General features: G+C 69.7%; 90 protein-coding genes and 5 pseudogenes (2 of these 95 cut by a window edge). 60 read left to right on the top strand and 35 right to left on the bottom strand.

The annotated features are described in order from the left end of the window. The 4 genes from ACWDZ6_RS16195 to ACWDZ6_RS16210 all read left to right on the top strand — a co-directional run. Nucleotides 1-1,216, top strand: the end of a protein-coding gene (locus ACWDZ6_RS16195) for a DUF6603 domain-containing protein (RefSeq protein ID WP_451503351.1). Its footprint begins 3,566 nt before the window's first position; 1,216 of the gene's 4,782 nt are visible here — the last part of the coding sequence; the start codon falls outside the window, past its left edge; its stop codon occupies nt 1,214-1,216. Between the two features lie 18 nt (nt 1,217-1,234). Then, nucleotides 1,235-3,496: a hypothetical protein gene (locus ACWDZ6_RS16200; protein ID WP_451503352.1), complete on the top strand. Its 2,262-nt coding sequence runs from the start codon at nt 1,235-1,237 to the stop codon at nt 3,494-3,496. A 69-nt stretch (nt 3,497-3,565) separates the two neighbouring features. Continuing rightward, nucleotides 3,566-7,306: a hypothetical protein gene (locus tag ACWDZ6_RS16205; RefSeq protein WP_451503353.1), complete on the top strand. Its 3,741-nt coding sequence runs from the start codon at nt 3,566-3,568 to the stop codon at nt 7,304-7,306. A 33-nt stretch (nt 7,307-7,339) separates the two neighbouring features. Then, entirely contained in the window at nt 7,340-9,025 is a 1,686-nt protein-coding gene (locus ACWDZ6_RS16210) for a hypothetical protein (RefSeq protein ID WP_451503354.1), read from the top strand. Between the two features lie 229 nt (nt 9,026-9,254). Here the strand turns inward: ACWDZ6_RS16210 and ACWDZ6_RS16215 are convergent, their stop codons facing one another. Then, nucleotides 9,255-9,461, bottom strand: coding sequence for a hypothetical protein (locus tag ACWDZ6_RS16215; RefSeq protein ID WP_451503355.1), 207 nt, complete (start codon nt 9,459-9,461; stop codon nt 9,255-9,257). Nucleotides 9,462-9,670: 209 nt separating this feature from the next. On the opposite strand from ACWDZ6_RS16215, the gene ACWDZ6_RS16220 reads away from it, so the two are divergent. From ACWDZ6_RS16220 to ACWDZ6_RS16230, 3 genes are all read left to right on the top strand, one after another. Beyond that, nucleotides 9,671-9,982, top strand: coding sequence for a hypothetical protein (locus ACWDZ6_RS16220; RefSeq protein WP_451503356.1), 312 nt, complete (start codon nt 9,671-9,673; stop codon nt 9,980-9,982). 122 nt (nt 9,983-10,104) lie between these two features. Further along, complete coding sequence (locus ACWDZ6_RS16225) at nt 10,105-10,437, top strand: putative quinol monooxygenase (protein ID WP_451503357.1); 333 nt, start codon at nt 10,105-10,107, stop codon at nt 10,435-10,437. Nucleotides 10,438-10,680: 243 nt separating this feature from the next. Then, nucleotides 10,681-11,211, top strand: coding sequence for a hypothetical protein (locus tag ACWDZ6_RS16230; RefSeq protein WP_451503358.1), 531 nt, complete (start codon nt 10,681-10,683; stop codon nt 11,209-11,211). Nucleotides 11,212-11,410: 199 nt separating this feature from the next. Here the strand turns inward: ACWDZ6_RS16230 and ACWDZ6_RS16235 are convergent, their stop codons facing one another. Genes ACWDZ6_RS16235 through ACWDZ6_RS16260 form a run of 6 tightly spaced genes read right to left on the bottom strand, consistent with a single transcriptional unit; the run spans nt 11,411 to nt 19,073 of the window. Then, a complete protein-coding gene (locus ACWDZ6_RS16235) occupies nt 11,411-12,814 on the bottom strand; it encodes a cytochrome P450 (RefSeq protein ID WP_451503359.1) in 1,404 nt (467 codons plus the stop codon). Then, entirely contained in the window at nt 12,811-13,779 is a 969-nt protein-coding gene (locus ACWDZ6_RS16240; protein WP_451503360.1) for an NAD-dependent epimerase/dehydratase family protein, read from the bottom strand. The genes ACWDZ6_RS16235 and ACWDZ6_RS16240 overlap by 4 nt, the downstream gene beginning before the upstream one ends. After that, nucleotides 13,779-14,675, bottom strand: a complete 897-nt coding sequence (locus ACWDZ6_RS16245; RefSeq protein WP_451503361.1) for a hypothetical protein — start codon at nt 14,673-14,675, stop codon at nt 13,779-13,781. Before ACWDZ6_RS16245 ends, ACWDZ6_RS16240 begins: the two co-directional genes overlap by 1 nt. After that, nucleotides 14,672-17,440 (bottom strand): PEP/pyruvate-binding domain-containing protein, encoded by a 2,769-nt coding sequence (locus tag ACWDZ6_RS16250; RefSeq protein WP_451503362.1) that lies wholly within the window; start codon nt 17,438-17,440, stop codon nt 14,672-14,674. The genes ACWDZ6_RS16245 and ACWDZ6_RS16250 overlap by 4 nt, the downstream gene beginning before the upstream one ends. A gap of 2 nt (nt 17,441-17,442) precedes the next feature. Next, nucleotides 17,443-18,159: a methyltransferase family protein gene (locus tag ACWDZ6_RS16255; RefSeq protein ID WP_451503363.1), complete on the bottom strand. Its 717-nt coding sequence runs from the start codon at nt 18,157-18,159 to the stop codon at nt 17,443-17,445. Further along, nucleotides 18,156-19,073 carry an AfsA-related hotdog domain-containing protein gene (locus tag ACWDZ6_RS16260; RefSeq protein ID WP_451503364.1) on the bottom strand — a complete coding sequence of 306 codons (918 nt, stop codon included), beginning with the start codon at nt 19,071-19,073 and terminating at the stop codon, nt 18,156-18,158. The genes ACWDZ6_RS16255 and ACWDZ6_RS16260 overlap by 4 nt, the downstream gene beginning before the upstream one ends. Before the next feature lie 545 nt (nt 19,074-19,618). On the opposite strand from ACWDZ6_RS16260, the gene ACWDZ6_RS16265 reads away from it, so the two are divergent. Then, nucleotides 19,619-19,831, top strand: a complete 213-nt coding sequence (locus tag ACWDZ6_RS16265; protein ID WP_451503365.1) for a hypothetical protein — start codon at nt 19,619-19,621, stop codon at nt 19,829-19,831. Further along, nucleotides 19,828-20,226, top strand: a complete 399-nt coding sequence (locus ACWDZ6_RS16270) for a PIN domain-containing protein (protein WP_326654863.1) — start codon at nt 19,828-19,830, stop codon at nt 20,224-20,226. Before ACWDZ6_RS16265 ends, ACWDZ6_RS16270 begins: the two co-directional genes overlap by 4 nt. A 191-nt stretch (nt 20,227-20,417) precedes the next feature. Here ACWDZ6_RS16270 and ACWDZ6_RS16275 read toward each other — a convergent pair whose 3' ends face one another. Next, a complete protein-coding gene (locus ACWDZ6_RS16275; protein ID WP_389185824.1) occupies nt 20,418-20,933 on the bottom strand; it encodes a GNAT family N-acetyltransferase in 516 nt (171 codons plus the stop codon). Nucleotides 20,934-21,625: 692 nt separating this feature from the next. Here ACWDZ6_RS16275 and ACWDZ6_RS16280 point away from each other — a divergent pair. Next, a complete protein-coding gene (locus tag ACWDZ6_RS16280) occupies nt 21,626-22,198 on the top strand; it encodes a YceI family protein (protein WP_366735200.1) in 573 nt (190 codons plus the stop codon). A gap of 234 nt (nt 22,199-22,432) precedes the next feature. Here ACWDZ6_RS16280 and ACWDZ6_RS16285 read toward each other — a convergent pair whose 3' ends face one another. Beyond that, the gene (locus tag ACWDZ6_RS16285) at nt 22,433-22,660 is read right to left on the bottom strand and encodes a DUF5133 domain-containing protein (RefSeq protein ID WP_389185822.1); all 228 of its coding nucleotides are present in this window, start codon (nt 22,658-22,660) and stop codon (nt 22,433-22,435) included. A gap of 412 nt (nt 22,661-23,072) precedes the next feature. On the opposite strand from ACWDZ6_RS16285, the pseudogene ACWDZ6_RS16290 reads away from it, so the two are divergent. Continuing rightward, nucleotides 23,073-23,312, top strand: a pseudogene (locus ACWDZ6_RS16290) (lanthionine synthetase); the annotation flags it as partial. Between the two features lie 82 nt (nt 23,313-23,394). Here the strand turns inward: ACWDZ6_RS16290 and ACWDZ6_RS16295 are convergent. Further along, entirely contained in the window at nt 23,395-23,946 is a 552-nt protein-coding gene (locus tag ACWDZ6_RS16295; RefSeq protein ID WP_451503366.1) for an NUDIX hydrolase, read from the bottom strand. After that, nucleotides 23,943-24,910, bottom strand: a pseudogene (locus ACWDZ6_RS16300) (adenosylhomocysteinase). Before ACWDZ6_RS16300 ends, ACWDZ6_RS16295 begins: the two are co-directional and overlap by 4 nt. A gap of 65 nt (nt 24,911-24,975) precedes the next feature. On the opposite strand from ACWDZ6_RS16300, the gene istA reads away from it, so the two are divergent. Together istA and istB are read left to right on the top strand one after the other, a co-directional pair. Then, nucleotides 24,976-26,391: an IS21 family transposase gene (gene istA / locus ACWDZ6_RS16305; RefSeq protein WP_351460145.1), complete on the top strand. Its 1,416-nt coding sequence runs from the start codon at nt 24,976-24,978 to the stop codon at nt 26,389-26,391. Next, a complete protein-coding gene (gene istB, locus ACWDZ6_RS16310) occupies nt 26,388-27,161 on the top strand; it encodes an IS21-like element helper ATPase IstB (protein WP_351460142.1) in 774 nt (257 codons plus the stop codon). The genes istA and istB overlap by 4 nt, the downstream gene beginning before the upstream one ends. Before the next feature lie 18 nt (nt 27,162-27,179). Here the strand turns inward: istB and ACWDZ6_RS16315 are convergent, their stop codons facing one another. From ACWDZ6_RS16315 to ACWDZ6_RS16330, 4 genes are all read right to left on the bottom strand, one after another. Beyond that, nucleotides 27,180-27,533 (bottom strand): hypothetical protein, encoded by a 354-nt coding sequence (locus ACWDZ6_RS16315; RefSeq protein ID WP_351460139.1) that lies wholly within the window; start codon nt 27,531-27,533, stop codon nt 27,180-27,182. Between the two features lie 72 nt (nt 27,534-27,605). Continuing rightward, nucleotides 27,606-27,881, bottom strand: a complete 276-nt coding sequence (locus tag ACWDZ6_RS16320) for a hypothetical protein (RefSeq protein WP_451503367.1) — start codon at nt 27,879-27,881, stop codon at nt 27,606-27,608. 51 nt (nt 27,882-27,932) lie between these two features. Next, complete coding sequence (locus ACWDZ6_RS16325) at nt 27,933-28,142, bottom strand: hypothetical protein (protein WP_451503368.1); 210 nt, start codon at nt 28,140-28,142, stop codon at nt 27,933-27,935. 165 nt (nt 28,143-28,307) lie between these two features. Next, the gene (locus tag ACWDZ6_RS16330) at nt 28,308-29,159 is read right to left on the bottom strand and encodes an ATP-binding protein (RefSeq protein ID WP_451503369.1); all 852 of its coding nucleotides are present in this window, start codon (nt 29,157-29,159) and stop codon (nt 28,308-28,310) included. 188 nt (nt 29,160-29,347) lie between these two features. Here ACWDZ6_RS16330 and ACWDZ6_RS16335 point away from each other — a divergent pair. The 3 genes and pseudogenes from ACWDZ6_RS16335 to ACWDZ6_RS16345 all read left to right on the top strand — a co-directional run bounded on the left by ACWDZ6_RS16335 (nt 29,348) and on the right by ACWDZ6_RS16345 (nt 31,963). Then, a pseudogene (locus tag ACWDZ6_RS16335) lies at nt 29,348-30,449 on the top strand (helix-turn-helix domain-containing protein). Nucleotides 30,450-30,465: 16 nt separating this feature from the next. Beyond that, a complete protein-coding gene (locus ACWDZ6_RS16340) occupies nt 30,466-31,134 on the top strand; it encodes a YdcF family protein (RefSeq protein WP_451503370.1) in 669 nt (222 codons plus the stop codon). Beyond that, nucleotides 31,076-31,963 carry a WbqC family protein gene (locus ACWDZ6_RS16345; protein WP_451503371.1) on the top strand — a complete coding sequence of 296 codons (888 nt, stop codon included), beginning with the start codon at nt 31,076-31,078 and terminating at the stop codon, nt 31,961-31,963. The genes ACWDZ6_RS16340 and ACWDZ6_RS16345 overlap by 59 nt, the downstream gene beginning before the upstream one ends. Nucleotides 31,964-31,986: 23 nt before the next feature. On the opposite strand, the gene ACWDZ6_RS16350 is transcribed toward ACWDZ6_RS16345, so the two are convergent. Next, entirely contained in the window at nt 31,987-32,388 is a 402-nt protein-coding gene (locus tag ACWDZ6_RS16350; protein WP_351460415.1) for a DUF3662 domain-containing protein, read from the bottom strand. A gap of 253 nt (nt 32,389-32,641) precedes the next feature. Here ACWDZ6_RS16350 and ACWDZ6_RS16355 point away from each other — a divergent pair, with 253 nt between their 5' ends. The 3 genes from ACWDZ6_RS16355 to ACWDZ6_RS16365 all read left to right on the top strand — a co-directional run bounded on the left by ACWDZ6_RS16355 (nt 32,642) and on the right by ACWDZ6_RS16365 (nt 37,011). Next, nucleotides 32,642-33,628, top strand: coding sequence for a magnesium and cobalt transport protein CorA (locus tag ACWDZ6_RS16355; protein ID WP_451503372.1), 987 nt, complete (start codon nt 32,642-32,644; stop codon nt 33,626-33,628). A 228-nt stretch (nt 33,629-33,856) separates the two neighbouring features. Then, the gene (locus ACWDZ6_RS16360) at nt 33,857-35,218 is read left to right on the top strand and encodes an NAD(P)/FAD-dependent oxidoreductase (protein WP_451503373.1); all 1,362 of its coding nucleotides are present in this window, start codon (nt 33,857-33,859) and stop codon (nt 35,216-35,218) included. A 287-nt stretch (nt 35,219-35,505) separates the two neighbouring features. Continuing rightward, nucleotides 35,506-37,011 (top strand): diacylglycerol kinase family protein, encoded by a 1,506-nt coding sequence (locus ACWDZ6_RS16365; protein WP_451503374.1) that lies wholly within the window; start codon nt 35,506-35,508, stop codon nt 37,009-37,011. Between the two features lie 186 nt (nt 37,012-37,197). Here ACWDZ6_RS16365 and ACWDZ6_RS16370 read toward each other — a convergent pair whose 3' ends face one another. Then, on the bottom strand, nt 37,198-38,121 hold the full coding sequence (locus ACWDZ6_RS16370; RefSeq protein WP_451503375.1) for a LysR family transcriptional regulator: 924 nt from the start codon (nt 38,119-38,121) through the stop codon (nt 37,198-37,200). A gap of 82 nt (nt 38,122-38,203) precedes the next feature. Here ACWDZ6_RS16370 and ACWDZ6_RS16375 point away from each other — a divergent pair, with 82 nt between their 5' ends. The 3 genes from ACWDZ6_RS16375 to ACWDZ6_RS16385 all read left to right on the top strand — a co-directional run bounded on the left by ACWDZ6_RS16375 (nt 38,204) and on the right by ACWDZ6_RS16385 (nt 39,856). Then, on the top strand, nt 38,204-39,109 hold the full coding sequence (locus ACWDZ6_RS16375; protein WP_451503376.1) for an EamA family transporter: 906 nt from the start codon (nt 38,204-38,206) through the stop codon (nt 39,107-39,109). A 215-nt stretch (nt 39,110-39,324) separates the two neighbouring features. Beyond that, nucleotides 39,325-39,591 carry a hypothetical protein gene (locus ACWDZ6_RS16380; protein WP_326654881.1) on the top strand — a complete coding sequence of 89 codons (267 nt, stop codon included), beginning with the start codon at nt 39,325-39,327 and terminating at the stop codon, nt 39,589-39,591. 115 nt (nt 39,592-39,706) lie between these two features. After that, nucleotides 39,707-39,856, top strand: coding sequence for a hypothetical protein (locus ACWDZ6_RS16385; protein WP_451503377.1), 150 nt, complete (start codon nt 39,707-39,709; stop codon nt 39,854-39,856). A gap of 407 nt (nt 39,857-40,263) precedes the next feature. Here ACWDZ6_RS16385 and ACWDZ6_RS16390 read toward each other — a convergent pair whose 3' ends face one another. Continuing rightward, a complete protein-coding gene (locus tag ACWDZ6_RS16390; RefSeq protein ID WP_451503378.1) occupies nt 40,264-42,309 on the bottom strand; it encodes a CocE/NonD family hydrolase in 2,046 nt (681 codons plus the stop codon). Between the two features lie 79 nt (nt 42,310-42,388). Continuing rightward, a complete protein-coding gene (locus ACWDZ6_RS16395) occupies nt 42,389-43,696 on the bottom strand; it encodes an ATP-grasp domain-containing protein (protein WP_451503379.1) in 1,308 nt (435 codons plus the stop codon). Nucleotides 43,697-43,944: 248 nt separating this feature from the next. On the opposite strand from ACWDZ6_RS16395, the gene pyrF reads away from it, so the two are divergent. Further along, complete coding sequence (pyrF, locus tag ACWDZ6_RS16400; protein ID WP_451503380.1) at nt 43,945-44,640, top strand: orotidine-5'-phosphate decarboxylase; 696 nt, start codon at nt 43,945-43,947, stop codon at nt 44,638-44,640. 223 nt (nt 44,641-44,863) lie between these two features. On the opposite strand, the gene ACWDZ6_RS16405 is transcribed toward pyrF, so the two are convergent. From ACWDZ6_RS16405 to ACWDZ6_RS16415, 3 genes are all read right to left on the bottom strand, one after another. Then, nucleotides 44,864-45,562, bottom strand: coding sequence for a ribonuclease H family protein (locus ACWDZ6_RS16405; protein WP_451503381.1), 699 nt, complete (start codon nt 45,560-45,562; stop codon nt 44,864-44,866). 190 nt (nt 45,563-45,752) lie between these two features. Continuing rightward, nucleotides 45,753-46,445 (bottom strand): response regulator, encoded by a 693-nt coding sequence (locus tag ACWDZ6_RS16410; RefSeq protein ID WP_451503382.1) that lies wholly within the window; start codon nt 46,443-46,445, stop codon nt 45,753-45,755. After that, entirely contained in the window at nt 46,442-48,073 is a 1,632-nt protein-coding gene (locus ACWDZ6_RS16415) for an ATP-binding protein (protein WP_451503470.1), read from the bottom strand. Before ACWDZ6_RS16415 ends, ACWDZ6_RS16410 begins: the two co-directional genes overlap by 4 nt. A 229-nt stretch (nt 48,074-48,302) precedes the next feature. Between ACWDZ6_RS16415 and ACWDZ6_RS16420 the strand changes: the two genes are divergently transcribed. The 7 genes from ACWDZ6_RS16420 (at nt 48,303) to ACWDZ6_RS16450 (ending at nt 54,136) form a co-directional block, all read left to right on the top strand. After that, on the top strand, nt 48,303-49,118 hold the full coding sequence (locus ACWDZ6_RS16420; RefSeq protein ID WP_451503383.1) for an ABC transporter ATP-binding protein: 816 nt from the start codon (nt 48,303-48,305) through the stop codon (nt 49,116-49,118). Then, nucleotides 49,108-49,977 (top strand): ABC transporter permease, encoded by an 870-nt coding sequence (locus tag ACWDZ6_RS16425; RefSeq protein WP_451503384.1) that lies wholly within the window; start codon nt 49,108-49,110, stop codon nt 49,975-49,977. Before ACWDZ6_RS16420 ends, ACWDZ6_RS16425 begins: the two co-directional genes overlap by 11 nt. 43 nt (nt 49,978-50,020) lie before the next feature. Continuing rightward, a complete protein-coding gene (locus ACWDZ6_RS16430; protein ID WP_451503385.1) occupies nt 50,021-51,055 on the top strand; it encodes an ABC transporter substrate-binding protein in 1,035 nt (344 codons plus the stop codon). A gap of 470 nt (nt 51,056-51,525) precedes the next feature. Continuing rightward, entirely contained in the window at nt 51,526-52,743 is a 1,218-nt protein-coding gene (gene rho, locus ACWDZ6_RS16435) for a transcription termination factor Rho (protein WP_451503386.1), read from the top strand. A gap of 213 nt (nt 52,744-52,956) precedes the next feature. Next, on the top strand, nt 52,957-53,265 hold the full coding sequence (locus ACWDZ6_RS16440) for a hypothetical protein (protein ID WP_451503387.1): 309 nt from the start codon (nt 52,957-52,959) through the stop codon (nt 53,263-53,265). Then, nucleotides 53,256-53,888 carry a ParA family protein gene (locus tag ACWDZ6_RS16445; protein WP_326654901.1) on the top strand — a complete coding sequence of 211 codons (633 nt, stop codon included), beginning with the start codon at nt 53,256-53,258 and terminating at the stop codon, nt 53,886-53,888. Before ACWDZ6_RS16440 ends, ACWDZ6_RS16445 begins: the two co-directional genes overlap by 10 nt. Continuing rightward, a complete protein-coding gene (locus tag ACWDZ6_RS16450; protein WP_366734798.1) occupies nt 53,885-54,136 on the top strand; it encodes a hypothetical protein in 252 nt (83 codons plus the stop codon). The genes ACWDZ6_RS16445 and ACWDZ6_RS16450 overlap by 4 nt, the downstream gene beginning before the upstream one ends. A gap of 95 nt (nt 54,137-54,231) precedes the next feature. On the opposite strand, the gene ACWDZ6_RS16455 is transcribed toward ACWDZ6_RS16450, so the two are convergent. Beyond that, nucleotides 54,232-55,611 carry an MFS transporter gene (locus ACWDZ6_RS16455; protein ID WP_451503388.1) on the bottom strand — a complete coding sequence of 460 codons (1,380 nt, stop codon included), beginning with the start codon at nt 55,609-55,611 and terminating at the stop codon, nt 54,232-54,234. A 363-nt stretch (nt 55,612-55,974) separates the two neighbouring features. Between ACWDZ6_RS16455 and ACWDZ6_RS16460 the strand changes: the two genes are divergently transcribed. Then, on the top strand, nt 55,975-56,901 hold the full coding sequence (locus tag ACWDZ6_RS16460) for a class I SAM-dependent methyltransferase (protein WP_451503389.1): 927 nt from the start codon (nt 55,975-55,977) through the stop codon (nt 56,899-56,901). A gap of 303 nt (nt 56,902-57,204) precedes the next feature. On the opposite strand, the gene ACWDZ6_RS16465 is transcribed toward ACWDZ6_RS16460, so the two are convergent. Next, nucleotides 57,205-57,843 carry a TetR/AcrR family transcriptional regulator gene (locus ACWDZ6_RS16465; protein WP_451503390.1) on the bottom strand — a complete coding sequence of 213 codons (639 nt, stop codon included), beginning with the start codon at nt 57,841-57,843 and terminating at the stop codon, nt 57,205-57,207. Between the two features lie 58 nt (nt 57,844-57,901). Here ACWDZ6_RS16465 and ACWDZ6_RS16470 point away from each other — a divergent pair, with 58 nt between their 5' ends. Continuing rightward, nucleotides 57,902-58,987, top strand: coding sequence for a DUF2855 family protein (locus ACWDZ6_RS16470; protein ID WP_451503391.1), 1,086 nt, complete (start codon nt 57,902-57,904; stop codon nt 58,985-58,987). 1,339 nt (nt 58,988-60,326) lie between these two features. Then, nucleotides 60,327-60,695, top strand: a complete 369-nt coding sequence (locus ACWDZ6_RS16475) for a peptidoglycan-binding domain-containing protein (RefSeq protein WP_451503392.1) — start codon at nt 60,327-60,329, stop codon at nt 60,693-60,695. A 738-nt stretch (nt 60,696-61,433) separates the two neighbouring features. Here the strand turns inward: ACWDZ6_RS16475 and ACWDZ6_RS16480 are convergent. Beyond that, nucleotides 61,434-61,625 carry a DUF6381 family protein gene (locus ACWDZ6_RS16480; RefSeq protein WP_451503393.1) on the bottom strand — a complete coding sequence of 64 codons (192 nt, stop codon included), beginning with the start codon at nt 61,623-61,625 and terminating at the stop codon, nt 61,434-61,436. Between the two features lie 121 nt (nt 61,626-61,746). Continuing rightward, nucleotides 61,747-62,205, bottom strand: coding sequence for an SRPBCC family protein (locus ACWDZ6_RS16485; RefSeq protein ID WP_451503394.1), 459 nt, complete (start codon nt 62,203-62,205; stop codon nt 61,747-61,749). A gap of 356 nt (nt 62,206-62,561) precedes the next feature. Here ACWDZ6_RS16485 and ACWDZ6_RS16490 point away from each other — a divergent pair, with 356 nt between their 5' ends. The 7 genes from ACWDZ6_RS16490 (at nt 62,562) to ACWDZ6_RS16520 (ending at nt 67,807) form a co-directional block, all read left to right on the top strand. Continuing rightward, complete coding sequence (locus ACWDZ6_RS16490; RefSeq protein WP_451503395.1) at nt 62,562-62,972, top strand: VOC family protein; 411 nt, start codon at nt 62,562-62,564, stop codon at nt 62,970-62,972. 358 nt (nt 62,973-63,330) lie between these two features. Continuing rightward, nucleotides 63,331-63,795: a helix-turn-helix transcriptional regulator gene (locus ACWDZ6_RS16495; RefSeq protein ID WP_366734823.1), complete on the top strand. Its 465-nt coding sequence runs from the start codon at nt 63,331-63,333 to the stop codon at nt 63,793-63,795. 5 nt (nt 63,796-63,800) lie between these two features. Then, a complete protein-coding gene (locus tag ACWDZ6_RS16500) occupies nt 63,801-64,427 on the top strand; it encodes a glyoxalase (protein ID WP_451503396.1) in 627 nt (208 codons plus the stop codon). Nucleotides 64,428-64,975: 548 nt separating this feature from the next. Beyond that, nucleotides 64,976-66,223 carry an SLC13 family permease gene (locus ACWDZ6_RS16505; RefSeq protein WP_451503471.1) on the top strand — a complete coding sequence of 416 codons (1,248 nt, stop codon included), beginning with the start codon at nt 64,976-64,978 and terminating at the stop codon, nt 66,221-66,223. 4 nt (nt 66,224-66,227) lie between these two features. Further along, on the top strand, nt 66,228-66,728 hold the full coding sequence (locus ACWDZ6_RS16510; protein WP_451503397.1) for a universal stress protein: 501 nt from the start codon (nt 66,228-66,230) through the stop codon (nt 66,726-66,728). Between the two features lie 226 nt (nt 66,729-66,954). Further along, nucleotides 66,955-67,605 carry a class I SAM-dependent methyltransferase gene (locus tag ACWDZ6_RS16515; RefSeq protein ID WP_451503398.1) on the top strand — a complete coding sequence of 217 codons (651 nt, stop codon included), beginning with the start codon at nt 66,955-66,957 and terminating at the stop codon, nt 67,603-67,605. 7 nt (nt 67,606-67,612) lie between these two features. After that, nucleotides 67,613-67,807 carry a hypothetical protein gene (locus ACWDZ6_RS16520; RefSeq protein ID WP_451503399.1) on the top strand — a complete coding sequence of 65 codons (195 nt, stop codon included), beginning with the start codon at nt 67,613-67,615 and terminating at the stop codon, nt 67,805-67,807. Between the two features lie 290 nt (nt 67,808-68,097). On the opposite strand, the pseudogene ACWDZ6_RS16525 reads toward ACWDZ6_RS16520, so the two are convergent. The 3 genes and pseudogenes from ACWDZ6_RS16525 to ACWDZ6_RS16535 all read right to left on the bottom strand — a co-directional run. Further along, nucleotides 68,098-68,364: pseudogene (locus ACWDZ6_RS16525) on the bottom strand (flavodoxin family protein); the annotation flags it as partial. A gap of 253 nt (nt 68,365-68,617) precedes the next feature. Further along, on the bottom strand, nt 68,618-69,133 hold the full coding sequence (locus tag ACWDZ6_RS16530) for a DUF6233 domain-containing protein (protein WP_451503400.1): 516 nt from the start codon (nt 69,131-69,133) through the stop codon (nt 68,618-68,620). Between the two features lie 347 nt (nt 69,134-69,480). After that, nucleotides 69,481-69,711, bottom strand: a pseudogene (locus ACWDZ6_RS16535) (hypothetical protein); the annotation flags it as partial. Between the two features lie 257 nt (nt 69,712-69,968). Here ACWDZ6_RS16535 and ACWDZ6_RS16540 point away from each other — a divergent pair. The 7 genes from ACWDZ6_RS16540 to ACWDZ6_RS16570 all read left to right on the top strand — a co-directional run bounded on the left by ACWDZ6_RS16540 (nt 69,969) and on the right by ACWDZ6_RS16570 (nt 80,864). Next, nucleotides 69,969-70,388: a hypothetical protein gene (locus ACWDZ6_RS16540; protein WP_451503401.1), complete on the top strand. Its 420-nt coding sequence runs from the start codon at nt 69,969-69,971 to the stop codon at nt 70,386-70,388. Next, nucleotides 70,385-72,625: an NACHT domain-containing protein gene (locus ACWDZ6_RS16545; RefSeq protein ID WP_451503402.1), complete on the top strand. Its 2,241-nt coding sequence runs from the start codon at nt 70,385-70,387 to the stop codon at nt 72,623-72,625. Before ACWDZ6_RS16540 ends, ACWDZ6_RS16545 begins: the two co-directional genes overlap by 4 nt. An 820-nt stretch (nt 72,626-73,445) precedes the next feature. After that, nucleotides 73,446-76,055 carry a class III lanthionine synthetase LanKC gene (gene lanKC, locus ACWDZ6_RS16550; protein ID WP_451503403.1) on the top strand — a complete coding sequence of 870 codons (2,610 nt, stop codon included), beginning with the start codon at nt 73,446-73,448 and terminating at the stop codon, nt 76,053-76,055. A 61-nt stretch (nt 76,056-76,116) separates the two neighbouring features. Continuing rightward, a complete protein-coding gene (locus ACWDZ6_RS16555) occupies nt 76,117-76,248 on the top strand; it encodes a SapB/AmfS family lanthipeptide (RefSeq protein WP_451503404.1) in 132 nt (43 codons plus the stop codon). Between the two features lie 118 nt (nt 76,249-76,366). Continuing rightward, nucleotides 76,367-78,127 carry an ABC transporter ATP-binding protein gene (locus ACWDZ6_RS16560; RefSeq protein ID WP_451503405.1) on the top strand — a complete coding sequence of 587 codons (1,761 nt, stop codon included), beginning with the start codon at nt 76,367-76,369 and terminating at the stop codon, nt 78,125-78,127. Continuing rightward, the gene (locus ACWDZ6_RS16565; RefSeq protein WP_451503406.1) at nt 78,124-79,866 is read left to right on the top strand and encodes an ATP-binding cassette domain-containing protein; all 1,743 of its coding nucleotides are present in this window, start codon (nt 78,124-78,126) and stop codon (nt 79,864-79,866) included. The genes ACWDZ6_RS16560 and ACWDZ6_RS16565 overlap by 4 nt, the downstream gene beginning before the upstream one ends. 656 nt (nt 79,867-80,522) lie before the next feature. Then, nucleotides 80,523-80,864, top strand: coding sequence for a hypothetical protein (locus ACWDZ6_RS16570; protein ID WP_451503407.1), 342 nt, complete (start codon nt 80,523-80,525; stop codon nt 80,862-80,864). A 706-nt stretch (nt 80,865-81,570) separates the two neighbouring features. Here ACWDZ6_RS16570 and ACWDZ6_RS16575 read toward each other — a convergent pair. Then, complete coding sequence (locus ACWDZ6_RS16575) at nt 81,571-82,968, bottom strand: sporulation protein (protein WP_451503408.1); 1,398 nt, start codon at nt 82,966-82,968, stop codon at nt 81,571-81,573. A gap of 335 nt (nt 82,969-83,303) precedes the next feature. Here ACWDZ6_RS16575 and ACWDZ6_RS16580 point away from each other — a divergent pair, with 335 nt between their 5' ends. Next, the gene (locus tag ACWDZ6_RS16580) at nt 83,304-85,229 is read left to right on the top strand and encodes a nucleotide sugar dehydrogenase (RefSeq protein ID WP_451503409.1); all 1,926 of its coding nucleotides are present in this window, start codon (nt 83,304-83,306) and stop codon (nt 85,227-85,229) included. A gap of 212 nt (nt 85,230-85,441) precedes the next feature. Here the strand turns inward: ACWDZ6_RS16580 and ACWDZ6_RS16585 are convergent, their stop codons facing one another. After that, nucleotides 85,442-85,696 (bottom strand): cytochrome P450, encoded by a 255-nt coding sequence (locus ACWDZ6_RS16585; RefSeq protein ID WP_451503410.1) that lies wholly within the window; start codon nt 85,694-85,696, stop codon nt 85,442-85,444. 1,369 nt (nt 85,697-87,065) lie between these two features. Here ACWDZ6_RS16585 and ACWDZ6_RS16590 point away from each other — a divergent pair. The 3 genes from ACWDZ6_RS16590 (at nt 87,066) to ACWDZ6_RS16600 (ending at nt 94,145) form a co-directional block, all read left to right on the top strand. Next, nucleotides 87,066-87,374 carry a hypothetical protein gene (locus ACWDZ6_RS16590; protein WP_451503411.1) on the top strand — a complete coding sequence of 103 codons (309 nt, stop codon included), beginning with the start codon at nt 87,066-87,068 and terminating at the stop codon, nt 87,372-87,374. A gap of 133 nt (nt 87,375-87,507) precedes the next feature. Further along, the gene (locus ACWDZ6_RS16595) at nt 87,508-92,991 is read left to right on the top strand and encodes an amino acid adenylation domain-containing protein (protein ID WP_451503412.1); all 5,484 of its coding nucleotides are present in this window, start codon (nt 87,508-87,510) and stop codon (nt 92,989-92,991) included. Continuing rightward, nucleotides 92,988-94,145, top strand: a complete 1,158-nt coding sequence (locus ACWDZ6_RS16600; RefSeq protein WP_451503413.1) for a saccharopine dehydrogenase NADP-binding domain-containing protein — start codon at nt 92,988-92,990, stop codon at nt 94,143-94,145. The genes ACWDZ6_RS16595 and ACWDZ6_RS16600 overlap by 4 nt, the downstream gene beginning before the upstream one ends. Nucleotides 94,146-94,210: 65 nt before the next feature. Here the strand turns inward: ACWDZ6_RS16600 and ACWDZ6_RS16605 are convergent, their stop codons facing one another. Continuing rightward, nucleotides 94,211-95,815 (bottom strand): B12-binding domain-containing radical SAM protein, encoded by a 1,605-nt coding sequence (locus tag ACWDZ6_RS16605; protein WP_451503414.1) that lies wholly within the window; start codon nt 95,813-95,815, stop codon nt 94,211-94,213. Between the two features lie 287 nt (nt 95,816-96,102). Here ACWDZ6_RS16605 and ACWDZ6_RS16610 point away from each other — a divergent pair, with 287 nt between their 5' ends. Genes ACWDZ6_RS16610 through ACWDZ6_RS16630 form a run of 5 tightly spaced genes read left to right on the top strand, consistent with a single transcriptional unit; the run spans nt 96,103 to nt 106,794 of the window. After that, nucleotides 96,103-97,944, top strand: a complete 1,842-nt coding sequence (locus tag ACWDZ6_RS16610) for an ABC transporter ATP-binding protein (protein ID WP_451503415.1) — start codon at nt 96,103-96,105, stop codon at nt 97,942-97,944. Then, nucleotides 97,941-99,650, top strand: a complete 1,710-nt coding sequence (locus tag ACWDZ6_RS16615) for an ABC transporter ATP-binding protein (protein ID WP_451503416.1) — start codon at nt 97,941-97,943, stop codon at nt 99,648-99,650. The genes ACWDZ6_RS16610 and ACWDZ6_RS16615 overlap by 4 nt, the downstream gene beginning before the upstream one ends. Before the next feature lie 55 nt (nt 99,651-99,705). Further along, nucleotides 99,706-104,331 carry an amino acid adenylation domain-containing protein gene (locus tag ACWDZ6_RS16620; RefSeq protein ID WP_451503417.1) on the top strand — a complete coding sequence of 1,542 codons (4,626 nt, stop codon included), beginning with the start codon at nt 99,706-99,708 and terminating at the stop codon, nt 104,329-104,331. After that, on the top strand, nt 104,328-105,134 hold the full coding sequence (locus ACWDZ6_RS16625) for a thioesterase II family protein (RefSeq protein WP_451503418.1): 807 nt from the start codon (nt 104,328-104,330) through the stop codon (nt 105,132-105,134). The genes ACWDZ6_RS16620 and ACWDZ6_RS16625 overlap by 4 nt, the downstream gene beginning before the upstream one ends. A gap of 58 nt (nt 105,135-105,192) precedes the next feature. Continuing rightward, a complete protein-coding gene (locus ACWDZ6_RS16630; protein ID WP_451503419.1) occupies nt 105,193-106,794 on the top strand; it encodes a (2,3-dihydroxybenzoyl)adenylate synthase in 1,602 nt (533 codons plus the stop codon). A 67-nt stretch (nt 106,795-106,861) separates the two neighbouring features. On the opposite strand, the gene ACWDZ6_RS16635 is transcribed toward ACWDZ6_RS16630, so the two are convergent. The 3 genes from ACWDZ6_RS16635 to ACWDZ6_RS16645 form a co-directional block, all read right to left on the bottom strand. Beyond that, nucleotides 106,862-107,548 carry a TetR/AcrR family transcriptional regulator gene (locus tag ACWDZ6_RS16635; RefSeq protein WP_451503420.1) on the bottom strand — a complete coding sequence of 229 codons (687 nt, stop codon included), beginning with the start codon at nt 107,546-107,548 and terminating at the stop codon, nt 106,862-106,864. 105 nt (nt 107,549-107,653) lie between these two features. Next, nucleotides 107,654-108,832 carry a saccharopine dehydrogenase NADP-binding domain-containing protein gene (locus tag ACWDZ6_RS16640; RefSeq protein ID WP_451503421.1) on the bottom strand — a complete coding sequence of 393 codons (1,179 nt, stop codon included), beginning with the start codon at nt 108,830-108,832 and terminating at the stop codon, nt 107,654-107,656. Next, the gene (locus ACWDZ6_RS16645; protein ID WP_451503422.1) at nt 108,829-109,518 is read right to left on the bottom strand and encodes a TetR/AcrR family transcriptional regulator; all 690 of its coding nucleotides are present in this window, start codon (nt 109,516-109,518) and stop codon (nt 108,829-108,831) included. The genes ACWDZ6_RS16640 and ACWDZ6_RS16645 overlap by 4 nt, the downstream gene beginning before the upstream one ends. A gap of 715 nt (nt 109,519-110,233) precedes the next feature. Here ACWDZ6_RS16645 and ACWDZ6_RS16650 point away from each other — a divergent pair. The 4 genes from ACWDZ6_RS16650 to ACWDZ6_RS16665 all read left to right on the top strand — a co-directional run. Further along, a complete protein-coding gene (locus tag ACWDZ6_RS16650) occupies nt 110,234-111,574 on the top strand; it encodes a salicylate synthase (protein WP_451503423.1) in 1,341 nt (446 codons plus the stop codon). Nucleotides 111,575-111,633: 59 nt separating this feature from the next. Next, the gene (locus ACWDZ6_RS16655) at nt 111,634-113,586 is read left to right on the top strand and encodes a BTAD domain-containing putative transcriptional regulator (protein WP_451503424.1); all 1,953 of its coding nucleotides are present in this window, start codon (nt 111,634-111,636) and stop codon (nt 113,584-113,586) included. 172 nt (nt 113,587-113,758) lie between these two features. Beyond that, nucleotides 113,759-115,036 (top strand): cation:proton antiporter domain-containing protein, encoded by a 1,278-nt coding sequence (locus ACWDZ6_RS16660; protein WP_451503425.1) that lies wholly within the window; start codon nt 113,759-113,761, stop codon nt 115,034-115,036. 66 nt (nt 115,037-115,102) lie between these two features. Then, nucleotides 115,103-115,343, top strand: the start of a protein-coding gene (locus ACWDZ6_RS16665) for an AMP-binding protein (RefSeq protein WP_451503426.1). 1,019 nt of this gene lie beyond the right edge of the window; only the first 241 of its 1,260 coding nucleotides appear in the window; the start codon lies at nt 115,103-115,105; its stop codon lies off the right edge, out of view.

The following is a 115,343-nucleotide window of genomic DNA, read 5'->3' on the forward strand; positions in this document are numbered from 1 at the left end:
CTACCACCCCGCCTTCCAGGTCCCCGGCTACTTCCCGCAGGTACCCAGGCTCGGCTTCAACTGGCCGGTCAGCGACACGGTGAGCATCAAGGGCGACGCCTACTTCGCGCTGACCGGCTCCTGCGCCATGGCGGGCGGCGGCCTGGAGGTGCTCTACCACGACGGCGACCTGCAGGCCTGGTTCACCGCGCAGGCGGACTTCCTGGTCAGCTGGCACCCGTTCTTCTACACCGCCCAGATCGCCGTCTCGATCGGCGTGTCCTACCGGCTGAACCTGCTGGTCTGTCATAAGACGATCAGCGTCACGCTCGGCGCCGACCTGAGCCTGTGGGGCCCGCCCACCCGCGGCATCGTCCGCGTGGACCTGGTCGTGGTCAGCTTCAGCGTCCGGTTCGGCTCGGACAGCACAGCCACCGCGGACGCGGCGCTGGGGTGGAGCGACTTCACCGCACTGCTGCCCGCCAAGACCGACGTGTGCGGCATCGCCATCACCGACGGGCTGTTCAAGACCCAGGACGATACGCAGAGCAGCAGCGGCAAACTGTGGATCGTCCGGGCCAAGCAGCTGGTCTTCCAGACCCGCTCGGCCGTGCCGGCCAGCGAACTGGCCTACGCCGGCACCACGGTGCAGCAATCAGGCACCGCGCCGGACGGCATCGCGATCAGGCCGATGAACCTGACCGGGGTGACCTCCAGCCATAACCTGTCCATCTACCAGGACGGCTCGGACACGCCCTCCAACATCTCCGGCTGGTCGCTGGAGCCGCTGCCGCAGACGGTGCCGGCCTCGCTGTGGTCGGCGCCGCCGGTGCCGTTCAGCCAGGTCCCGGCCCAACCGTCGGCGGACGTGCTGCCCGGTGAGCTGTGCGGCTTCTCGGTCACTGCCCCGACCCCGGTGCCGGGCGACAGCCGCGGCCCGGTCTCGGTGCAGCAGCTGATGGAGGAGTACCTGTCCCCGGCCGGGCAGACACCGCTGTCCGGAGCGGTGAGCCCGCCACCGGACTACCTGCCCACCCCCGATCCGCAGACGGCGGGCCTGCTCCAGCAGGTGGACACCGGCGCCGCGCAGAAGAGCCGGCAGGACCTGTTCACGGTGCTCACCGGCGCGGCCATGCAGGACGGCAGCGCGCTGTTCGCCGGAGCGGACGGCGACCTGGGCCTGCTGGCCGCCGGCGCCGGCCACCTGTTCAGCGATTCACCCATGCAGCAGAACTGAGAAGGAGCGCTCGTAATCATGTCGCTGACGGCCGACCTCCCGGTCGGCGACCTGCAGTTCTACGACAACTATGTGCCCGCGCTGGCCCCCGGCAACTGGCGGATCACCGTCGGGCACACCCTGGCCGGGGTCGTCACCGGCGACCTGGGCGCCATCCAGAACATGGTGGTCAGCGCACCGCAGTTCGCGATCGACACCAACGCCGTCCTCAACCAGTACCCGCCGGCCGGCAGCACCGGCCAGTACGCGCAGGTGCTGCCGCACATCGTGCTGAACGACGCGCTGCTGCCCTGGGAGCGCACCTTGACCGGCTCGTCCGACAACCCCTGGCTGGCGCTGCTGGTGCTGGGCGAGGACGAGATCGTCGGCGGCACCGGCTCACCCACCCGCGCCCAGGCCGGTACGGTGACCAGCTTCCTCAGCGCGGACCCGGCCGTGCTCAAACCCGACATCACCCAGGAGGGCGATGTCGCCGACACCGACCCGTGCGCCTTCATCCAGCTGTCGACCACGCTCTTCACGGCGCTCACCCCCCGCCTGACGGAGCTGCGGTTCCTGGTGCACTGCCGGCAGTCCAACATCGCCGACAAGGCCGAGCAGGGCCTGGAAGCCAACGGGCTGTTCTCGGTCGTGGTGGGCAACCGGTTCCCGGCCGCGCCGGCCCAGGGCGGTCCCGGCGCGCAGAAGAGCATCGCGCACCTGGTGTCGCTGGAGGGCCTCGAACCGTACCTGGTCGACCAGCCCGACTTCGGCGACTACACCTCGGTGGCGCTTGTCTCCCTGGCCAGCTGGACCTTCAACACGATGGCCGACCAACTGCAGGACTTTCGAGGCCTGATGGAGAACCTGGTCGGCCAGGAGTACGACGGCACCACCTACACCCCGGCAGACCTGTGGCTGCGCCTGCCGGCACCGAGCCCCGGAATCGATACCGGCACCCCGGCCGGCGCGGAGGCCGACCGCCGGCTGGCGGACGGCTTCGTGCCGCTCCAGTACCAGTTCCGCACCGGCGAGCAGACCTTCGCCTGGTACCGCGGGCCGTGCGTGCCGGTGCTGACCATGCCACTGAGCGACGGCACGCTCCTGCCCACCGCGGACGCCGCGCTGATCTACCAGAGTGCTTTCGGCGTCTTCGACGCCTCGCTGGCCACCGCCTGGCAGACCGGCCGCGCGCTGGCGCTGGCCGACCGGGCGTTCGGCCAGGCGCTGTACGACTTCCGGCAGCGCGGTCACCAGCTCACCGACAGCCTGCTCCAGCGGTTGCAGAGCGACGCGTTCTCGGCCGACCAGATCGCCGGGCTGAGCGGGAACACCCTGGTGCAGGACGAATTCCTGCAGTTCCTGACGTCCGATCTGCCCAGCGCTCCGGGCCTCGCCGGGGCCGCCCGGCCTGCCACCGGGCCGCTGCCCGCCGGGGCGGCGCCGGACCTGGACCCGGACCCGGTCACCGCGGTGAAAAACTTCCTGGCCGACGCACAGGCGCAGGCGCTGATCGCGGACGAGACGCAGGACGCCCTGCTGCCGGTGGCCACCTGGCTGGCCAACCTGCTTCTGCTCTACCCGGTGCCGTTCAACCTGCTGGTGCCGGACGGCCGGATGCTCGCCCCGGAAACGCTGCGCTTCTTCTACCTGGACGGCAACTGGCTGCGCGCGCTCACCGACGGCGCGCTGAGCATCGGCATGCAGTCCAGCCGGGACAGCTTCTTCACCGAGATCATGGGCGACGTGATCCGTCAGGCGGCCACCACCGCGGCCCAGGCGCTGCGCGCGCGACGGATCGGGGTGGACCCGCCGGCCGCCGAGGCCGCCGAGAACCTGGTCAGCGGATTCCTGCTGCGCTCGGCGGTGGTGTCCGGCTGGCCCAACCTGGCCGTCCACGGCAGCGTCGGCGGCGACGACCTGCGCATCCTGCGGATGGACCGACTCGCCGATGACCTGCTCTTCTGCCTGTTCTGGGGCGTGCCGGACTGTGTCGAGTTCGCCGAGCCGCAGGAGGGCTTCCGCTTCGGAGTGGACGACGACGGCAACGTCCCGGTGCGGCAGCCCCTCGCCGGCGGATCGGTGCCTTTGGGCACCCAGCTGGCCACCCCGCTGCCCCTGGTGCCCGGCTCCCTGCGCGCCGACGGCGACAACGTCCTGGACGTCGCCACCGCCGCGCAGCAGATCCAGGGCGCGCTGTCGGCGGCCCGCGTCGCGGTGGACGACTTCGGCCCGGCCGACTTCGCGCTGCAGATGGTGAAGTCCCCCGAAGCGATCAAGTTCACCAGCCCGACCGGCTGAATCATCCCTACTGACCCCGACGCGCCCTGCGAGACCCCGACGGACCCTCACGGACAAGGACACGCTCTCATGCCCGGCCTGCCGCTCGCCGTGCCCATGCAGCTGGACGCCCTGGTGGTGAACCAGGCCGTGCTCAGTCGCGACACCTTCCGCTGGTGGCCGTTCACCTACAAGTCGCTTGCGAGTTGGGGGAGCCCGGAGCCCATGGCGCTGGACGCCCCGGTGGGCGGCCAGCAGGAGGGCGTCTACCTGAGCTGGACGCTGCCGGACGCGCTGCGGCACTCACCCGCCGACTCGCCGGCCGGCGAGTATCCGCTGGTGCCCAACCGCTGGCTGATCGTCCGGCTGAACGGCACCGACCAGCGGCAGGCGACCGCCTGGGTGCTGGAGAGCGACTGCCCCTTCAGTGGTTCGGGCGCGACCAGCGAGTACCTGGTCGACCCGGGGCTGATCAACGCCTGGAAGTCCTCCAGCGACCCGCTCCGGCAGGCCTACACCCCAGCCGGGACGGACCCCGACGTGCAGTACGCCGAACTCGGTGTCTCTTTCCCGCTCGCCCAGTGGTCCGAGCGTGCCGCGCAGCCGATGTTCCTCAGCGCGGTCGCACCCGCCAACCCGCTGTTCAGCAGCTACCTGGCGCACAACCTGGGCGTTTTCTCCTTCTACGACGCGCTGGACGGCATCGACAGCGACATGCTCAGCTACTTCGTGGCCGGCTGGTACTCCGATCCGGCCCAGGACATCCTGGCGCCGGCCGGCGCCGACGACACCGCCTACGCAAAACTGCTGCAGCAGCTGGGCTGGGCACTGGCCGGCGGCTCCTCCTCGGCCACCGACCGGAGCGTCTACCACGGTGCGGCGTTCTCCGTCGACTGGGATCGCACCGGTCCCGCCCCCCTCAACGACCCGCTGCCAGGGATCCAAAGCAACAAGCTCGACGTGGGTGTCGGCAACACCACCATCGACGCGTTTACCGCGCTGATCGCCCCGCAGCTCAACGACCCGGCCAAGGACCAGTTGCTGCGCGCCTTCCAGTACGACCTCCTGCAGCAGCTGAACGAGATCAACGGTGACGCGCTGCTGGACGAGCGGATCCGGCAGGCCTGGTTCGGCTCCAAAGCCGGCGGCTACTCCTGGACCATCGTGGACAACTCCTCCGACGGCAGCACCACAACCACCCTCACCTCGGCCGAGCAACAGTGGCTGTCGCAGCTCAACCAGGCTCAGGCCCAGCTGGACTCGGCCCTCACCACCCTGTACAGCCTGCAATGGCAGCTGCACGCGCTCTGGCTGAAGAACGGCTGGCTGTCCCCTGGGGCAGACAACTGCTGGCCGCATCCGCCCCGCGGAGTGGGGCTCAAGGCGAGCCCGTTCCTGGACAAGTTGGCCGTTCAGCTCGACCCGGGCCAGTCCGGCAGCGTCGCCGCCCTGCTGGTGGCGCAGTTCGGTATCGTCCAGCAACTGCTGCCGCAGGTGCCGCAGCCGGACTGGACCGGCACTGACAACGCCCAGCAGGCCATGCAGAACGGCATCGCCGCCTTCTCCACGGCCAAACAGCTCGACCCGGACAAGACGCTCAAGGCGGTCGCCGCGCCCCGGTACTGGCAGGCCAACAACCCGGTGGTGGTGCTCTCCGGCGTGCCGGCACCGCCTTCGGCGGCCGACACCGGCGCGCTGCCGGTACGTCCCGGCGACGACCTCGTCACCGGCTTCACCCTCAGCTCCGACACCACCATCGGCACCGACGCGGTGGCCGAACTGCTGAGGCTGGTCGGCAGCCTGGGTGCGGTGCCGACCAGCGCCGCCCAGCCGCTGCTGCAGGAGTTCCTGCTGCTGGACCCGGGCAACGCGGCGGCCATCGCGACGGCCTCCGAGCAACCGCAGGCCGACGTGACCGCGGTGATGACCACGCACGACCCGGCGAACTACACCGGCAGCCTCCCTGCGCTGACCCTCACCGGCTGGCAACAGCCGTGGACGCCGATGTTCCTGGAGTGGTCCGGCACGTACAGCGCCGTCCCCTTCACGGTGGACAACGCCCCGTCCTGGACCTTCGACGGAACCGACTACCGGCTGACCGCCGAAGTCTCCTCACTGCCGAGCGAGCAGCGCACCATCGGCGGTATCTCGCTGCTCAGCCCGCACGCCGGAGTCGTCTTCGGATCCCGGCTCGACGCGTTCGTCCAGCAGTACGGCACGGGCACCGAACTGGCCCAGATCGACGAGACGATCGCGAGCTTCAACGACTGGCAGTTCCTCGCCCAGGAGCTCACCGGCTTCAACCAGTTGCTCAGCCTGCGCGACAGCCGGGCCTTCCGCCGGCCGACCGCCGCCGACCAAGTCGGGGGCTACCCGGTGGCGGCGCTCACCGGCTACGGCGACGGCACCATCCCGCCCGCGCTCGCGCTGCCCCCGGCCAGCCAGGGCCAGGTCAACACGGTGCCGTTCCTCCAGAACGCGCCGGACCTGCCCTTCCACAGCACCCGGCAGGGCGGCTTCTACTTCACCGACTTCTTCCTCTACGACAAGTTCGGCCGGACCCTGTACGTGATCGAGTCCGGCTCGTCCAGCGGCCTGTTCGACTACAAGAACTTCCCGCTGGAGATCGACTCGGCGCTGGTACCGGACGAGACCCTGGTCCCCGAGGTCGCCTCCGTGCTGCAACTGCCGCCCCGGCTGCTGCAGCACGCCCGGCTGGACGTCCGGCTGCTCGAGGCGACCGACGACACCAAGGTGTACGGGCAGGACCCGGACGTGATGCCGGTCTCCGGCTGGGTGCTGCCCAACCACCTGGACGGCAGCGTCCTGGTCTTCGCGCCGGACGGCACCGCGCTGGGCGAGTTCCGGCTGTACACGCAGGCCGACGGCAGCAAGCTCGGCCAGTGGACGTCGCCGCCGCACTCCGGCCTGACCCTGGACGACGTGAACGGCCTCGCCCCGCACCTGCACGGCATGCTGACCTCGCCCCAACTGGCCACCGAGGCCGGCTTCCAGGCGTTCCTGGCCGCCGTCGACGAGACACTGTGGACCACCGACCCGCTGGGCAACCGGGCAGATACCAACCTCTCCGTGCTCGTCGGCCGCCCGCTGGCGCTGCTGCGCACCAGGCTGCAGTTCCAGCTGGACGGCGATCCGATCACCGACACCGGCTGGGCGGCAACCTTCACCCAGCCCGCACCCGACTTCCTGAGCTGCGACTTCTCCGTCCGGCTCGGCGACCAGGCCACCCGGCAGGACGGCGTGATCGGCTACTTCGCCGCGTCGAACCACGAGGTGAACAGCAGCGCCACGGACTACGACGTGTTCAACAGCACGGTGGCACCGCCGGCCGCGCCCGCGCAGGACTACGTGAGCGTGATCGGACCGGTCGGCAGCAGCACCACGCCGGGCAACTACCTCCCGTTGTCCTTCACACCGCAGACCTACCAGTACGTGACCGTGCTGGCCGACCCGCGGGCGGCGATGCACGCGTACACCGGCATCCTGCCGGTCAAACAGTGCGACATCCCCCAGCAGTTCGTCGACGACGCGCTCACGGCGATGGAGGTCACCTTCCAGCTCGGCCCGCTGCTGACCGTGCTCGGGCCCTCGCCTGCCCAGGGCGACACCCCGCCTGCCCACGCCCAGTCGATCGCCTACCCCACCCCGGCCGAGCAGAACGGCAGCTGGTCGTGGTGGGAGCCCGACGCCACGTCCGGCACCTGGACCGGCTACGGGCTGGTCGACGCCTCGCCCACCGCCACCAGTGGCCCGGCGCAGAACACCCTGCGCGAGGGCTGCCTGCAGCTGATCACCGACCCTGACGCGTAGTCACCACAGCAGCCATCGGTAAGGAGCAGTCACATGCCCTCGGACGACAAACTCCTCCTCGACTACGCACTCTCCACCGACCCGACACCCGTCCCGGTCAGCACCGCCCAGGTCACCAGTCGGGTCCGGGTGAACATCAGCCCCAGCACCAGCGCCCAGGTGTACTGCGACGAGATCAAGATCGCGGTGCCGGTCGGTTCCGGCCCGCTCAGCCTGTTCAGCAGCGCGCCGGACGGGTCGGTGAACACCAATACGTGGGCCGAGACCACGGGGGCGGCTCAGAAGGGCAGCGACCTCTGGCCCGGCCTGGACCCCGACCAGGACTACGTCCCCCTCACCTTCAGCTGCGACGTCAGCGACTCCCTGATCGACTACAACCTGGTCTTCGGTGTGTTCGGCGCGGTGAACGAGGCCGTCGGCGACGTCAGGATCATGATCCGGGAGTCCTCCTGCACCGACTCCACAGACCCCTTCACACCGAAGCAGGGCTCGCTCTGGCTGAGGAAGGCGTACCCCGACTTCTACCTGAAGAACCTGGTCGCCACCACGCCCGACGCCCCCACCGTGCCGAGCACCGACTTCCCCAACGGCGCCCGGATCCGACTGGCCTGGGAGAGCAACGGCACATACTTCCAGCTATTCATGGCGGGCGAGACCACGCCGGTCTACTCCGGCACCGAGACCACCTGCACGCTCGAGGACGGGGTGTCCCGCGACTCCACGTTCGTCCTCGCCGCCTCGATGACCGGCTCGCCCGGACAGGACACCCCACAAGGCGGCTACCAGCCGATCTACCTCTACGACTCGCTCACCGTCAGCGTGTCCGACCCCGACCTCACCCCGACCAGTGTGACGGTCTCCGACACCCTGGACGTGACTGGCACCAGCACGCTGGGCACCACCAACACCGGCGCGCTCACCTCGGCCAGCGCCACCGTGAGCGGCGCGCTGCAGGCCGGCAGCCTGGCCACCGGCGGCACGCTGAACGTCAGCGGCTCCGCGACCGTCGGCCAGGCCACCGTGACCGGGGAGCTAAGCGTCCAGGGCGGCAGCACGCTGAACGGGGCCACCGTGAACGGCACGCTGAACGGCACCGGCTCGGCTTCGCTGAACAACCTCACCGTGAGTGGGCTGTCCGCCTCCTCCGGCCCCGTGGCGCTGCTCGGCACCGGAGTGATGCTCGCCCAGGACACCAGCATCCCGCAGGCCGGCGTCGAAGCCCACACCGACGGCTTCGCGCTGGCTCAGGTGCTCATCCCGAGCGACGTGAGCAAGAGTTCGTTTGCCTACGGCTTGATTAACACCGTGGGCACCTGGTTCCAGGTGCAGGGTGGCACCGTCGGCTCCTTCGGCTCCGCTTGGAGCGACGTGATGGCCTTCAATCCGAACGCGATCACCGTGCCGATCCAGGCGGGCACCCAATGGTGGTACACGGCCGGCAACTGCAATGGCAACCAGCAGGACTCGCCGATCCAGATCTGGTGGTTCCCGATGGGCAGTAACCCCAGCGGCGAGCAGACCTTCCGGATCCTGTCCAGCGAGGAACTCGCCGACGCACCGCCGCCACCGGTCACGCCCGGCTTCAACGCGTTCGTCAACCGGGAGGAGCAGGTCGCGGCGGCTGCAGCGGACTTTATCGACCGGCTGGCGGAGGCGCTGGAGGCCAGCCTGGCGGACGGAACGCGGGCCGACCTCGCCCGGCTGCTGCACCAGCTGTGAAGCCTCGGCGATCATCGACGCGGCATCGGTACGAGTTGAGGGGGGACCTTGAGCTGGCGTTTCCCCGGGTCCAGGATCACGGACAAACTTCAAGCGGTCACGTCATTGCGTGCTCGTCGACACCGCCCACGCGATCGCCACGTGGGTGGCGCAGGCCTCGGAGAATCCCGTCATGTGGCCGGCGACAGCGGCGAAGGGGCGAAGCGACTCCTTCGCGGAGGTCCACACCTCATTCATGACACTCCCGGCCGGTGTGCTCGCCGACTGCCCAGATGCGGCTGCTCCGCAGCTGCGTGTCGGGTCGCGGCCTCGAGCAGTCGACTGTTCTGTTCTCCACCATCAAGCGCTGGTTGACGTTGCGGAGGGCCATCAGGTCGAGCTCTGTGCGTTGGCAGGCGACCAGAGCGGCGTCCCGCTCCTTCCGCAGCTCCTCCATCTCGCCAGCCCGTGAGGCCGGCAGGCCCAGGCCGCACGGGCACGGGTGCCGAGTTCCTGGACGCGGAGTACACGGAGCTGAGCCCGCGCCTCCACAAGGTCTCGCCGGACGACAGTGTTCTGTTGGTGGAGCATGCGGTTCTCGACCTCCAGCGGGGCCTCTTTGCGGGCTGAGGCTGCGGCAGCCGCCCGGGGCCGATCACCGGCGAGATGGGCGCGTACGGCCTCGGCTTCGGCCTTGAGGTCGCGGTGCCGCTGCGGGCACTGCCGATTGACCTCGGCTCGGAAGTGATCTCCGCGTCGGAGAGCGGTGTTCGGCTCTTGCATCGTGGCCAGGACGTGCAGGACGTGCAGGACACGCTGTCGGCAGTGCTCGCTGTCGGCACGGCGACGTCGCGCGGCAGCCGCCCGGCCGGCGTTCAGAGCCGCTGCACGGGCGGGCTTGATGCCTGTGAGGGCCTCGTGCCCGGAGACGCTGGCGGTGCTCGTCAATTGGCATCTCCGGTTAGCAGAATCCGGTGATGGGCGACCTCACCCCGGGACGAGTTCGAACGGTTGATGATCACATCACGTAATCTGGCACGTGTCGCATTAAGCCCGGTGTCCACTCCCGAGGCTGTGGACAGTCCAGCGAGAGGAATCCGATGATTTTCATTACCGCTAAGTTCAAGGTCCGCCCTGAGTACGCCGACCGGTGGCCTGAGATCGTCGCCGACTTCACCGCCGGTTCGCGCGGTGAGCCCGGCTGCCTGTGGTTCGAATGGTCGCGGAGCATTGAGGACCCCACGGAGTACGTGCTGGTCGAGGCCTTCCGGGACGACGACGCCGGGGCTTCGCACGTGCAGTCCGAGCACTTCAGGAGCGCGCGGCGGACTCTGCCGAGCCACCTGGCCGAGACACCCCGGATCGTGAACGCAAAGATCCCGCAGGACGACTGGTCGCTGCTGGGTGAGATGGCTGTGACGGGCATGGAATAGCTCCGAACGGCCCCTGCTCTTCTTGAGGGTGCGGCGTTCAAAGGCCTGACGGCTGATCAGGTAAATGATCAATCGAGAGTCGGCGTGTGAACGTTTCGAGCACCGTCGAAAGGATGTGCTGCGGCCTCCGGGGTGGTTCAGCATGGGATGGACCGGACGGGAGCGGCCGAGCTCAGCTGCTCGCCCAGACCGTCCAAGCAGGCGTGGCCGCCGCCGTCGGCGGCTGTTGACCAGGGGGAATCAATGAAGATCACCCAGCGGAAACTCTCAGTCGCGTTAGCCGCCTTGGGAACGGCGTCCCTGCTCACACTTGGGATGGGCACCGCCACGGCCGCATCCGGCCAGACGTCCGACTCGCGCCCGAGCACCGCCCAGCCCGCCGGCTCCAGTCATCTGATGACCGACGCCTCCGCCCTCGCGGTCAGTGGCAATGGTGGTGCCGGCACGGCCGCGGCGGGGACCGCCACTGACGCGTACTACGGGTGCCCGGCCGGGGCGGCCTGCCTCTATGCCCAGGACGCGAGCAAGGGTTGGGACGGACTCGACCCCAGCAGGATTACGGACATCTACTGGAGCTACGGGGCCCACAACCTGAGCAACAAGTTCGGTCTCCACTGGTTGGTGAACAACCAGACTCCGAGTTCGTCGCTCAACGCGTGGGTTGAGACGTGCACCGGGTACAACGGCGTAGGGTGCACCAAGCAAATATTGCCGCGAATGGGCATTCAGCTCGATTTCACACCGATCAACTCGATCGTTCTCGACCGGCCGTGAGACCGCGTCGCCAGTGGCGTTTGCGAGGCCTCGGACCGTCCGGGATGCCGTCGGCGGATTCGGGACCCTGATCACTTCGCCCCGCCCGGTGTTGTCACGGGTGGGGCGAAGTGCTGCCGGGCGGGAGGCGTGGGTGCGCCGCGCCCGGACCGCACACGCGACGGCATCCGGCGGCGCAAAGAGGCGCCGGCTGATGTTGTCAGGCGGTGCTCGGGTTCCTGTCGCCTTCCCGGGCGTACGGATGCTCGCGTGGGAGGCAGCGCATGGGCAGGGCGGTGGGGTGGACGACCGCGCCGCGGGCGAGTTCGCGGACGCGGGGGCCGCCCTCGGCCGGGCGGAGGCGCCAGCGGGCGGCGATGGTGGCGACCTGGATCACGGCCTGGGTGAGGGCGAAGACATTGCCCGGGCACTGGCGGCTGCCCGCGCCGAAGGGGATGGACGCGCACTTGGGCAGCTTCGCGGCGCGTTCGGGGAGCCACCGGTCCGGGTCGAAGGCGAGCGGGTCGGGGTACAACTCCGGCTGGTGGTGCAGGACGTACGGACTGAACAGCACGGTGGCGCCGGCCGGTATGCACACGTCGCCGAGGAGGACCTCGCCCGGGGAGAGCCGCAGGATGATCCAGGGCGCGTACCGGCGCAGCGCCTCCTGGACCACTCGCAGAGTGTAGGGGAGGCGCGGGATGTCCTCGAAGACCGCCGGGCGTCCGGAGAGGACCTTGTCGGTCTCCTGGTGGAGGCGGTGTTCGACGGCGGGGTTGCGGGCCAGTTCGTGGAAGGTCCAGGCGAGGGTGGCGCCGGTGGTCTCGGTTCCCGCGACCAGCATGTTGACCAGCTGGTCGTGGACCTGGTCGTCGGTCAGCCGCGCACCGGTCGCCTCGTCCTCGGCGAGCAGCAGGACGGACAGCAGGTCGTCGTGATCGGTGCCGTCGGCGCGGGCGGCGTCCACCACGTGGCGGGTGGCCGAGCGCAGCCGTCGTACGGCCCGGTCGAAGCGGCGGTTGGCGGGGGTGGGCAGCCGCAGGAGGGCGTCGGGAAGCATGGCGCGGCGGGGGATCTCGTCCAGGATCAGCGGCAGTGAGCGCTGCACTTCGGTGATGGCGTCCGCGCCCAGGTCGGAGGAGAAAAGGGCCCTGGCGACGGTGGTGAGGGCGAGTTCGTTCATCTCCTCGTCGATACGCAGGGTCCGGCCGGGCTGCCAGGCGGCCGTGCGTTCGGCGGCGACGGCGGTCATGGTGGCCGCGTAGCGTGCGATCCGGGCTCTGTGGAAGGCGGGCTGCATCAGGCGGCGCAGCCTGCGGTGCTCGGCACCGTCGGCGGTGCCGACCCCGGAGCCGAGCAGGGGGCGCACCTTCTCGATCATCACCCCCTGGTCGAAGCGGCCGGCCTCGCCGACGAGCACGCCGCGGACCAGGTCCGCGTCGTTGATGACGTAGGCGGGCAGACCGCCGAGGCGGATGCGTACCACCGGGCCGGTGGCGGGCAGGGAGCAGAGGAAGTCCAGGGGGCGCCGCAGCAGCGCCGGACCGTGTCCGAGCAGGGGCAGCGCCCCGGGGGCCGCGGGGGCGCGGCGGGCGGTCTCGGTGGTGGTGGCGGTGGGGGTCACGGCGTCTCGGATTCCGACGGGCCGGCGGCCGCGGCCACCGGCGGGGCGAGATGGGCTCGGTACCAGGGCGCGGCGGCGGCGAAACGGGCGGCGAAGCCGCCGGGGGTATGGCCGGTGCGCCGCCAGACGCCGCCGCTGTCGTAGTGGTGGTCCTGGCCGAACAAGGAGAGGTGGCGCAGTTCGCGGGGCCGCCCTGCGAGGAGTTGACGGGCCTGGGCATAGCTGATGTCGGCCTGGGGGCCGGGGACGCCGAGGTGTTGGGTGAGGGCTGCGGCGAGGTCCCGTACCGCGACCGGCTCGGGGTGGTTGACGTGGAGGACCTCGCCGCCGGGCACGGGCGCCCAGTCGGCGCGGGCCAGCGCGGCGATCGCCGTCGCCAGGTCCTCGACCGCGACCAGGGAGAGCCGGGCGCGACCGCCGTCGACGGAGACCGGAAGCGCGGTCAGGGTGCGGGCCAGCTGCGGGATCAGCCAGCGGTCGCCAGGCCCGTACACGAACATCGGCCGAAGCACGACGCCTCGGGCCGCGCGGACCGCTCTTTCCCCGGCGAGCCGTGTCCGGCTCACGGCGGAGACCGGGGCCGGGACGAGGTCGTTCTCGGCGGCGCCGCGGTGCGGGCCTTCGCCGTAGACGGCGGCGGTGCTGAGGTGGACGATCCGCCGCACCCCGGCGCGGCGCGCCTCGGCGATCAGCGCGACGGTGCCCCGGTCGTTGACCAGTTCACAGGCTTCGGGGTCGTCCTCGTCCACGGTGCAGGCGAGGTGGACCAGGGTGTCCACACCTTCGCAGAGTCCGCGCAGTGTGTCCGGGCGGGTGAGGTCGCCGGGAACGAGGCGGGCGCCGCTGTCCTTTTCCGGTGGCCTGCGGTGGACCAGGAGCCGTAACTCCGCTGCGTCACCGCGCAGTTGACGGTGGACTGCGCTGCCGACGAAGCCGGCGGCGCCGGTGATCAGCACGGTCGTCATCAGATACCTCCGGGCTCGGCGGCCTGGATCAGCAGCGCCGAGGTGAGCAGGGCGAGCAGGAAGCCGACCACGAAGACCATCGCGGCGGGCACCGGCCAGGCAGGGGCACGGCGGCGCAGGAAGCGCAGCGCCGCGGTGCCGGGGAAGGCCAGCAGGACGCACGGCAGCAGCGCCCGGGGGTCGCGCAGCAGTGCCGCGGCCAGCACGGCGGCGAGGACGGCCCAGCCCAGCGCCACCAGGGCGCTGGGCACCGGGCCGATGACGCCGGAGTACATCCGGGAGCCGGGTTCGTTGTGCCAGCGGGTCTTGCGGGCGAACTCGAAGTGCAGGAAGACGCAGGCGAAGACGAGCAGGAGCGGCAACGCCGTCCAACGGGCGGGGACGGGGGTGGAGTCGGTGAGGGAGAGGTACACGTACGCGCTCAGCAGCAGCTGCACGGGGTGGGTGACGGCGAGGTTGAGCAGGAGGCCGTCCCTGGCCCTGGCCGACCGCCGTTCCAGCACCACCAGCAGCCAGGCGTAGCCGAGGTCGACGGCGAGCGGGATGAGGGAGAGCGGGGACAGGGGCGCGTTGAGCGCGAGGAGCAGTACGGCCACCCCGGCCATGGCGCCGCGCAGTTGGGCAACGGTGACCGTGCCCCGCACCAGGGGGCGGTCCGGGTTGTGTTCCCGGTCGTAGTCGAGGTCTTTCTGCTCGTCCACGACCCGCAGGTAGAACAGCACCAGTACGGCCGAGGCGCAGCGTACGGCCGTGCCGGCGCCGGGGTGCCAGGGCGTGTGGGTGGTGGCCGCGGCGGCGGCCTCCAAGGACAGCACCCACAAGATGGCGTAGGTGACGTACACATGGGGCGTGAACACCTGCGCGGTGAACCGGGCGAGAGAGGCTGCCGTCCTCATCGGCCCGCCTCCCCGCCGTGGTCCGGGGCCGGCGCAGGGGGAGGCGGCGCCAGGATCTTGATGCGGCCGGTGGAACCGTCCATCTCGATCAGGGCGCCGTCGGGAATGGCGGTCGTGGCGCCGGCGACGGCGACCACCGTGGGGATGTTGAACTTGCGGCCGGTGATGGCGGTGTGCGAGAGCAGGGTGCCGCGCTCCACGATCAGGCCGTTCGCCCCCAGCATCAGGAAGAGCCAGCCGGGGTCGGTCTCCCGGGCGACCAGGATCAGGTCCTCGCAGGGTTCGACGGGCCGGTGCGGGTCGAGCACCACCCGTGCGGTGCCGCGCACCACTCCGCCGCTGGAGCCCAGGCCGGAGAGTTCTCCGTCGCCGTGCCGTTCGTGCTGCGGCGCCGCGGCCGGGCCGTCGGGGAGCTGGTCGCGTACCGGGCCCAGGGTGCTGAAGCCGATCGGGAGGTCCGGCCCGGGCCGCTGGTACTCCGCCCGGCGCGCGTCCGCGAGGGCCTGGAGGCTACCGCTGACCCCGCTGCCGTCGTACCAGCCGAACAGCTCGTCCTGGGTGAGGTGGACGGCGTCGACAGGATCGCGCAGCACGCCGCGCGCGTGGAGGTCCTCACCCAGCGAGGCGAAGACGGCCTTGCTGTAGCCGAACAGTTCGCTGCGGAAGTAGCGGGAGTTCTCCCGGTGGCCGATACTGCGCCGCAGTGCGGCCAGCAGCGTGCGCAGCAGCCGCAGCCTTGGCGAGCGCGCGCCGAGCGCTGCCGTCAGACGCTCCTCGGCGGCGGCGCGCACCTGGAGTTCGGCCGCGCGCAGTGCGGGTCCGTCGAGGGTGGTGGCGGCGTACTCGCCGGCCATCCGCAGCAGCACCCACGGTGTCTGCCGCAGATTGGGCTGCTCCATCTTGAGTTCCTGCAGGCCGCGGTCGCCGTACCGGTCGAGGTGTTCCAGCGCCGCCGCCCGGAAGGCCTCCCCGTGGACGCCGTCCCGTACGGCTTCCCAGAGAGCCGGGCCCGGGTCCGGGTCCGCGCGGAGCGCGGCGGACAGCCGGGGCTCGCTGCGCACGGAATCGGCCAGGCGCAGCACCGACATCACCGCCTCGCTGCCGCGGTTGGACTCGTCCCCACAGAGCAAGTCGCTGAGCAGGCCGGGTCCTTCATGGGGCACCCATCGTTCCAGCAGCTTCCCGGTGATGCCCGCAGTGGTGCTGAGCACGGAGTCGTTGATCAGGGTGACGCCCCAGTGGTTGCCGACCTGCCGCCACACCTCGCGGTGGTCCTGTATGCGCGCCAGCGGGTCGAGCGCGGACCAGTCGGCGCCCCGGCGGTCGGCGATCAGTGCTTCCCACCAGATCTCGAAGGCGGCCATGGCCCTGCCATGACCGGCGATCAGCCGTACCACCCCGGCCATCGGCCGGGCCAGTCGCGCGGGGGAGGGGCGTGGTGCCGCCTCGGGCCCGCTGCCCTCGGCCAGGCCCATCATCGACTCCCAGGAGGCCCGGAAGTACGGGAAGACGGCGAGCTGCCCGTGCAGGCGGTACCAGGAGTCCAGGTCGTAGTGGATCCGGTTGCGGTGCAGCCCGATCATGCGCTCCAGGTACGGGTCGTTGTCGTGGAGGGTGCGGGCGGGCACGCCCAGCCTCCGGTAGAGGTCGTAGAAGATCGACCGGTAGAACTTCTGCGCGAAGGAGTAGGTCAGCGCGGTGGTGGCGCCGGGGAAGCTCTCGGTGATGTTGGCGTGGCTCCACAGCCGGCGCAGGGTCGGATCCATCGCCACCGGGCGGGACTGCACCAGGTGCACCTGGCCGTCTGCGGTGATCGCGCCCTCGATGTCCTGCGGCTGCCCGCCGAAGAGTCTCTGTACGGTGCGGCCCAGCCCGGCCAGTTCGCGCAGCTGTTGGTCCTCGAGTACGGGGGCGTCGCGCAGTTCCGGCGGTACGGGCTGCGGTACGGGTCCGGCGTCGGGGCGCTGCGGATCGGGAACGAGGCGTTCGGGTTTGGCGGCGATGACGCGTTCCACCCGCTGCTCCGGGCCGCGCAGGAAGTAGTGGTCGACGCCGACCTTCTCCTGCACCACGCCCTCGCCCAGGCCGAGGCCGGCCGCGATCACGGTGTCGGCGGCTCCGGTCCTGGGGTCGCAGGTGAACATCACGAAGGAGCGTTCCGCGGGCACCATCTGCTGGATGCCGACGGCGACATCGATGCCGTCGGCGCCGTCGGCGTCCAGTGGCAGGCCGCGGGCATGCCGGTAGAGCAGGGCCTCCGCGTTGTGTCCCGAGGCCCAGCAGGCCCGGACCCGGTCCGTCACGGAAGCGCGGCGCACCTGGAGGAAGCTGTCGCTGAGTCCGGCGAAGGGGTCCTGGGCGGAGTCCTCGCCGTGGGCGCCCGCGGTGCAGGCGCGTACGGCGGCCGGCGCGTCGGGGCCGATCACCTTGTCGAAGGCGGCGAGCATCCCCTGCTCCAGGTCCTCCGGCAGGGGTACGTCGGCGTACAGTTCGCGGATCCGCGCGGCGGCGGCTCGTACCGAATCGGGCTCGGTGAAGTCCGCCGACCGCAGCAGGGCGTCGATCTGCGGGCGCAGCGGTTCGGTGACGCGGCGGTGCCAGTCCACCGACAGGACGAAGAAGGCGGGAACGGTCAGTCCGGCCTCACGCATCCGCGCGAGCCGGGCGAATTTGTGCCCGGAGTTCTCCGGGGTCATCCGAGCCTCGGCCAGCAGCGGCACGAGGGCCCCGGCGGGATGACGGGTGCGGTTTCGGGTGGTGGTCACGGTCACCACACCGCCGGGATCAGCCGCTTGCGGTGCTCCGCGTAGTCGGCGTATCCCCGCAGGTCCATCAGGGTCTGTTCCTCGGCGCGGATGCGGAGCACCACGGCGGGGACGAGCAGAGCCAGCAGGGCGGCCACGCTCAGCGGATTGGCGAAGACACCGACGAAGCCGGCGTGCGCCAGCACCATGCCGCTGTACGCGGGGTGGCGCACCATCCGGTACGGGCCGCTGCGGACCACCTGGTGATCGCCGAGGGTGCGCACCTTGTGCGAGTAGAAACGGCCCAGTTGGCGGATCGCGGCCAGGCGCAGCGCGGCCCCGCAGACGAAGACGGCGGCCGACAGCCACTGGACCGGACCCCAACTGTGCCACCAGGGGCCCACGAACAATGCGGTGCCGACGACAACGCCCCGGGCGGCTCCGTACCACTGCATGGTGCCGCGGTCGTCGCCACCGCTGTCGTGCGGGGCGGCGCGAAAGGTGATCCGCAGTTCCAGGAGGGTCCACAGCAGATAGAGGCCGATCAGCACGGCGTGGGCGCGGTGCAAGGAGTCGGGCCATTGGCCGCATTCGCGAATCAGAGCCCAGCCCAGGGCGATCAGTCCGGCGGTGAACAGGGCGGGCGGGAAGAGACTCTCCAGGCCGGTGCGGCCGGTGTGGCCGGTGTGGCCGGTGTGGTCGGTGTGGTTGGTGCGGGCGGTGTGGTCGGGGTGGCTCATCGTGCGTCGCCCCCCGTCGTGCCGCGCAGCCTGCGGTACGCGGCTGGGGAGAGCGCGTATCCGCTGAAGCCGGCCTCCCCGACCTCCCGGCCGCTTGCGCTGAACCTGACGCGGACGTCGCCGCCGTGAACCGAGGGCAGCGTGTCGGCCCACAGCCGCACCGGCTCGGCGCGCCGTACGGCGCGGGCGGTGGAGGCCTTCATCGAGGCGACGACATAGCGGCGGTCGAACGCCACCCGGCGCGCTTCATGGCCCAGCAGGGTCACGAACTGCCGTGCCCCCTCGACCAGTTCGGTCAGCGAACGTAACTCCGCGCCGCGGCCCTGACGGCCGCGCAGATGGTGGCCGAGGGGCGGGGAGAGCAGGTCGGCGCTGTATCCGCCAAGGCCGTGGTCGCGGTAGCTCGCGAGCAGGACGTTCTCGGGGCGGTGCCGGTGGACCAGTTCTTGGGCGACCATGGCGGCCCGGCGGGGCGCGTCGTCCTCCGCGGCCCGCGGCGCGGGGAGCACCGGGGTGCGCGGGGGCTGCGCCTGGGCGGCGTAGACCCTGCCGTCGCACACCGTACGGCCTTGCTGGCGGCCGCTGACCCGCCAACCTCCGGGGGTTCCGGGGAGGGCGCGCGCTGTGAATTCCACCGGCAGGTCCTTCTCGGCGAAGCTGCCGAAATCCAGCTCCACGGTGCGGGTCCGCCAGGTGGGACGGGGGCCGACCGTCGTGGCGGCAGTGGTGGTGGCGATGTGTTCGACCAATTCGGTCACCCCCTCGATGAGTAACCCCGCCGGCAAGTGGTCGAGCGGATGGTCGAAGAAGAAGGGGTGCTCATCAAGGGTTCGCAGACGGGCGGTCCAGGTCTCCGTGGCGACTAAGCCACGATGGCTGACGCGCTTGCCCGGCGACGCTTGTATCACTGACATCGGACAACAACTCCGTTGTTCGGCCCGGCGATTCGAGACGCTCGGGCGATTTCCCTCCATCGGACCAGGTATGTATTGCGCGCTGGAAACAACGCTACTACCCGCCAGTAATATCTATCGGAAAGCGGTCCGGCGGGAACGGATTCCAGTCATGATCCAATTGGCGGTGCACACGGACCCGTCGATGGCCCGCTGCGTCGACGTGCGGCAGTGCGCGGGCCGAGCGCGGGAAGCCGGACGGGGCGTCCGGAAAGAGCCACGCGGCCCCGGCTGCCACGGCGCGGGTCGCTGGCGTCACCGCCCATGGGCGCCGCGGTGTATCGGTTCCGGACGGCGCCGTCTCGGGTCGCCGGCCCGGTGGCCGTGAGGTCGTCGTGAGGTCGTCGTGACCGAGTGCATCGGCGACAACCGGGGCGGGAACAAGCCGCCGTGGACACCGGACCCCCGTGCTGTAAATGTCCTATAGTGGTTCTATGGCTTCGACGACGATTCAGGTACCGCGGGAGACGCGTGATCATCTTGCCGAGTTGGCGAGGGAGCGAGGGGTGAGTATCGGGCAGCTGGTGGAGGCGTTGGCGGCGGAGCAGCCGACAGAGGCGCAACGCGCGGAGCGCCTCGCCGCGGACCGTGAGGCGGTGCGCCGACTGCTGGGTATCGCCATCAGTGACGCCGAGTTCGACCAGGCCCCCGATGTCTTGGGCAATCTCTACAAGATTGCCGCGGACAAGGCGCGCACGGCCCGGGATTCTGCTGCGTGATCATCCTCGACACCAGCGCCGTGGCCGCTCTCGCCGGCGGCCACAAGGCCCTCGGCCTCCTGGCCGGCAACATGGCCCGAACGCCGGGGGAGCAGTTGCGCATCCCGGCCTTGTGCCTGGCCCAGGCCGAAGCGGACGACGACGGCGCCGCGCGCCGGGTCCTCGCATTCTCCTCGGTGACGGTCGACCCGCTGGACATGGTGGCCGCGGTCAGCGTCGGCACCATGATCCGCGACGGCTACGGCGGCCCCGACACGTGCCACGCCCTGTACTGCGCCCTGCCGCGCCCGGAGTTCACCGGCATGTCGATTCTCCTGACCGGCCACGAGGACGCCTACCCGCCTGGTGTGGTCACCGTCGACATCGACTCACCCGGCATGCTCGGTTTCCACTGACACCGGTGCTCGCGCGCGGGGATGGTCCTGTGACGTCGTAGGACGAGCGGGCCGCGGGCCTGCTCCACTTCGTCAGGCCCAAGGCCGGCATCGCTACGGAGGCCGCCGCCCGGACGGCGGCGCAATTCTTGCCGAGTCGGCCACCGAGGCAGCCCGGGTGGAGGTCGACTCGAACCGGCGCCCGGGGGCCGCTACAGCGAGATGTGGATGTCCAGGACGGGCCCTGTCGCACGAGTGGGCGGCGCATCCAGACTCTCCAGGACGTGGAGCATGGGTGCGTTGACCGCGGCGACCGACGCGGTCAGGGTGTGGTGGCCGGCCCTGCGCGCCACATCGGCCGCGTGCGAGGCCAGCGCCGTGCCAAGTCCCTTGGACTGCCATGCGTCCTCGATCAGCACGGCGAGTTCGCCGACCCCTTGCTGAGCGGTGCGCATGACGTTGGTCATGGCGATGATGCGGTCCGTGTGCTGGGTGGTGGTGGTGACCAGGGTGGTGCCGCGCTCCGGATCGGACAGCAGCCGCCATCCGGCCCGGGACAGCTCGAGTTTCCCCGCGTGATAGCGCAGGGCGCGGCTGCCCAGCGAGCAACGGTGGTGCAGCGCCTGGATGGGGTCGAGGTCAGCGTCGGTCAGCTCCCGGGTCCGGGTGGCAGTGCCATCGGTAAGTGTTATCGGGTGTGCGCTACTTCGAGGCCCAGCGTCGGGCATGTGGCGGTCTCCTCAGATTTCGGGCCTGGCTGATGGACGCGAGCCCCGCCCGGGGCGCGTGTCATCCGTCTCTGCCGCAGGAGAAGTCTTTGGCTCTCCCCGGCCCGGCTCAAGGAGGCTTCAGGCCATATCTGTCACGTTGTGCGCATTCTTGGTCACGGAACGGAGTTGAGTGGCGTACCCGGACCGTCTGATACCGCTTCTCATCGGCGGAGTACTCGAAGGCAGGCCGGTCGTGGAGCCGGTTCACTGTGCGACGGGCTCGCGGGGCGCGTCGAGGCCGCGCAGCAACATCCGGCAGATCACCAGCCCGAGCGGACCCATAGCGTCCGGTATGTGACCCCGCTTCCGCCGCTCGGTCGCGACGAGGTCAACTCTCGCCGAAAAAGCACCTTGCACGGCAGTAGTGGCTCATTCCGCTTCCACGGGTCATCCGACATGCTCCATGGCAGTGCTCACGTGATCTGGCCGGCGTCGAACGCCCGGTTGGGACACCACGATCAGTGCGGATTTCCACGGGCGAGTGGCCGCGCCGAGACGAGATGCGTGACCTCGGCGGCCGCAGTACCTGTCCCGCCGGGTCCTCGAGGCAGTCAAGTGCCCTGGCCTCGTGTCACGCGTCGCTCACCGCAGGCGGGTGACCCTCGGTCGTCCTACCCTGGCTGAAGGGGCAATGTGCCAGGGGAGCCTCCATGGCCACGACCAAATGGTTCTTCGAGCCCGGTCACACCAGCGCGGAATTTCGAGCCAGACACATGATGGTCGCCTACGTGCGCGGGCACCTGAAGAACGTGCACGGCTTTCTTGAGGCCGACCCGGACAACCCGGAGCAGGCGCGGGTCGAAGCGACGATCGACGCCACCCAGGTCTACACCGGCCAGCCCCAGCGCGACGCTCATCTCCGCAGCCCTGATTTCTTCGACGTGGAGCACCATCCGACATGGACGTTCGTCGGGACGCGCGTCCATCAGCTGAGCTCAACGGAGTTCTTGCTCACCGGAGATCTCACCGTGCGTGGCGTGACACGGCCCGTGACGCTCGACGTGATCTACCTGGGGCAGTGGGACACACCCTGGTGGGAAGAGGGTCGCGACCTCGGCCCCAGGCGACGCGCCGGATTCACCGCCCGGACTCGGATCAACCGGCGTGACTTCGAGGTCAATTGGAACGATGTTGTTGAGCGACGCGGGGTGGTCGTCAGTGACATGGTCGATGTGACGGTCGACGTCGAGGCTGTCCGCGAGGCCGCCGAATCGGCCCCCTGAGCATGGCCAGACAGCGCCGCTGATGGGCCTGCCGCTCTCACGGGCGGCGGGCCGTCCCCGTGACGCAGGCATCGACCCGGCAACTTCGGCTGTGCCCGGATGCAGCGAGAACGTCAACCTGTTCGGGGAACGTCGGACGAACCGGCGGCCGCTCGATAAGGCACTGCGGCGCTGCGACGACCGGCTGGGCCTCGGACCGACGCGTCGCTCCGGTCACCGATGGTGCGATACGGATCAGTCAGCGAGTACCGAGTCATCTTCCGGACGGGCGCCTGGCAGCTGATAGCGGCCGGCGATGAGGGCCGCATCAACGTCCTGGGTGCCGGTGGACACGCACAAGGTATAGGCGACGTCATCCATCCGCTGCTGCACCTCAGGGCTACCGGCGTCGGCGTGCAGCACCTTCAGCGTCTGGTACTGCTCGATCAGATTCCTCAGGACCGCAGGGTGGGCCAACAGCATGACTGGTCTCCTTGTTTACGCTACAAACGCCCAACTGCCCCCGACGCTGCACCTGCTACCCGGGCTTTGCAACTCCATGCCCCGCCCGCGGATGGTCTTGCGACGACTCCCGGAACCCAAGAGGGCGGGACCTGGGCCTTGTGCTGCAGAGCGGGTTAGTGGGTGGGTGAACGGGGTTCCGGGAGTCTCCGGTAGCGCCAGCTCCTCGCCGAGGATGCCGCGCTGGGCGGCGTCGTGAACGCACATGGCCGGGATGAGCCAGTCTGCTGCGACTGCCCCGGAGGGCTCGTTCGCGGCCTGCCCGGCCTCGATCTGGTCGAGGAGCCTGCCGCACTCGTGCTGGGTCTGCTCCCGTTCGGCTTCCATCACGTTGGTCGTCCAGATCCCGTCGGTGATGCCGATGGCCATCGGCCGACTCTCCGAGTTCCACACGATCCGAGGACTGGCGGGGTACGGCGCCTACTTCCTGCGCCGCCACCCCACCGGCGTCGACGTACGCGCCATCCTCGACCACTGAGTACGCCTCACCGAACCTGCCGCCCACGACGGCGAGGCCCTGCCGGGCTGGTGGACGCCGACCGGACCCTCCGGTCGGCCGGACGACCGTTTTCCGGGCGGGCACGCCAACAGCGGCATGGCGCACGTCATCGGCGTTATCTAGGGCTGTCAAGGCTTCGCGCAGTTAAGCACCTTGAGGGGTATGTAGGGACGTGAGACACGTTTCGGATCGGGTGTCAGCGCAGGGCCTGGGCGATGCGCTGCCGGAGAGTTTGGTCGCCGATGGTGTCGGCGTCGCGCCAGGCGGCGCCGGTCACCTCTTCAGCCTGGAGCTGACCGATGTCGGCCGTGGTGCGGAAAAGGAAGCGGAAGTCGATGTGCTGGTGGTCCGGTTCACCCTTGGCGTGGTTGGCGGGGATGGGGTGAACGTCGATGTGAACGGGCCGTTGCGTCACTGTGGTGACGGCGTCAGAGGGAATGCCAGTCTCCTCGGTGAGCTCGCGCAGGGCCGCCTCCAGTAGCGCATCGTCCACGCTTTCCAGATGGCCGCCGGGCAGGAGCCACTTGTCCAGGGCGAGGTGGTGGACGTGCAGGATGCGCCCGTCCGGTCCGGCGAGGATCGCGCCGGCGGTCGCGTGGCCGCGGAACTCGCTGCGGACGGTGAGGTCGGCGCCGGAATCCAGGAGGTCCAGGATCTGTGCGAGGCCAGGCTTCTCCTCGGGGTGTTCGTCGAGGTAGGCGGTCAGGGTGGTGCGGATGTGGTCTGCCGTGATGGGCAAGTCGATCACCTGTTGAAGTAGGAGAGCCAGGTCGCCGCGACAGCGGCCCGGTCGGCCGCGCTGACCTCATGCATACTGGGGTCGAGATCACCGCGGGTGAGCATCCTGATCCCGGCGAGGATTTCCGCCTGGACGAGGAAGATGAATGGTCCAACGCTGGCGCCGTGCAGGAAGTTGACGGCGTTTCCGCCGTTCGCCAGATAGAAGTAGTGGCCCGTGGTCTGGTAGCGCGTGACGTGGTCGCCGACCATCGTGCGGGTGTAGACGTTCGGCAGCCCGGCGAGGTCGAGTTCGTCCTCGCTGCTGGTGACGGTGGCGACGTAGGCGCCGTTGCGAAGGTGCGGGAAGTCCTCGCCGCGCAGGGAGACCGCGCCGGTTGCGCAGAGCACCAGCCCGGCACCGGTCAGCGCGCTCTCACGGTCGCGGGCGACGGCGAAGCCCTGGGAGAGGGCCTGGGTGCGGCGGACGGGGTCGATGTCGAAGACGGTGACCTGGACGCCCTTGGCGTGCAGCAGCCGGGCGATGCTGGAGCCGAGCTTGCCGAAGCCGATGACAGGGCGGGCCGTCCGTGCAGGATGTCGCCGCGTCCGCGCATGACGGCCTCGGTGGAGAAGACCACGGACTGGCCGACGAGGAAGTCCTCAGGGTCCTTCAGCGGCGAGCGGGCGACCGAGATGACAGGGCAGGGCAGCTTGCCGAGGTCCTCGTAACGGCGGTGGCCGTTCTCGGTGTCCTCGATCACCCCCGCGATCTGGCCGGAGAAGCGTCCGTGGAGGTCGGTGAGGGTCGGGGCGAAGTAGCCGCCAACGTCCAGGAGTGCGACCGGCTCGCCGGCGGCCCGGGACTCGAAGTAGGCCAGCGCGGTGTCGGTCTCGGCGAACAGTTCGCGGGTCAGGGCGTCGACCGGGAAGGTCTGTCGGCGTACAAGTGAACGCGCACCACCACGTACGGATGAGAATGCACCGTTGCTGATGCGTGGAGGGGGTCGAGACCGGGAGTCTTCTGTCGTCCGTTCGGGTCGGCGGAAGGGGGCTGGAAGTGGTGTTGGACCCGCATCGGTGGCTGGAACTCAGGCGGTTTCGCGGTCTGTACGAGTCCGGTGCGATGAGCCTGCGGGAGATCGCGAAGGAGACCGGGCTGAACCGTCGCACGGTCACCAAGTACCTGTCGGGCGAGGTTCCGGTTGCGCCGCCGAAGAGGGCTGCTAACGGTCTCCCGCGCCAGCGGGTGGTGGACGAGGTCGCCCCGCTGATCGACGCGATGCTGCGGGCCGAGATTTTGCTCAAGGGGGCCGTGATCCACGAGCGGCTGGTGGCGGAGTACGGATTCACCGGCAACTACCAGCGCGTGAAGATGTATTTGCAGGAGGCTAGGCCGAGGGTCGCGGAGGAACTGGGCATCAGCCCGGGTGAGCTGGCCGGCCTGCACCGCAGGTTCGAAGTGGTGCCCGGTGCTCAGGCCCAGGTGGACTGGGGGGACGAGGGCAAGATCCTCGCTCATGTCGGGATCCCGAAGGTCTACTCGTTCCACATGACGCTGTCGTACTCGCGAGATCCGTTCTGCTGCTTCACCACCAGCCAGGAGCTGGCGACGTTCTTCGACTGCCACCGTCAGGCGTTTGCCCACTTCGGCGGTGTCCCGATGTCGATCGTCTACGACCGGACCAAGACCGTGGTCCGCCGGCATGTCGCCCCTGGTGAGGCCGTTCCGCTCCATCCGGAGGCTGTCGCGTTCGCCGGCCACTACGACTTCGACCCCGACGTGCTGGCCGCTTACCGGCCCACCGGAAAGGGCCGGGTTGAGCGCCAGGTCCTGATCGTCCGCGATCACGTCCTGGCAGGGAGGGCCTTCTCCTCGGTCGAGGAGCTGAACGCTGCCTTCACCGCCTGGGTTCCGCTGCGGCGAGCGAAGGTCCACGGCACCCATGGCGAGGTCATCGGCCTTCGCGCCGTCCGCGACCACATGGCACTTCGATCCCTTCCGCAGACCCCATATGTGGTCACTCAGCGGCATCTTCGCCATGTCGGCAAGGACTGTCTGGTCGCGTTCGACGCGAATCTCTACTCGGTGCCGGCCCGCAGGGTCCGTCCCCGCCAACTGGTCGAGGTCCGGGCCACAAAGTCCCAGGTCATGCTGCATGCCACCACACCCGACCACACTGGCGAAACCCTTCTGGCCACCCATCCCCGCGCTCTCGGCCGCGGGGCCCGAGTTGTCGACGAGAAGCACTGGGAAGGGCTGCCCAGCGGAGCGGGCCGCCGCGTCACCACGGGCGATGTCTCCGCACCGCGGCGGCCTGACGGTGTCGGCCCGGTGACCGGGCCGCTGTTGGCCTTGCTGAACCGGGCCGCGGCCACCCAGGTCGAGGTCGGCCGCCGTCCCCTGTCGGTCTATGACGAACTGACCGGCACCCGCCCCTTCACCACCAAGCCGAGCACGAAGGAATCCCGTTGAGCGAGCTGGTCTCCACCCGCATCCGCAGCACGGCCGCCAAGCTGGGCCTGCCCCACCTGGCCGAGGCCCTGACTCAATACGCTCAGCGGGCTGACGAGGCCAAGATGGGCTATCTCGACTTCATCGACCTGATTCTGTCCGAAGAGCTGGCCGTCCGTGACGACCGCCGCTTCCGCCAAGGGCTGCGGCTCTCCAAGCTGCCGCACCACAAGACACTCGATGACTACGACTTCTCGTTCCAGCCCGAGCTCGATCCCCGCAAGGTCAAGGATCTCGCCACCCTGTCGTTCGTCGAGGCCAAGGCCAACGCCGCTCTCCTGGGGCCGCCGGGGGTGGGCAAGACACACATCGCCGTCGCTCTCGCTGTCGCGGCCTGCCGGGCCGGCTACTCGATCTACTTCACCAGCCTTGACGACATGGTCCGCAACCTCACCGCCGCCGAAGCGGCCGGACGCCTGACCAGCAAACTCGGCAGCTACCTGCGGCCAGCGGTCCTCGTCCTCGACGAAGTCGGCTACCAGCCCCTCGCGCGAGCCGAGGCCAACCTGGTCTTCCAGGTGATCTCAAAGCGGTATGAAAAGGGCTCGATCATCCTGACTTCGAACAAGACCTTCAGCGAATGGGGACAGGTGTTCGGCGATGAAGTCCTCGCCACCGCCATTCTCGACCGCCTTCTCCACCACTGCGGCGTCGTCTCCATCAACGGCCCCAGCTACCGTCTCAAGAACCGACTCGCCGCCATCGAACGAGACCGGCACGACGCAGCCTGACTGAACATCCCTCGGTCTTCACAGGTCAGACCACAGGTGCCCTTCGGAGTAGTCATGCCAGCCCCGGAAGAACCAGCTGGCCAGATCACTGATTCGTTCAATGCAGTCCTCGTAGTAAGCAGCGGGGGCCGGCCTTGGGAAGTTCGGATGCGAGGTCCACATCGGAACCCACGACGCGACCTCATAGAACCCATCGACCAGCCACCGATCGAGCATCTCGTTGCCTTGGGAGTGCTCGCACGCAGCCCGCATCGCCCGCTCAAGACGGGTGAAGGCAGCCCGGTCCCATTCCAGATCCCCACGCAACCGCAGTAGGAAGCTCCCCTCCTCTGCGTCGAACTCCCGCCTCAGAACATCGATGACCTCGTCCATGAACGAGATCATGACAGTCCCTGATGGGATCCTCAGCAGTGCCCTCGACCGGCGATCAGTCCATCCCGCCGGCTACAGAGCGGTGCACGTATATCTGTACTTGGCGGAGCACTCAAAGGAGTACGCCAACAAGGTCTGCTCAACCTCGCGCTGGGCGGCCGGGCTGATGGACTTCGGCTTGGGCAGCACAGCCCGCAGCCTGGAGAGGGAGGCGACCGCGCGGACGAAACCGGGCCGCTCGGGCAGCAGATGGGTGACCAGGAACGAAGCGGCCTGCTCGTCGGCGGCGAACTGGGCGGCGATCTTGGCGAAGTAGGCGTCCAGCCGGGCGCGTTCGAAGGATTCCATGGCAGTTCCCTCTCATTGAGAGTGCGGGCCGTGCATGGGGAGGCTGGTGGTTCAGGTGGTGTGGGCGCGGCCGAACAGCAGCCGGTCGGTGGCGAGGGCGGCATCCAGGTAGGCGTCGACGCGGGGGGCGTCGGCGGACTGCGGCAGCAAGTCCAGGCCGAGCAAGAGGACCGCCCGGCCGCAGCCGGTGAGGAGATCGGTCCAGGTCGGGTGGGTCGGCAGCCGCAGGCCGTAGCGGGCGCCGTGGAACCGCAGCAGCACCCGGTCGCCGATGACCTGCAGACGCCCGTGAAGGTCCGGGATGCCTCGCGGGCTCCGGCCAGCCCGCGGCTCTGCCCGGCCGGATCAGTGCCCGGCCAGGTCCAGGCCCCAGCGAGACCAGCAGCCCGGGACCGGGACCGGTGGAGGCCGGCGCCGCAGGGCGGGTCAGCACGGCGTTCTCCCAACCTTGAAACGGGACCAGACGATCTTGCCGAACGGTCGGCGATCCTCGACGCCCCAGCCGTCGGAAAGCGCCTCGACGAGCAGAAGGCCCCGCCCGGAGGTCTCCATGTCGGCGGGGTGCCGGACCGCAGGGCGGTGGCCCCGGCTGTCATGTACTTCCAGGCGTACGAAGTCGTCGTCTGCTTCGATTTTGACCAGGAAGCCGCGCCCGGGGTCGGTGCCGTGGGCGAGTGCGTTGGAGGCCAGCTCCGAGACACAGAGCCGGATGTCCTCGGCGCGGGCGGACAGCCTCCAGGAGGACAGGGTCGTCAGGGCGAAGTGGCGAGCCGCTCCGACCGATGCGGGCGTCTCGGCGAAGAACTGCTGCGTGGGGTCGGGCATGGTGAGCCTCACGTCTCGGCGTCCAGGGCGGGAGCGGGCCCCGGGCTCCGGCGCCTGGACGGGCCGCCGGGCGGGCTGGAATGCCGGTGGCCGGCCGGTACAGGGCCTGGGGGTCCCGCGGACCAGCAGCAGCCGGGCCCCGGCCGCCTCCAACTGCCTCTCCCGTTCGGCCGCTATCGCTTTCGGTCCCAGGTGGGAGAGGGCTGGCAGCACGACGCCGTAGCCGTCGGGCAGCACGAGCACGTCCAGCAGCCCGGTAAACGCCGCCGAGGCCAGGCCGTCAGTGGGCGTGCGGTCGGTGAAGACGCCCGACAGCAGCAGCTCGTGCTGACGGCAGTACTCAGCCAGCGACGCGGACAGGGCGATCTCCCGGGCGGCAGGGACGTTGACCAGCCGCAGGAAGCCGTAAACGACCGGACCGTTGACGCCGCGATGCTCCGTGAGGGGTTCCATGCTCGTAACCGTCCAAGAAGAGTCGAAGCAGGCGGTGTGGGGGTCTCGGCCTGCGGCTTCGACCCCTGCCATCGAGCGTGAAGCAGACTCAACAGTCGAGAAATGACCGGGTGTTGTACTTCCGTTGCACTTGCGTCCCCCGCCTTGCACGCTCCGTGCTTCCATGACGTCCAGGAAGGGAGCAACGCGTGGCGACCGTGCACCAGTGGAGCGGCCTGGAGGCCCATGCTCTGCGTCTCGCGCTGCGGATGAGCGTTCGCGCGTTCGCCGAACACCTCGGCGTCGCCGTCCGCACCGTCTCCAAGTGGGACAAGCTCGCCGCCGCCACCGAACCCCGCCCGGACACCCAGGCCATCCTCGACACCTCACTCGCCCGCGCGGACGCCGCCGTCCACCTGCGGTTCGAGACCCTGCTGTCCGAGAGCGGCCGGACCACCGCCGCAGGCCCGGGGCGGCGGGTCACCACCAGTGGACCCCGGATGTGGGACTACGAGTCGTGGACCGACGACCTGGACCGGACCGTGGTCGCGCTCTCCCGCCAGAACTTCACCTTCGCCTCCAGCCTGCTGACCCGGTGGATCAACCGGTGGAGACCGCCGGAGCTGGATGACAAGGGCCTGTACTTGTTCGCCCGCTCCACCGCTCTGCTCGGCGACCTCCAGCGCGACCAAGGCGCCGTGCTCGGGCCGCTGTCGGCCCAGCACTCCTATGCCGGGGCCCGCTCGGTCTTCACCCAACTTGACATCCCCCGCCGCGTCGCCCAGCTCGACCTGTCGCTGGCGGTGGTCGCGGAGATGTCCGGGAAGCTGGAGATCGCCGCCCGCAACTACGAGACCCTGGCTGTCGATGACCGGCTCTCGCGCCGTGACCGGGCTCGTGCTCGGCTGTGGGTGGGGACCGCGCTGAGCAAGGACGGCAACCACGGCTATGCGGCCCGCGTCATGCGAGCGGCGACCCGCGAGTTCGAGGACCTGGCCGAGCCTGACGACTGGTCGGTGGCCCATCAGAAACTCGCTCTTGCCCACCGCGGTGCCGGCGATCTCACCGGCGCCCTGCACTTTATCGACATCGCCCGCAGCAGCCAGGCGACGGACTCACCGACAACGCGTGCGACTGGACACCGCCCACGGTCACATCCTGCTCTCCGACCGGGACACCCGCGATGATGGACTTCTCGTCCTCGACCAGTCCGCCAAGGTGGCCGCGCAGTACGGACTCGTGCACCAACTGCGCAGTATCGAGGGCATCAAGGCCATGAGCGAGGGGCCGACCGGGCCCCGGCAACGGTGACCAGGGAGAGACACGCGTGAGCGACAACCAGCAGGCCCTCACCGAGGACCAGTGGCAGCAGGCCAACCTGATCTGGGACTACCACCAGATGCACCACGAGACCCGGCCCGCCGACGCGGCGATCGGCCTGGGCAGCCACGACCTCGGAGTGGCTGCGTTCTCCGCCGAGCTGTATCGCGCCGGGCTCTTCCCGCACCTGGTCTTCACCGGCGGCAACAGCCCCACCACCGCCAAGGTCTTCCCGCGCGGGGAGGCCGTGCACTTCCGCGAGCACGCCATCGAACTCGGCGTCCCCGCCTCTGCGATCCTGCTGGAGCCCAACGCTGGGAACACCGGCCAGAACATCACCCTGTCGCGCGCCCTGCTGGCCACCGCCGGGATCACACCGACGACGGTGCTGCTGGTCTCCAAGCCCTATATGGAGCGGCGATCCTTCGCCACCGCCCGCAAGCTGTGGCCCGAGGTCGAGATCATCTGTGCCTCGGAGCCACTGGAGTTCGACGACTACCTCAAGAGCATCGGCGACGAGAAACTCGTCCTGGACATGCTCGTCGGCGACCTCCAGCGGGTGATCGAGTATCCGAAGCTCGGCTTCGCCATCGCCCAGGACGTCCCGGAGGACGTGCATGCCGCCTACGAATCTCTCCTCTCCGGCGGCTTCGACAGCCGTCTCCTCAAGCCTTGAGCTGCCGCCGCCGGGCGGGCTGTGTGCGATCCACCAGCCCAACCTCTTTCCGCGGCTGACCACGCTGGCCAAGCTGTTCGCGGCGGACTACTGGATCGTCCTGGACGACGTGCAGTTCACCCGCCGCGGCTACCAGCACCGGGCCCGGCTGGCGGCCCTCGGCGACCCGCACCAACGACAGTGGCTTTCCATCCCCACCCACCTTCCCTGTGGTCGCCAAACAACCATCAGGAATGCTCTGATCGTCGATCCGATGCGGTCCCGGCGGCGGACCGTTCGGATGCTCCGGCAGTACTTTGGGTCCAGCCTGTACTGGCCCGCCTTCGACCGGGCATTGGTCCCGGTGCTCGACCTGTTCGCCACGTCCGACAAGACCGCCGAGGTCACCGAGGCGTCCACGCACATCCTGCTGGATCTGCTCGGCTGGAAGGGCCGGGTCATCCGAAGCAGCCAACTGGCGTCCCGGCCGGGCCGCTCGCAGCGGCTCGCTGATCTGGCCACGGTCACCGGGGCAAGGTCATATCTGTGCGGGACCGGCGGTATGAAATACCTGGAGACAGGCCTCTTCGCCTCCTGTGGCATCACCGTCACGCCGTTCCGCACTCCGACGGCAGGCGGGTGGGACTCCGGCCGTGAGGTCAGCGCACTCCGGGCTCTGATGCTCCTCGGACCGCAGGCCCTGGCTGACGCGCTGCGGGCCGTCGCCGCCGACCAGGACGAGTACCGGGCCGCCGCGTCATCGCAACGGAATCCGTACTCGAAGCGGGGGCTGTCCAGGACGAGCTGTATCGCGACCTCTCAGCCGCTCTCGACTCCAGCGAAGTGGTGATCACCCGCTCGACCGAGCCGCGCTCACTCGGCTGCTGAAGGGAACGCATCAGCGCGGACGTGGGGCATGGCGCGGCTGGACACGCGGTACCGGCCGTTGGGCAGGTGGGCTGCAGTCGTGACGCGCACTGTCAGTGGGCCGGCCCACTCGTAGCCGTTTTTCTCGCCGTGGCGCGCGAGCGTGTCCATGAGCGCCTGTCCCAACTGCCGGGTGTGGCGAGCCAGCTCCTTGTGTACGCCGGAGGCGAGTTCGATCTCGTAGGCGTTCGGCACCACGACGCGAGTCTCGCTGCACACCACCGCGTGGTTGTCGCATTCACCCCGCAGCCTGTCGAGCAATTCGACCGGATCGCTGTGGAAGACCCTTGCGATCAGGGCGTCCTGCCAGCGTTCAAGAACTTGTTCCCACCGCTTGAGAGATCCCATGACACCTCGCGTGCCCGCGACATCCCTAGATCACGCCAGACGGAGCAGCTCGCACGAGAACCGGTGGGGTAATACTCCGTCGCTCGGAACGCGCCCTGATCACAGCCTTTCTCGGTGCCCACCGGAATCAGCTGAGCACGCAAGGCGTCCAGCAGCCTGGACGCGGGTGAGCGGCAAGGCCGCAGGTTCGTCGTGGGTTTGGTCACGGCACCGGAGTGGCATGAACCGGAGCCCTGCGCGCAGGTGTAGAGGAATGGAATGTGTGATCTATCGAAGTGACGGTGATGCATCGCAGGCATCGCGTCCTGAAGTGCTGGAGGGCAGCGAGGCATCCCTGAAGCGGCTGCGGGACGCGGGGGAGGGAGCCTTCGGGTGGATACGGCTGGTCGAGCCTTCAGACGATGAGGTCCAGGCGCTGGCTCGGGAGCTGCGGTTGCACCCGCTGGCGGTGGAAGACGCGGTGCGGGCGCACCAGCGCCCCAAGCGCGAGCGCTACGGCGATGTCCTGGCTGTGGCGCTGAAGACGCTCTGGTACGTGGAGGTGACTTCACAGGTCGAGGTGGGTCAAATCATGATTTTCCTCGGCCCGAATTACGTCCTCACCGTCTGCCACGGAGAGTCTGACCCCATCCCTGAAGCCGAACGCCGGTTGTGCAGCGATCCGGCGATGCTGGCATTCGGCCCGGTGGCGGTGCTGCATGCCGTCCTGGACGTGACCGTGGACGCCTACGGCTCCATCGCCGAGGAAGTGCGCGGTGATCTCAGCGACCTGGAGCGACGGGTGTTCTCCCCGGTGCGCGAAGACGTGATCGAGGAGGTGTACTCACTCAAACGGGAGGTCCTGGAGTTCCGTGACGCCGTGCAGCCCTTGGTGCCGGTGGTGCAGGACCTCGCCGGCCCGCGCACCGGCTGGCACGAGGACGCGATGCCGTACTTGCGGGACGTCGCCGACCACGTGCACCGCACCGACATCGAGGTCCGGTCCCTGGACGAATTGCTCAATTCCGTTCTCGATGCCCACCTGGCCCGCGTGGGGACCTGGCAGAACGACGACATGCGCACCATTTCCGCCTGGGCCGCCATCTTTGCCCTGCCCACCCTCATTGCCGGTGTTTACGGCATGAACTTCGCCCACATGCCCGAACTGGAATGGACTTATGGCTATCCGCTCGCGGTTGCAGCCATGGTGAGTACGTCCGCGCTACTGCGCCATCTCTTCCGCCGCAACGGCTGGTTGTAGGGCCGTTCTCCGTCGATCAACAACGTTCCTCACCAAGCGCGTTCGGTTCCGATGCCACTGTGGGGAGAGTCGAGGGAAGGCCGGAAGGCGTGCGGTCGGCCGGCGAGGCGGCGCGAAGCGGCCGGTACGAAGCGTGTCGGCGTGCGATTGGCGAGGAAACGGTTGTGCAAGGCAGGCGAGGCGGGGCAGTCGACACACGACCTGTCGGGCAGAGAAAGGACTGACACCATGGCACGATCGAGGATTCTTGTGGTGGGAGCCGGCTTCGCCGGAATCGAATGTGCGCGTCGGCTGGAACGCAAGTTGTCCCCGGCGGAGGCGGAAATCTCGCTGGTCACCCCATTTTCGTACCAGCTCTACCTGCCTCTGCTGCCTCAAGTGGCCGCCGGCGTGCTGACGCCGCAGTCCATCGCGGTCTCGCTGCGCCGCAGCAGCAAGCGCCGGACCCGCATCATCCCCGGTGGAGCCATCGGTGTCGACGCAAAGGACAAGATCTGCGTCGTCCGCAAGATCACAGGTGAAATGGTCGACCTGCCTTACGACTACATTGTGCTGGCTCCCGGCAGTATCACCAGGACGTTCGACATCCCGGGGCTCGTTGAGCACGCGCGGGGGATGAAGACGCTCGCCGAGGCCGCCTATATCCGCGACCACGTCATCGCCCAGCTCGATCTGGCAGATGCCAGCCAGGACGAGGCGGAGCGGACATCACGGCTCCAGTTCGTGGTTGTCGGCGGAGGGTACGCGGGCACCGAGACTGCCGCCTGCCTTCAGCGCCTCACCCAGCACGCCGTGAAGCGGTACCCGCGCCTGGATCCCGAGCACATCAAATGGCACTTGGTCGATATCGCGCCGAAGCTGATGCCCGAACTGGGCGACAAGCTGGGACTCGCGGCCCTGGACATCCTGCGCAGGCGCGGGATCGAGGTCTCGCTGGGGGTGTCCGTCGCCGAGGCGGGGCCCGAAAAGGTGACACTCACCGACGGCCGCGTGCTGCCGTGCCGCACACTCATCTGGACTGCCGGTGTCGCCGCGAGCCCGCTGGTCGGCACTCTGGACAAGGAGACGGACCGTGGGCGGCTCGTGGTACGGCCCGAGATGACGGTCCCCGGTGCGGACGGAGCCTTCGCCCTCGGGGACGCGGCAGCCGTCCCGGACCTGGCCAAGGGCGACGGAGCGGTCTGTCCGCCCACCGCGCAACACGCTCAGCGACAGGGGCGGAAAGCCGCCGACAACGTCATCGCCTCGATGCACGGCCGACCGCTCGTGCCGTACGTGCACAAGGACCTTGGTCTGGTGGTGGACCTCGGGGGCAAGGACGCCGTTTCCAAGCCCCTCGGCATTGAGCTGCACGGCCTGCCCGCACAGGTCGTGGCCCGCGGTTACCACTGGATGGCGCTGAGGACCGGTGTCGCCAAGACCCGTGTGCTGACCAACTGGGTGCTCAACGCGGTCGCAGGAGACGATTTTGTGCGGACCGGCTTCCAGGCGCAGAAGCCGGCCACCTTGCGCGACTTCGAGTACACCGACGCCTACTTGACACCCGAACAGGTCCGTTCACACACCGCTGCCCTCCGAGCCCAGGCCTGACTACCGACTGCGTCGAGGCCGTGGAGGCAGCCTGGGGCTGTGACACCGCCGGGCCCATAGCCGAAGGACGCGGCGGATACGCGTGGCAGCATCGCCGGCGCCGACCGGTCGAGCCTGCCCCAGGAGCGGGGGCAGTGACTTCATGCGCAATTCCTCGGCTTCCGAGGCCGATCGGTCGGCGTCCTGCCAGGAGAACGGGACGAGGTAGAGCTCGACCCGGCTCATCCGGGCGGGCGCACTCGTCACTCACCCGCCTGCGCAAGCAATCCGGGGGTAGGGAACTTCCCATGAGACAAAGGCTCCGCCTCTCCCAGCCACCCGTCCGCGAGTTGTTCCGACGGGCCACGGCCGCGCCCGCGGCATCCGCCCGCTGGGCCGCTGTCGGGCGCGTGGCCGACAGCGAACTCCTCTGGTACGGCGCGGCTGCCCTCCTCGGCCTGTCCGGAGGGCGGACCACCCGCAGGGCGGCACTGCGCGGTGCAGGTTCCTTCGCCATCGCGTCCGCGATCACCAAAGCGTTGAGTCAGCCCGCGCTGAGACGGACAGGAGCCGGCCCGGGTCGCCCCGCTCGCCTCTCCCGGCAGGGCTCGGTGGCCGCGCTCTCCCCGTCGGGCCCCGCGGCTGTCGCGGCGGCGTTCACCATCGGTGTCGCACTGGAAGCCCCGCGCCTCGGCGCCGTCGTCGCACCTCTGGCAACAGCCCTCGCCGGATCCCGTATCCACCGGGCCGGACTTCGTCACCGTGGAGCGGTACTCGCCGGAATCACGATCGGCGCAGGTGTCGCCACGCTGACGTCCCGCTGGTGGCCCGTCATACCCGACACTCCCGCCGAGGCGGTACGCCCGCGTCAAGCAGCCCCTGAACTGCCGCTCGGGAAAGGTCTGTTCCTCGTCGTCAATCCAGGGTCCGGAATCGCAACGCTCCCCGGCAGCGCGAGCACGGTCGAGCGGCTGCAAGCGCTACTGCCCGAAGCGCAACTCACCGAGCTCTCTCCCGAGGACGACCTGCCCGCGGTCCTCGACGCTGCGGCGCGGGAGGCGAAAAGGAACGGCGGGGCACTGGGCATGTGCGGCGGCGACGGGTCCATCAACGCCGCGGCCCAGGCCGCCATGGGACACCGCGTGCCCCTGGCCGTATTTCCGGGCGGCACATTCAACCACTTCGCCGCGGACCTCGGCATCGAGTCGATGCAGGACGTGCTCGACGCGATCACCGCAGGGGACGCGGTGACCGTCGACCTCGGACGCGCTGATCCGGCCGACGGCAGCGAGACGAAGGTCTTCCTCAACACCTTCAGTCTGGGCGTCTATCCCGAACTCGTGCATGCTCGCGAGGGTCTGCAGGCCAGGATCGGCAAGTGGCCGGCCCTGGCACTCGGCCTGGCCCGCGTCCTGACCAACAGCCGTCCCATCAACATCGCCGTAAACGGACGCCCGCGGCGACTGTGGCTGCTGTTCGCGGGCAACGGCATCTACCATCCCGCAGGCTTCGCCCCGACCTACCGCGCCCGCCTCGACGACGGTCTGCTCGACGTCCGTGCCGTCGACGGCGACGCGTCCTGGGCGCGCACCCGGCTTCTGCTGGCCGTGCTGACCGGCACCCTCCACAACTCGAGGGTGCTCACCACCACGCAACTGCGTACGCTCCGAATCGACGCGATAGACGAGGACCCCCATTTCGCGTACGACGGCGAGGTCACCACAACGCCCGCACCTGGCCTCGTCCTGGGCAAGACCCATCACGCTCTGACGGTCTACCGACCCGCAAGCGGCGAGGATCCCTGGCCGATGTGACGCGGTCACGCCCGCCGGTGGGAGACGTATCGACCCGTGACGTCCGGCGACCCCGACCCCCGTGACGTCCGGCGACCCCGGCCGAGGAGAGGACTGGCGGTCAAGGCGACAGCCGTACGCTGCCTCGCCAGGCCGGGCGACAGGATTCGTCTGCTCGCTCTCCACGGATCAGAAGCACCATGAGGTTCATCCGTCCTGCTCGGTGATGATGGTCGTCAGGGCGGCGATGGGCGGCCAGGAGGCCTGACCCGTCCGCGTGAGAAGGAAGGTACGGCGGTGGCCGGCCAGCGGGTCCAGGCGGCGGTAGGCGACATCCGGGCGATGGCGTTCGATGCCGGATTCGGCGAGCAGGGCGATGCCGAGGTTCGCCGCGACCAGGCCGTTGACAAGGTGGAGGCTGTCGACACGGTGCGCGATCCGGGGGGTGAATCCAGCGATGGCGCAGACGCGCTGGACGAGTTCGTCGTCGTCCGTGCCGCGGGAATTGGCGATCCACCCGGTGGTGGCGAACTGGGCCAGCTCGGGCACGGTGACGGGCCGGGCGGAGTCCGGGTGCCCGGCGGGGACAGCGAGGTAGAGGGGCTGTTCATCGATCTGCCGGGCGCTCAGTTCCGGCGACAGGGTCCGGGGGACCAGACTGTAGTCGTACACGATGCCAAGGTCGATGCTGCCGGAGCGCAACAGCTCCGCGGTGTGCTCCGGTTCGTGTTCGTGCACCTCCACCACGATCCGCGGGTACCGGCCGCGCAGCCGTCCCAGGGCGGGCAGGACCACCGGCTCGACGGCCGTGAAGAAGCTCGCCAGTCGCACCCGGCCGACGGGGTCGGCCGTGCCGCGCAGCTCCGACTGGGCCTGCTCGACGGCGGCGAGAATACCCACGGCGTGTTCGACGAGCCGTTCGCCGGCCGGGGTGAGCTGCACCCGCCGCCCGACCGGGGTCAGCAGCGGCACGCCCACCTCGCTCTCCAGTACTCCGAGATGCTTGGACACGGCCGATGTTCCGTAGCCGGTGTGCGCGGCGACTGCGGCCATGGTGCCCAGCCGTTGCAGGTCGACCAGCAGGCTGAGCCGCCGTAGATCCAGAAAATGGTCGGTGTCGGGTGCCGTCATTCTCTTATTGTCCACCCAAAGTGGTTGGTGTATCCACCATTGGCCCGTGGACAGAAACGGACGGTCCCGGTCCAATGGCACCGTGACCGCTACCGCCGCCCCCGCCACTGCCACCCCGACGGGTACGAACGCACCTTCCGGACCTCGCCGTATGCCAGGGGCGGTGCTGGTCCTGATCGCCATGGCCGTACTGCACACAGGCAGTGCCCTGGCGACCGAGCTGTTCCCCGCACTGGGACCGGCCGGCACGACCTGGCTGCGCCTCAGCTTCGCCGGCCTCTTCCTGCTCGCATTCACCGGCAGGTCCCTGTGCCGGACGCTGCGGGCGGCCCGCCGCGCCGACCTCGTGGCCACCACCCTGCTGGGCGTCGTCAGCGCGGCCATGATGCTGCTCTTCTCGGAGGCCAGCGCACGTCTTCCGCTGGGCACGGCCACCGCACTCGAGTTCCTCGGACCGCTGAGCGTCGCGGTCGTCGCCTCGCGACGGAGCAGGGAACTGGCGTGGCTCGCCGTCGCCGCAGCAGGCGTCCTGCTGCTCACCGCGCCCTGGACAGGCGCCACGAGCCGGACGGGCATCCTCTTCGGACTCGGGTCGGCGGCCTGCTGGGCGCTCTATGTCGTCGGCACGGCGCACGTCGGCAGCCGTTTCAGCGCGCCGCATGCACTGGCGGTCTCGCTCAGCGTCGCCGCACTGGCCGCCGCACCTTTCGGGGCGCATGCAGCCGTCGCGGCCCTGACCTGGCAGACGGCCGCTGCGGCGGCGGGCATCGCGGTGCTCATGCCTCTCGTGCCGTTCCTGCTGGAGATGAAGGCGCTGCAGCGCATCGGCAAGACGACCTACGGCACGCTGGCAGGCCTCGAACCGGCCGTCAGTCTGCTCGCCGGCATGATTCTCATCGCGCAGACACCCGATGCCCTGCAACTCGCAGGAACCGCACTGGTGGTGACCGCCGGCATCGGTGCCACCCGGGCGGAGTCGCGCCGCTGAAGCCCTGTGATGGCTGCAGCTCCCGCGCGTTCGCAGCTCTGGGTGGGAACCCTGACACCGCAAACCGCACCCCGGGTCCAGCAGCGCCGGCCTCTTGAGTCGGCCATCGGCACCCTCCGTGCCAGAAGACGGTGCGGACCGGCACGTTCGCGTTCCGGCGGGTCGGCCTGCCGTTCGGCGGCGCTGTTGTCAGTGGGGACTGGGATCGTTGGCGCATGGACGAGTTGATGCGGGGCCGGGTCTACGGCGCCGACCATGATGATCCCGATCCGGGACCGCAGCCGGGGCGTGTCTATCGCGAGCTGGTCGGCGGACCGCTGGACGGGCTGCTGCTGGATGTGACCGGCTGGACGCCGAGAGAGCTCGCTGAAGGGGCGGCGCTGCCTTCCGAGCTCGCCTCACTGGGCCCCGGGGGCCGGGCAACGTACGCACCCCGGGCGGACGATCCACCACGCTGGGACTGGAAGGGCGACATTCGCTAAAGGGGAGGGGGACGGTTGCCTCCGCCGGGGTGTCCGTAGACTCGGCTCCCGCTTCCGGCCGCCGGCCGGAAGCGGGACCGCAGTTCGAAGGAAGGACCTTTCCACCGTGAGCCCCGTGGACCGATCAGACGCCCCCATCTATGCCAGGCTCGTGGACGAGCGCGGGGATGTCCTGGCCGAAGCACGCCGGACGGCTGAGCAGACGCAGCAGGAGCTTGAGCGGACGATGAACTTCAATGGAGTGCGCGCGTACGGATACAGCTGATCCCCCCAGAGCGCGTTCGATGTGGCGCCGCGGCGGACTACCGGGGGCCCTCGTCAGCGCTTCGGTTCCGCCGTCGTACCTCGGCAGCTGCTCTGGCGCCACGATAAGCCTTGTCACCCGCGGTGCCCGGCAGCGCATCATCTTCACCGGCTGCTCCAGTACGCCGAGTTGTGCCCCCGCAATGGGGTCGCCGCGCCCGCATACCCTGGTGATCTCCCGATGGACGGTCGCGGATTCCCCATGGGGAAGGCGCCACTTGGCCGACCTTGACGAGCTCCGGGCTGACAGCCGTCCATGCGACCTGCTGGGGCGCGACGAAGGTCCAGAGCCTTTTACCTCATGCACGCAGCGCCGACCCGGGGGCCAACTACCTTCCAATACACGGCGGGACCCCGCGGCTGGACCTGCTACAGCAGGTCACGTGGCACCTTCTCGTTCCACGTGCGCGAAAACACACGCCGATCGCCCTCGTAGCCGTCGACCGTGGCGTCCACGAAGAAGTCCTGCTCGTCCGAGCTGAGCCGGGTCCGGGTCTCCACCCGAACGTCCCAGTCGTCCCGGCGGAACCGCATCGTCCAGGCCGACTCGCCACTGACCGAGGTGAAGTCGTCCGCCACGGCCGCATAGCGCTCGTAGGCGCGACGGCCGACCTCCATGCCGATGTCGTCGATGCGGACCATGCCGCGGTCCTTCACGATCTCCAGTGCCGCGTTGTAGCCGATGAGGTCACGCCTGACTTCCCAGCGCTCTTCGGGAGGAGTCAGCTGGGTGGAGGCGAGGGGCGGTGCTCCCTCGGGTTGGGCGAACGGGCTGGCCGGCATCTCGTCCGGTTCGCCCGTGGGGCGTACCGGCAGGGTCAAGGAGCTCGAGCCCTCGTACACGCTCAGCAGGACGGGCTTCGGCGGCGGCCAGGCAAGTGGCCAGTACGACGTGGACAGCGACAGCCGGACGCGGTGGCCGGGGGGAAAAGCCTGGGCGACCCCGTTGAGCTGGACCGTTGCCCGGTAGCGACGGCCGGGTTCCAGGGGCGCGGGGGTCTCCGTGCTGTCCAGGCGGGTCAGGTTGAGGATGCCGTAGGAGACGCGAGTGGCCCGGCCGTCGGGGCTGACGTCGGACAACCGCGCGGCCACCATCGCGACCGGCTCGCTGACCGCGAGGTCCAGTTCGACGGTGGGCGCCCCGAGGATCTCGAGCGTTTCGGCGAGGGGGTCGCTGTCGAACACCAGCGAGCCACCGTCTTCCTCGCGCTGGTCGTACGGCAGGTCCGGCGGTGCGTTGTACGAAGCCCACTTGCCCGCGAACTGGCCCACCGACAGCGGCGACTGCACAGTCATCGCCTCCCCGTCGGCGACGGTCTGCCCCTGCCGGTCATCCTCGTCGGGCGGTCGGATGCGGTGCCGGGTGAGACGGTGTGTGATCTGTTCGATGTGAGGTGACGGCCAGCTGGGCTCGCCGACCCATCGACCCGGCCGTTCCTCGTATGACGTGGATGGTGGCACGCTCTCCTGCATCCACGTCTGCAGCATGGGTCCGTCCATGACGCCGTTGTCGACGCCCTTGAGCCAGTGGTCCCACCAGCGCACCACCTCCTGGAGGTAGCCGATGGCGGGCCCCGGCTCGCCGAGATGCGGCAACTTGTGCGACCACGGCCCGATCAGTCCCTTGCGGGGTACGTCCAGGTTCCCGAGCAGGCGGGTCACCGCGTTCGAGTAACCGTCGGCCCAGCCGCTGGAGGCGAGGACCGGGCACTGGACCGCCGAGTAGTTCTCGCAGACCGAGGCGTGCCGCCAGTAGTCGTCGCGGCGCTGGTGGCGCAGCCACTCCAGCACCCAGGGGCGAGTGTGCTCGAGCCGTTCGTGCCACATCCGTCGCCAGCGGTCTCCGACCACCGCCGGGTCCGGCGGACAGGTGCCGTACGCGAACATAGTGCCCGCTTCGGCCAGATTGTCCGACAGCATGGCTCCGCCCATGTAGTGCATGTCGTCGGCGTAGCGGTCGTCCGTGAAGGAGGCGATGACGATGGCGCGCAGACTCGGCGGCTGCCGGGCGGCGACCTGGAGCGCGGCGAAGGCGCCCCAGGAAATCCCCATCATGCCGGTGGTGCCGTCACACCACGGCTGCTCCGCCAGCCAGGCGAGCACTTCTTCGGCGTCGGTCTGTTCCTGCTCGAGGTACTCGTCCAGCAGCACCCCTTCGGACTCGCCTGTGCCCCGGGTGTCGACGCGTACGCAGGCGTAGCCGTGGCCGGCGATGTAGGGGTGGTGAATCGAGTCCCGTACGGCGGTCAGGTCGCGCTTGCGGTAGGGGATGTACTCGAGCACCGCGGGCACCGGCTCGTTGTCCGACGATATGGGCCGCCAGATACGGGCCGACAGCTCGATACCGTCGGACATGGGAATGGCGACGTGCTCTTCTTCCTTCGTCGCGCAGGGCAGATGGGTCACAAAACGCATGTGGCCGTGGTGCTCCTTTCCTTGCGCCCCCCTTGTTCCGGTTGTTCCGGACTGCGGGGACTGTCGCCGGCTGTTGCGCCTAGACGTTCTTCTCGTCCCGGCCGCCCGGTGTGGTCTCGTCGAAGGTGAGGCCGAGCGCCGCCACACAGCGGTCGTACTTGTCCCGCAGTTCTTGTTCATCGCCCCCGCCGGTGAAGATATGAGCCAGCTCGTAGCTGTAGCTGTCCTGGCCGGGCATCTCCGACAGCCGTTCGGCTTCCTTGGGTACGACGTCCACCCGTATGCCCGGGATCTCGCGTTCGATGCGCCGCAGGTCGTCGGAGGTGGGCACATGGTGGACCGTTCCGTCGGCGAACCACCTGTGGTACCACTTCGCTGCCATCGCGTAGGTGCCTTGCCGGTGGGGCATCCGTGGGTCCTCGCCCAGCGCCAGACCGACCATGCAGTGATGGTTGGGAACGCCGTCGACGAACTGGAACAGCTCTGCGTGCGACTGGGAGTGCCGGGGGTTGATCTCCAGCAGACTGACGTCACCGGTCTTCGGGTCGTAGAAGTACTCCACGCTGAAGGTGGCCGAGTCGAAACCGATCCGGCGCATGACCCGCTCGGTGACGTCGTGCAGCTGCTTGATCGCCGTGTCGGGCAGCATCGAGGGGTACTGGTGGCGCAGGAAGCAGGAGGAGTCGGGATAGTTGATGGAGTCGAGTGCCCCGTAGACAGTGACCTCGCCGTTGTGCACGTAGCCTTCGACGGCGACCTGGATGCCCGACATCTCCTCCTCGGCCAGGCACACCTGAGCACCGACGCCGTCCATCTCCGGAGGCAGGTCGAGGCGGTCGAGAATGTGCTCGAAGGGCCGTCCGACGCGGGCTATGCCTTCCCGGATCTCGGCGACCGCCGCCCGGAACTCGTCCTCGTCCTTGACGCCGAAGGCGAGTTCCGACGAGTAGGCGAGCGCGGGCTTGAGCCACATAGGGAACCGGACGCCGTCGGGTGGGCGCGGGTCATCGGCGTTCAGGTCGACTCGCCCGAATCGTGGATGACTGTCGGTCACCTTCTGCTGCTCGAGCCGGCTCCAGTACTTGTGCTCGCACTTGACCACGGATTCCAAAGAAGTGCTGCGGGTGCCGTAGCGCTCACTCAGGATGGGCACCATGGTGCTCACGGGGAAGTCCCAGTAGCCGACGATCGCGTCGATCCTGCCGCCGAAGCCGTCGAGTATGCGCTGGGCCTTCTCGAGCAGCTCAGGGACGTGCACCTCACCGTCCTGGAGCTCCTCGATGGTCAGCAGGGGATGGAAGCGCAGCGACTGTGCGTCCGGTACGTCGTTGAGGGTCGGAAGGTTGGCCTCGTCCAGGCCGATCACAAAGATATTTTTCTCGGGCACGTGTTTTCGTCCCTCCCAGTCGTCGGAAGCTGATGGAGTACCCGATCGGGGCGGGCTCATTCGCCGGCGCGACTGATCGCGGCGATGTCGGGTCTCCCATCGGTGCAGGTGACGGTGACCGAGGGCGGTGGTCCCGGCCGGCAGAGGGCATGCCGCGGTGCGCCGCCGGCCGTCCATGGCGACCACGGTCGGTCTGGGCCGGGAGTCCGGGCGACGGGTGGTCGCCGCGATTGCGTCACAATGACGCCGTGGAACCAACCAACCAGGTCATCGTTGCTTTGGATTTCGACAATCGCCGGGCCGCCGAGGACATCGTCGACCGGCTGGGTGATGAGTGCCTCTTCTACAAGGTCGGGCTGGAGCTTCTTACGGCGGCCGGACCCGAATTGGTCCAGCAGCTCGTCGCCCAGGGCAAAGAGGTGTTCCTGGACCTCAAGCTCTTCGAGATCCCCAACTCCGTCGCCGGCGCGGTCCGCGCCGCGGGAACCCTGGGCGCGTCGATGGTGACCGTGCACGGCATGGGGGGCGTCGCCATCATGGCTGCCGCTGTCGCTGCGGCCCGCGACTTCGAAGGGCTGAGCGTCCTGGGCCTGACCGTTGTCACCAGCATGACCGACGCGGACCTGGCCGACGTCGGCGTCGGCGGCTCGACCGAGGACCAGGTGGCCCGACTGGCCCGGCTGGCCCGGCACGCTGGTTGCCACGGGGTGATCGCCTCGCCGCAGGAGGTCGCGGCATTGCGGGGGTTGCTGGGTGCTGATGCCCTGATTGTCACCCCCGGGGTTGCGCTGCCCGGCGAGTCTCCGGCCGAGCATGCCCGCCCTGGTACTCCGCGCGTGGCGGTCGCCGCTGGTGCCTCGCATGTCGTCGTGGGCCGGACGGTCACACGTGCCGCGGACCCGGCAGTCGCACTACGGCGCGTTCACACCAACCTCATTGCGTAGTCGGGACAACTGCCGGGCTTTGGTGGTCCGGCATCGGCGGCCTGGGTAGGCCGCTCCCCATCGGATGCCTATTTCGCTGCGTACCTGGACGCCTTCGCGTCGCTGGGCGGCCACACCTTCGGGGTGCCGGGCGTGTCGGTGTTGCGCCGGCGCAGGTGGCGGTGCAACTTGCGAGTCCGGACGGTGTGGTTGGGGTGATTGGAGTGTGCGGAGTACGGGCAGGTCAACCGGCTTCGGCTGCTCGGCATTCTGGGTGCCCCCAGCCGTTCGGATTCTTCGCGATCAAGTCCTTCGCAGCGTACGGCTTTCCGCAGTGGCACCGGCCCGAGAACTTTGCGCGGATGGTTCCTCCCGGGCGGGACGTGTGCGGCTTCCCGGTCTCCCCCTTTGTCGCGGTGCCGCTGCTGCGGGCTGCCTTCTGCTGCGGGCGCGTGGGGGCGGGCAGCTGCTTGGCGCCGTGTGAGGTGCCTGCGGCCTGCTGGGTCAGTGCGGTCTCGCTCGCGGCCTGGTCGGCGATCGCGTTGAGGTGGTCTCCGTCTTCCCGGTGGGCCGGGACGTAGCGGAAGTCCACGGTGCGGCCTGCCAGCAGTTCGTCGATACGTACGACGAGGTCGCGGTTGGCGACGGGTTTGCCGGCCGCGGTCTTCCAGCCGTTTCGTCGCCATCCGGCGATCCATTTGGTCACGGCGTTCATCGCGTACTGCGAGTCCATGCGCACTTCGAGTGGCACGGCCGGGTCGGTCGCCTTCAGCAACTCCAGCAACGCGGTCAGCTCGGCAACATTGTTGGTGGCCTTGCCGAGTGGTCCGGCCTCCCATGACACGGGCTGACCCTGTGTGTCGGCCACGACCCATGCCCAGGCCGCCGGGCCCGGGTTTCCCTTCGATGCCCCGTCACACGCGGCAGTGATGCGATTAGCCATCCCTCGATCATGCCAGCGTCCGCTGCCTTCCAGAAAGCGTATGCGGGCAGTGGCACCACGCGGACGCGGTGTGCAGCCCCACCTCTGCCCGAGAGGGCCGCCCCCAGGGGGGTGCGCCCCTGTCAGGGCGCGTGTCACCCGCGCAACCGCAACGCAGGGTGAGGGAAGCCGTCGGTGCCTCACGACCCCCTCAGTGAACCTTCGCCCACGTGTAGAGGTGCTCTGGGCGGCCGGTGTCGCCGTACTTCAGGCTGAGCGTGATGTGGCCCGCGCTCTCGAGGTACTTGAGGTACCGCTGGGCGGTGGAGCGGCTGATTCCGGCGCGTCCCGCGACTTCGTGTGCGGGCAGGGGGTGTCCGGCGTCGCCGAGGACGCGGCGGATGAGGTCCACGGTAGGTGCGGAGTGGCCTTTGGGCAGTTCGGGCGGGGCGACATCAGCGGCTCTGAGTGCGCCGAAGATGCGGTCCACCTGTTCTTGGCCCGCAGAGCCGCGTCCGCCGACGCCCTCCAGGGTGCGGCGCAGTGTCGCGTAACCCTCGAGCTTTGCGCGCAGCCCGGCGAAGGTGAACGGCTTGACCAGGTACTGCAGTGCGCCGTACCGCATCGCAGCCTGGACGGTGGCGATGTCGCTGGCCGCCGTCACCATGATCACGTCGGCCTGGTGGCCGAGCTGACGCATTCGCCGTACCAGGGTCAGGCCGGTCTCGTCGGGCAGGTAGTGGTCGAGAAGGACAAGGTCGACGTGGGTGCGTTCGAGGGTGGCCATGGCCTGGGCGGCGGTATGGGCCCGGGCCGCGACGCGGAACCCGGTCATCTTGCCCACGTACGCCGCGTTGATCTCGGCGACGCGGAAGTCGTCGTCCACGACCAGTACGTCAATCATCGTGACTCTCCTGCGACGGTGAGTTGACGGATGGGGGCGTCGTCCCCGGCGAGTGCCTCGGGCAGTACGACGGTGAAGACCGCGCCGCCACCCGCGCGTGCGGTGACCCGCGCCATGCCGCCGTACCGCTCGGCCAGCCGCCGCACCAGGGCGAGGCCGAGCCCGCGACCGCGGTGTGCGGGGGACTGCTTGGTCGACCAGCCTTCGGCGAAGACCTGGTCGCGCATCCCGGGCGGCACGCCGGGCCCGGTGTCGGAGACCCGCAGGACCACTGTGGTGTGCTCGGCTCGCAGTTCGACCTCGACGAACGGGTCTGCCGAGCGGTGTGCGGCAGCGTCGAGTGCGTTGTCGATGAGATTGCCGAGTACGGTCACCAGGTCGCGCGGATCGATCACCCGGTCGGGCAGCAGCGTCGACGCGGAGACGCGCAGGGCCACGCCGCGTTCGGCTGCGACGGCCGCCTTGCCGACGAGCAGCGCCGATACCAGGGGGTCGTGCACGCGTCCGGCGACATGCTCGGCGGAGGCCCGTCGGGTATCGGCGACTTCGGCGACGAACTCCACCGCCTCGTTGTGCAGGCCGAGTTCGAGCAGCCCGAGCAGGGTGTGCAGCCGGTTGGCATGCTCGTGGTCCTGGGCGCGAAGTGCGTCGAGCAGACCGTGGGTGCTGTCCAGTTCGCGGCCGAGGAGCTCCAGTTCGGTGCGGTCGCGCAGGGTGGTCACTGCCCCGCCGTCCTCGGTCGGCATCCGGTTGGCGACCAGCACCCGGCCCCCGCTGACGGTGAGCAGGTCCTCCCCGTCGACCCGTCCTGTCAGTACGTCCGTTGTACGCCCTTTTGGCAGCACCTCGTCCAGGGGGCGTCCGGTGTCGTCCTCGCCGAGGCCGAGAAGCCGCTGTGCCTCATCGTTGGCCAGGCGGATCCGGCCCTGCCCGTCGAGCGCGACCACGCCCTCGCGGATGCCGTGCAGCATCGCCTCGCGCTCCTCGAGCAGCGCGGAGATATCGGCGAACGCGAGTCCATGCGTTCGCCGTTGCAGTCTGCGTGAGACACCGATCGCGGCCAGCACGCCCACGGCGAGCACCGCGCCTGCGTACAGAAGCAGTCCGGGGACAGCGCCGAGCAGCCGCTCGCGCACGCTGTCGTAGGCGATTCCCACCGATACCGCGCCGACGATCTTCCCCGTGGCGTCGCGCAGCGGCACTTTCGCGCGGGCGGAGCGCCCCAGTGTGCCGTTGTCGATCTGCATGACGTCGTGGCCGGAGAGCGCGACGCTGGGATCGGTGGACACATGGTGGCCGATCCGTGCCGCCTCGGTGTGCGACCAGCGCACACCACGGGTGTCCATGGCCACGACGTACAGAGCCCCGGTGGCGTGACGGATCCGCTCGGCTCGCTGCTGCACAGGGCCGTGCCGGCTCGGTTCGGTGGTGAGCAGGTCGTGGGTGATCTCCGGGTCGGCGGCGGTGGTCTGGGCGATGGAGAGCGCTTGGCGCATCGCCTGTTCGTCGAGCTGGGAGCTGAGCGGGGCGAGGAAGAGCCCGGTGGCGAGCAGTACGACCCCGATGGTGATGGCCAGCTGCGCGGCCAGCACCTGGGCGAAGACGCGTCGGGGCCAGCGGATCCGCATACGGGTCACCTCTGCCTCCCGGTCCCCGGCACCCTCGCGGAACTGACTGTTCCGATTCATGTCACCGTGAACGCACGGTAATCGCGGCCGGGGCCGGTGCCCAGACCCCGTAACGCATCCGTTGTTGTAGCGCGAGCAGAACGAGCAGAACAGGGGTTTGTGAGCAGAAGGAGGAGTTGCGCCCACAAGGCTGCCGCTGTGGCACGGACCACATCTAGCGTCCCGCCCCATGAACAGCCAGACAAGCTCCGCCATCGAGCTACGAGGGGCGAGCAAAGCGTTCCGGACCCCGTCCGGTGCTCTCCACATCGCCATCAGGGATCTGGACCTGACCGTGGGCCGCGGTGAGTTCGTCGCGGTGGTCGGACCCACCGGATGCGGCAAGTCCACGACGCTGACCCTGATCAGCGGACTGGAAGAGCCCACCGAGGGCGAGGTGCTGGTGGGGGGCGAGCCGGTCCGCGGCATCGGCGACAAGGTCGGCTTCGTGTTCCAGCAGGATGCTGTCTTCCCCTGGCGCACCGTGCTGTCGAACGTGATGGCCGGTCCCCGCTTCCGCGGCACACCGAAGGGCGAAGCGAAGGAGCGGGCCCGCGAGTGGCTCGCCCGGGTCGGGCTCTCATCCTTTGAGGACCGGTACCCGCATCAGCTGTCGGGTGGCCAGCGCAAGCGTGTCGCCCTGGCGGCGACCTTCGTCAACGACCCCGAGATCCTGCTCATGGACGAGCCGTTCTCGGCGCTCGACGTACAGACTCGCGCGCTGATGTCCGACGAACTGCTGGAGCTGTGGTCCGGGACCGGCGCCTCGGTCGTCTTCGTCACCCACGACCTGGAGGAGTCGATCGCGCTCGCCGACAAGGTCGTGGTCATGACGGCCGGCCCGGCGACGGTCAAGGAGGTCTTCGAGATCGACCTCCCACGGCCCCGCAAGGTCGAGTCGGTGCGGCTGGAGCCGCGGTTCCTCGAGATCTACCGGGAGATCTGGTCCTCGCTCGGCGAAGAGGTGCGGATCACCCGCGAGAGGGGTGCCTTCGATGCCGCCTGAGACCATCGCCGCACCGGCGGCCGCCGTCAAGACCGGTACAGAACGTACGCAGGCCCGGGCGCGGGCCTCCCGCAACCACAGGCTCCTGGTCTACGGCACCCGGGTGCTGCTGCTCCTCGCGGTGATCGGGCTCTGGGAGTGGCTCGCCCGCTCCGCCGTCATCGATCCCTTCAACTTCTCGATGCCGTCGAAGATCTGGGACCAGATCACCACGTGGGCGCTGCACGGCACCCCGCAGGGCTCCCTGTGGGAGCAGATCTGGTACACCCTCTACGAGGCACTCTTCGGCTGGATCATCGGCGTGATCGGCGGTGTGGTGCTGGGTATCGCGCTCGGCCGGGTCCGCTTTCTCGCCGACGTGCTCGGCCCCTACATCAAGGTGCTCAACGCGCTGCCGCGCATCGTCCTCGCCCCGATCTTCCTCATCTGGTTCGGCCTCGGACCGGCCTCGAAGGTCGCTTCGGCCGTCGTGCTGGTCTTCTTCCCGGTCTTCTTCAACGCCTTCCAGGGCGCACGGGAGGTCGATCGCAACCTCGTCGACAACTCCCGCATTCTGGGCGCGAGCAACCGCCAGGTCACCCTTCAGGTGGTCATCCCTTCCGCTACCTCGTGGATCTTCACCAGCCTGCACGTCAGCTTCGGTTTCGCGCTGATCGGCGCCATCGTCGGCGAGTACATCGGCGCGACCAAGGGCATCGGCCTGCTCGTCTCCGCCTCTCAGGGCACCTTCAACGCGGCAGGCGTGTACGCGGCCATGGTGATTCTCGCCGTCGTCGCACTGCTCGCCGAAGGGCTGCTCACCTTCTTGGAGAAGCGGCTGTTCCGCTGGAAGCCCGTGGAAGCCGGCGCAGACCGCTGAGACCCCCGCTTTCCCCGTCATCGCTCGTCCTAAGGACATCACCATGCGCAGATTCGTCAAGATCGCGGCAGCCGCGGCGGCCGCGACGCTCGCCCTCACCAGCCTCACCGCCTGCGGCAACGATTCCTCCACCGCCGGCAAGGAGAGCGGCGGCAAGGTCAAGATCATGGTCGGCGGCCTCGACAAGGTCATCTACTTGCCCGCGATGCTCGCCCAGCAGCTCGGCTACTTCAAGGAGCAGGGCATCGACGTCCAGCTGCTCACCGAGCCGGCCGGCGTGCAGGCCACCACCTCGCTCGTCTCCGGTGACGTGCAGGGCGTCGTCGGCTTCTACGACCACACGCTCGACCTGCAGGTCAAGGGCAAGCAGGTGGAATCGGTGGTGCAGTTCTCGCACGCGCCCGGTGAGGTCGAGGTGGTCTCCAACAAGGCGGCGGGCGACATCACGTCCCCCAAGGACTTCAAGGGCCAGAAGCTCGGCGTCACCGGCCTTGGCTCGTCCACGGACTTCCTCACCAAGTACCTCGCCGTCAACGACGGCGTGAAGACAAGTGAGTTCACGCCGGTTGCCGTCGGCGCCGGCCAGACCTTCATCTCGGCCCTGCAGCAAGGTTCGATCCAGGGTGGCATGACCACCGACCCGACCGTCGCGCAGATCCTGGACAAGAAGCTCGGCAAGGTCCTGATCGACATGCGTACGCCCGAAGGCTCCGAGAAGGCTCTCGGCGGCCCCTATCCCTCCTCCAGCCTCTACATGAACACCGACTGGGTGAACAGCCACAAGGAGCAGGTGCAAAAGCTGGCCACAGCCTTCGTGAAGACCCTCAAGTGGATGTCCACCCATACGCCCGAAGAGATCGCCGCGAAGATGCCCGCCGACTACGCGAAGGGCGGCAAGGAGCTGTACGCGCAGTCGATCAAGAGCACGCTGCCCATGTTCACGGCGGACGGAGTCATGCCGGCGAACGGACCGGAGACCGTCGAGCGCGTCCTGAAGGCATTCAACCCGAACTTGAAGAACGCCACAGTGGACCTGAGCAAGACCTACACCACCGAATTCGTGAAGAACGCGGGCTGACCGACGCAGCAGCGGCGTCCGGCCACCACCAGCACCCGAGGCATCCATCGGGCGCGGTGGCCGGAGGCCGCATCGTCATGTTCGCGGCGGCTGGTCGCCGAATCGTCGCACTTTTTCGTCGTCAGGTGCGGGGAGAAGTCGGCCCAGATGACGGGCGATACGGGCGTGTGCCGGGGAGAGTCGGCGGCCGGGCGGCAGAACTCCTGGACCTGGAGCACCTGTTGTCGGTCGTGTCCCGTACAGGCCGTCCACCAGGCGCGTGGCCACTGAGGCGAACGGGCTCCGCATCACGGCCGCTGGCATCCCCTGGCGCTGAGTGGTATCTTTCGAACAGCACGTGTGTACGCCATCACCTCGGCGCCCGTGTTTGTTTCCTTCTTTTCGCTGTTACGCCCGTCTGTTCATGACCGGCAGTCCAGCTCTCAGCACCAGATCTTCCTCCTGGCCCTCGGCCTTTTGCCCGCCGCACGATGCGTAACTCTGCGGCATCCTCCGGGCCTTCCTTCGTCCTCCGGGCCTTCCTTCATCACGTCCGCGAAAGGACCTGCGTGACCAGCACTCTCGAAATCCCCTCTGTCCAGCAACAACTAGCGGTTGAGGCCGTCGGCGTCCTCGACATCACCAGCAACGGGCAGGGCTTCCTCCGCACCCGAGGCCTTCTGCCGAGCACGGGCGACGTGCAGGTGTCAGCCGCCCAGATCCGCCAACACAGCCTGCGGAAGGGCGATGCCATCGAAGGTCGCGTCGGCCGGCCGCGCTCCCTCGCCCAGGTGGAGCTGGTCAACGGCCGCCCACCGAAGGAGCTCCGCGGCCGTCCGCACTTCGGCGACCTCACCCCGCTCCACCCCCGGCAACGCCTGCAACTCGAACACGGAGCGGGGAGCCTGACAACACGGCTCGTCGACCTGGTCGCGCCCGTCGGCAAGGGTCAGCGCGGGCTCATTGTCGCCCCGCCCAAGACCGGCAAGACGGTGCTTCTGCAGCAACTGGCTGCCGCCGTGTCCGCCAACCATCCCGAATGCCATCTCATGGTGGTGTTGCTCGACGAACGCCCTGAAGAAGTCACCGACATGCGCCGTTCGGTACGAGGTGAAGTGCTCGCCTCGACCTTCGACCGCTCAGCCAAGGAACACATCGCCCTCGCCGAACTCGCGGTGGAGCGAGCGAAGCGGCTTGTGGAGCAGGGCCAGGACGTCGTCATTCTGCTGGATTCCCTCACCCGGCTGTGCCGGGCGCACAACAACGCGGCGGCCTCCGGCGGCCGAACCCTCACCGGCGGCGTGGACGCCGGGGCCGTACAGGGCCCCAAGCGCCTCTTCGGAGCCGCCCGCCTCGCCGAGGAAGGAGGCTCGCTGACCATCCTCGCCACCGCGCTGGTCGACACCGGATCCCGCGCTGACGACTACTTCTTCGAAGAGCTGAAGGGCACGGGCAATATGGAGCTCCGACTGGACCGCGCGCTGGCGGACAGACGGATCTTCCCGGCCGTCGCCATCACCCCCTCCGGCACTCGGCGCGAAGAACTCCTGCGTTCTCCCGCGGAATTGGCGGCGCTGCGTGGGCTGCGCCGCGCTCTTCACTCGCGGGACGGGCAGCCGGCCCTGGAGACCCTGCTCGACCGGATCCGGCATACGCCGAACAACGCCACGTTCCTGCGGCAGATCCACCACACGGTTCCCGCGGCCTGAGGGCCGGGGCACGACACAAGCGCCGGTGGCACAGCCACTGAGGCTGCGTGCGAGAGCAGCCGCGGCCACAGGATCCCCGGCCGCCGGGCCTACGGGTTGCCCAAGCCCGGCCGTCGCCCCGAAGGAGGAGCCGTACCCGTGTCAACCTTGCCGCCGTGAGCCTCATGAGCCGTCGGCGTCCTCTCCGGCAGTCCGGACTCCGGCATCACCAAGGTGCTGCCTGCCCTCGGCATCGGCCGCAACCGGCTGCGGCAGGTACCTGCACTCCCCGGTGATAGCGAAGCCGTCGACGTGGCTGCGCTCGATGCCGCGCCGGCAGAGCCGGATGACCGGCCCGGCGATTGTCATGGCGAACGCGGGCATCGTGAACACATGGCCGACTTCGACGACCTGTCGGCGATCGCGGCACTGATCGTGGCGTCGGCGCGGCGCCCGCCAGGGGGAGCGGGCAGCGGCGCGCCGAGGATTGGGTATTTCTCTTACGAATTGTGCCTGAGTGATACGGTTTGCGAGTGCTGTTGAGCTGTGCGTTCGTGAATCTCAAGCCGGGAGTCGGCAAAACGACGAGCGCGATCTGGCTGGCCCACGCGCTCCACGAATCGGGCATGTCTCCCCTCTTCGTCGACGGGGATCCGGCTGGTTCCGCCCTGCGCTGGAGCGATCTGGCCGACGGATTCCCCTTCCCGGTGGTCGCCCTGCCGGTCGGTGATGTGCACCGCCGGGTCGGCGACTTCGTCGGTGACCGGCGGGCGGTCGTCTTCGACGCTCCGCAGCTGGAAGACCACGCGCGTATTGCCCGCAGCATCATGCGCCACGCGAACGAGTGGATCATCCCCGTGACACCGGCGCCCATCGAGCTCGACCGGATGGCGCCCATCCGGACGGAGATGGACGACGTGGAGTCCCTGCGCGCCGAGCCGGCACGCACCGCGGTACTGCTCAACCGCACCAATCGCCATGAGCCCACTCGTACCGGTCCGGATGCCGACGCGCGCGAGGTGCTCACCGAGCGCGGCTACGACGTATTGGCGACGCAGATCCCCCGGCTCGACCTGTACTCCCAGTCATTCGGCATGCAAGTCAAGGTCAAAGGGTCGGCCTATATGGACCTCGCGGAGGAACTCATGAAGCGGCACACGGCGTGAGCCGACGCAAGGACAGCTACCGTGCAGCCCTGCACCGGAATCCGGAACCGCCGGGCATGACCAAGGTTGCCGTGCTCCGGAACCGATACGTACAGGTGACTGTCGAGCTGGCCCCGGAGGTGCACCGTGAACTCGTCCAGTGGGCCGGCCCTCCCATGGCTCTCCTCGGCGTGGCCGGAGCGACTGTCTCGCACGCATGGCGCATGCTGACCTCCTGCATGCCCGATTCGGGTAACTCCTCGGCCTGACAAGATCGTCCCGATGTCGCTGCGAGTGCCCGTGCCGGTGCCTGCCGACCCGGGTCGGCAGGCCGTCACGATCGTTTGTGCGGCATGCAGCGCTTTCAGCAGCGGCGGGTCTGGTAGGGCACGGGGGAGGGGACCGGACCGGTCGGTGTCGGGCACCGGGTCAAGGCGACGAGACAGGTCAGCGCGATCCCGCCTGCGATGACGAACAAGGTGGTGCGGATCCCGTCGGCGGTGGCGATTCGAAGCTGCTCGCCGGAGAGGTCGTCGAGGCCGGCGGTCGCGACCAGGACGAGGATGGCGAGTCCGACAGCTGCGCCCACGCCGGAGCCGGTGGAGGCGATACCGGAGGCGATGCCCTGTTCGCGGTCGGAGATTCCGGTGGCGGCGGCGATGAACATGGCGGTGAAGACCACGCCGTCACCGATGCTGAGCGCCACCAGGCCGGGGATCAGTTGGGCGTACGCGCCGTCCGGCGAGATCGCGAGGCCGAGCCCTGCGGCACCGAGCGCACCGATGGTAAGGGCCGCGACCAGCGTGCCTCGAAGACCGAACCGCGTCACCAACTGGCCCGCCGTTGTCGAGCCGGCGACCACCACCGCCGTGGGGATGAGAAAGCCGGCGCCGGTCTGCAACGCGTCGTAGCCCAGGACTTCCTGGAAGTAGATGGACAGGAAATAGAGCACCGAGCCGAAGGTCGCCATGAACATGAACGCAATGACGACGCCAGTGACGAGGTTGCGGTGGGAGAGCAGCCGGGGCGGCATGAGCGGGTCGTCACTGCGCCACTCGACGATGACAAAGACCCCGATCAGCAGTACGCCCGCAGCCGCGCTGACGAGAATGCCCGGCGAGAGCCAGCCCCATCCGGGGCCCTGCACCAGAGCGAACACCGTCAACGTGACGCCCAGAGTGACGCTGAGCGCACCGGGCAGATCGAACTTGCGGCCCCTCTCGCGCTCGCCGTCCGGGGGGATCAGCACGAAGGCGAGCAGCAGCGCAGGTCCCGCCAGGGCAACGTTGACCAGGAACACCGCTTCCCAGCCGAACGCCTGAGTCAGAAGACCACCGAGCAGCACACCGATCACGAGTCCCGCAGCGCCTGCACCGCCCCAGATCCCCAAAGCGCGATTACGCATCCGGCCTTCCGCGAATGTGGTGTTGATGAGCGCCAAGGTGGTGGGGAAGACGAGGGCTCCGCCGAAACCTTGCAAGGCACGGGCAACGAGCAGCATCCCGGTCCCGGTCGCGAGTCCGCCCGCCAGCGCTGCACCCGCATAGATACCGAGGCCAGTGGCCAGAATGCGGCGACGTCCGAGCAGGTCGGCCGCACGCCCGCCGAACAGCAGGAAACCGGCCGAGGCCACCGCGTAGGCGCTGATGACCGACTGGAGCGTCTGCGCCGAATAGCCGAGATCGCGCGCGATGTCGGGCAGTGCCACCACCACGATGTACTGGTCGAGCGAAACGATCAGCATGGCGAAGGACAGGAGTGCCAGTGTCGCGGTGTCATGGTTCCAACCCAGACTGCCTGGCGCAGATGACGAATCGACAGGGCGCAACGGCAGCACTCCTGGTGATCGGGCAGGTCTGCGCATACGGCCTGCGGGATGTTCAGCCGGTTCGGGAGCGGTCCTCGCCGGGAGCAGACACTCGCCAAGACCCTACACAGCTCACCGTCGCCGACCCGGGCGCCGACTCGCCGACGCCCGCGGGGCCGTGCCTCCGGCAGATCCACAGCGCGGCGCCGCCCTCCCTTCGCCGCGGCGCAATCAACACTTCACCCGCACCACACTGGCGCGTGGTGTGCACGGCGGACGTCCACCCGTACGTTCCCGGGCATGCACTCTCTCCTGCGCAACCGCTTGACCAAGAAAGTCCTGCACCCGGCCCTCACCGCGATCGAGCAACTCGTGGAGCGCGGTGTGGCCCGTACGGCGAAGCCTCTGCGAACCGACCTCGACGCCCTCCGCCGAGAGGTGGACGAGATGAAGAGGCAGCAGTACGCGGTCGGACTGCTGCTCGACGGCACGGCCCGAAGCGGGCATCGGATCCCGCGAGCCAGGCAGATCGACACTCTCGTACGCGAGATGGAGAACGTGACCGGGGGCAGCGAACACGCCCGCCGATGTGTGGTCGTCGCCTACCGCACCCTGATCGCCATGGAAGCCCTCGCCGTCGGCAGGGTGGCCGGTTCCACGTCCAACATCTGCGGAAAGCTGGCCACCGTTCCGCTGCTCTCCCCGCCCAATGGCAGCATTCTCGAAATCGGCACCCTGTACGGGCTGTTCGCCTCGGCGCTGGTGCGGATGGTGCACCGCGCCGGGATCCAGGCAGATCTCACCATCGTCGACCCCTTGGCCGGCTCCCAGCTCCAGCCCGGCACCGCCCAGCACGACGATCCGACGGGAACTCCGGTGCGTGAGGACGTCGTACGGGCCAATCTTGCGCTCGGCGGCAGCCCATCGGCACTCGAAGCCAGGATCGAGCAGGGCTTCTCCTCCGACCCCGATGTGCGGAGCGCCGTCTCCGACCGGGAGTACGGCGTGATCATCGTGGACGGTGACCACTCCGAGGCGGGCGTGCGAGCTGACCTGGAATGGGTCGAGCACATCGTTGCGCCCGGCGGAATCGTGGTGCTCGACGACTATGGCGACGTGGCCTGGCCAGGTGTACAGGACGCTCTGGACAAGCACTTGGCGCTCGGGACGTCACGCTTGCGGATGCTCGGACGGGTCGCGACGTCGGCGTATCTGCGCGCCGCCTGAAGCCGCCTGCGAGCTCCTCACCGTGCCGACCGGTGTCTCGGGGCCGGGAGAGGCCGGACGCCACAAGCGGTGGCGCCCCGGCCCCCGGGAGCGTGAGGTCCGCTCAGCCACCGTCTCCCGCAAGGGCGGGGGCATGGCTTGTGTCGTTCCTCGTGGACGACGGCGTGGGCGCGCCCCGGCACGCGGCGTGGATCACCATCTGATCGTCGGACGACCAGGAGGCGAGGAGAACCCGAACCGAACCAAGCTGTGGCGTGGCGTGGCATGGCGTGAAAGACGAAGCCACGGGCCTCCGAGGGGTTCCTAGTCCTGGGGCATGCGCAGGGCGTTCGTCCAGAGCCGGGTGAGGGTTTCCACCAGCGTCTCGAAAGGCACGGGCTGGTCGGCGGCGAAGGTCACGTACGCCATGCGGCTCACCATGGCGCTGAGCGCACGAGCGGTGACTGTCGGGTCGAGGGCCGGATCGGCGAGGCCGGCTTTCTGGAGACGGGTGATGGCTGCGGCGCTGCGGTCGATGAACGCCTGCGAGCGCTGCAGCCGTAGTTGCAGGAAACGTCGGTCTACGGCGGCGGCTTGCTCCATGGCGGCCATCAGCGCGGCGTTGCGGCGGTAGGCCTCCAGGTAGGCGCGGTTTGCGTCCTCCACTCCGCGGCCCAGGTCTTTGCGGGTGCCGTCGCTGACTCCCGCGTGCAGCATCTCGTCCTGCAGCTCCGCCAGGACGGTGGTGAAGACGTCGTCCTTGGAGGCGAAGTGCGTGTAGAAGCTCCCGGTGGCGACGCCGGCCTCGGCCGCGATGTCAACGATCCGGGCGTCCAGGTAGCCGTCCCGTTCGAAGATCCGCCGGGCTGCGGCGACCAGGGCGTCCCTGGTTCGGATCCCGCGCCGGGTGCGCCGGGTGCGCCGGGGTGCTGGGGGCTCGGAGGGGGCGTGGTCGGAGGACATGGGCCGCATCCTAGCCAGGTATTGAATCTGAATCCGGATTCAAGTACGTTCCCGACCCATGGACACCACTGCCACACCCAGCGGCTGGAACCTGTTCGTCTCCCGCGACGACCTGTCGACCACCAAGCTGGTCGACGCGCCGATCCCGGAAGTCCGGGACGGCGAAGTACTGCTGCGGGTCGACCGGGTCGGCCTCACCGCCAACAACGTCACCTACGCCGCACTCGGCGACTCCTTCCGGTACTGGGAGTTCTTCCCGGCCCCGGCAGGCTGGGGCATCGTCCCGCTCTGGGGCTTCGCCGAGGTCGTCGCATCCCGGGTCGACGGCATTGAGCCCGGCAGCCGCCACTACGGCTATCTGCCGTGCGCCAGCCACCTGTTGGCGCGGCCCGGGCGGGTGGACGAACGCGGCTTCCGGGACGCCAGCCCCCACCGGAAGACGCTGCCCACGCCCTACAGCGCCTACGCGCTCACCACGGGCGACCTCGCGTACGAGGCCGACCGCGAGAACCTGCAGATCCTCTACCGCCCGCTGTTCTGGACCTCCTTCATGCTGGCCGACTGGATCGTCGACAACGCCTGGCTGGGCGCACGCACCGCTCTCCTGTCGTCCGCGTCGAGCAAAACCGCCTACGGTGCCGCCTTCCTGCTCCAAGGGCAGGGGCACGAGGTAGTGGGCCTGACATCCCGGCGCAACCTCGCCTTCACCGAGAGTCTGGGGTGCTACGACGGGGTGCTGACGTACGAGGACGTCTCTCAGCTCTCCCCGGCCGCGCCCATCCTGTACGCCGACTTCGCCGGCGACGAGTCACTGAGCGCCGCGCTGCGCACTCACCTCGGCGACGCCCTGGTGCACCACGTGGTCGTCGGCGTGACCACCCAGCAGCCCGGGCCCGCCGGCAAACTTGCCGATACGGGACCGGGCATGTTCTTCGCACCCGACCAGATGCGCAAGCGCATCGACGACTGGGGGCGCGTGGGGCTGGACCGCCGCTTCGCCGACGCCTGGCAGCGATTCGCCCCCGTGGTCGAGGGGTGGGTGGACGTCGTCCACAGCAACGGCCCTCAGGCCCTGGAGCAGGTCTGGCACGAGGTCCAGTCGGGGCGGACCGCCCCGCGCACCGGCCATGTGATTGCTCTCTGACGCATCGACAACGAACTGGTGGTGGACGGCGTTCGCAGCATCATCTCGGTGGAGCGGGGACCGAATGAGGCGGGGCCCAGGCGGCGGCGGTGGCGGCTACTGGAACCCACCGCTTGCGGTCGGCGACACCAGTGGGCTCCCCCCTTCCATCTCGACCAGTCGGAGGGCTTCGTTTCCCGCCACTGACTCACCCAGCACTCAAGGGCTCACCGACCACTTGGTCCGTGAGCCCTTCTGCTTCCGGCTTCCCGCATTCCCCAGTTGGTTCACTTCGCGAACCAACTGGGGCCGTGTACGCCTCTGACCGGAGCAACCACACGACGCCCGGCGGGCCTCTCGGCGCCCAGTACCGTCACGGCGCCCGGTGGACCGCTGGCGGTCAACTCCTCGAAGGAATCGATGAGATATGGGCTACATCGCGGAACGGGGATGAGACAAGGCCGCACGGGATGCGTATCGAGTCGCAACGAAACAGCGAAGCCCCACCCATGCGGGCCGGCTCCCGCAAGGGCGCCGTCCACGCGATCACAACCCAAGATTCTGGTACGCAACCGCACACGAAAGACGTGCTGGTCTGTCGCCGACAGGTCATCCAGCCGTTGGTGGAGGAGGACTGCCGGTGGGACTCAACGACACCGAGCCTCAGCGAGCGCCCGGTTCAATGCCTGATATCGGGCAGGAGATACGGGACTCCTTTCAAGCCGTGCTGGACGCCCTGGACGCCGCACGCGCCGACCTCTACGCGTCCGACGAGCATGAGGGGTGGGCCGACAGCCCGCCACCGTCCTGGTCGCAACGCAGCGAACCGGCCGGGAGCGCCGGCCTCACTCATCCCGCCTCACCCCTTGCCGCGCCCCCCGTTCCGCCCTCACCCCGATGGACACAGTCGGTCGTGCGGGGTGAGGGGCTCGAGGGCGTGGATCTGGATCCTCCGCACATTGTCCCGCCCTCTGCCGTGGAGCCGCTGCGGACCCGTGGCGTACACCAGCCCAAAACCCCGCGGGATGTCGCAGTGGAGCCGCTGTGGTTGCGCGGCGCGCGTCTGGAGCCTGTTCCTCCCCCGTCGGTTGGAAAGCCGCCGACGGCGGGTGGCGCAGGCTCAGCACACGCCGCGCCGCCGTTTACCTTCCTGCGCCCGGCTGCCCCGCAGGAGGGCGCGTACCGCAGGACCGGCCCGGGCTCGGACTTCACTCGGTCGGCGACCCCACAACGCCCGGTCCCGCCCCCGGAGTCGCCGGCACCACTCGCCCGCGCGCATGCGAGAAAGAGAAGTCGCGGATGGCGGCGTCTCACCGATCGGCGGGCCGGTCGCGTCGCCGGAGCCTTCGGGGCGGGCGCCGTGAGCGGATTGATCCTCGCTTCTTCGCTGCTGGTCAACGACAACAACGACAGCCCGGCACCGGCGGCCCCCTCCCCGCCTTCCGGGCAACTGGACCAGCCGCTGCCAGACAACCCCGCTCCCTCGCTGCCCGAGATCCCGGGCACGGGCGTGCTGCGGCAGGGCGACAGCGGCCATGGCGTGTACGAGTTGCAGGTACGTCTGCTCCAAGTCCCGAACATCTACGACGGCGGCGCGATCGATGGCAGCTACGGCGTGGAGGTCCGGGCGGCCGTGGCCAGATTCCAGAAGTGGTACGGCATCCGGGGCGACGAAAACGGCGTTTATGGTGACCACACTCGCAACGCCCTGATGTTGCGAACCAAATAGTCAGCGGCCATGTGGCGAAGACGGTCTCGGGGCGACCGGCCCCGCCACCCCGGCCTCCACCTCCTCAGGACCGCGGCATGCGGTCCCGCGACGCGATTCTCGACACCGTCGGTGACCTGATGTCGCCGCACGGCTACATCGTCACGTCCCATCGCGATGATCTCCGCCGCGCCCGGCTGCCGGGCAGCTCCCTCTACTGGCACCTCGGCAGCAAGGACGGGGTCACATCGCGGTGCTACAACGAGATCGCTCTGCCGGCCTTACGTCCCGGTCGAGGTGCCGGGCGCCGACGTCGCGCAGCGTCTGGCCCGCACCCCGAGGGCACACTCGCCCGCATCCCTGAGTGTCCGGGGGAGCACCGGCGGGTTCTGCGCCTTGCTGCGGCCCTCATGGCGCGGACGGTCCGCTCCGCGATCGGCAAGGACCTCCGCGACCTCGAAAGTCACGCTCCTGCCCAGCCGGCACTGACACCCTCGGCGGAGCCAGAGATCTGCCCTGTCCGAGGCTGCTCAGGTGCTGGATGCCGCAACGCGGGGGACCTGGCATCCTGGGTCGCCGGCCGGCCATCGCGGCCGCCTCGGCCTCGGTGGCCTGCTCCCACTCGATGATGTCGGCATGACCGTCAGTCCCGTCCGCCGCACACGCTTCAGTGAACGCAGGCTGACGGGGCCGCCCCCTGTCGGCCGGGTGCGGGGGCCGTTCCACGCTGGCGAGTGGGGTTACGTGGAGTAACGGCTGTTACTCCTGGGGGTAGATATCCCCAGCGGCCATGGCGCTCTCCTGCTCGCTCTGCGCATGCAGTCTGCGCGCCCGGTCCTCGAGACGCTGGCGCTCCTTCGGGTCGGTCGCCCGTTCCGCCTCCTTTTCCAGGGCATCGGCCTCCTGCCGCAGCTGACGGACGTGGCTCCCGGATTCGCCTGAACCGCTCATGACCACTCCTCGGACGTTCGGGATGAGCGCTGGCCCCCTCAGGGAATCAGCGCCCTGGCGACTTTGCATCCCGAACGGTCCTGGGCAGGAATCCTCGATATTTTTCGTGCCGGGTTGATGTTCAGGCGGGGCTGACGCGGCCCCGCCACGATCCGGATTCCTCGCCGCGCTCTTCGACGAACTCCTTGAAGCGCCGCATGTCGCCCTTCACGCGCCGGTCGATCAACCCGACAGCGGACGCGGCCTTGTCCGCCGCTCCGGTCGGTTCCACGTCCATGACGAGTTCCACGCGGGTGTGTGTGTCGTCGAGGCGCTGGAAGTGGACCATGCCCATCTGCTGCGTGTCGCCGCTGATCGTGCGCCAGGCGATCCGCTCGTCGGGGAGCTGGTCGACGATCTCGGTGTCGAATTCCCGCCGTACGCCACCGATCTTGGTGGTCCAGTGGTTGTGGGTGTCGTCGAGCTGGGTGACTTCCTCGACTCCCTCCATGAACTTCGGGAATTCCTCGAACTGCGTCCACTGGTTGTAGGCGGTGTGGACGGGAACCTCGACCTCGATCGAGTCCTTGACCGTGCTCATGCCAGTACTTCCTTTCCGCATCCATGGCGTCGGCAGCATGTCTGCCGTACGCGGAGGGGCGGATGCGGCGAGTACCCCCAATGGCCCGGATTACGACCCGTCCGGCCGGGGAGGGCATGGATTACCGGCGGTCTGGTGGCTGAGACGGGCGGCTCGGGGATCACGTGCCTCCGGGCGCGGGTGGGGTCCGTCCGGGAGGTGCTGATGTGTGTGCTTAACCCAGTTGGAGATCCTGGGCGACGCGGCGCCGGGCGGCGCGCGACGGCGGGAATGCGACCGCGTGTGGCGAAACGGGTGGCCGGATCGATCAGGAATCGAGAAGCGCGGGTCATGGAGCCGCGCCTAGCATAATCGTCATGGACATCACCATTCACACGAGCTTCCTCCCGCATGACGATCCGGACGCGTCCCTGGCTTTCTACCGCGACGCTCTCGGCTTCGAGGTCCGCAGCGACGTCGGGCAGGGCAAGATGCGCTGGATCACGGTCGGCCCCGCCGGCCAGCCCGGCACGTCCATCCTCCTGGCGCCGCCGGCCGCCGACCCCGGGATCACCGAGGACGAGCGCCGCACCATCGCCGAGATGATGGCCAAGGGCACCTACGGCTGGATCCTGCTGGCCACCCGGGACCTCGACGGCACTTTCGAGAAGCTGCAGGCCGGCGACGCCGAGGTCGTCCAGGAGCCGACCGAGCAGCCGTACGGCATCCGCGACTGCGCCTTCCGTGATCCCGCGGGCAACCTGGTCCGCATCCAGGAGCTTCGCTGAGCCGTCCGATCATGGATCCAGCCTGACGGCCGGCGTCGCGACCACCTGCGAGGAATGCGGCGGCCAGTGCTTCGAGGCCGCTGTCCTCGACCACCCCTCGGCGGCCGCACCGTCGCAGAGGTGCTCGCGATGTCTTGCCGCCGAGACCGAGGCGCGCAGGCCTGCCGCCCACGAGGGCGGCGTCTATATCCTTGTCGAGCCGACCACCGGCCTCCGTCGCGCCGACGTCAAGCAGTTGCTCGGCCTGCTCGACCGGCTCGTCGACTCCGGCAAGCCGGTCATCGCCATCGAGCACCTCGCCGCCTACCGCGGCATGCCACCCAGGCGACCGCAGACTTCGATGAAAAGGAGTTCTCTCATGTGCAACCCCTCGTGGGGGCACGCACGCGCCACGGCGCAGCGCCTGAGCGACCTCGCGCGTCTGCGCCGCGTCCGCGACCGGATCGACCGGGAGTACGCGCAGCCGCTGAACGTCGAGGCGCTCGCCCGCGGCGTGAACATGTCCGCCGGGCACCTCAGCCGCCAGTTCCGGCTGGCGTACGGCGAGTCGCCGTACGCGTATCTGATGACGCGTCGCATCGAGCGTGCGACGGCGCTGCTGCGTCGTGGCGACCTCAGCGTCACCGAGGTCTGCTTCGAGGTCGGCTGCTCATCGCTGGGCACGTTCAGCACCCGCTTCACCGAGCTGGTCGGCATGCCGCCCAGCGCTTACCGGCGCCGCGCAACCGGCGCTGCGGCGGGGATGCCGCCGTGTGTGGCAAAACAGGTGACAAGACCGGTCAGGAATCAAGAAGCGCCGGGTGCCGAGCCGCAACTAGCGTGATGGCCATGGCATCCATCGAATCCGTCACCCTCGACGTGGCCGACCCCACGGCCGCCAACCGCTTCTACACCGCCGCCTTCGGTTTGGACACGCAGATACACCTGCGGGCCTCGGAGGCACCCACAACCGGCTTCCGTGGGTTCACGCTGTCGCTCACGGTGTCCCAGCCGGCCACCGTCAACAGCCTTATCGACGCCGCCCTCGACGCAGGGGCCACGCCGCTGAAGCCCGCCGCGAAGTCGCTCTGGGGCTACGGCGGTGTCGTACAAGCCCCGGACGGGACGATCTGGAAGGTCGCGACCGCCGCGAAGAAGGACACCGGCCCTGCTACCCGGGAGGTCGACGAGATCGTGCTCCTGCTGGGAGTCGCGGACGTTACCGCGAGCAAGCGGTTCTACGTCGACCAAGGCCTTGCCGTGGCGAAGAGCTTCGGCCGCATGTACGTCGAGTTCGCTGCTGGGTCGGGTCCCGTCAAGCTGGCGCTGTACAGGCGCCGTGCCCTGGCCAAGGACGCCGGCGTCTCTCCCGACGGCACAGGATCGCACCGGCTCATGATCGGCGGCGATGCCGGGCCTTTCACGGACCCGGACGGGTTTGCATGGGAGGCCGCGGCGTCGGCACGTACGCCCTGATGTGTCCCTGCTGCCTGCCCTGTCTGGTGCGAGTCCGCTGTTCGACCGTGAGCGGATGGTCGGTGGCTCCGGCTCGATCAACGGGCGCCGGCTGACCGGACGCGTGTGAGCCTGCACTCCCGGTCGCCGCTTGACGACGTCGGCGGCCCACCGGTTCCACCGCCCACCGGGCGCGGACAGCTTCGTCGTCCGTCCCCGCCGGTGGGTAGTGGAACGCACATGGGGCCGACCCAACGTCGTGGATCATGCGGGCCCGCTGTCGCGACCACGAACGCCTCCCTGAGATGAGCGAATTCCTGATCACCGGGGTCACGATCACGCTCATGACCCGACGCCTTACCTGCCGCAGAGTCCAGCCCGCCACTCGCCGCAACGCCTCCCCGTACTCTCTGCCGCAGGTTGCCTGATCTGCGCGGTTTCAGAGTCCGTACTGGACCTGCCGCCCCCGAGGTTCGGGAGATCTCTACCGGCGGCCGCTGACGTCAGTCAGGGAACGGGTCTGGTTCGATGAAGGGTCGATTCCGCTATCGGTCTGGGGGTGCCCGATCCTGAACACGTCGCTCGCGGAGGCACTGTCCGTCGTGTTGCTGCTGGCGGTGCTGGCTTGTGCGGTGGTGCGCCCGTGGGGCTGGCCGGAGGCGGTCGTGGCGGTCCCGGCCGCTGCCGTGGTGATCGGCACCGGGGCGATCTCACTGGACCACGCCCGCGCGGAGGCGGAGCGGCTGGGGCCGGTGATCGGGTTCCTGGCCGCGGTGCTGGTGCTGGCCCAGCTGTGCGACGACGAGGGGCTGTTCCATGCCTGCGGCGCGTGGATGGCCCGCACCGCGACGGGGCGGCCGCGGCGGCTGTTGGTGCAGGTGTTCTCCGTTGCGTCGGTGATCACGGCGGTACTGAGTCTGGACGCCACTGTGGTGCTGCTGACCCCGGTGGTGTTCGCCACCGCCGCACGGCTGGGGGCCCGCCCCAAGCCGCATGTGTACGCCTGCACCCACCTGTCGAACACGGCCTCGTTGCTGCTGCCGGTGTCCAACCTGCTGGCGTTCGCGGCCAGCGGGCTGAGCTTCACCCGCTTCGCCGCGCTGATGACACTGCCCTGGCTGGCTGCGATCGCAGTCGAGTACGCCGTCTTCCGGCGGTTCTTCGCCACCGACCTGGACGCCGGCGCTTCGGCGCCTCCTGCCGCCGGGACACCCGAACTGCCGGTGTTCGCCCTGGTGGTGGTCGCCTGCACGCTGGTCGGCTTCGTCCTCACCTCCGCGCTCGGGATCAACCCGGCCTGGGCCGCCCTGGCCGGCGCGGTGGTCCTGGCCACCCGCGCCCTGGCCCAGCGCCGCACCACCCCGACCGCGATCGTCGGTGCGGCGGACGTCGCCTTCCTCGCCTTCGTCCTCGCCCTGGGCATCGTGGTCCGCGCGGTGGTCGACAACGGCCTGGCCGACGCGCTCGGTCACCTGATTCCCACAGGCACCGCGCTGCCCGCTCTCCTCGCCGTCGCCTCGCTGGCCGCCGTGCTGGCGAACGTCATCAACAACCTGCCCGCCGTCCTGGTCCTGCTGCCGCTGGCCGCCCCGGCCGGCCCCGGCGCCGTCCTCGCGGTACTGCTTGGGGTGAACATCGGGCCCAACCTCACCTACGCCGGGTCGCTGGCCACCCTTTTGTGGCGCCGTATCGTGCGCGAGCACGACACTGACGTAGACCTCAGGGAGTTCACCCGGCTCGGACTGCTCACCGTGCCGGCCGCCCTCATCACGGCGGTGCTGGCACTGTGGGTCTCGCTGCTCGCCCTGGGAGGCTGACCCCGTGACCGTGATCGCCTGGATTGTCGAAGGCACCTGGCCCGCCTGCGTGGAAGCCGCCCGCACACATACGCCCGAGGGCGCCGACATCGTGCTGCTCCATGTCACCGGCCATGACGTCCCCGGTGCAGCGCACGGCGCATACGCCGGGCTGCTTGGCCGCGGCCACCGCGAACGCGACCCCGGCACTCGCCTGGAGAACCTGGGAAGCGCAGCCGCTCAGCAACTCCTCCAGGCCGCCGCCGAGCACCTGGGACGTCCCTGTACGCGGCTGGAGAGATCCGGGCGGATCGAGCGGGAGGTTGTCGCTGCCGCCGAAGGCGCCGACCTGCTCATCCTGGCCCGCGACGGCGACCGCACCCACCTCGGGCCCAGGAGTCTCGGTCCCGACAGCCGGTTCGTCGTGGACCACGCTCCCTGCCCCGTTCTGCTGGTCTGGCCCGAGACCGCACCAGACATCGACAGCATTCCGCCTCCGCCTCCCCACCCGCCGCACTGCCGGTAGGCCACTGACTCGTCGTCCCGCCGGATGGCCGGTGACCAACGGGTTTCCGAGGTCCCCCGATAACTACCTCTCGGCATCCATAGGCGGTGCCCCCACCACCCCCAGGGCCAGCACCCGTCTGGCATGGACGCTTCAGGAACGGTCAATGGAGCCGATTCGTTTACATCACGACTTATGGGGTGTAATCCGGTAAATAGTCCCTTGGGGAATACAGGCGGTGGCGACCATGACCAGCACCCTTCAGGTCGATCCCTCCAACGCCGAGCAGGCCAGTGCCTGGGACGGGGAGGAAGGCGGGTACTGGGCCGAGCACGCCGATCAGTTCGACCTCGCGCTGCGCGGCTATCGCACGCGCTTCCTCGCAGCGGCCGGCATTGCCGCCGGCGACCAAGTACTGGACATCGGCTGCGGCACCGGCGAGACCACCCGCGACGCTGCGCGGCGGGCAAGCCGCGGCCGGGCCCTGGGCGTGGACCTGTCGGACGCGATGCTGCGGGTGGCGCGGCAGCGAGCGGCAGCCGAAGGACTGCACAACGCCGCCTTCGTCCATGCCGACGCCCAAGTGCATCCCTTCCCCGCCGCGGCGTTCGACGTGGCGGTCAGCCGCACCGGGACGATGTTCTTCGCCGACCCGGTCGCCGCGTTCCGCAACATCTGCGGCGCGTTGCGCCCCGGCGGACGCCTCGTGCAACTGGTCTGGCAGCCGCCGGCGGGCAATGAGTGGTTCCTCTCGTTCACCAGGGCCCTGGCCGCCGGACGTCCGTTGCCCGGCGCCTGCGCCCGACGCCCCGGGGCCGTTCTCACTGGCGGACCCCGAGCGGGTCCGGGCCGTCCTCGGTGCCGCCGGCTTCACAGACATCCAGTTCGAACCCCATAGCGAGGCGATGCGGTTCGGCGAAGATGCCGACGGCGCGCATCGGTTCACGCTCGGCTTGCTCGGCTGGATGCTTGACGGCCTCGATGACGAAGGTCGACGGCGAGCTGTCGACAACCTGAGAGCCACCATCACCGCCCACGACACCGGCCACGACGTCCTCTACGCGTCGGCCACTTGGACCATCATGGCGACCCGCTCATGACCGCCAGACCAGGGTGGGAAGGGAGTAACGATGAGCCGGTTCGCCTTCACCCGTGACCGACTACTGGGGCGAGCCGTTCACGCCGCCCGAGTGGCGGCGGCCCCTTTCGGAGCGGTTGGAGAGGCCGGCAACGACATCGGGCCCGCTGCCGGCACGCTCACCCGGTCAGCGCCCCTCCGGGAAGCCGAAGGGGTGACGCGCCGCAAGCTCAGCACTGAACTGATGCTCACCCGGCAGCCGACTGATCACCCCAAGGGCATGGACGCCTCGACATCAATCTCCCCAGGTCGTCACCGGTGTTCGAGGTTGGGGAAGTCGTCGCGGCAGCCGGCGTCCCATCCGGAGCGCTGATTGCCGTACGCCGGGATGCCGCCCGCCTGCTTGAGCATCGCGCCGAGGTGCATCAGGTTCCACGACATGAAGGTCGTGTTGCGGTTGGTGAAGTCAATCTCCGGCCCGCCGGACCCGGGGTCGAGGTAGGAGGGGCCGGGGCCGGCTTCGCCGATCCAGCCGGCGTCGGCTTGCGGCGGGATGGTGTAGCCGAGGTGCTGGAGGCTCTAGAGGATGTTCCCAGCCCGATCAGCATGACGTTGCTGGAAGTGAAGATGTCGTTGGTCGAGATGTCCGCGGCGTTGATGAGGAACGCGATAAAGAACAGCACGGCTGCTGGCGATGCCGAGCATGATGTTCTTCCTCGATCAGGTGAGGACCATGTGCCCGCACTGTGCGGCCGAGACATGCCGACGGCCGGAGAATTCAGCCCATCGAGCAGCGCACGCCGGGAGTTGGGCGCGCCGGCTGCATCAGCGGCTACATCAGGGGTGGGAGAGTTTCGGCGGCGCCGCACTTCGTGCACACCCTCGTGCCTGGCTGCCTGACCACGCTCAGCGCCTGGTCGAGGTCGAGGATGTCGCCGTCGTCCGCGTCTTCGCAGTCATGGACGTGCACCACGTTCCATCCAGGCCTGCCACGTTCACGCGGGAGCCGCTCGATCCTCCACGCTCCTGCGCCCTCCACGGCCTCCACGACGGGGGTGGCGGCGTGCACCGGCTGCAGCCCCTGCGTCGGCGCGTCGACGGCCGGCGCCAACCCCTGTGCCGGAATGTCGTCGTAGACGATGCCTTCCAGCAGGCGGACATAGTCGGCTGGAACCCAGACCACGTACTGGGCGGGTTCCACCCATTCGTCCGTCGTCGCCTGCCACGTCGGCAGGCCGACCTGGTACATCCACGCACGCTGCGTCTGCAACCGTGCGTGGAGGAGGCCGTTGAGCTCCTGGCCGTCCGGGAGAACCACCAGAACCGGCGGAAGCTGGGCTGTATTCATCTCACCACCACAAGTCGTTGCCTCGGTCGGCGAGTCGGAGGTCCCTGCTCCGACCCGTATTTCTCCGTTTGCTCCGGCTTCAGTCCCTCAACCCCGTCGCCACGGTGAAGTTCACGGCTGCTCGATGCCCGGGGAGGCCCGCCATAGTCGAGGGCGATCGTGTCGCGCTGTCTGACCTGCTGCCTTGGGGCGGACAGCTCTGCCGCCCGGGCTGACCTGCCTCAGGCGCGGCGTCCGCCGACGGCCTGGCTGAAATACAGGGCTTGTAGGCGGCGGGAGAGGCAGATCAGCGCAACGGGCCGGTCGTGCATAAGGTTGGCTCCGGACGGCTACAACTCGCGTCGCTCTCAGGACTCTTCTGCGCCCCGCGACCCGCAGGTCGCGGCGAGGCCGAGCAAGGTCAAGTAGTTGCAGGGGTGGCGTTCGTAGTTGGGGCTGAGCCTGCGGTAGCCGGACAGCCACGGGGTCGTCCGCGCGATCACCCAGCGGCGGCGGACCAGCCGCTTGCCGGACTTCACCCCCTTGCGCGCGATGCGCACCCCAATGCGCTTGCCCCGCAGCCATGTCCGCTGGTGGGGGATGCCCCCCAAGCCCAATGCCGTTGCGTTACGGCTCGGTCTGTCCTGGTGGGTGGATGAGGACGCCTCGCGGCTCGGTCCGCCGCACGCGGTGTCCACCCGATCCACCAGCCCCGGCGTGTTCCCACAGAGCGGCCATCAACCGTTCCGGAGCGGAGCTGACGTGAAATCAATTTCGTGGCCGAACCGCTGATCAAAGGTGCCGGTGTGGCTAGCATGAACTCCTGAATGCGCGGTGCGCGACAGGAGGAACACCTGTGCCCGAGATCGATTTACTGCTCGGCCAAATCGTGCCGGCAGTCGCAGCGGCGGTGGGCGCCTACGGCGTCTCCGTGCTGACCATGGCCGAGGATGAAGCGGCCGGGGCGACGGTGCGGCTGGGGCAGCGATTGCTCAACCGGATCCTGCACCGCAGCGCCGACGCCGACCCGGTTCGAGCCGCCGTCACCAACCTGGCGGACGCGGCCCCGAACACGCTGGCCTCTCGGCGCACAGAGTTCAGGGATGCGCTGCAGGAAGTACTGAGGGACACCCCGGAGCTTGCTGCTGAACTGTCGGCGCTGCTGCGGGAACGTCCGGCCGTCCAGGCCCGCGGTGCCCACAGCGTCGCCATCGGCGGAGACAACTCCGGGATCATCTCGACCGGCGAGGGCGCGACGAACACCCTGCACCAGTGAGCCTCGGGCCCGGCCCCCAGGAACTGGACCCCGCTGTGCATACCCCTGACCGGCCGGGCGGCGACCGGTCGATCAAAGTCGACGGTGGCAACTCGGGCATCGCGAGCACCGGCGACAACGCGGTCAATGTGCTCATCAACGCCGGAGGGATCTCCGCCGAGGACACGCTGGCCGAGATGGTCGAACGGCTTGTGCAGGCGGTCCGCGCCAGGCGTAGCTCGGTCGAGGATGCGCTGGTCGACAAGGCCTATCTGCTCGCACAGAAGGTCAGCGACCGCCTGCACCGTGAGGAGGAACAACAGCGGTTACGGGATCCGCACCCGCTGCCTGTGCACTGGCGATTGGTACCTTCGAAGGCGCCCGGCCGCCGGGACAGCATCCGCAACGCCCCGGCAGAGGCGACGGATGCTCCCCCGCTGGACCTGGCCGGTCAGCTGGATGAGATCGCGGCGGTCTTCGAGCGGACCGAGTCCGGCTGGCTGATGGTGCTGGGCGGGGCAGGCTCGGGGAAGACCATCCTGACCCTACGTTTCGCACTGGCCCGGCTGAAGGCGCGCACTCCAACCGACACGGCACCGGTACCGGTGATCTTCAGCCTCGGGTCGTGGAATCCCACCACCACCCCACTGCGGGACTGGCTGATCAGCCAGTTGGAGCGGGACCAGCCCTTTCTGGCCGGACCCAGCCCCAACGGATCGACGTGGGCCGCCGCGCTGGTCGGTGCCGGCTACGTCCTGCCGATCCTGGACGGGTTCGACGAGATCGCCAACGGCCTGCGCGGACCCGCGCTGAGAGCACTCAACGCCGCCACCCTGCCGCTGCTGGTGACCAGTCGCCACGCCGAACTCGAAGCCGCCGTGAAGGCAACCAAGGTTGTTCCCTGTGCCGTCGGTATCGAATTGAGCGACCTCACCCTGGACGACTCCGTCAACTACCTGCTGCACGCCACCGATACGACCCTCTCCGACGGCACGGACACCACCACCCCGACCGGGTGGCAGTACGTCCTGAGCGAGTTGCGCTGCCGTCCCCACACATCAGCCGGCGCCAATCTCGCCGCCGTGCTGACAACGCCCCTGATGGTCACACTTGCCCGCACCGTCTACGAATCCGACCGCAATCCATCGGAGCTGCTGGACGTCGAGCTGGGCACCCGAAAAGCCCTTGAAGACCATCTCCTGGACAACTTCATCCCCACCGCCTACGCGCGCTTTCTCAGCAACCGACCCGCGGTGGAACAGCGGCGATGGGACCCCGAACTCGCCCGGCACCGGCTCGGCTACCTCGCCGCGCACCTGAGACAGCTCAAGACACATGACGTGGAATGGTGGCGACTGGGAACCAGCATGAAGCTCTCCTCACAGATGCTCGTGGTCGGGGTCACGGTCGGAATTCTGTCCGGGCTCATGATCGGGATCGTGTACGCGGCCACGGTCGGGCTCGTGTACGGGCGCGCGTGGTGGCTCACGGAGGGAGTCGTTGACATTCCTCTGAACGGGCTCGGGATCGGGCTGACTTTCGGGCTCATACAGGGGTTCGCCGCGAAGCTCAAGGTCGGCGGCCCGGCATTCGAGCCGTCGCGCATGCACATACAGATCCGCGGTGGAACGAAGAAGGTGCGGGAGAGCTTCTTCCCCAGGGTTCGGGGCGGGCTCGCGGGCGGCCTCGTATTCGGGGTCGTGTTCGGCCTGGGACTCGCGGCCTATTGGGTTCTTCTGGGTTATCCCGTGCTCGCGATCGCGCTGGTTTTCGGGAACGGGCTCGTGATCGGGATCATTCTCGGGCTCGCGGTCGGACTCACGCTCGCGCTCATGGCCGGGCTCGAGGCTGTCATCGAGAGAAAAACCTCCGTCAGCCCGTCGGAGCTGTTGAACACAAACCGCGCCACCGTGCTCACCCAACTGCTGGCGGTCGGGCTCGTGATCGGGCTCGGGTACGGGATCACGATCTGGCTCGTGAACGGATTCGTAGTCGGGCTGTCGGCCGGGCTTGCGGCCGGGCTCACGGTCGGGCTCGGGGTCGGCACTTTGACCGCTTGGGGCCGATGGGTGCTCCTGGCCCGCATCTGGCTGCCCCTGACGGGGCGAATGCCGTGGGCAGTGAACGCTTTCCTGGACGACGCCTACCGGCGAGGCGTGCTGCGCCAGGTCGGCGCGGTCTACCAGTTCCGCCATGCGCGGCTTCGGGACCGCCTGGGCGAGGCCTATGAGGAACACCGCAACCAACCCCCTGATTGAGCCGAGGTCTGTCGATGTGCGGCGTGTCGGCGAGCTGGGGTCATTGCCCGCCGCAGCAGGCCGGAGCGGAGTAGGTATCTGCTGGCAGGCTGCCGGCGCGACTGGCTCTTCGACCGGACCTGCTCATGGAGATCCTGTCCCGCGTGAAAACCCCAGTGTGGGTCGACGACCCGGTTGTTTGCGTGGGCGGGTTCAGGCTGCCTGTTGGTATGCGTTGATGAGGCCGCCGAGGAGTTGGGGGCGGCGGATTCGGGTTCCGACACGGGGGAGGGGGCTACCTGGCCGGCTTCCGTGGCCTGGAGGTCGGCAGGTCGGCCACCGGCGACAACCGTCCCGACCGGCGCCAAAAACGCCGACCAGGCGGCAGGCGATGAACCGCATCCGCACCGGATCGGCAGCGTAAGTCCGGATCTGACGCAACGGCATTGGCCCTGGGCCTTGTCGGCATGCAGGCGGCCGGATGGACGGGTCTGCCCGGGGCTGTCGATGGCCCGCTGGAGGCCTTCGGCGGCTCTTGTGGGTTTGGAGCGGCTACGGGTGGCGGCCCCGGCACTCCTGCTGGCGGACCCCGCCGGCTGCAGGCCGTACGTTGCGCACGACAGCCGCCGCCGGTGCGCCGCTGCCCTCCGCACCCGCCGGGGAGCCCACGGGCGTCCCGGCGCCCGAGTGAACGCCCCTCGGCGTCCTTCAACGACGATGAGATCGATGCTTGCTGAGTTGTTACTCGTGCGTTCCGCATGCTCGTTGAGTGACAAGTGTGACTGTTCCGGCTCGCGGCTACGTGACAGCGTCTCTCGGTGTCACCAGCCGAAGGAGTCTGATGAACAAGGGGTACGCCGCTTTCTGTGATGTCAGCCGTCAGTTCTATGACGCGCCCTACCGGCGGGCGTCTGATGGTGCAAGCAGCGGTGCCCCGTACCCGGTTACGGGGCGCGACCTGCCAGAGGGGTGGCAACGGCACCGTTCCGGTGACTGGCTGGCCTTCCGCCCCTTGGAGCGGGAACTGCCCAGCCAGGGATGGAAGATCCACGTCTCCGCGTGTCTGGAAAACGCGGAGAAGATCCTCGGGACGGTGTGGGACTACTGCGTCCCACGTTCTGTCGCCTTCAAATGCATGCCGAGCCAGTACTTGCTCCATTCCCGTAACGCGAAATACGCGAATCGCGGCGCCAGTGGAAAGTTCATCACGGTCTATCCGGCCGACGACGAGGAGTTCCGTACCCTCGCTGAGGGCCTGGACGAGCTCCTCGCCGGCGAACCCGGTCCGGTCATCCTCAGCGATCTGCGCTTGAATGCCGGGCCGGTCTATGTGCGCTACGGCAGCTTCACCGAGCGGTACTGCTACGACGAGAGCGGCGAGTTGGTTCCCGCGGTGTCGGACGCACAAGGGCAGTTGGTGCCCGATCGCCGGGACCCGACCTTCCATGTCCCCCCGTGGGTCACTCTCCCGGCGTTCCTCGAACCGCATGTGGCGGCCCGCGCCTCGACCACGGTCGCTGATGTCCCGTACCGGTTCGAGCGCGCGCTGCACTTCTCCAACGGCGGCGGCGTGTACGTCGGCCGGGATGTGCGCACCGGCCGGCAGGTGGTCCTGAAGGAGGGCAGGCCGCATGCGGGTCTTGCTGCCGACGGGGCGGATGCGGTTGCTCGTCTCGAGCGTGAACGTGATGCTCTGCGGAGACTGGCCGGACTCGCCTGCACGCCTGAGGTACTGGACTGGTTCACCCTCGGAGAGCACTCCTTTCTTGTCATGGAGTACATCGAGGGGCGGCCTCTGAACAACTTCTTCGCCCATCGGCATCCGCTCATCGAGGCCGATCCCAGTACGGAAAAGCTCGCCGAGTACACACAGTGGGCGATGCGGGTCTACCGTCTCGTCGAGGAAGCCGTGGAGGCGATCCACGCCCGGGGTGTGGTCTTCAACGATCTGCATCTGTTCAACGTCATGCTGTCCGAGGACGAATCCTCGGTGGTGCTCCTGGACTTCGAGGCCGCCGCCATCGACGACGAGACACGGCGGCAGGTGGTCGCAAACCCGGGGTTCGTCGCTCCCGCCGACCGCAGGGGGTTCGATGTCGACCGGTACGCCCTGGCGTGCCTGCGTCTGGCGCTGTTCCTCCCGCTGACGAGTCTGTTCGCGGTGGACCGTGCCAAGGCCGCCCATCTGGCTCGGATCGCGGGGGAGCAGTTCCCTGTACCGCCGGCGTTCCTCGAGGAGGCTGTTGCGGAGATCCAGCGGGGCCTTGTGATGACGTCACGCGGGTCAACGGGCGCGGAAGTACAGGGGGATGGGGTCGAGTACCTGCCCGTGCGGCTTGCAGACTGGCCGCGCAGCCGGGACTCCATGGCAGGAGCCATCATCGCGTCGGCCACACCGGAGCGTGATGACCGTTTCTTCCCCGGAGACATCGCCCAGTTCGCCAACTCGGCCGGTGGTGCCTGCTTCTCCTATGGAGCGGCGGGAGTGCTGTACGCGTTGGCCGAGACCGGCGCGCAGCGTTGTCCGGCGGCCGAGGAGTGGCTGCTGCGGGCCACCAAGTCCCCCGCCTCCGGCACACCGCTGGGGTTCTACGACGGGCTGTCCGGCATCGCGTGGGTACTGGACCGGCTCGGGCATCGGGAACAGGCACTCGACCTGGTCGACACCCTCACTTCAGGGCCCTGGCATGACATCGCGCCCGACTTGCACAGTGGCCTGGCGGGTCTCGCACTCGCCCTGGACGCCCTGGCCACGTCCACCGGCGAGCACACCCTGCACGACAAGGCACTGCAGTGCGCGCAGCTGATAGCCGACAAGGTCGCCTCACCCGCCACGGGTCCTTCCGCTGGACCTGTCGCCGCCCGCGCCGGACTCCTGCACGGCGCGAGTGGAACGGCGCTGCTGTTCGTGCGCCTGTATGAACGTACCGGCGACCGTGGCCTGTTGGACCTCGCGGCCGATGCCCTGCGCCGTGATCTGGAACGCTGTGTCCGCAGCGTCGGCGGCACTCTCCAGGTCAGCGAGGGCTGGCGGACCATGCCGTACCTCGGGGCCGGCAGCGTCGGGATCGGTATGGTCCTCGACGACTACCTCGTGCACCGCCGCGACGAACAGTTCGAACAGGCACGACAGGACATCGTCGCGGCTGCGCAGGCCAAGTTCTACGCCCAGCCCGGCCTGTTCCGCGGAGCCGCGGGCATGGTGCTGCATCTGAGCCGCACCACGGCCGCAGGCCCCGGCACACATGACGCCGATGTGCGCCGCCAGATCGACTCACTCTCCTGGGGCGCCATCCCCTACCAAGGGCAACTGGCCTTCGCGGGGGAGCAGATGATGCGTCTCTCCATGGATCTGAGCACCGGCACCGCCGGCTGCTTGCTCGCCCTGGGCAGCGCCCTGCACGAGACTCCCGTGCACCTGCCCTTCCTCCCGCCGCCAAAGCGGCCCTAAAACCGGCTCCCTTCGGGGAGCCGCAAGGAAAGAACCGTCCCCAATTGAGAGGAACACGACCATGACCCTTCTCGACCTGCAGATGATGGAAACCCCCACCACCGAGATCACCGGCGAGCTCGGCACCGGCGGCAGCCGCGCGAGCCTGCTGCTGTGCGGCGACAGCAGCCTCAGCATCACCACGTGTCACTGAGCTGTCGCCTACGGGGTCTGAACACCCCGTGAAATGACCGCAGTGGCTCCGGCTGACGCACCGCCGGGGCCACTGCGCTCCGACCCGCCCCTGCCACGAAGACGAGGACCGCACACCTATGGCCCTCACCCACCGCTCGCCTGCCAGGCAACCCGCACCGGCCGCCCGTGCCCGTCATGTGCTGGTCGACGCGGCCCGCCACAGTGCCGGCCACGCCACGGCTGTGCTTGTCTTCAGCGCGGCGTCCGCCGCTGCGGCCCTTGCTCTTCCGGCCGCGCTCGGTATCGCACTGGACCGCACCCTGAACGGGGCGGCGGGCCTGCACCGCGCTGTCGTGCTGTGCGCGCTCCTGATCCTCGCCGAAGTCCTCTCGGATGCTCTGGTGGCGTACCTGAGCGGCGTGACCAGTGCGCGCAGCACCGCACGCATCCGGCGCCGGGGCATCGAACACCTGCTGAGTATCGAGCCGCGTCGCGCCGCCGACCGGTTCACTGTGGGTGATCTCGTCACCCGCCTGACCGGCAACGCCGCTGAGGCCGGCACAGCCCCCGTGACCGCGGCCGCCGGCGCCGCCTCGCTCCTGGCTCCGCTCGGCGGCCTGGCCGCGCTGGCGCTCACCGATCTCTGGCTGGCAGCCGTCTTCCTGGCCGGGGCTCCCCTGTTGCTTCTGCTGCTGCGTGCTTTCACGCGCCGTTCCTCCGACAGCATCACGCAGTACCAGCGCATCCAGGCCACCATCGCGTCCCGCCTCGTGGAGGCCCTCGGCGGTGCGCGCACGATCGCCGCCGCAGGAACCGCAAAAAGGGAACGCGTGCGCATCCTGGCACCTCTTGAGGCCCTGAGTGCACAGGGACGACGCATGTGGCAGGTGTACGGCGACGCGGCGGCCGGCAGCAGCATCCTGGTGCCGCTGCTGATCACGCTGGTGGTCGCCGTGGGCGGGATCCGGCTCGTTGACGGAAACCTGAGCGTCGGCCAGCTCCTCGCCGCAGCCGCCTACACCAACCTCGCCGCCGGCCTGGGCGCGGTCACCGGACAGCTCAACGCTCTCCTGCGCAGCCGCTCCGCTGCCCGCCGCACCGCCGAAGTCCTGTCCATCTCCCCGGTCCGGCAGGGGCGCCGCCCGTTGCCGGAGGGGGGACCGGGCCGCCTGGAGCTGCGGGGCGTCACCGTCATCCGTAACGGAGCACCCGTACTGCACGACGTCGATCTGACCGTCCCCGGCGGGACGGTCATGGCTATCGTCGGCCGCTCCGGAGCCGGGAAGTCGACGCTTGCCGCCCTGGCAGGGCGCCTGACCGATCCCGACGCCGGCCAGGTACTGCTCGACGGAGTGCCGCTGACCGAAGTCGACCCTGCGCACCTGCGCAGGGAAACCGGCTACGCCTTCGAACGTCCGGTCCTGTTCGGCGAAACCGTCGGCGCTGCCATCGCTTTCGGACCGGATGCGCCCAGCGCCCGCCACATCGAAAAAGCGGCCCGCGCGGCCGGGGCCGACACGTTCGTGCAGCTGCTGCCCGGACGCTACGGGGCCCGGCTCCTTCAGGTCCCCCTGTCCGGCGGGGAACTCCAACGACTGGGGCTGGCACGGGCCTTCGCCCACGCCGGTCGCCTCCTCGTGCTCGATGACGCCACCTCCAGTCTCGACAGCGTCACGGAACTTCACGTCGGACGGGCCCTGCTGCGCGATGTACACCCCGGTACCCGCCTGCTGATAGCCCACCGTGTCTCCACCGCGGCGCGCGCCGATCTCGTCGCCTGGATGGAGAACGGCCGGATCCGCGCGGTGGGTCCGCACGAACGCCTGTGGGAGAACGCCGACTACCGTGCGGTGTTCGCCGGCCCTGAAGAATCCCCGACGAGGGAGCCGGACTCATGACGGGCGGGCGGATCCTGCCACAGGCGCTGCGCTTCCTGGGCCGCCGCAAACGGGTACTGCGGACCCTGGGAAGCTGGTCGCTCCTGGAATCCCTGCAGACCTTCGTCGGCGGCTACAGCGTCGCAAAGTCGCTGGACCAGGGGTTCCTCGCCGGCCGCCCGGGCACCGGACTTCTGTGGCTGGCTCTTGCCGCCGGCGCCGCCCTCGCGGGCGGCCTGGCCACCCGGGGAGTCTTCCGCGGCCTTGCCGACCTTGTCGAACCCCTGCGGGACGCACTGATCCGCAGGGTGACATCGAAAGCGCTGGCCGACGCGATGACCGGGGCCGCGCGCAGCGCGGACAGCGCCGTTGTCTCCAGGCTGACGCATCAGACCGAAATCGCACGCGACAGTTTCGCCGGACTGGTCCTGGTCGCCCGGTCATTCCTCTTCACCACAGCAGGCGCGCTCGCGGGTCTGGCCTCGCTTGCTCCGCAGCTCCTGCTGGTCGTCGTGCCGCCCCTCGCTCTCGGGCTGCTCCTGTTCACCGCCACGCTCATCCCCATGGCAGCCTGCCAACGCGACTTCCTGCGCGCCGACGAAGCCCTGGCAACGCAGACGGGAGCCCTGGCGCAGGGCCTGCGCGACGTGCTGGCCTGCGGGGCCACGGCACAGGCACGCGACCTCACCTGTGCTCTGATCGAGAACGAGGCACGCACCGCCCGGGCCCTCGCCCGATGGGCGGCCGCCCGCACCCTGGCCCTGGCGGTGGCAGGACAGCTCCCCGTCGTTCTGCTGCTGGCCGCGGCACCGTGGCTCCTGAGGCAAGGAGTCACCGCCGGCACCCTGGCCGGCGCATTGACCTACCTCATGCAGGCACTCCTGCCGGCGCTGCACACGCTGGTCCAGGCCCTGGGAGCCGCAGGGACCAGACTCCTGGTCGTCCTCGACCGGCTGACGGCCGGAACATATCCGGATCCCCTCACCCCAGCAGCCATCACCGGCTCCGACGTCGTGCATCCCACCGACGGCCGGCAAGCACCGGCAGTCGAACTGCGCACGCTGACCTTCGCCTACCGAAGCGACGCCCAGCCAGTGCTGCGCGACCTCAGCCTCACCATCGCGCCCGGAGAGCACCTCGCCGTCGTCGGCCCCAGCGGCATCGGCAAGTCCACCCTGACCGCACTCATCGCCGGCCTGCTCACCCCCGACCGGGGACAGGTACGGGTTCACGGAGAACAAGCACGGATGAGTGCGTCCGGCGAACCGTCCCGGCTCCGGGTGCTCATTCCCCAGCAGGCGTACGTCTTCAGCGGAACGCTGCGCGACAACCTGCAATATCTGTGCCCCGGCGGAGCATCGGCAGCGGCCATGCGCCACTCCGCCGAAGCGGTCGGAGCCGCCCCGCTGATCCGGCGCCTGGGCGGATACGACGCTGTGGCCGACCCTGCCGCGCTGTCGCACGGCGAGTGCCAGCTCATCGCCCTGGCCCGGGCCCACCTTTCGCCCGCACGGCTGATACTGCTCGACGAGGCAACCTGCCACCTCGATCCGGCAGCCGAGGCACAGGCCGAGGCGGCATTCGCCGCACGGCCCGGCACCGTGATCGTCGTGGCCCACCGCATCAGTTCGGCCCAGCGAGCCGACCGGGTCCTCGTGCTCGACGGCGTCCACGCCGCACTGGGAACCCATGAACAGATGCTCGACCAGTCCGCGCTCTACCGGGACCTCGTCGGCCAGTGGCACGCCGAGCGCCTGTGACGGCACACCTGGATCATCGGCGCTCCCGTGGATTCCCGGTCCGTCCCCCAGCCTGCGTGGGGACGACGCTTCCTGAGCTGCGCTCGCGGACGGGGCACCGGTTCCTGGCGTGGACGGCGGGCAGAAGGGCCGTCGCCGGCGCCGTTGCCGATCACGGACAGGGCGCCACGGGACCGAGCACGGTGAGCCGCCGACGAAACGCGCCGACCTGTGGTTTTGCCGACAGTCCTTCTGCGGGGACCCCCTGGTGAAGGCGCGGGGCCACCGGGTGGCCCGACCGCCGGCAGGAGCGGGACATGTTCCTGCCGGTGAGCTGTGGGAAAGGCCGGCGTCCGCGTCCAGCCGCCACCGCCCCCTAGCGCCCCGTATTGCCCGTGCCGCCTGCACACCCGCTCCCACCGCGACGCGCACCGCACAACCCGCACCGCAGCCCTCAGCACGTACGGGGGGTGCCGGCCGCCCCCGGGGCCGCCCCCGGCCGCTCCCGGGCCGTGTCGACGGAGTCCGGCTGCTATCAGGCACTCCTCTCGTCCGTCAAGTCCCGAAATGCAGGGTCATGACCGGTCCGCCCGGTTCAGGGCTTACTGGATGCACGGGTTCACCGGAGCAGCCGGACCACCTGGAACCCCCATCCCCCTCACCTCAAGGAGAGCACCATGATCCGCACCACTCGGACCCAGCGCCTGGCCGTCGTCACCGCCACCACCGCCCTGGCCGCCGGAGGGGCCATGCTCTCCTCCACCGCCCACGCCGCCCCGGCCCCCCACACCACCAAGATCAGCAGCCATCACGACGACCACCACAAGGACCGGTTCAAGAAGAAAGACAAGCCCGGCAAGGGCACCAAGAAGATCACCGTCACCAAGCGCACCACGATCATCCGCCCCGACGGCACCGTCATCATCAAGGAGAAGACCAAGACCATCGAACGCAGCAAGGGCTTCCACAAGTCCAACGCCCGCTTCGACGACACCCCCACCAACAAGAACGACAGCTGACCCCACGGCGACCATGTCTCCGGGCCGACCGGACCACACCGCCGGCCCGGAACGCTGCGCGGGGGAGCCGGACGGAACGCCACGCCGATCCAGAGCCCGGGCATCCATCCTCCTCGCCCAGGCATGGGGCCGCCCCGGTGGACGGGATGGGGGTTCGTCATCCGGTGCCGAGCGGGCCGAGCGCGGACCACAAGCGGCAAGGCGGCAGATGCGGGCGCTGGCCGACGCGGTGACCGAATCGGAAGCCGGCCTGCTCGCTCTGTCGTCCCTCCCTCACCTCGTCCAGTCCTTCCCGGCCTGAAGCCGGTCCCCAGCACCTCGCTCACTCGCCCCGTCGGCTGGCCGCTCGCTCCCGCTGGCTGCACGGACCGCTCGTCGAAAGATTCTCGGACTGAGGCGAGCGGAGACAATCGCGGCACCGCGTCCCCGACAGCGAGCGCAAGCTGCGGGCGGAGCTGAAGAAGACCAAGGAACGACTGGCCGAGGTGATCGCGGAGAACAAGCGCCAGCAGGCCGAGATCGAGAAGTTCGCCCGGGTGGTGAACGTGCTGGAGGTCGAGAACGACCAGCTTCGCGGCCAGCAGGGCCGCAAGCGGGCCCCGGTGGTGCTGTTGCACCCCGCGCACCGAGCCCGGCCGGTAATCTCGCCAGCAGCCCGCCTCGTTCTGCCCGCGTTCACGGGCAGAACGAGGCGGGCGGGCACTACTCAGGCGGCGACGGCGAGTTCGGAGCGGGTGCGGTGGACGAACTCGCAGACGGCCGGCTCGCGCCGCCAGGGCGCCAGGGCTGCGTTGAACTCGCGGACGTAGTCCTTGGCCCGGCTGGACTGAACGCGGGCGAGGATGTCGACGGAGCGGTTGCCGAGCTCGAGACCGTGGTCGAGGTCACGGGCCTGCAGATGGGCGGTCCCCACGATCGCGAGCCGCATCCCGACAGAGCGCGTGAACACCCCGGTCGGCATCGCGGCGGCCTGCTTGTTCCAGGCGAGGGCGGCCTTGGGGTTCTTCAGGTCACGGAAGACCTCGGCGGCGTCCGCCGAGAGGCGGGCGTGGTGATAGAAGTCGATCCATCCGGGCTCGTCGCCGCTTTCGGCTCTGGCCTGGCCCAGCAGGTCCTCGGATGCCGCGAGGGCCCGTGAGGCGGCCTTGGGGTCGTTCTCGCGGGCGTGAGCGCGGGCCTCGATCAGCTTGGTGAACGCCAGCACTCTCGGCGCCGCCTGCCCCTTGGCGCGTTCGAAGGCGCCCTGGGCCATGTCCACGGCCTCGGAGGCGAAGCCCCGCATCAGGGACTGCATGGCCATCGTGGTCAGGACATAGCAGCCCAGCTGCACATCCCCGCCCGCGCGGGCCAGGCGGAGAGCCTGGATGAAGTGCCGCTGGGCGGCATCGTGCTGCCCGACGTCGAACGCCGTCCACCCGGCAAGCCGCGACAACTCGGCGGTCACGCTGAAGAGTTCACGGCCGACGCCGTCGGAGAAGGTGCCCTGCAGGAGTGGGGCCGCCCGGTGCTCAAGGCAATCGGTGACGGAGCTGGACTTCCAGTTCCCGCCGCCATACTTCGAGTCCCAGCGACGGGCGTGGTCGGCGGCTTCGCGCAGTTCGTCCAGGTCTGAGCGACCGACCTGCTGACCGCCCTGGTGGTCGGCGGTCTCATCGGCGGGGCTGACCAGCCAGCGGGTGACCGGGACGGCGAACGCGGACACGGCGAAGCCGGACCCGGTCTCCTTGAGGAAGTCGCGGCGGTTCACGGAGCTCCAGAACGAAGTGGCGACGCGGACAGCGTCGGCGGGATCTCGCGAGAAATCCAACCCCACCGAAGCGTCGATTGTCTCCGCCTCGCCCATACCGATTTCTGCGAGATTGACGGGCCGCCCCAGCCGTTCCCCGATCGCCTGGGCCAGCAGCCGGGGCACCGGCGGCTTCGGGATCATCCCGCGCCGGCACCAGTTCGCCACGGACGTATGCGAGTAGTCGGTCTCTATCCCGGCCTCGTGGGCGAGCTGGTTGACGCGCAGAGCCAGGGACTTGTGGCTCGCACCAGAGGCTTCGATGAGCCGGGCCAGGTCCGTATTGGGAGGACGGGCCCGACGGACGGTCGATGCCACGACGTCCCCCTTGACCAGTACTGGAGCGTTGCGCACGAGGTCGTACTCGACTGGGCACAGAAAGTGGTACGCGGACGGCTGAGGATTTTCAGTCGTACGCGAACCCTCGCTGGGCACGAAGAGTCGTACGCGATACGCGTGTTGGGTCACCGAGGGTATTGCCTGCGGGGCCCGCATGAACCGCGCACGCGAGTTGTGAGCCCCCCTGCGAGCCCTCCCCGGTCTTCTTGCTGACCGCTGTGATGAAGGCCCAGGCCACCGCCGGAACTGGACCAGGCGCCTTCCGGCGGTGGCCGCCGGCAGGGCACCAACGCTCACTCTCGGGGGTGAACCAGATGTGCGGAATCGCAGGATTGGCCGGACCGGACGCCCAGTGGCACCAGACGACGGTGAAAGGCCATGGGCATCGCCCAGCACTACCGTGGACCGGACGGCACCATGCACGGCCCATCCAGCGACGGGCGGGCGGTGCTGGCCATGAACACGCTGCTGATCGTGGACCCGCTCGCCCGCCCCGGCCCCTACCTGGACCGCACCTCCGGGTTGCTGCTGGCCTTCAACGTCGAGATCTACAACTACCGGCAGCAGGCCGCCGCCTGGGGCATCGAGCTCGCCGAGAAGGAGACCGACGCCACCTGGTCCTCAAGGCATGGACGAAGCTCGGGCCGTCCTGCCTGGATGGGCTGGACGGCATGTTCGCGCTCGCGGTCTATGACCCGCGCGTCGGCAAGCTGTTCCTGGCCCGGGACCGGCTGGGGGAGAAGCCGCTCTACTGGCGCCTGGACGGCGCGCGGCTCGCGTTCGCCTCCGAGGTCACCACCCTGACCTGCTACGGCCAGGCTCCGCTGATCGTCCGCCCGGAGATGCTGGCGATCGGCCCACCTGAACCCGTCCCCGGGAAGGGGCTGCCGGGACGCGGCCCCATCTGGAAGGACACGCTCGTGAAACTCACCGTCGTCGGCTGCGGCTACCTCGGCGCCACCCACGCGGCCTGCATGGCCGAACTCGGCCACGAAGTCCTCGGCATGGACTGCGACATGGACAGGGTCGCCGTCCTCAACTCCGGCAAGGCCCCGTTCTTCGAGCGCGACCTGGACGACCTGCTGGCCAAACACACCGCCACGGGCCGCCTGAAGTTCACCGCCTCCTACGCCGAGGCTGCCCACTTCGCCGACCTGCACTTCATCGGGGTCGGCACCCCGCAGACGCCCGGCAAGGACACCTACGACCTTACCCAGCTCTATTCCGTGGTCCGCCAGCTCGCCCCGTGTCTGACCGGTCCGGCCGTGATCGCGGTCAAGTCGACCGTCCCGGTCGGCACCGCACCCCGAGTCGCCGAGAGCCTGCGGGCCCACGCACCGGCAGGCGACCAGGTCGAGGTCGCCTGGAACCCCGAGTTCCTGCGCGAATCGTTTGCCATCGAAGACACCCTCCACCCCGACCGGCTCGTTCTCGGCTTCCAGGAAGAGCAGACCTGGGCCGAGGCCATGCTGCGGCAGTGCTTTGCGAAGATCATCAAGTCCGGGACCCCGACGATCGTCACCGACTGGGCGACGGCCGAACTCGCCAAGGGCGCCGCGAACTCCTTCCTCGCCACCAAGATCTCCTTCATCAACGCGATGGCCGAGATCTGCGAGAAGTCCGACGCCGACGTCCAGCATCTCGCCGAGATCCTCGGCCACGACCTCCGCATCGGCCGGCGCGGGATGCGGCCCGGTCTTGGCTTCGGCGGAGGCTGCCTGCCCAAGGACATCCGCGGCTTCATCGCCCAGGCCGCCGTGCTCGGAGCCGAAGCGGCCACCGGCATCCTCCGCGAGGCCGACGCGGTCAACACCCGCCGCCGCGGGGCCATCATCGACCTCGCCTGCGAACAGCTCAACGGCGACCTCATGGGCAAGCGGATCACCGTCTGGGGCGCCGCCTTCAAACCGAACACCGACGACATCCGCGACTCGCCCGCCCTCGCCGTCGCCCAGAGACTCCACGAGCTCGGCGCCACCGTCACCGTCACCGACCCCAAGGCCCTCGACAACGCCCGCAAGATCTACCCCGAACTCGACTACATCGACGACCCGATCGCCGCCGTCCAGGACGCCGACCTGCTGCTGCACCTGACCGAGTGGGCAGAGTTCGGTCACATCGACCCGCATCGTCTCGTCCACCGCCCCACTCAGCCGATGGTCATCGACGGCCGCGGCACCCTCAGCCCCGACACCTGGCGCGAGGCCGGATGGACCTATCGGGCCCTCGGCCGTCCTTGATCCCGAGGCCAGAACGACACACCACCTCAGACGGCCAGCACCCGGGGAGGGGCTGGTCGTCTGCGGTTGATGCGGAGCTGTCCCCCTCTACTGAGCGTCACCATGGCAGCAGGAGTAGGAAGCCAGGAAGGCTGGGGCAACGCGCACAGACTTGAAACGGAAGCCGTGTGCCCGTTCTCCGGCGTCTGCGCCTCCCGCGACCGCCGCCCACTTCAGGTACGTGGCGGTTCCAAGGTCGCGGGGGTGGGGCCGTCGGGGCGGACGGTGATGCCGTACGCCGCCTTCGTGGGGGTGGAGGAGAAGGCCAGGGTGTGGACTGGCAGCAGGTGTTCGAGCAGGACCGTTGATTCGCGGAGCGCGAATTGCAGACCGAGGCAGGCGCGGGGACCGATGCCGAAGGGGAAGTAGGCGCCCGGGTGGGCAGGTCGGCCGTCCGGGGTGATGAAGCCATCGGGCTTCAAGTCCATTGACGTGTCTTTCGGCTGGCCTTTGCCGGACCTCGGCATGGGTATTCGCGCACGGACGGGATGAGTACCCTCCCCGATGCCCCAGGCGTCCAGCGCTGATGGGGTGGACCACATGAACCCGGATGTTGTGCCGCAGTTCCATGTCTCCCATGAGACTTGGTGGAAGGCGCCGCTCGTGACCTCCTTGCCCGGTCTGCCGCTCCTGGTCTGGGAGTACAGCCTGTTCCGGTCCGAGGGCTGCATCAGCGGCATCGATATTGTGATCTTTTGGGGTATGGGCCTGTTCGCGGTCGCCTGGGTTCTGCCCCACCGCCGGTCCATGCGTGGGCTGCGCATGGCGACCGCCAGTACCGCGCTCGGGTGCGCCGTGCTCCCGCTAGTGTTCGCGGTGCTGCTGGGGGCGGCGATGGCCTCGGCCGATGCCAACCAGGCCGACTCCGCGTGTATTCAAACGCCCACGGGTTCGGGCACGGCGTCTGGGGTGCTGTCGTCGGGATCAGCGAAGAGGCCGTGCCCATTGACGGACTACCATGACGAGTCCGCCATCACGCACGGCAGCGCCGACGGCGTCCGGGGCAGGGGTGTCCAATTGGCGTCCGCATCGGCAGGCGTAAAGCCGCGTGCGTCATTATCTCCGGCCGCCGGAACAGTTGGCGGCGGTATGGATTCCGCTTGTGCCGGCGCGAGCGGCAGTACCGCCAGCGCCAGTCCTCCGCGAGAACGGAGAGCGTTCTTCGCATGTTCAAGTTGCTTCTCGCTGGTTTAAGGATCGGCAGATCGCTCCGTGAGCGTGATCCTCCCAATGCGCCATGATCCTGGGACGACCTGCAACAGGGGGAGAATTAATGAGCAAGTGTCGGAGTGTCAGCCAATGCGTGCTGATAACTGGCCTGACTGCTCTGTACATCGGCGGGCCAAGCGTGGCGCACGCGGAGCAGGTGCCGCTGCCGAAGGAGGGATACGCCTCGGTCGCGGGCCCGGCTGGTCCGGGTCAGAATGTCGGGATCACCATCAAAGAGGAGCCTGGAAATCCGCATCCGACGGGGGTGGAAATGTCCAGTCCCGCTCTGGACCACGGAAACGCCCTGGGGGACACAGGCGCTGCCTGGGTCGGTTCGGGACGTATTCTCTCGGATGCCAAACCAGGGACGTACAAGGTGAAGTTCACCCTGACCTACAAGGGTGCCCGGTGCATGAACGAGACAGACCGGGACAGCGTCTGCGACTACGACCCCACCGTTCTCTGGGGCGAGCTCAAGGTAGAGGCCGTTGGTGAACGACAAGCCGACGGCTGGGGAGTGTGGCAAGGGGCGGCACTCGGCGCCGCGGCGGCCGCACTGGCTGCCGTCGGTGTCATCGGTGTTCGCCGATGGGCCGCACGGCGAGCTTGCAGGGCGTCGGCCGCCGGAGCCGGGTCCGGCCCTCCGACCCGTACCGCGCGGCCGCCTGGCGCCTCAGGGTGACGGGCGCGGCCTGTGTGGCCGTCGAGGACTCACCGGACGGAACGACCTCGGCCGACGCCGCGGGCGGCACCGTCCTGGTCGTCCCCTCCCTGCTGCCCGTGCCCTCACAGCCGGGACGGATCTTCGCGGACAGCCTGGAAGAGGTGTCCCTCGCGGGTCTGCGCCGCTACTTCGCCGACGGCAGAACCGCTACGGGGATGACGATCAGCTCCTGAACTCCGCGGCGTACCCCTCCTCGGCCCGGCCGGACGGGCATCCAGAACATCACCAGTACCGGTGCACGAGGCTGTCCATCCTCGCGTGCCTGTTTCAGGGTGTGCGCACGATGCCGAGGAAGGGCAACGGATCATGAATGTCGGGGAGTTCGTGGCCGAACTGAACGCGGCCGGAGTGGTGATGTACGAGGAGGAGGGCAAGCTCCGCTATCGCGCGCCCCAAGGGGTGATGACACCGGAGCGGCTCGATACGCTCCGTACCCACCGTGACGCCGTCCTCGCCCTGCTGCACGCAGATGAGTACGGCCCCGCCGCCGGAGCCGACCCCGCGTCGGCCCACGAGCCCTTCCCGCTCACTGACGTCCAAGCGGCTTATCTGCTCGGCCGGAGCGAGGCGTTCGACTACGGCGGCGTGGCCTGCCACGGCTACCTCGAGATAGCCCTCCCGCACTGGGGCGCCGCGCGGATCGAGGAGGCCTGGAACGAGCTGATCCGGCGGCACCCCATGCTGCGCGCCGTGGTCTCCGCCGAAGGCCACCAGCGGGTGCTCCCGGAGGTCCCGTACTACCGCGTCCGCCACGAGGACCTGCGCGGCGACGCCGACGCGGCGCGCGCCTTGGAGGCGACCCGCGGCGAGATGTCCCACCAGGTGCGGCCCACCGAGCAGTGGCCCCTCTTCGACCTCCGCGTCACCGAGACCGACCGTGCCCTGCTCCTGCACGTCGCCGTCGACCTGCTCATCTGCGACTACAGCAGCATCCGGCTTCTGCTCGCCGAACTGGCGGACCTGTGTACGGGCGCCCAGCGGCCCGAGCCGCCGGGCGCCACCTTCCGTGACTACGTCCTCGCCGCGGGCCGGGCGCGCGAGGGCGCCCGCTACCGACGGGACCGCGCCTACTGGTGGTCCCGGATCGACGACCTGCCGGCCGCCCCAGACCTGCCGCTGCGCACCGACGCGCTCAACGCCGCGCCGCGCTTCACCCGGCGCGGGCTGCGGCTCACCCCCTCGCAGTGGGAGACCCTGACCCGACGCTCCACCGAGGCTGGCGTCACCCCCTCCGGCGTCCTCCTCCAGGCCTTCGCCGAGATGATCGGCCGCTGGAGCCGCCACCCCCGCTTCACCCTCAGCCTCACCGTCCAGAACCGGCTCCCGCTCCAGCCCGAGGCCGACCGCGTCATCGGCGACTTCAGCTCCACCAGCCTGCTCGCCGTGGACCTCACCGAGGGCACGACGTTCGTCGACCGGATGCGGACCGTCCAGGCCCGCCTCTGGGAGGACATGGACCACCGGCTCTGCTCGGGCGTCGAGGTGCTGCGGGAGCTGGCCCGCCGCCGAGGGCGCGCCGAAGCACTGCTGCCGGTCACCTTCACCAGTACCGTCAGCGGCTCCGCAGGGGACGCTTCCGCCTTCTCCCTGATGCCCGGCGGCGAGCTGGTCCACGGCATCACCCAGACCCCGCAGGTCTGGATCGACTGCCAGGTCATGGAGGACGGCGGCGGCCTCCTCGCCCACTGGGACGTCCGCGAGGGCGTCTTCCCCGAGGGCGTGGTCGACGACATGTTCGCCGCCTTCTCCGCTCTCGTGACGAGGCTGGTCGACGGCGCCGCCGCATGGGCGGACGCCGACCTGCAGGCACTCCCCGCCCGGCAGACGCGGATCGTGGCCGCCGTGAACGACACCACCGCCGCGGGCCGCCACCAGCTGCTGCACACCGCCGTCGTCGAACAGGCGGAGCACACCCCCGAAGGGACCGCCGTGGTGACCTCCTCGCGGACTCTCAGCTACGCCGAACTTCTCGGCAGGGCACGGGCCGTGGCCGCCGTCCTCCTCGACGCCGGGATCCTTCGGGGACAGCGTGTGGGCATCGTGATGGACAAGGGCTGGGAACAGGTCGTCGCCGTCCTCGGCGTTCTGCTTGCCGACGGCGCCTATCTCCCCGTGGACACCACACAGCCGGCGCTGCGGCGGAACGCCTTACTCGCCGACGCCGAGGCACACCTGGTGCTCACCCAGTCATCGCTGCTGCCCTCCCTGGACCTCGCGGCCGACGCCCGCGCGATCGCCGTTGACACCCTGCCTCCCGTGGACCCGCGCGACCAGGTCACCCCCCGGCACCCGGCTGCACCCGAGGACCTCGCGTACGTCATCTACACCTCGGGCTCCACCGGCACCCCCAAGGGCGTGATGATCAGCCACGCCGCCGCGCTCAACACCGTCGACGACATCAACACCCGCTTCTCGGTGACCTCCGACGACCGGGTGCTGGGCCTGGCCCAGCTCGGCTTCGACCTGTCGGTCTACGACGTCTTCGGCCCCCTCTCGACCGGCGGCGCGCTCGTCCTGCCCGACGCCGCGCGACGCGGTGATCCCGGACACTGGGCGGAGCTGCTCGCGGACCACTCCGTCACCGTGTGGAACTCCGTCCCCGCGCAGATGCAGATGCTGGAGGAGTACCTCCGTACCGCACCCGGCGTGGACGTCTCCCGGCTGCGGCTCGCGATGCTCTCGGGCGACTGGATCCCCGTCACGCTCCCCGACGCCGTCCGCCGCCGCGTCCCCGGGCTGAACGTGGTGAGCCTCGGCGGCGCCACGGAGGCGGCCATCTGGTCGATCTGCCACCCCGTCACCACCGTTGCCCCCGGCATACGCAGCATCCCGTACGGAAAGCCCCTGGCCAACCAGCGCTTCCACGTCCTCGATGCCTTCCTGCGCGAATGCCCCGCCCATGTCACCGGCGAGCTGTACATCGCCGGAGCCGGCCTCGCCCTCGGCTACCTCGGCGACGCCGAGCGCACCGCCGAGCGGTTCGTGACGCACCCCGCCACCGGCGAACGGCTCTACCGCACGGGCGACATGGGCCGACGCCTGGACGACGGTGTCATCGAGTTCCTCGGCCGCGTCGACCGCCAGGTCAAGCTGAACGGACACCGCGTCGAACTCGCCGAGGTCGAGGCGGCGCTCCAGACCCATCCCGCCGTCGAGGCCGCTGCGGCTGCCGTCCAGGGCGAGGGCAGCGCACGCCGGGTCGTCGCCTTCGCCGAACCCGGGCGGACCGAGGCATCCGAACTCCCCGCAGCGGTACGGGACAAGGCGGCCGCGAGCGTCACCACCGCCGTCCGCGCCGTCGAGGCGGCGGAGGTGTCCGAGATGGTCGAACTGCTCGACGTCTCCGCCCTCCAGTCGATGGGCGTCCTCTTTCGGTCCTGCGGACTCTTCCCCGACGCCACGGCCCAGCACACCGCCGAGGAGATCATTGAGGCCGTCGGCGCGGCCCCCGAGAACCACTACCTCGTACGACGCTGGCTCAACGCCCTGGAGCAGGAGGGCCGGGTGGTCCAGGACGCGGACACCGGCCGCTACCGCGAGCTGCGGCGGGACGCACCGGGGGAGCACGAGACCGTCCTGGACCGGATTGACGCGCTCGAATCCCGGATCCGCTGGGGCGCCGAACTCGTCCGCTACCACCGGGTCTCCGAACAGCACCTCGCCCCGCTCGTCCGCAACGAGATCGACCTCAAGACCCTGCTCTTCCCCGAGGGCCGCCTGGAGACCGCCGAGGCCGCCTACCGCGACAACCTGATCAGTCGTCACAACAACGCGGTCGTGGTGGCGGTGCTGCGCGAGATCGCCCGGCGGAACACCGGCCCCGAACCGCTCCGGCTCCTGGAGATCGGCGCCGGGGTGGGCGGCACCAGTACCGTCCTGGTCCCCGAACTCGACGACCTGGACGTCGATTACCTGTTCACCGACCTCTCCCACTTCTTCCTCACCGCGGCCCAGGAGAAGTTTCAGGACCACCCCTGGGTCCGCTACGGGCTGTTCGACCTCAACCGCGACCACCGTGCCCAGGGCCTCGCCCCGAACTCCTTCGACGTGATCCTGCTCGCCAACGTCCTGCACAACTCCGTGCACGCTGAGCAGGTCCTGGCCCGGCTGCGGGAACTCCTCGCGCCCGGCGGCTGGCTCGTCTTCATCGAGGCCACCCGCGACGCGTACCACGTCATGACCTCCATGGAGTTCAACGCGGGCCTCCACGGCTTCGAGGACGAACGCCGGGAGACGGGCCAGACCTTCTTCGGACGCGAACAGTGGCTGCGGATGCTCCGCGAGGCCGGCGCCGAGGTGGCCTTCTGCCTCCCCGAGGAGGACAGCCCGCTCTCCCGGATCGGCCAGCACGTCTTCGCGTCCCGGTTCAAGGCGGACCGGACCCGGCTCCGGCCCGAGGCACTCACCGGCCATCTTAGCGACCGGCTTCCCCCGTACATGATTCCGGCCGAACTCCAGATCGTGGACCACATCCCCCTCACCGCGAACGGCAAGGTCGACCGTGGCCGCCTCGACGCCTGGACCGCCTCCACCGCCCGGGGACGCTTCGACGAGGGCGGCGACGTACCGCGCGCCGGCCTGGAACAGACCCTGGCCGCGCTCTGGACGGACGTGCTGCCGGTCACCTTCGTAGGCCGCGACGCCAACTTCTTCGACCTCGGCGGCGACTCGCTCCTCGTGGCCCGGCTCGTCACCCGGTTGCGCGAGCAGCTGCCCGAGGCCGCCGACCTGGAATGGGACGACCTGCTGCGCCTGGTGATGAACCGGCCGACCGTGGCGGCCCTCGCCGGGCACCTCGGCGCCCCGCGCGGCGGCGTCCCCGGCCTCGCGGGGGCGGCCCCCGCCTCCTCGCTCGTCCGGATTGGCGATGGGGCTGCGGGAGCGGCGGGCACCGCCATCCGGGTCCTGGTGCACGACGGGACGGGCACCCTCATCCCGTACCGCGCGGTGATCCGTGAGGTGGCGGACCGGCTGCCCCTCGCCGGTCTCGTCGTCGACGACATCGACGCGTTCCTGAAGGCGGATCCGCGCACCCAGGTCGCGGAGCTCGCCGACCGGCACGCTGAGGCCCTGCTGGCCGAAGGACTGGGGCGCGTCCACCTCGTCGGCTACTGCATGGGCGGCCTGCTCGTGCCCGAACTCGCCCGGCGGTTGACCGCCGCGGGCGCCGAGGTGACCGGCCTCACCGTCATCAGCAGCTACCGCGTCCCCTACCTCGTGGAGGACGACCTCCTTGCCGAGTACATCTTCGCCCGGCTGATGCGGGCCGACCTGGTCGGACTCGGCTACCCCCGGGACGAGTCGGCGACACGGGAGCTCGTACGGGCGACCACCGAGCACTTCGGGAGCACGGTGCCGCCGGGCAGCCTCGTCGACCGACCCGAATCGACCCTGACCGGTCCCGGACGGGAGGCGCTGCAGGCCTTCCGGGTGCTCGCCGAGCGGCCCCAGGAGGAGCGGCTGCGCGCCATCGGCGCGTCGATGCCGGTGGAGGACGCCGAACTCCGCTCCGAGGAGCGACTGTCCCGGCTCTACGCCATCGTCAAGCACAGCCTCGTCTCCGTCGCCTCGCACGAGGCGACACTCTGCGAACTGCCGGCCACATTCGTCCGTCAGACGGGCGAGGCGGAGATCTTCCCCGGCATGCACCGCGACATGACCGACTACTGGCAGCAGGTGTGCGGCGCAGGGCTGCGCGTCGTCGACGTGCCCGGTGACCACTTCACCTGCGTCCAGCCGCCCCACGCCGAGGCCGTGGCTCGCGCCCTGCTCCCGGAGGACGGCCGGTGAACGGCGAGGCACCCCTGATCGGCATCCTCGGCGGGTACGGGGCGGTCGGCGCGGCAGCCGCCCGTGTGCTCGCCGCCGAGGGCGAGTTCCGGCTGCGGATCGGTGGCCGGGACCACGGGGCGGCGGCGCGCCACGCCGCCGCCCTGGGCGGGCACGTCGAGGTGAAAGAGGTCGACGCCCGGTGCGACGCGAGCCTGGAACGTTTCGGCCACGGCTGTGACGTGGTGCTCCACTGCGCGGGACCCGCCTACGAACTGGCCGACCGCCCGCGCAGGGCGGCGGCCGCCGCCGGGGCCGATTACGTGGACGTGATGGACGGCTGCGGCCCCGTTCCCGCCCCGGCGGGCGAGCGTACGGCGGTCCTGTCGGCGGGACTGTCGCCCGGCCTCTCCGGGCTGCTGCCCCGGATCCTTGCGGACGGGCGGGCCCCGCTGGGGGCCGCCCGGTTCACCGGGTACTACGTCTCGCTCGGCGCGTTCACTCGGACCGGCGCCACGGACTATCTGCTGAGCCTGGACCGCGGTTACGGCACACCCCGCGCCCAGTGGCGCGACGGCCGCGTTGTGCACGGAGCCCTGCGGGGCGCGGAGGAGCATGTGGTGGCCGGGGTGCCGAACCCGGTGACCACGTACGCCTATCTCACCCAGGAGCTGGTGGGCCAGGCCCGCGCCCTCGGCCTCGCCGAGGCCCGCTGGTACAACGCCTTCGACGGCCACCACCTGCTCGACGCGCTGAACCGCTACCGGGCCGGCGACGACCGGGCGGGCAGCCTGGCGGAGCGGGCGGGAGGCTTGGTGCGGGCCAGCACGCTCGACGCTCTCGGGCGCTCCCCGTACCACGTGCTCTGCGGGGTCCTGGAGTCCGCGGGGCCCGGCGGTGCCCCGGTGCGGCGCCGTGTGGTGATCCGGGGTGAGGACGGCTCGGCGATGACCGGGGTGGTGGGCGCGGTCGCGGCCCGGGAGGTGGCCCGGGGCAGCGTCCCCCGTGGCGTGCACCGGGCCGCGCGGGTCCTGCCGGCCCCGGGCGTCCTCGACGCGCTGCGGCGGCACCTGCCGGGCACGGTCGTGACCGTTTCCGGCGATGAACGCTCCGATGACGTGTCCGCCGAGGGCGTCGTCGCCGCGCACCCCGTCATGGAGGAAGGCGTGCTGTGACACGGCCCGGTTGAGACACGACGGCGTGGCGGGCCGGAAGCCCGCCGCGCCGTCGCGTTCCCACGTCAGACCGGGTCGCAAACCAACTGCTGTCCTGCCGGGGCGAGTTCGACGCCGAAGTCCCTCAGACTGTGGAGGTTGTCACGGATGACCGCGGCCCCCTCGTCCAGGTCGGTGTGGTCGACCGGCGCCATGCTCATCCGCTCCAGGCACTTCTCCACGGCGATGTTGGTGGAGAAGTCGTGACGGGGCATCAGCCAGTGCTGGTAGTCGTGCTGCCAGAGACTGAGCACCGCCTTGTCGTTGGTGAGGCGCACCTTGTCGAGCGTCTCCTTGTGCAACTGGGCGGCCTGCGCGCTGTTCATGCCGATGTGGGACCAGGGCGAGGCGGGATCGGTGGGATCGTCCGCCACGATCTGCAGCTCCTCCCGGTCCTGCCAGAGCGGCATGGTCTCGTCGGTGATGGAGAACCGGGAGAGCGCGAAGTGCCCGGAGTACTCCCGCAGGAGGTAGTCCTGCGTGTCCCGGAACATCCCCGGGTCCTCGCCCGGGTATCCCACGATGAAGAGGCCGTAGTACGACAGCTCGCTCTCGCTGAGCAGCTCGACGGCCCGGCGGTTCTGCTTGACCGAGACCCGCTTGCTCATCCGCTTCAGCGTGTCGTCGTTCATCGACTCGAAACCGATGTGCAGCTGGAAGCAGTGCGCGGCCTTGAGGCCGGCCACGAGTTCCGCCGAATTGATCGTGTTGGCGCGGCTGAACCCCTCCCACCTTGGTACGCCCGAATCGGGGAGAATCTCCAGGAGCCGGCGCAGGCGGGTCGGCGGGATGGTGAAGGTCGAATCCATTGCCGAAATGACGTCCGCGCCGTTCCGATTGGCATAGGCGATCCAGTCGTCGCGTATCTTCTCGGCGGACTTGAATCGCCATTTCGGTGAAGCGGCGGGAAACGAACAGAATTTGCAGTCGAACGGACAGCCCCGCATGGACTCGTAGGGGACGATCGGCTGGTTGCCGAGGACGACCGGCGACGGGAAGTCGTCGATGTCGACGTACTCGGTCGGATTGATCCGGATGTTGTCCCCGTCGCGCCACACGAGATTCGGCACGGCGCTCAGCTCACCCCGTCCGGCCAGCGCGTCCAGGGTTTTGGGCAGGGCGATCTCGCCGTCGCCGCGGACCACGGCGACGATCTCCGGGTAGTCGCGCATGGCCGCCATGAACTTGAGGTTCGTGAACTGTCCGCCGGCCACGATCCGCGTGCCGGGCAGATTCTCCCGGACCCACCGCACGGCCGAACCCAGGATCGGACCGTTCCAGATGTACGTGGTCGAAAGGAGCACCACGTCGACGTCACCCCCCGGGGCCTTCGCGCGACCCACCCAGACGTCCTCCAGGTCCAGACGCTCGAAACTGTGACCGCTGTCCTCCAGGATCGACAGGAGGGTGACCGTCGTCAGATGGGGTGTCGTGTCCGAGCGCGGCCTGAGTAGGGCGTACCGCTGTCCGTGCTGGTCGAAGGCGAGACGCCCCAGGGCGAGGTCGGCGCTTCCGGCCCTTCGGAGCATTTCCCTGGCTGCTTCGGAGGGATTCGCCGTGAAAAGCGATCCCTCCAGATAGGGCGAATTGAGGTTCGCGGGCCCGAGCCCGCTCAGAAGTAGAAAGCGCACGCGTTCCAGCTCTCCTGTGGTGAGGTCATGGCGGCCCCGGCAGGGGTGACCGCGATCGTTTCAGGCCGCTCCTGGGTGTCTTCTGGACGGATTCTCCGCGCTGGAAATCTCCCGTCGGAGCAGGCGCCGGGGGCCTGTTGCGACGCCCGGCGGTGGTTCTCGAAGCCGCTTGCGAGGCGGGTTCTTATACGTGTAAAGTTATTGCCGTCTTATGGATCTTTCCGTCCGGTCGTGGCAGCGTCTCGCGCTCCCGGGCCGGACGGTCGCGCCCGAAAGGTGGGAATCCCATGGCCACGGCAGAGGGTCTGCACAGCCGTGCCGACGGCAGGGAGGTGGTCGACGACGACGGTCCGGAGAACGAACCGGGCGGTCCGGCCGCGACGTCCAGGCAGGTGCTCCTGCGGTTACTCCGCCCCTACCGCACCAGCCTCGTCGCTGTCTTCGTCCTCCAGATCGTCAGCTCCCTCGCGGGCCTCGCACCGCTGATCGCGGTGGTAGAGCTCGGACGTGTGCTGCTCGCCCCGGGGTCGGTGGACCACGGCGCCGCCTGGCTCGCCGTCTGGATCGGCGTCGCCGGCCTGCTCGTCCGCGTCGTGCTCGGCGCCGCCTCCGGCGGCATCGCGCACCTCGTCGACGCCCGGCTCCAGCTGTCGCTGCGGCGGCTGCTCGCCCAGCGCCTGGGCAAGGTGCCGCTCGGCTGGTTCTCCCGCCGCAGTTCGGGCGAGATCAACGGCGTGGTGCAGGGCGACGTCGACCAGCTGCACCACCTGATCGCCCACGCGCCCGTCGAGGCCACCTCCGCAGTCGTCGTCCCGCTCGCCTCGCTCGCATATCTCGCCTGGGTGGACTGGCGGTTGACGCTCGTCGCGCTCGTGCCGGTCGTCCTCGGCCTGCTGCTCCAGCGACTACTGCAGAGCGAGGACCGGCAGCGCGAGGGCCGCAGGATGGGCGAGGCCATGGGACGCATCGGCGCCGCCTCCGTGGAATTCGTGGAAGGCATCTCGGTCGTCAAGACCTTCGGCGGCGGCGGCCGGGCCCACCGGCGCTACCGCAAGGCCGCGGACGACTTCGCCGACTTCTTCCTCACCTACGTGGCCGGCGCCGCGGGCCTCGCCTCTCTCGCGGCCCTCGTGCTTTCCCCGCCCTTCGTCCTGCTGCTCGTCCTCGCCGGCGGTACGGCCCTGATCGCGGCCGACGCCATGCCGCCCACCGACTTGCTGCCGTTCCCGCTGCTCGCCGTCGCGCTGACCGCGCCGATCGCCGCGCTCGGCCACGGCCTGGACAACGTGCACGCCGCCGAGCGCTCCGCCGAGCGGATCCGCGCGATGCTGAACGTCCCGGCGCTGCCCGAGCCCGTCAGGCCGGCCGAACCGCAGGGCGACCGCGTGGAGTTCCGCGACGTCGGCTTCGCCTACGACACGGGCCGCCCGGTGCTGCGGGGGATCGACCTGACCCTCGAACCGGGCACCACCACCGCACTCGTCGGCCCCTCGGGCGCCGGAAAGTCCACCCTGGCCCAACTGGTCCCGCGGTTCTCCGACCCGACCAGCGGCATCGTGCTCCTCGGCGGCGTCGACGTACGCGACATTCCTGGCGAACTTCTGTACCGCCACGTCTCGTTCGTCCTCCAGGACGTCCGGCTGCTGCGTGCCGGCATCGCCGACAACATCGCCCTCGCCGTGCCGGAGGCCGCCCGCGCCGACGTCGAGCGGGCGGCACGCGCGGCGGGCATCGACGAGCGCATCAGGGCGATGCCCCGCGGATACGACTCCGTGATCGGCGAGGACGTGGGTCTCTCCGGCGGCGAGGCACAGCGCCTCTCCATCGCTCGGGCCCTGCTCGTCGACGCCCCCGTGCTGGTCCTCGACGAGGCGATGTCCTTCGCCGACGCCAAGACCGAGGCCGAGGTCCGCGCCGCCTTGGAGACCCTCGTCCGGGGCCGTACGCAACTGGTGATCGCCCACCGCCTCGAGACGGTCGCCCGCGCCGACCGGATCGTGGTCATGGAGGACGGGCAGATCGTGGAGAGCGGCAGCTACCACGAATTGATCCACATGAACGGCAAGTTCGCCGCCATGTGGCGTGCCCAGCACGCGCGTGCTGGCCGTACGAAGGAGATCGGCCGATGATCAGGTTGCTGCTGCGGGTCCTGGGCGAGCGGAACTCGGGCCCCCTGCGCCGTACCGTTGCCCTGATGTCCGTCTGCGCCATCGTGGAGGGCCTGTCCTACGCGCTGCTCATCCCGCTGCTCCGGGCCCTGCTCGACGGCGACGCCAAGGACGCCTGGCCGTGGCTGGCCGCCTTCGCCGTGGCCGTCCTCGTGACCTCCGTACTCGGCTACCTCAGCGACAAGTCCGGGTTCCGCACCGGCGGTGAACTCTCCCGAGGCCTGCACCACCGCCTCGGCGACCACCTCGCGGGACTGCCGCTCGGCTGGTTCACCCCCGGCCGGGTCGGGGACGTCTCCGGGCTCACCAGCCGGAGCGTGATGGAGGTGATGTCGGTACCGGCCCACCGGCTGAGGCCTCTCGTCAACGCCACCCTGATCCCGCTCTCCGTGGTCGTGGTGCTCTTCTTCTTCGACTGGCGGCTCGCCCTCGTCGGCCTCGTCGCCGTCCCGCTGATCACCGGCGTGCAGAGCTGGACGTCCAAGGCCACCGCCCGTCAGGACGCCGAGCGGGCGCGGAGCAGTGACGAGGCCTCCGGACGCGTTGTCGAGTTCGTCCGCGCGCAGCCGGTGCTGCGCGCAGGCGGCCGGACGGGCGAGCGCTTCGGACTCCTGGACGACGCGCTGCACCAGCAGTGGCGCAGCAGCCGGCGGGCGGCCCTCAGCGGTGTGCCCGGCATGCTCGGCCTCACCTTCTCCGTCCAGGCCGTCTTCACCGCCGTCCTCGCCCTCGGTGTGTACCTGACGCTGGACGGCGGCCTCGGCGCCCCGGAACTCCTCGCGATCATGGTCCTGGCAGCCCGCTGTGTCGACCCCCTGCTGTCCCTCGCCGACCTGGGCGGCATCATGCGCGTCTCCCGAGGGGAACTGGAACGCATCGACGCAGTCCTGACCGAGCCCCCGCTGCCGCGCGCAGAGGCGCCCGCGACCCCGGCCCACGACGGCGTACAGCTGGAGTCGGTCGGCTTCCGGCGCGGTGACCGCGACGTGCTCGACGGCCTCTCCCTGGAGATCGAGGAGGGCCGTCGCCTCGCCGTCGTCGGGTCCTCGGGCGCCGGCAAGAGCACGCTGCTCCAGCTCGTCGCCCGGTTCCACGACGTTGACTCGGGCGTGGTGCGCCTCGGAGGGGTGGACGTACGCGACATCGACGGCGAGGAGCTGATGTCCCGGCTGTCCATGGTCTTCCAAGACGTCTACCTCTTCGAGGGCACGATCGAGGACAACGTCCGGATCGGCCGGCCCGATGCCACGGCCGAGGAGGTGCGGGCCGCGGCCGTCGCCGCGTCCCTGGACGAAGTGGTGGACCGGCTCCCCGACGGCTGGGACACCCAGGTCGGCGAGGGCGGCGCCGCCCTGTCCGGAGGCGAGCGGCAGCGGGTCTCGATCGCCCGCGCCCTGCTGAAGGACGCCCCCGTGCTGTTGCTCGACGAAGCCACGTCGGCCCTCGACCCGGAGAGTGAGGCGGCCGTCCAGGAGGGCCTCGACCGGCTCATGGCGGGGCGTACGGTCATCACCGTCGCCCACCGCCTCAGCACCGTCGAGCACGCCGATCTGATCGCCTTCCTCGAGGACGGCCGGATCGTCGAGCAGGGCAGCCACGAGGAGCTCATCCGGCACGGCGGCCGGTACGCGGAGTTCTGGCGAATCGCCGCGCACGCGGCGGCGTGAAGGCACGATGGCGAGCGCTCGCCGGTCACACACCATCCGACACACGGGGGTAGGGATGTCACGCAGGACCACAGGGCAGCCGGTGGATCTCCGCGAGGAGGTCTCCGCGCTGCTCGGCGTCGAACTCGGTCCCAACGACGAGGACGCCAACCTCTTCGAATGGGGCTTGCAGTCCCTCCAGTTGATGACGCTGGTCAACCGGATGAATCGGGCAGGCGCAGGCGCCGACTTCACCGAGATGGCCCAGGACCCACGACTCCGGGCCTGGTACGAACTGCTCGCCGCACGCGAGGTCGAGCGTGGAGCAGCGCCTGAGACTGAGCGGGGGCAAGCGCGTGACTCGGCGGCGCCCGAGCCGGCCCGTGGAGCGGCACCCGAGGCGGAACCGGTCGCCCCCGTCGACGAGCACGCGCCCTTCCCGCTGACCGCCGTCCAGCAGGCCTACTGGATCGGCCGCGGCACGGACCGGCCCCTCGGCGGCGTCGGGTGCCACGCCTATCTGGAGATCGACACCCGGGACGTGGCGGCGGAACGCCTGGAGCGGGCAGTCCTGGCTCTCGTCCGCCGACACCCCATGCTCCGCGCCTCGTTCGCGGACGACGGCACCCAGCGGACGGGCGAGAGCGTCACCTGGCCCGGCCTGACGGTCCACGACCTCGCGGAACTCCCGGCCGACAACGCCGAGGACGCCCTCCTGCATCTGCGGGAACGCCTCTCCCACCGGGTCCTCGATGTCGCCCGGGGCCAGGTGCTCGACGTCCAGCTCAGCCTCCTCCCCGACGGGGCACAGCGCATCCACATCAACGCCGACCTGCTGGTCGCCGATGTGCACAGCATCCGATTACTCCTCTCCGACCTCGCCGCGTTTTACGCCGACCTGGCGAGCGTCGAGGACCTGCGGTACTCCTTCCCCCGGTACGTCGCCGACACCGCCGCCCGGCGGGCGGCCGGACGCGAGCGGGCGCGCGCGTACTGGCAGCAGCGTCTGCCAGCACTCCCCGGCGGGCCCGCTCTGCCGCTCGCGGTGGACCCCGGCGAGGTCGGCGTGCCGCACTTCGTACGGCGAGGGCACACTCTGACGGCCGAGGAGTGGAAGGCCCTTCGGAACCGAGCCGCCGTACACGGCGTCACGCCCGCCGTGCTGCTGGTCACCGCCTTCTCCGAGATTCTCGCGCGATGGAGCGGACAGCAGCGGTTCCTGCTCAACATCCCGCTGTTCGACCGCGATCAGGGTCTCCACCCCGACATCGAGCGCATCGTGGCCGACTTCACCAGCCTGCTGCTCCTGGATGTCGAGCTCTCCGGTGACGACGGCTTCGCCGACCGGGCCCGCGCAATCCAGCAACGACTGCACGACGACGTCGGCCACGCCGCATACACCGGAGTGGACGTGCTGCGGGACTTCGTCCGCATCGACACCGGAACCCCCCGTACGGCGCCCGTGGTCTTCGCCTGCAACCTCGACGCCCCGCTGGTGCCCGACGACTTCGCCGCCCACTTCGGCGAGCTGTCCTGGATGGTCTCCCAGACCCCCCAGGTCTGGCTCGACCACCAGGTGTACGGGACCCGTGACGGCGGACTGCTCCTTGCCTGGGACGCCATCGAGGCGCTCTTCCCGGACGGCGTGATCGACACGATGTTCGCGGCGTACACCGATCTGGTGCGGCGCCTGGCGACCACCGACTGGAACCTCCCGCCGGACGTACCCCTGCCCGAGTCCCAGCTCCGATGTCGCGCCGAGGTGAACTCCACGACCCGGCGGGAGAGCGGTCGCCGTCTGCACCAGGCGTTCTTCGAGCGGGCGGCCGGCCGGGCCGCAGCGCCCGCGCTGCTTTGGGGCGAGGGCGGCCGTCTCACCCACGGCGAACTGGCCGACCGGGCGCTGCGCGTGGCCGGAGCACTCGCCGCGCGGGGCGTCGGGCCGGGCAGTGCGGTCGTCGTCACCGCTCTCAAGGGTCCCGACCAGATCGCGGCGGTGCTCGGCATCCTCGCGGCGGGCAGCACGTACGTACCGGTCGGCGTCGACCAGCCCCCCGAGCGCCGGGACCGCATCCATGCGCTCAGTCGGTGTGCGCTCGTCCTGGACGGTACCGGGGCGACGCCACCGCCCGGGTCCGCGACGCCCTTCCTGCCCCTCGCCGAGGCGCTCCGGGCGGCGCCGTTGGACGCCCCGGTGGAGGTCTCCGTCGACGAGACCGCGTACGTCATCTTCACCTCCGGCTCCACCGGCACGCCCAAGGGCGTCGAGATCAGCCACCGCGCCGCGGTCAACACCGTGGAGGACATCGATGAGCGGTACGGGATCGGGCCCGAGGACCGTGTCCTGGCCGTCTCCGCCCTGGACTTCGACCTCTCGGTGTGGGACGTGTTCGGCCCGCTCGCCGAAGGCGGCACCCTCGTCCTTGTCGACGAGAGCGACCGGCGCGACGCCCACCGATGGCTCGCGCTCTGCGAGCGTCACGCCGTCACCGTGTGGAACTCCGTACCCGCGCTGATGGACATGCTCCTCACCGCAGCCGACGGGGCGCCCCTGCCGGAGACCCTGCGCCTCGCGCTGCTCTCGGGCGACTGGATCGGCCTCGACCTCCCCGGCCGGCTCGACCGCGCGACGGACGGCCGGTGCCGGCTCGTGGCCCTCGGCGGCGCCACCGAGGCGGCGATCTGGTCCAACGCCCACGAGGTCGCCGTCGTACCCGCGCACTGGCGGTCGATCCCGTACGGCAGGCCGCTGGCCAACCAGCGGTTCCGGGTCGTCGACCCGCACGGCCGGGACTGCCCGGACTGGGTGCCCGGAGAGCTGTGGATCGGCGGCACCGGTGTGGCACGGGGATACCGGGGTGACCCCGCGCTGACGACGGATCATTTCCCCCGTGCCTCGGACGGACGCTGGTACCGCACGGGCGACCAGGGGCGCTACTGGCCGGACGGCACGCTCGAGTTTCTGGGACGTATCGACCACCAGGTCAAGATCAACGGTTTCCGCGTCGAACTCGGCGAGATCGAGTCCGTGCTCCAGGCCCACCCCGCCGTCTCGCACGTCCTCGCCGCCGTCGTCGGTGACCGTACACGGGAGATCGCGGCGGCGTTCCTGCCGGCCGGGGCCGCTGCCTCTGCCCCTGTCTTGGCGTCGGCCCCGGCCTCGGATGCAGCTTCGCCCCCGCGAGGGACCGCGGACGCAGGGCAGGAAGCCTTCGAGCAGGAAGCCGAGTTGACCGAGACTCTGCTCGCCGCCCTGCTGCATCCGCTGCTCGGCCCCAGTGAACGCCCCGTCGAGGTGAGCACGCTGCCCGTGGCGGAGACGAGCCGTCAACTCCTCGGCACCTGGCTGGAATTCCTCCGGAGCCGGGAGGTCCTGAGCAGCTCCGGAGGGACCGTGACCCGCGCCCCCCGCTGGGCCACGGTCCGCGACGGGGAACGGGCCGCGGCACTGCGCGGCCGGATCGCCGGCACCGGTCTCCAGCCGGTGGTGGACGGCTGGGCCGCGGCGATGCCCCTGCTGACGGCGGTGCTCGCCGGCACGACCTCGCTCGACGCCCTGGACGACGACCCCGTCCTGTCTCCCGACGGCCTCGCGCTGCACCTGCCCGGGACCGCCGCCTGCCTGGACGCCGTCGCGGGGGAGGTCGAGTCCCTGCACGCCGACGCAGCCCGGACGCTCGACGTCGCTGAATGGGCGGGCGCGGGCGGCCGGAGCGCCGCCGCACTCCTCGACCGGATCAAGCCCGGCACGGTCGACTACACGTTGCTCGACGCGCGTGCGTCCCGGGTCGCCGCCGCCGAGGCCCGCCTTGCCGGTTCCGGCCACAAAGCACGGACCGCCCGGCAGGACGCCTTCGCCGTAACCGAGTCGAGGCTGGCCGCCTTCGACGTCCTGGTGGTGAACGACGCCCTGGGCCGGGAACCGGACCCGGACGCAGCGGCGCGGGTGCTGGCCCTGATGGGCAGGCCAGGCAGCCGCGTGTTCCTCGTCGCGCGGGTCTCGGAGTCGCCGCTGGTGGTACCGACGATGCCCACCCCGTCCCCGTCCACCGATGTGTCGCGGTGGGTACGGGCCCTGGGCCTGGCCGGGTTCTCCGGCAGCGAGGTGTCCGGGCGCGAGCCCGATGGCGTGGCGCTGATCACCGCCCGGCACCCGGACACGGACCGCGCCGCCGACCTCGACCGGGCCGCCGACCCCGCGGCGATACGGTCCTGGCTCGCTGACCGGCTCCCCGCCCATATGATCCCCGGCTCCCTCGTCGGCCTCGCCGAACTTCCGCTGAGCGCCAACGGCAAGGTGGACCGGCGGCGCGTGGAGCAGGCCCTCAGGGACGCCGCCGCCCCGGCCGAGGGCGTCGACGATCCCCCGAGGGGTCCCGTGGAGGAGGCCGTGGCGGAGCTCTGGGCCCGCGTCCTCGGCGCGCCCGTGACCGCGCGGGGCGCGGGCTTCTTCGCCCTCGGCGGGGACAGCCTGACGGCGACCCGGCTGGTGGCCGCCCTCCGTGGCCGGCTCGGCGTGGAGCTGCCGATGCGCGACGTCCTGCGGGCCCCGACGGTGGCGGGAATGAGCGCCCTGGTGGGGGAGTTGAGGGCTGGGCGGGGTCCGGACCCGGACCCGGGCGGCGACGGTCCGGCCGGCGCGGCGGGTGGCCTGTCCGAACAGTTCAAGGCGTCCATGGAGTTCGAGGAGGGGGAGCTGTGATCCCGATCCCGGTGGACCCCGGTTCGTCTTCCGCGCTCCGGACATTCTCCCCGCGTACCCACGCCCGGTCCCGGCTGATCTGCTTCCCGCACGCCGGCGGGGCCGCCGGCGGATATCGAGCCTGGGCCCTGGACGCCCCCTGGGACGTCGAGGTGTGCGCGGTGCAGTACCCCGGCCGCGGCGACCGCTTCGACGAGACGGCTGTCACGGACGTGGAGAGCCTCCTGGACGACCTTGTCCCCGGCTTGACCCAGGGGCGTACCGGCGACGAGCTCGCGTCCACGGTGCTGTTCGGGCACAGCATGGGCGCGGCCGTGGCGTACGAGGCCGCGCGCAGGCTCACCGTGACCGGCCGCCCTCCCGCGGCGCTTGTCGTCTCCGGCCAGCCCGCCCCCATGCGGACCCGGGGCGGCGTCCTCCACCGCGCCACTGATGCCGATCTCCTCGCGGACCTGACCAGGCTCGGAGGCACCGCCCAGGACGTCATGGACAACCGTGCGCTCCTGGAGGCCCTGCTGCCCGCCGTCCGGAGCGACTACCGGATCGTCGAGACGTACCGGCCGCTGCCCGGTGGCCCGCTGGGCATCCCGGTGACCGTGCTGTACGCCGACGACGACCCGGAGATCACCGCCGACGAGGCCGTCGCCTGGGGCGAGGTCACCACCGGGCCCTGCGCGGTGGAGGTTTTCACCGGCGGCCACTTTTATCTGGAGACTCGGCGCGCGACCGTACTCCCGCGCGTCTTCCGGGCGGTACGGGAAGCGCTGCCCGAGGCCCTCTCCGCCTGGCCGTCCACCCCGTGACGCACCGTCGGACACGGCGGCCGCACACACCGTTCTGTAACGGACCGAGAGGAATCCCATGCAAGAGGGCTGCGTGCCTTGGCCTGAGTCGGCGGTTCGCACGTACAGGGAGCAGCGGTACTGGAACACGGAGGTCCTCGGGACCTGGCCCGCCGCGCGCTCGCCGGAGCAGCGGGTGCGGACCGCCCTGGTTACGGCGGCCGGCACCATGACCCACGAGGAGCTCGACCGGGCGGCCGACCGCATGGCCGCCGGACTGCTGCGCACCGGTCTGGTGCCCGGCGACCGGGTCGTCGTGCAACTCCTCGACGAGGCGGAGCTCGTGGTGCTGAGCCTGGCGCTCTTCCGCACCGGAATCCTGCCGGTGTACGCGCTTCCCGCTCACCGCTCGACGGAGATCACCCATCTCGTGGCCACGTCCGAGGCAGCAGCCTACGTCTGCCCGGAACGGGTGCTCGACTGCGACTTCCGGCTCGTCGCCCAGGAGGTGCTCGACCGGACGGACAGCCTCCGGCAGGTGTTCGTGGCGGGTGTTCCGGGCCCGTTCACCGCCCTGTCGTCCGTCGACGCCGATCCTGTCGCACTGCCCGGGCCGGATCCCGAGGACGTCGCGCTGTTCCTCCTGTCCGGCGGCACCTCCGGACCGCCGAAGCTGATACCGCGTACCCACGCGGACTACGCGTACCAACTGCGTGAGACCGCCCGGCTGTGCGGTGTCGGGCTGGACAGCGTCTATCTCGCGGCGCTGCCCGTGGAGCACAACTTCGCCCTCGGGTGCCCGGGCGTACTGGGCACCCTGCGCGCCGGGGGAGCGGCCGTGATCGCCCCCGCGCCCACGGCGGACGCGTGCTTCCCGCTCATCGAGCGGGCCCGCGTGACGATCACCTCGCTCGTGCCACCGCTGGTGCCCCTGTGGCTCGACGCGGCCGAGTGGACGGACCACGACCTGTCCTCCCTGCGGGTCCTTCAGGTGGGCGGTGCCCGGCTCACCTCGGAGACGGCGCGCCAAGTGCCGAAGGCCCTCGGCTGCACGCTCCAGCAGGTGTACGGGATGGCCGAGGGGCTGCTCAACTACACCAGGCTCGACGACCCCGAGGACGTGATCGTCCACACGCAGGGGCGGCCGCTGTCACCCGCCGACGAGGTGCTGGTGATCCGGGAGGACGGGGCCCAAGCCGGACCAGGAGAAGTGGGGGAGCTGCTCACCCGAGGCCCGTACACCCTGCGCGGCTACTACCGCGCGGGGGAACGCAACCGCACCCGGTTCACCGAGGAGGGCTTCTACCGCACGGGTGACCTGGTACGCCGGACCGCGGAGGGCAACTTCGAGGTCGTCGGCAGGATCAACGACGTGGTCAACCGAGGTGGGGAGAAGGTGCCGACGCTGGAGGTGGAGGAGCATCTACTGGCCGCCTTCCCGCTGCTCGGGGCCGCGGTGATCGCCCTGCCCGATCCCTTGATGGGGGAGCGGACCTGCGCCTGCGTCGTACCGAAGGGCAGCGCGCCCCCGCCGACCCTGCGGGAGGTGAAGGCCGCGTTCCGGGGCCGTGGGGTCGCCGCGTACAAGGTGCCCGACCAGCTGGTGGTGCTGGAGCGGCTGCCGATGACCGGCGTCAGCAAGGTCGACAAGCGGGCCCTCCTCACGCAGCTGGACGCCTGAACGCACCGCGGGCCGTGGGGCCCGGATCACCGCCGTGCCACGGCCAGCCGGTGATCCGGGCCCTCGGTCATGTCGCCTTCCGCCCCGGACCGGTCCGCGCGAGGAGGCCGTCGACGATGGCTACCAGTCCCTCGCGGTGGGTGTCCCGGGTGGTGATCTCGTCCCACTGGGCGGCGAGCGAGGTGAGCCGGGGGAACTCCTCCGGCGTCAGGGCGGCGAACGCCCTGTCGCGGTGCGGCGGTCGCTCGAGCTCGGCGTGGTGCCGCTCGCGGTTCACCCGGATGGTGAGCTCGCCAGCGGTGTAATACCAGATGACGCGGTAGGCGTAGACGGCCTCCTCGGAGCTGAGCCCGCACCCTATCGCGGCGTCGATCATGTTCTCCACGATCCACAGCGCGGAGACGGCCATCAGATCGTCGGAGGCGAGGACCTCCACGATCCACGGGCACTCCGCGAGGATGTCGTGTAGCGACTGGCTCGCTGCGATCAGCCGTTCACGCGGCTCGGCGGGGAGCTCGGGACGCGGGAACCGCTGGGCGTGACGTTCGAGCAGCAGGAGCAGCAGCTCGTCCTTGTCGCGCATGTGGTGGTAGAGCGCCATCGCGGTGCTCGACAACTCCTGCGCCAGGCGGCGCATCGACAGGTGCTCCGGCCCCTCCTCGTCCAGGATGTGCTGGGCCGCCGTGAGGATGGCCTCCTGGGACAGGCGGGGTGGACGGCCGGTTCTGCCGGGGCGTCGGGTCTGAGGCGTCATCCTTGTGTCTTCCTGTTGCTCGTGCCGGGTGCGGAACGGTGCGTCGGTGGCGGGGCGGTGGCGGCCCGGCCCGTGTGCGCGGCCGCCCGGCCCCGGCCGACGACCTCATCCGGGGCGCCGGGCAGTCGGCGACGCCGACGTCATCATGCCCCCTGCACCGGTCGGAACCTCTGTCGTCCGTGCCGTCGTGCGCGGAAGGTGACGCGTGATCCAGTCGGCGGTGTCTCCGGGCGGCAGCGTAGCCGCCATGACGTGGACACCGGCGGGGACCCGGCCTTTCGTGACCTCGTCCGCGGTGATCGAGGCGATCACCCCCACCAGGCCGGACACGTCCGTGCAGTGCAGGAGCGCGTTCCGCCGTACCGGGGTGCCGTCGGGTGTCAGCCCGTCGAGCGTGCCGTACATCACCTGGTACGGAGAGCTCCCGGCCGCGTCCCGCAGACTCGCCTTGGCCAGCTCCCGGGCGGCGGCCATGAGCGCCCCGCCGTCGCCCGCCGCCGGATGACGCAGGGCGAACCGGTCGAGGAAGGCGGGCACACCGGGTCCCTTGAGCACCTCGTGCCAGTGGGCCTCCCGCAGCCGCAGGAGGTAGGCCTGCTGCCGCAGTTCCTCGGGGAGGACGCGACGGACGGCGACGGCGTGGGCCGGCAGCGGAGGCGCGGGCGGAGCGAACTCCTGGGAAGCAGAACCGAGTTCGTCGCCCGTTGGTCCTTCGGCTGACGTACGGCCGTCATGGGCACCGTCGTTCTCCGGGAGGTCCACCGCCCGGCGCTTGCCCAGCAGACAGGAGACCGCCGTATGGGGGGGGATGGCGCCGAGCCCTCCCCACCAGCCGCTGAAGCGGGTCACGGAGCCGAGGCCTTCGGCCAGCCAGCGCGGCACCCAGCCGGCCAGAGTGCCCGAGAGACCCGTGAAGAGCACGGCCGAACACGCCCCCGCCGGGGTGCGTGAGCCGCCGTCGTCCGTCATGCCCACGTAGTGGACGCCGGCCGCGAGGACCGAGGCGCGGACCCGGCCGCGGAGCGCGAACGCGGTTCCGGAACAGTCGAGTACGGTGACGCAGCCACGGCTGAAGTGCGTCAGGCTCTGGCTGTCGGCGGCGTCGACCACCGCGGCCTCGGCGCAGTTGCCGAGCTGCAGGGCGAACCCCCCGGCCGCGGCGGCGGAGCGGCCGCCGATCCGCAGGCGGTAGCCGCCCTCGGCGGCGAGGAAGCGGGCCGCGGCCGCGCCTACGTTCCCGTACCCGCCGAGGATGCCGATCATCGGTGCGCTGTCCATGTTCATGCCTGTTCTCCCGGGTGGGTCCGACGCCCGCCGAGCAGTCCCTCGACGATGTCCTCCAGGGCCATCCGGTGGGTGTCCCGCGCGGTGAGCGTGGACCAGCGGTCGGCGAGCGAGGTCACACGGGGGAAGGCGTCGGGCGACAGGGTGGCGAAGACCTGCTCGCGCTGGGTGGGACGGGTCAGTTCGGCGTGGTGCCGGCGGCTGGTCGTACGGATCAGGAGGACGCCGACCGTGTAGTGCCAGATGGCCTGATGTGCCTGGGCCGCTTTCTCGAGGGTGAGACCGCACTCGACCGCCGCGTCTAGCAGGGCCTCCATGACCCACAGTGCGGCCACGGCCAGGAGGTCGGGGGAGGCCAGGATCTCGTGCAGGAACGGGTACTGGGCGAGGACGTCGTGGAGCAGCTGGGCGGCCGCGAGCAGTCTCTCGCGCGGGTCCTCGGGGAGGACCGGCCGGACGGCGCCCTGCGACCGGGAAGCGACGAGCAGCAGCAGCAACTCGTGCTTGTCGCGCACGTGGTGGTAGAGGGCCATCGGGGTGATGGAGAGCTCCTTGGCAAGCCGTCGCATGGACAGCTGCTGGGGTCCCTCGCCGTCGAGGATGCGCAGCGCGGCCGCGACGATGGTCTCCTGCGAGAGGGGTGCGGCCCGCCGCGCACCTACTCTGCGCCCGTTTCGGGGCTTCATCCTTGCTTCTCCCATCGGAGTCGTGGAGCTGTCCGGTCCGCCGCTCCGGCCGCAGTCCGATCACCGTGCTGCGCTGGGTTCTTGGGGAGGGGGTATCGACAGGAGCCCGGGCGTACAGTTATTGTACGCGTATGTCTTACGAGTATAAAAACTAAGGAGGATGAGCCAGGGCGGGAGGCGACGACGCAGTCGTCACCCGGATGAGGCAGGTTCTGTCTTGTATCGACGGGCGGGGCCCGGGCGGCCCGGCAACTCCCCCGTGCAAAAGCGCCGGGCCGCCTTCAAAGCAGTCGCCGTGGAGGGAATTCCTTCATGTCGTGGTGAAGTCGTGGGGTGACGTGAAATATTGTTGATTTGAGTCGCGGTTGTTAGGTAGAGTCAGCCTCGGTTCGGCCACTCCTGGGGATTTCCAGGGGCGTTATTGGGGGAGTCAGTCACCCGAGGTGTCGAGGTAATTCTGGGGTGAATGGCGTCTTGTTTCAATGAAGGGCATCGCGTGCTCTTCTTGATGCTTAAACGTTTCTTCGGGCCATGTCAGCGTTGCGGTTGGTGTCCGCGACGCACTCCCTGTGATGCCTTTCCTGTAACGCATCGTTAATATTTCCTTGGTTATCTCCTGTGGGATCGGTCGAGTGTTTTCCGCCCTCGTGGTGGTCAATTTCTTTCGTCAGCTGCAGGAGAAGGAACGATGGTTTTCTCATACCATTCAACTACCGTGCGCACGCATGTCGAGCCGCTTGTCGCGGCAACGGGACTCGCCGCTTCCGGCCTGTTCTCCACCTATGTCGTCTACGAGGCGCCGGACGGCTGGTCGGTGGCCGGTGGAGTCGCGGCCGAGGTTTTACTCAAACGGGACACCGTACGATGTACGAACGGTGTCATCACCGTCGAACGCCCCTGGCAGGGCGACCCGTTGGCCCAGGTCCGCGAGTTCCTGGACGGCCTGGAACTGGCCGACTGGCGCGCGTACGGCTGGACCGCCTTCGAACTCGCCTACGCCGTCGCCGGCCGGCCGGTCGACAACGACGTTCTGCTCCATCTCGTCGTTCCGCGCACGGAGATACGCCTGTCCGGGAACCACGCCGTCCTTCGCGGTTTGGACTGGGGGGAAATGTCCCTCGTCGAGACGACCCTGGTCGGCCTGGAGCCGGACCCGGGCGCCCGGGACCGGCCGGTCGCCGTGGACGTCGAGGCCGGCGCTGATGCCTACCGCACCTCCGTCGCCGCCGTCGTGGACCGCATACACGCCGGAGAAATGCAGAAGGCCGTGGTCTCCCGGATCGTCCCCGTCAGCTCCGGCGTCGACCTCCCGGCGAGCTACCTCGCCGGACGCCGCGCCAACACCCCGGCGCGGTCCTACCTGTTGAAGATGGGAGACCTCCAGGCCCTGGGATTCAGCCCGGAGACCGTCGTCGAGGTCGAGCCCGACCGCACCGTCTCCAGCCAGCCGCTGGCCGGCACCCGGGCCCTGACCGGCGATGCCGACGAGGACCGGCGGCTGCGCGAACGTCTCCTCTCGGACCCCAAGGAACTCCACGAGCACGCCATCTCGGTGAAGGTCGCGGTCGACGAACTCGCCGGGCCCTGCAAGCCGGAGACGGTGGTCGTGCAGGAGTTCATGGTGGTCAAGGAGCGGGGCTCCGTACAGCACCTGGCCTCCAAGGTCGTGGGCCGGATGCCCGAGGACGCCAGCCCCTGGGACGCCTTCGCCGCCGTCTTCCCCGCCGTCACCGCCTCGGGCGTGCCCAAGCACGCCGCGTACGACGCCATCTCCGCCTGCGAGCCGCGGGAGCGCGGCCTCTACGCGGGCACGGTGATGACGGTGGCGCGGGACGGTTCCATGGACGCCGCCCTCGCCCTGCGCAGCGTCTTCCGCCGCAACGGCGAGACCTGGCTCCAGGCCGGCGCCGGCGTCGTCGAACACTCCGTACCCGAGCGGGAGCTGGAGGAGACCCGGGAGAAGCTGAAGTGCGTGGCCGACTGTCTGGTGGCGCGCGCAACCGAGCACGGAGCGGTGGCGCCGGACACGGCACCCGAGAAGCGTCTGTATGTCTGAATCGCTGGCAGAAGAGCGGTCCTCGGACCGCGAACACGACCTCAGGAGGTGACAGGGCAATGCCGGCAGCGGGGGAGCACTTGGAGGTACAACTGCTCGGTCCGGTTCGGGCCTGGCGGCACGGAAGAGAAAGAGAAATCGCCCTCGGACCGCCCAAGCAGCGAGCGGTGTTCGCGCTGCTCGCCAGCCGGGCGAACGACGTCGTGAGTGTGGATCACATCATCGACGCCGTGTGGGGCGGGGACATTCCGCAAACCGCGGCCAACGGTGTCCACACCTACGTCGCCGGACTCCGCAGGGTCATCGAACCGGAGCGCAGCAGACGGGAGAGCGGTGAGCTGCTGATCTCGACCGCCGGAGGGTACGCGCTGCAGACCGATCCCGAGGCGGTCGACGCCATGCTCTTCGCCCGTCGCCACGCCCAGACGCGGCGCGCCCGCACGGAGGGCAGGCTCCAGGAGGCGCTGGAGACCGCGGAGTCCGCGCTGTCCCTCTGGCACGGGGAGGCGCACTCTGGGGTGCCCGGGCCCTTCGCGGCGATGGAGCGGACGAGGCTCCAGGACCTGCGGCTCACGGCCGTCGAGGAGTGGGCCGCCGACATGCTGGAGGCGGACCGTCCCGTCGAGGCGGTCACCGTGCTGCTCGGGGCCGTGGCCGAGGAGCCGCTGCGCGAGAAGCTGCGCTGGCTGCTGATGACGGCGCTGTACCGCTGCGGACGCCAGGCGCACGCCCTGCAGGTCTACTCCGAGACCAGACGGTTGCTGCGGCACGAACTCGGCATCGACCCCGGCGCCGAACTGCGGGCACTGCACCAGCAGATCCTCACCGGCAGCCCGGACACCTGGGCCGGGACCGTCCGTACGTACGCGGTCACCTCGACCGGGCCCCGGGCGGCCGCCCCGGAGCCAGCGAAGGCCCGCATGATGCTCACCGACGCTCCCAGGCCCGCCCAAACGCCTCCAGTGGCTCGGGGGTTCGTCGGGCGCTCCCGAGAGCTGGGTCACCTGGCACGGCTCCTCACCGAGAACGACGGGCGGGGGGCCTCCACTCCCATCGTCGTCGTCGACGGACCGGCCGGGGTGGGCAAGAGCGCCTTCGCGCTCGAACTGGCCCACCGGCTCTCGGAGCACTTCCCGGACGGGCAGCTCTACGTCGACCTGCGCGGCACGAGCATGGAGGGCCGTTCGCTGAGCGCCTCCGAAGCCCTGCTCCAGGTGCTGCGTAGCCTCGGGGGCGACAACGCCCGCATCCCCGGGGACCTGGCGAGCCGCGCGACGCTGTACCGGAGCCTGCTGCACGGCAAGCGCGTCCTCGTGATGCTCGACGACGTGCTCAGCGCCGACCAGTTACGTCCCCTCATACCGGGCGGCTCCTCCTGCGTCCTCAGCACCGGCCGGCAGCGCCTGGGCGGCCTCGCCGTCCGCGACGGCGCGCATCTGCTCCGGCTGGACCCGCTCGGCACCCAGGACGCCCTGGCGCTGCTCCGCTGTCTCAGCGGGGACCGGCTGCGGCATCGGGAGGCCGTGGCCAGGCGGCTGGTGGGACTGTCCGGAGGACGGCCGCTCGCCCTGCGGATGATGGCCGAGACTCTGGCCGCCAACCAGGACGTGCCCCTGGCGGCACTGGTCGAGCGGTTCGCCGTGGAACACGGACGGCTCGACCGGCTGGCGGCGGGCGGCAACGCCTCGACGAGCCTGCACACCCTGTTCGAGACGTCCTACCAGGCGCTGCCCGAGGAGGCGGCCAGGATGTTCCGGCTTCTGGGGCTCTTCAGCGACGGTCTCATCACCGTGTCCGCCACGGCCGATCTGACCGGCACCGGCGAGCCGGAGGCGGCGGGCACGCTCGAGCTGCTCGCGCACCACCGTCTGCTCGTCGTGGCCGGCCGGGGCGAGTACCGGTTCCCCGAGCTGATGCGGCTCTACGCGGCCGAGTGCGCCGAGCGCGAGCCACTGCCCCAACGCAGCGCGGCCGTCGCCCGCCTGCTCCAGGCGGCCGCCTCGGTCGCCTAGGCGGATGCCGAATCCGTGTGCCCCGTGCGCCCCCCCGGGCCACGGGGCACACGCATGCCCGCGCACGGCCGGCCACAGGGCTGCGCACAGTCACCGCATGTCCGCGTCGCCGGCCACACGCCATCAGAGACCGTTCAGAGCATCTGTAGGCGGCTGAAGGAGAGTGGTCGCCATGAGCAGTAATCAGGTGGCACTCCTCCTGTTCGACCTCGCGTTCATCCTCGCCCTCGCCCATGGACTCGGGCATCTCGCCACCAGGATCGGACAGCCGCCGGTGGTGGGCGAGATCCTCGCCGGCGTGCTCCTCGGACCGACCCTCCTCAACGGGGCGGTCTCCGACACCCTGTTCCCCCACGAGATACGGCCGCTGCTGAGCGCGATGGCCGACGTGGGTGTCACGCTGTTCATGTTCGGTGTGGGCCTTGAGATCGAACGTCAGGCGTTACGCGGGCGCGGGAAGATGGCCGCGGCAGTCAGTCTCGGCTCGACGGCGGTGCCGTTCGTCCTCGGCATCGGTCTCGGCTACTTCCTGCTCCGCAACCATGAGACCGACCAGAAGGCCGCCTTCATCGTCTTCATTGGCCTGGCCGTGTCTGTGACGGCCTTCCCCGTCCTGGCGAGGATCCTTTCCGACCGCGGGCTCGCCGGCACCACGCTCGGCGGGATTGCGCTGGCCACGGCCGCCCTCGTCGACATCGTCGCCTGGACCGCGCTCGCCGGGGTGCAGGCCGGGATTGGCAGCGCGGGCACCCACTGGCGTGTCGCCCTCATGATCCCATTCGTCCTGGTGCTGTACCTCGTCGTACGGCCCTGGCTGCGCCGCCGTACGAGCCGGGGCGACGGCCACCGGCCCGCGACGTCCTGGTGGTACGCGCAGATGCTGATCGGCGCCTTGCTGTGCGGCGCGGCGACCGAGGCCATGGGCATGCACTACATCTTCGGTGCCTTCCTCTTCGGCCTGATCATGCCGAGCGACGGCGCGGAGCGGCTGCGCGCCGACCTCATGCAGCGCACCCGCACGGTGACCTCCGTGCTCCTGCCCGTCTACTTCGTCGTCGCCGGACTCAAGGTGGATCTCCGGCAGTTCGGCTGGGCGGAGACCGCCGAACTGGCCGCCGTCCTGCTCGTCGCCGTGGTCGGCAAGTTCGGCGGCACGTATCTGGGTGCCCGGAGCACGGGGCTGCCCGGCAGGCCCGCCGCGGCGCTCGCCGCGCTGATGAACACCCGTGGCCTCACCGAGCTGGTCATCCTAGGCGTCGGACTCCAGGCCGGCCTGCTCGACGGCGATCTGTACTCCCTGCTGGTCGTGATGGCCCTGGTGACCACGGCGATGACCGGCCCGCTGCTCACCCGGACCTACGCGAAGCCCGTGATCGTGCCGGAGACGGCCGCGCCCGGACAGGCAGGGCGGGAGCGCGAACGCTCCTCGTCCGTCACCCCATCCGCGTAGCGGACGCACACCAGGAGCAGGCCGGAAGCCGCAGGGCAGCCACAAGGACCAGAAGGAGACGCAGACATGCTCTCGGCCGAACCCCGGGACCCCGTCCGCCCCGGCACCCGCCGCCGGGACCACCCGGCCGAATCGGTCCGGACACTCGACGGACTCTTCACCCGGGCCGCCCGGCGCCACCCGCTGGCCGCCGTGGTCCGCGAGGGCCGGCATGTCCTCTCGTACGGCAAGGCCGACGTCCTCTCCTCGCAGCTCGCCACGGCGCTGCTGCGCGCCGAGGTCCAGCTGGGAGACCCGGTCGTCGTGC

The sequence above is a fragment of the Streptomyces sp. NPDC002926 genome (genome assembly GCF_053591755.1).

Coding starts and splice junctions, on each gene's coding strand:
- ACWDZ6_RS16200 (WP_451503352.1), top strand. CDS start 1,235: ATGTCGCTGACGGCCGACCTCCCGGTCGGCGACCTGCAGTTCTACGAC.
- ACWDZ6_RS16205 (WP_451503353.1), top strand. CDS start 3,566: ATGCCCGGCCTGCCGCTCGCCGTGCCCATGCAGCTGGACGCCCTGGTG.
- ACWDZ6_RS16210 (WP_451503354.1), top strand. CDS start 7,340: ATGCCCTCGGACGACAAACTCCTCCTCGACTACGCACTCTCCACCGAC.
- ACWDZ6_RS16215 (WP_451503355.1), bottom strand. CDS start 9,461: ATGGAGGAGCTGCGGAAGGAGCGGGACGCCGCTCTGGTCGCCTGCCAA.
- ACWDZ6_RS16220 (WP_451503356.1), top strand. CDS start 9,671: ATGGGCGCGTACGGCCTCGGCTTCGGCCTTGAGGTCGCGGTGCCGCTG.
- ACWDZ6_RS16225 (WP_451503357.1), top strand. CDS start 10,105: ATGATTTTCATTACCGCTAAGTTCAAGGTCCGCCCTGAGTACGCCGAC.
- ACWDZ6_RS16230 (WP_451503358.1), top strand. CDS start 10,681: ATGAAGATCACCCAGCGGAAACTCTCAGTCGCGTTAGCCGCCTTGGGA.
- ACWDZ6_RS16240 (WP_451503360.1), bottom strand. CDS start 13,779: ATGACGACCGTGCTGATCACCGGCGCCGCCGGCTTCGTCGGCAGCGCA.
- ACWDZ6_RS16245 (WP_451503361.1), bottom strand. CDS start 14,675: ATGAGGACGGCAGCCTCTCTCGCCCGGTTCACCGCGCAGGTGTTCACG.
- ACWDZ6_RS16255 (WP_451503363.1), bottom strand. CDS start 18,159: ATGAGCCACCCCGACCACACCGCCCGCACCAACCACACCGACCACACC.
- ACWDZ6_RS16260 (WP_451503364.1), bottom strand. CDS start 19,073: ATGTCAGTGATACAAGCGTCGCCGGGCAAGCGCGTCAGCCATCGTGGC.
- ACWDZ6_RS16275 (WP_389185824.1), bottom strand. CDS start 20,933: ATGCCCGACGCTGGGCCTCGAAGTAGCGCACACCCGATAACACTTACC.
- ACWDZ6_RS16280 (WP_366735200.1), top strand. CDS start 21,626: ATGGCCACGACCAAATGGTTCTTCGAGCCCGGTCACACCAGCGCGGAA.
- ACWDZ6_RS16285 (WP_389185822.1), bottom strand. CDS start 22,660: ATGCTGTTGGCCCACCCTGCGGTCCTGAGGAATCTGATCGAGCAGTAC.
- ACWDZ6_RS16315 (WP_351460139.1), bottom strand. CDS start 27,533: ATGGACGAGGTCATCGATGTTCTGAGGCGGGAGTTCGACGCAGAGGAG.
- ACWDZ6_RS16320 (WP_451503367.1), bottom strand. CDS start 27,881: ATGGAATCCTTCGAACGCGCCCGGCTGGACGCCTACTTCGCCAAGATC.
- ACWDZ6_RS16330 (WP_451503369.1), bottom strand. CDS start 29,159: ATGGAACCCCTCACGGAGCATCGCGGCGTCAACGGTCCGGTCGTTTAC.
- ACWDZ6_RS16345 (WP_451503371.1), top strand. CDS start 31,076: ATGCCGCCTACGAATCTCTCCTCTCCGGCGGCTTCGACAGCCGTCTCC.
- ACWDZ6_RS16350 (WP_351460415.1), bottom strand. CDS start 32,388: ATGGGATCTCTCAAGCGGTGGGAACAAGTTCTTGAACGCTGGCAGGAC.
- ACWDZ6_RS16355 (WP_451503372.1), top strand. CDS start 32,642: ATGGAATGTGTGATCTATCGAAGTGACGGTGATGCATCGCAGGCATCG.
- ACWDZ6_RS16360 (WP_451503373.1), top strand. CDS start 33,857: ATGGCACGATCGAGGATTCTTGTGGTGGGAGCCGGCTTCGCCGGAATC.
- ACWDZ6_RS16365 (WP_451503374.1), top strand. CDS start 35,506: ATGAGACAAAGGCTCCGCCTCTCCCAGCCACCCGTCCGCGAGTTGTTC.
- ACWDZ6_RS16370 (WP_451503375.1), bottom strand. CDS start 38,121: ATGACGGCACCCGACACCGACCATTTTCTGGATCTACGGCGGCTCAGC.
- ACWDZ6_RS16380 (WP_326654881.1), top strand. CDS start 39,325: ATGGACGAGTTGATGCGGGGCCGGGTCTACGGCGCCGACCATGATGAT.
- ACWDZ6_RS16390 (WP_451503378.1), bottom strand. CDS start 42,309: ATGCGTTTTGTGACCCATCTGCCCTGCGCGACGAAGGAAGAAGAGCAC.
- ACWDZ6_RS16405 (WP_451503381.1), bottom strand. CDS start 45,562: ATGGCTAATCGCATCACTGCCGCGTGTGACGGGGCATCGAAGGGAAAC.
- ACWDZ6_RS16410 (WP_451503382.1), bottom strand. CDS start 46,445: ATGATTGACGTACTGGTCGTGGACGACGACTTCCGCGTCGCCGAGATC.
- ACWDZ6_RS16415 (WP_451503470.1), bottom strand. CDS start 48,073: ATGCGGATCCGCTGGCCCCGACGCGTCTTCGCCCAGGTGCTGGCCGCG.
- ACWDZ6_RS16420 (WP_451503383.1), top strand. CDS start 48,303: ATGAACAGCCAGACAAGCTCCGCCATCGAGCTACGAGGGGCGAGCAAA.
- ACWDZ6_RS16425 (WP_451503384.1), top strand. CDS start 49,108: ATGCCGCCTGAGACCATCGCCGCACCGGCGGCCGCCGTCAAGACCGGT.
- ACWDZ6_RS16430 (WP_451503385.1), top strand. CDS start 50,021: ATGCGCAGATTCGTCAAGATCGCGGCAGCCGCGGCGGCCGCGACGCTC.
- rho (WP_451503386.1), top strand. CDS start 51,526: ATGCGTAACTCTGCGGCATCCTCCGGGCCTTCCTTCGTCCTCCGGGCC.
- ACWDZ6_RS16455 (WP_451503388.1), bottom strand. CDS start 55,611: ATGCTGATCGTTTCGCTCGACCAGTACATCGTGGTGGTGGCACTGCCC.
- ACWDZ6_RS16460 (WP_451503389.1), top strand. CDS start 55,975: ATGCACTCTCTCCTGCGCAACCGCTTGACCAAGAAAGTCCTGCACCCG.
- ACWDZ6_RS16465 (WP_451503390.1), bottom strand. CDS start 57,843: ATGTCCTCCGACCACGCCCCCTCCGAGCCCCCAGCACCCCGGCGCACC.
- ACWDZ6_RS16470 (WP_451503391.1), top strand. CDS start 57,902: ATGGACACCACTGCCACACCCAGCGGCTGGAACCTGTTCGTCTCCCGC.
- ACWDZ6_RS16480 (WP_451503393.1), bottom strand. CDS start 61,625: ATGAGCGGTTCAGGCGAATCCGGGAGCCACGTCCGTCAGCTGCGGCAG.
- ACWDZ6_RS16485 (WP_451503394.1), bottom strand. CDS start 62,205: ATGAGCACGGTCAAGGACTCGATCGAGGTCGAGGTTCCCGTCCACACC.
- ACWDZ6_RS16490 (WP_451503395.1), top strand. CDS start 62,562: ATGGACATCACCATTCACACGAGCTTCCTCCCGCATGACGATCCGGAC.
- ACWDZ6_RS16495 (WP_366734823.1), top strand. CDS start 63,331: ATGTGCAACCCCTCGTGGGGGCACGCACGCGCCACGGCGCAGCGCCTG.
- ACWDZ6_RS16500 (WP_451503396.1), top strand. CDS start 63,801: ATGGCATCCATCGAATCCGTCACCCTCGACGTGGCCGACCCCACGGCC.
- ACWDZ6_RS16515 (WP_451503398.1), top strand. CDS start 66,955: ATGACCAGCACCCTTCAGGTCGATCCCTCCAACGCCGAGCAGGCCAGT.
- ACWDZ6_RS16520 (WP_451503399.1), top strand. CDS start 67,613: ATGCGGTTCGGCGAAGATGCCGACGGCGCGCATCGGTTCACGCTCGGC.
- ACWDZ6_RS16530 (WP_451503400.1), bottom strand. CDS start 69,133: ATGAATACAGCCCAGCTTCCGCCGGTTCTGGTGGTTCTCCCGGACGGC.
- lanKC (WP_451503403.1), top strand. CDS start 73,446: ATGAACAAGGGGTACGCCGCTTTCTGTGATGTCAGCCGTCAGTTCTAT.
- ACWDZ6_RS16555 (WP_451503404.1), top strand. CDS start 76,117: ATGACCCTTCTCGACCTGCAGATGATGGAAACCCCCACCACCGAGATC.
- ACWDZ6_RS16560 (WP_451503405.1), top strand. CDS start 76,367: ATGGCCCTCACCCACCGCTCGCCTGCCAGGCAACCCGCACCGGCCGCC.
- ACWDZ6_RS16565 (WP_451503406.1), top strand. CDS start 78,124: ATGACGGGCGGGCGGATCCTGCCACAGGCGCTGCGCTTCCTGGGCCGC.
- ACWDZ6_RS16570 (WP_451503407.1), top strand. CDS start 80,523: ATGATCCGCACCACTCGGACCCAGCGCCTGGCCGTCGTCACCGCCACC.
- ACWDZ6_RS16580 (WP_451503409.1), top strand. CDS start 83,304: ATGTGCGGAATCGCAGGATTGGCCGGACCGGACGCCCAGTGGCACCAG.
- ACWDZ6_RS16585 (WP_451503410.1), bottom strand. CDS start 85,696: ATGGACTTGAAGCCCGATGGCTTCATCACCCCGGACGGCCGACCTGCC.
- ACWDZ6_RS16590 (WP_451503411.1), top strand. CDS start 87,066: ATGGGCCGCACGGCGAGCTTGCAGGGCGTCGGCCGCCGGAGCCGGGTC.
- ACWDZ6_RS16595 (WP_451503412.1), top strand. CDS start 87,508: ATGAATGTCGGGGAGTTCGTGGCCGAACTGAACGCGGCCGGAGTGGTG.
- ACWDZ6_RS16610 (WP_451503415.1), top strand. CDS start 96,103: ATGGCCACGGCAGAGGGTCTGCACAGCCGTGCCGACGGCAGGGAGGTG.
- ACWDZ6_RS16615 (WP_451503416.1), top strand. CDS start 97,941: ATGATCAGGTTGCTGCTGCGGGTCCTGGGCGAGCGGAACTCGGGCCCC.
- ACWDZ6_RS16620 (WP_451503417.1), top strand. CDS start 99,706: ATGTCACGCAGGACCACAGGGCAGCCGGTGGATCTCCGCGAGGAGGTC.
- ACWDZ6_RS16630 (WP_451503419.1), top strand. CDS start 105,193: ATGCAAGAGGGCTGCGTGCCTTGGCCTGAGTCGGCGGTTCGCACGTAC.
- ACWDZ6_RS16635 (WP_451503420.1), bottom strand. CDS start 107,548: ATGACGCCTCAGACCCGACGCCCCGGCAGAACCGGCCGTCCACCCCGC.
- ACWDZ6_RS16640 (WP_451503421.1), bottom strand. CDS start 108,832: ATGAACATGGACAGCGCACCGATGATCGGCATCCTCGGCGGGTACGGG.
- ACWDZ6_RS16645 (WP_451503422.1), bottom strand. CDS start 109,518: ATGAAGCCCCGAAACGGGCGCAGAGTAGGTGCGCGGCGGGCCGCACCC.
- ACWDZ6_RS16655 (WP_451503424.1), top strand. CDS start 111,634: ATGCCGGCAGCGGGGGAGCACTTGGAGGTACAACTGCTCGGTCCGGTT.
- ACWDZ6_RS16660 (WP_451503425.1), top strand. CDS start 113,759: ATGAGCAGTAATCAGGTGGCACTCCTCCTGTTCGACCTCGCGTTCATC.